The sequence below is a fragment of the Arthrobacter paludis genome, from assembly GCF_056782315.1.
The window spans coordinates 1-92,949 of record NZ_JBXAEW010000017.1; the positions used below are offsets into that span (position 1 = coordinate 1).

At 72.0% G+C, this 92,949-nt stretch carries 83 protein-coding genes and 1 riboswitch; of the genes, 47 read left to right on the forward strand and 36 right to left on the reverse strand.

Annotated features, from left to right (window positions below):
• Both AC1Q5D_RS14095 and AC1Q5D_RS14100 read right to left on the reverse strand, forming a co-directional pair.
• The coding region (locus AC1Q5D_RS14095; protein WP_481739094.1) for a transposase family protein at window positions 1-584 on the reverse strand (584 nt) is incomplete at its 3' end.
• A 129-nt stretch (window positions 585-713) separates the two neighbouring features.
• Window positions 714-2,930: a hypothetical protein gene (locus AC1Q5D_RS14100; protein ID WP_481739095.1), complete on the reverse strand. Its 2,217-nt coding sequence runs from the start codon at window positions 2,928-2,930 to the stop codon at window positions 714-716.
• A gap of 193 nt (window positions 2,931-3,123) precedes the next feature.
• Between AC1Q5D_RS14100 and AC1Q5D_RS14105 the strand changes: the two genes are divergently transcribed.
• Window positions 3,124-4,923, forward strand: a complete 1,800-nt coding sequence (locus tag AC1Q5D_RS14105) for a calcineurin-like phosphoesterase C-terminal domain-containing protein (RefSeq protein ID WP_481739096.1) — start codon at window positions 3,124-3,126, stop codon at window positions 4,921-4,923.
• A 102-nt stretch (window positions 4,924-5,025) separates the two neighbouring features.
• Here AC1Q5D_RS14105 and AC1Q5D_RS14110 read toward each other — a convergent pair whose 3' ends face one another.
• Genes AC1Q5D_RS14110 through AC1Q5D_RS14120 form a run of 3 tightly spaced genes read right to left on the reverse strand, consistent with a single transcriptional unit; the run spans window position 5,026 to window position 9,974 of the window.
• Window positions 5,026-5,400, reverse strand: a complete 375-nt coding sequence (locus AC1Q5D_RS14110; protein WP_481739097.1) for a universal stress protein — start codon at window positions 5,398-5,400, stop codon at window positions 5,026-5,028.
• Between the two features lie 26 nt (window positions 5,401-5,426).
• Window positions 5,427-7,631, reverse strand: coding sequence for a tripartite tricarboxylate transporter permease (locus AC1Q5D_RS14115; protein WP_481739098.1), 2,205 nt, complete (start codon window positions 7,629-7,631; stop codon window positions 5,427-5,429).
• A gap of 9 nt (window positions 7,632-7,640) precedes the next feature.
• Entirely contained in the window at window positions 7,641-9,974 is a 2,334-nt protein-coding gene (locus AC1Q5D_RS14120; protein ID WP_481739099.1) for a PrpF domain-containing protein, read from the reverse strand.
• A gap of 272 nt (window positions 9,975-10,246) precedes the next feature.
• Between AC1Q5D_RS14120 and AC1Q5D_RS14125 the strand changes: the two genes are divergently transcribed.
• Window positions 10,247-11,170 (forward strand): LysR family transcriptional regulator, encoded by a 924-nt coding sequence (locus AC1Q5D_RS14125; protein WP_481739100.1) that lies wholly within the window; start codon window positions 10,247-10,249, stop codon window positions 11,168-11,170.
• A gap of 80 nt (window positions 11,171-11,250) precedes the next feature.
• On the opposite strand, the gene AC1Q5D_RS14130 is transcribed toward AC1Q5D_RS14125, so the two are convergent.
• The 3 genes from AC1Q5D_RS14130 to AC1Q5D_RS14140 form a co-directional block, all read right to left on the reverse strand.
• On the reverse strand, window positions 11,251-11,556 hold the full coding sequence (locus AC1Q5D_RS14130) for a monooxygenase (RefSeq protein ID WP_481739101.1): 306 nt from the start codon (window positions 11,554-11,556) through the stop codon (window positions 11,251-11,253).
• A gap of 24 nt (window positions 11,557-11,580) precedes the next feature.
• Window positions 11,581-11,877: an antibiotic biosynthesis monooxygenase family protein gene (locus tag AC1Q5D_RS14135; protein ID WP_481739102.1), complete on the reverse strand. Its 297-nt coding sequence runs from the start codon at window positions 11,875-11,877 to the stop codon at window positions 11,581-11,583.
• Between the two features lie 94 nt (window positions 11,878-11,971).
• A complete protein-coding gene (locus AC1Q5D_RS14140; RefSeq protein WP_481739103.1) occupies window positions 11,972-12,925 on the reverse strand; it encodes an acyl-CoA thioesterase in 954 nt (317 codons plus the stop codon).
• A 168-nt stretch (window positions 12,926-13,093) separates the two neighbouring features.
• On the opposite strand from AC1Q5D_RS14140, the gene AC1Q5D_RS14145 reads away from it, so the two are divergent.
• Window positions 13,094-14,443 (forward strand): purine-cytosine permease family protein, encoded by a 1,350-nt coding sequence (locus AC1Q5D_RS14145; protein WP_481739104.1) that lies wholly within the window; start codon window positions 13,094-13,096, stop codon window positions 14,441-14,443.
• On the opposite strand, the gene AC1Q5D_RS14150 is transcribed toward AC1Q5D_RS14145, so the two are convergent.
• Window positions 14,428-14,817 (reverse strand): DUF5956 family protein, encoded by a 390-nt coding sequence (locus tag AC1Q5D_RS14150; RefSeq protein WP_481739105.1) that lies wholly within the window; start codon window positions 14,815-14,817, stop codon window positions 14,428-14,430. The two genes, AC1Q5D_RS14145 and AC1Q5D_RS14150, sit on opposite strands and share 16 nt — an antisense overlap.
• A 194-nt stretch (window positions 14,818-15,011) precedes the next feature.
• On the opposite strand from AC1Q5D_RS14150, the gene AC1Q5D_RS14155 reads away from it, so the two are divergent.
• The 7 genes from AC1Q5D_RS14155 (at window position 15,012) to AC1Q5D_RS14185 (ending at window position 24,388) form a co-directional block, all read left to right on the forward strand.
• Complete coding sequence (locus AC1Q5D_RS14155; protein ID WP_481739106.1) at window positions 15,012-16,829, forward strand: glycerol-3-phosphate dehydrogenase/oxidase; 1,818 nt, start codon at window positions 15,012-15,014, stop codon at window positions 16,827-16,829.
• Between the two features lie 118 nt (window positions 16,830-16,947).
• On the forward strand, window positions 16,948-17,682 hold the full coding sequence (locus tag AC1Q5D_RS14160; RefSeq protein WP_481739107.1) for an MIP/aquaporin family protein: 735 nt from the start codon (window positions 16,948-16,950) through the stop codon (window positions 17,680-17,682).
• Window positions 17,683-17,747: 65 nt separating this feature from the next.
• Window positions 17,748-19,265, forward strand: coding sequence for a glycerol kinase GlpK (gene glpK / locus AC1Q5D_RS14165; RefSeq protein WP_481739108.1), 1,518 nt, complete (start codon window positions 17,748-17,750; stop codon window positions 19,263-19,265).
• A gap of 51 nt (window positions 19,266-19,316) precedes the next feature.
• Entirely contained in the window at window positions 19,317-20,537 is a 1,221-nt protein-coding gene (fdhA, locus tag AC1Q5D_RS14170; RefSeq protein ID WP_481739109.1) for a formaldehyde dehydrogenase, glutathione-independent, read from the forward strand.
• A gap of 99 nt (window positions 20,538-20,636) precedes the next feature.
• A complete protein-coding gene (locus tag AC1Q5D_RS14175) occupies window positions 20,637-22,376 on the forward strand; it encodes a thiamine pyrophosphate-binding protein (RefSeq protein ID WP_481739110.1) in 1,740 nt (579 codons plus the stop codon).
• A gap of 23 nt (window positions 22,377-22,399) precedes the next feature.
• Complete coding sequence (locus AC1Q5D_RS14180) at window positions 22,400-22,960, forward strand: N-acetyltransferase family protein (RefSeq protein ID WP_481739111.1); 561 nt, start codon at window positions 22,400-22,402, stop codon at window positions 22,958-22,960.
• Window positions 22,961-23,149: 189 nt separating this feature from the next.
• Complete coding sequence (locus tag AC1Q5D_RS14185) at window positions 23,150-24,388, forward strand: acyl-CoA dehydrogenase family protein (RefSeq protein ID WP_481739112.1); 1,239 nt, start codon at window positions 23,150-23,152, stop codon at window positions 24,386-24,388.
• Window positions 24,389-24,517: 129 nt separating this feature from the next.
• Here the strand turns inward: AC1Q5D_RS14185 and AC1Q5D_RS14190 are convergent, their stop codons facing one another.
• Window positions 24,518-25,210, reverse strand: coding sequence for a DUF4352 domain-containing protein (locus tag AC1Q5D_RS14190; protein ID WP_481739113.1), 693 nt, complete (start codon window positions 25,208-25,210; stop codon window positions 24,518-24,520).
• Between the two features lie 577 nt (window positions 25,211-25,787).
• Here AC1Q5D_RS14190 and AC1Q5D_RS14195 point away from each other — a divergent pair.
• The 5 genes from AC1Q5D_RS14195 to AC1Q5D_RS14215 all read left to right on the forward strand — a co-directional run bounded on the left by AC1Q5D_RS14195 (window position 25,788) and on the right by AC1Q5D_RS14215 (window position 32,073).
• Entirely contained in the window at window positions 25,788-26,495 is a 708-nt protein-coding gene (locus AC1Q5D_RS14195) for a FadR/GntR family transcriptional regulator (RefSeq protein WP_481739114.1), read from the forward strand.
• Window positions 26,492-27,502: an asparaginase gene (locus AC1Q5D_RS14200; protein ID WP_481739115.1), complete on the forward strand. Its 1,011-nt coding sequence runs from the start codon at window positions 26,492-26,494 to the stop codon at window positions 27,500-27,502. The genes AC1Q5D_RS14195 and AC1Q5D_RS14200 overlap by 4 nt, the downstream gene beginning before the upstream one ends.
• A 355-nt stretch (window positions 27,503-27,857) precedes the next feature.
• Entirely contained in the window at window positions 27,858-28,952 is a 1,095-nt protein-coding gene (locus tag AC1Q5D_RS14205) for a hypothetical protein (protein WP_481739116.1), read from the forward strand.
• 129 nt (window positions 28,953-29,081) lie between these two features.
• The gene (locus AC1Q5D_RS14210) at window positions 29,082-30,251 is read left to right on the forward strand and encodes a hypothetical protein (RefSeq protein ID WP_481739117.1); all 1,170 of its coding nucleotides are present in this window, start codon (window positions 29,082-29,084) and stop codon (window positions 30,249-30,251) included.
• Window positions 30,252-30,360: 109 nt separating this feature from the next.
• Window positions 30,361-32,073, forward strand: a complete 1,713-nt coding sequence (locus tag AC1Q5D_RS14215; protein WP_481739118.1) for an FAD-dependent oxidoreductase — start codon at window positions 30,361-30,363, stop codon at window positions 32,071-32,073.
• Between the two features lie 69 nt (window positions 32,074-32,142).
• Here the strand turns inward: AC1Q5D_RS14215 and AC1Q5D_RS14220 are convergent, their stop codons facing one another.
• Complete coding sequence (locus AC1Q5D_RS14220) at window positions 32,143-33,435, reverse strand: ArgE/DapE family deacylase (protein WP_481739119.1); 1,293 nt, start codon at window positions 33,433-33,435, stop codon at window positions 32,143-32,145.
• A 103-nt stretch (window positions 33,436-33,538) separates the two neighbouring features.
• Between AC1Q5D_RS14220 and AC1Q5D_RS14225 the strand changes: the two genes are divergently transcribed.
• Window positions 33,539-34,507, forward strand: a complete 969-nt coding sequence (locus AC1Q5D_RS14225; RefSeq protein ID WP_481739120.1) for a hypothetical protein — start codon at window positions 33,539-33,541, stop codon at window positions 34,505-34,507.
• A gap of 2 nt (window positions 34,508-34,509) precedes the next feature.
• Here AC1Q5D_RS14225 and AC1Q5D_RS14230 read toward each other — a convergent pair whose 3' ends face one another.
• The 3 genes from AC1Q5D_RS14230 to AC1Q5D_RS14240 form a co-directional block, all read right to left on the reverse strand.
• Entirely contained in the window at window positions 34,510-34,692 is a 183-nt protein-coding gene (locus AC1Q5D_RS14230; protein WP_481739121.1) for a tautomerase family protein, read from the reverse strand.
• 73 nt (window positions 34,693-34,765) lie between these two features.
• The gene (locus tag AC1Q5D_RS14235) at window positions 34,766-35,092 is read right to left on the reverse strand and encodes a branched-chain amino acid transporter permease (protein ID WP_481739122.1); all 327 of its coding nucleotides are present in this window, start codon (window positions 35,090-35,092) and stop codon (window positions 34,766-34,768) included.
• A complete protein-coding gene (locus AC1Q5D_RS14240; RefSeq protein WP_481739123.1) occupies window positions 35,085-35,834 on the reverse strand; it encodes an AzlC family ABC transporter permease in 750 nt (249 codons plus the stop codon). The genes AC1Q5D_RS14235 and AC1Q5D_RS14240 overlap by 8 nt, the downstream gene beginning before the upstream one ends.
• 63 nt (window positions 35,835-35,897) lie before the next feature.
• Between AC1Q5D_RS14240 and AC1Q5D_RS14245 the strand changes: the two genes are divergently transcribed.
• Window positions 35,898-36,332, forward strand: coding sequence for an Lrp/AsnC family transcriptional regulator (locus AC1Q5D_RS14245; protein ID WP_481739124.1), 435 nt, complete (start codon window positions 35,898-35,900; stop codon window positions 36,330-36,332).
• Between the two features lie 79 nt (window positions 36,333-36,411).
• On the opposite strand, the gene AC1Q5D_RS14250 is transcribed toward AC1Q5D_RS14245, so the two are convergent.
• From AC1Q5D_RS14250 to AC1Q5D_RS14265, 4 genes are all read right to left on the reverse strand, one after another.
• Window positions 36,412-37,740, reverse strand: coding sequence for a YjiH family protein (locus AC1Q5D_RS14250; protein ID WP_481739125.1), 1,329 nt, complete (start codon window positions 37,738-37,740; stop codon window positions 36,412-36,414).
• 255 nt (window positions 37,741-37,995) lie between these two features.
• On the reverse strand, window positions 37,996-39,546 hold the full coding sequence (locus tag AC1Q5D_RS14255) for a tripartite tricarboxylate transporter permease (RefSeq protein WP_481739126.1): 1,551 nt from the start codon (window positions 39,544-39,546) through the stop codon (window positions 37,996-37,998).
• A 1-nt stretch (window position 39,547) separates the two neighbouring features.
• On the reverse strand, window positions 39,548-40,225 hold the full coding sequence (locus AC1Q5D_RS14260; protein WP_481739127.1) for a tripartite tricarboxylate transporter TctB family protein: 678 nt from the start codon (window positions 40,223-40,225) through the stop codon (window positions 39,548-39,550).
• Complete coding sequence (locus AC1Q5D_RS14265) at window positions 40,222-41,205, reverse strand: Bug family tripartite tricarboxylate transporter substrate binding protein (RefSeq protein ID WP_481739128.1); 984 nt, start codon at window positions 41,203-41,205, stop codon at window positions 40,222-40,224. Before AC1Q5D_RS14265 ends, AC1Q5D_RS14260 begins: the two co-directional genes overlap by 4 nt.
• 151 nt (window positions 41,206-41,356) lie before the next feature.
• Here AC1Q5D_RS14265 and AC1Q5D_RS14270 point away from each other — a divergent pair, with 151 nt between their 5' ends.
• From AC1Q5D_RS14270 to AC1Q5D_RS14290, 5 genes are all read left to right on the forward strand, one after another.
• The gene (locus AC1Q5D_RS14270) at window positions 41,357-42,988 is read left to right on the forward strand and encodes a sensor histidine kinase (protein ID WP_481739129.1); all 1,632 of its coding nucleotides are present in this window, start codon (window positions 41,357-41,359) and stop codon (window positions 42,986-42,988) included.
• Complete coding sequence (locus tag AC1Q5D_RS14275) at window positions 42,985-43,695, forward strand: response regulator (protein ID WP_481739130.1); 711 nt, start codon at window positions 42,985-42,987, stop codon at window positions 43,693-43,695. Before AC1Q5D_RS14270 ends, AC1Q5D_RS14275 begins: the two co-directional genes overlap by 4 nt.
• Before the next feature lie 239 nt (window positions 43,696-43,934).
• On the forward strand, window positions 43,935-45,428 hold the full coding sequence (tcuA, locus tag AC1Q5D_RS14280; protein ID WP_481739131.1) for an FAD-dependent tricarballylate dehydrogenase TcuA: 1,494 nt from the start codon (window positions 43,935-43,937) through the stop codon (window positions 45,426-45,428).
• A 65-nt stretch (window positions 45,429-45,493) separates the two neighbouring features.
• Entirely contained in the window at window positions 45,494-46,144 is a 651-nt protein-coding gene (locus AC1Q5D_RS14285; protein WP_481739132.1) for a GntR family transcriptional regulator, read from the forward strand.
• Window positions 46,145-46,303: 159 nt separating this feature from the next.
• Complete coding sequence (locus AC1Q5D_RS14290) at window positions 46,304-46,540, forward strand: hypothetical protein (RefSeq protein ID WP_481739133.1); 237 nt, start codon at window positions 46,304-46,306, stop codon at window positions 46,538-46,540.
• 39 nt (window positions 46,541-46,579) lie between these two features.
• Here AC1Q5D_RS14290 and AC1Q5D_RS14295 read toward each other — a convergent pair whose 3' ends face one another.
• The gene (locus AC1Q5D_RS14295; protein WP_481739134.1) at window positions 46,580-47,020 is read right to left on the reverse strand and encodes a MarR family winged helix-turn-helix transcriptional regulator; all 441 of its coding nucleotides are present in this window, start codon (window positions 47,018-47,020) and stop codon (window positions 46,580-46,582) included.
• 273 nt (window positions 47,021-47,293) lie between these two features.
• Between AC1Q5D_RS14295 and AC1Q5D_RS14300 the strand changes: the two genes are divergently transcribed.
• Window positions 47,294-47,689 carry a hypothetical protein gene (locus tag AC1Q5D_RS14300; RefSeq protein WP_481739135.1) on the forward strand — a complete coding sequence of 132 codons (396 nt, stop codon included), beginning with the start codon at window positions 47,294-47,296 and terminating at the stop codon, window positions 47,687-47,689.
• A 26-nt stretch (window positions 47,690-47,715) separates the two neighbouring features.
• On the opposite strand, the gene AC1Q5D_RS14305 is transcribed toward AC1Q5D_RS14300, so the two are convergent.
• From AC1Q5D_RS14305 to AC1Q5D_RS14335, 7 genes are all read right to left on the reverse strand, one after another.
• Window positions 47,716-48,957, reverse strand: coding sequence for an acyl-CoA dehydrogenase family protein (locus AC1Q5D_RS14305; RefSeq protein WP_481739136.1), 1,242 nt, complete (start codon window positions 48,955-48,957; stop codon window positions 47,716-47,718).
• 39 nt (window positions 48,958-48,996) lie between these two features.
• Window positions 48,997-50,430 (reverse strand): LLM class flavin-dependent oxidoreductase, encoded by a 1,434-nt coding sequence (locus tag AC1Q5D_RS14310; protein ID WP_481739137.1) that lies wholly within the window; start codon window positions 50,428-50,430, stop codon window positions 48,997-48,999.
• On the reverse strand, window positions 50,430-51,554 hold the full coding sequence (locus tag AC1Q5D_RS14315; protein WP_481739138.1) for an ABC transporter permease: 1,125 nt from the start codon (window positions 51,552-51,554) through the stop codon (window positions 50,430-50,432). The genes AC1Q5D_RS14310 and AC1Q5D_RS14315 overlap by 1 nt, the downstream gene beginning before the upstream one ends.
• Window positions 51,551-52,552 carry an ABC transporter permease gene (locus AC1Q5D_RS14320; protein ID WP_481739139.1) on the reverse strand — a complete coding sequence of 334 codons (1,002 nt, stop codon included), beginning with the start codon at window positions 52,550-52,552 and terminating at the stop codon, window positions 51,551-51,553. The genes AC1Q5D_RS14315 and AC1Q5D_RS14320 overlap by 4 nt, the downstream gene beginning before the upstream one ends.
• Window positions 52,549-54,066, reverse strand: a complete 1,518-nt coding sequence (locus tag AC1Q5D_RS14325) for a sugar ABC transporter ATP-binding protein (protein ID WP_481739140.1) — start codon at window positions 54,064-54,066, stop codon at window positions 52,549-52,551. The genes AC1Q5D_RS14320 and AC1Q5D_RS14325 overlap by 4 nt, the downstream gene beginning before the upstream one ends.
• Window positions 54,056-55,120, reverse strand: coding sequence for a substrate-binding domain-containing protein (locus AC1Q5D_RS14330; protein WP_481739141.1), 1,065 nt, complete (start codon window positions 55,118-55,120; stop codon window positions 54,056-54,058). The genes AC1Q5D_RS14325 and AC1Q5D_RS14330 overlap by 11 nt, the downstream gene beginning before the upstream one ends.
• 77 nt (window positions 55,121-55,197) lie before the next feature.
• Window positions 55,198-55,287: riboswitch (SAM riboswitch) on the reverse strand.
• Window positions 55,288-55,473: 186 nt separating this feature from the next.
• Window positions 55,474-56,238, reverse strand: coding sequence for a FadR/GntR family transcriptional regulator (locus tag AC1Q5D_RS14335; RefSeq protein ID WP_481739142.1), 765 nt, complete (start codon window positions 56,236-56,238; stop codon window positions 55,474-55,476).
• 180 nt (window positions 56,239-56,418) lie between these two features.
• Between AC1Q5D_RS14335 and eat the strand changes: the two genes are divergently transcribed.
• From eat to AC1Q5D_RS14370, 7 genes are all read left to right on the forward strand, one after another.
• Window positions 56,419-57,849: an ethanolamine permease gene (gene eat / locus AC1Q5D_RS14340; protein WP_481739143.1), complete on the forward strand. Its 1,431-nt coding sequence runs from the start codon at window positions 56,419-56,421 to the stop codon at window positions 57,847-57,849.
• The gene (locus AC1Q5D_RS14345) at window positions 57,846-59,258 is read left to right on the forward strand and encodes a glutamine synthetase family protein (protein ID WP_481739144.1); all 1,413 of its coding nucleotides are present in this window, start codon (window positions 57,846-57,848) and stop codon (window positions 59,256-59,258) included. The genes eat and AC1Q5D_RS14345 overlap by 4 nt, the downstream gene beginning before the upstream one ends.
• Window positions 59,258-59,995 (forward strand): gamma-glutamyl-gamma-aminobutyrate hydrolase family protein, encoded by a 738-nt coding sequence (locus AC1Q5D_RS14350; RefSeq protein WP_481739145.1) that lies wholly within the window; start codon window positions 59,258-59,260, stop codon window positions 59,993-59,995. Before AC1Q5D_RS14345 ends, AC1Q5D_RS14350 begins: the two co-directional genes overlap by 1 nt.
• Window positions 59,992-61,371 (forward strand): aldehyde dehydrogenase family protein, encoded by a 1,380-nt coding sequence (locus AC1Q5D_RS14355; protein ID WP_481739146.1) that lies wholly within the window; start codon window positions 59,992-59,994, stop codon window positions 61,369-61,371. Before AC1Q5D_RS14350 ends, AC1Q5D_RS14355 begins: the two co-directional genes overlap by 4 nt.
• A 47-nt stretch (window positions 61,372-61,418) precedes the next feature.
• Window positions 61,419-62,225, forward strand: a complete 807-nt coding sequence (locus AC1Q5D_RS14360) for a 3-oxoacyl-ACP reductase (RefSeq protein WP_481739147.1) — start codon at window positions 61,419-61,421, stop codon at window positions 62,223-62,225.
• A 117-nt stretch (window positions 62,226-62,342) separates the two neighbouring features.
• Window positions 62,343-62,864 carry a hypothetical protein gene (locus AC1Q5D_RS14365; protein ID WP_481739148.1) on the forward strand — a complete coding sequence of 174 codons (522 nt, stop codon included), beginning with the start codon at window positions 62,343-62,345 and terminating at the stop codon, window positions 62,862-62,864.
• Between the two features lie 468 nt (window positions 62,865-63,332).
• Window positions 63,333-64,736 carry an MBL fold metallo-hydrolase gene (locus AC1Q5D_RS14370; protein ID WP_481739149.1) on the forward strand — a complete coding sequence of 468 codons (1,404 nt, stop codon included), beginning with the start codon at window positions 63,333-63,335 and terminating at the stop codon, window positions 64,734-64,736.
• A 136-nt stretch (window positions 64,737-64,872) separates the two neighbouring features.
• On the opposite strand, the gene AC1Q5D_RS14375 is transcribed toward AC1Q5D_RS14370, so the two are convergent.
• Complete coding sequence (locus AC1Q5D_RS14375; RefSeq protein WP_481739150.1) at window positions 64,873-65,130, reverse strand: metal-sensitive transcriptional regulator; 258 nt, start codon at window positions 65,128-65,130, stop codon at window positions 64,873-64,875.
• Between the two features lie 71 nt (window positions 65,131-65,201).
• Between AC1Q5D_RS14375 and AC1Q5D_RS14380 the strand changes: the two genes are divergently transcribed.
• The 8 genes from AC1Q5D_RS14380 to AC1Q5D_RS14415 all read left to right on the forward strand — a co-directional run bounded on the left by AC1Q5D_RS14380 (window position 65,202) and on the right by AC1Q5D_RS14415 (window position 71,968).
• Window positions 65,202-65,840: a rhodanese-like domain-containing protein gene (locus AC1Q5D_RS14380; protein ID WP_481739151.1), complete on the forward strand. Its 639-nt coding sequence runs from the start codon at window positions 65,202-65,204 to the stop codon at window positions 65,838-65,840.
• 99 nt (window positions 65,841-65,939) lie between these two features.
• A complete protein-coding gene (locus AC1Q5D_RS14385) occupies window positions 65,940-66,236 on the forward strand; it encodes a rhodanese-like domain-containing protein (RefSeq protein ID WP_481739152.1) in 297 nt (98 codons plus the stop codon).
• 36 nt (window positions 66,237-66,272) lie between these two features.
• Window positions 66,273-67,163, forward strand: a complete 891-nt coding sequence (locus tag AC1Q5D_RS14390) for a sulfite exporter TauE/SafE family protein (protein WP_481739153.1) — start codon at window positions 66,273-66,275, stop codon at window positions 67,161-67,163.
• A 30-nt stretch (window positions 67,164-67,193) separates the two neighbouring features.
• Window positions 67,194-67,340 (forward strand): hypothetical protein, encoded by a 147-nt coding sequence (locus AC1Q5D_RS14395; protein WP_481739154.1) that lies wholly within the window; start codon window positions 67,194-67,196, stop codon window positions 67,338-67,340.
• A 51-nt stretch (window positions 67,341-67,391) separates the two neighbouring features.
• On the forward strand, window positions 67,392-68,660 hold the full coding sequence (locus tag AC1Q5D_RS14400; RefSeq protein WP_481739155.1) for an MFS transporter: 1,269 nt from the start codon (window positions 67,392-67,394) through the stop codon (window positions 68,658-68,660).
• Window positions 68,661-68,754: 94 nt separating this feature from the next.
• Window positions 68,755-70,110: an MBL fold metallo-hydrolase gene (locus tag AC1Q5D_RS14405; RefSeq protein WP_481739156.1), complete on the forward strand. Its 1,356-nt coding sequence runs from the start codon at window positions 68,755-68,757 to the stop codon at window positions 70,108-70,110.
• A gap of 29 nt (window positions 70,111-70,139) precedes the next feature.
• Window positions 70,140-70,559: a DUF302 domain-containing protein gene (locus tag AC1Q5D_RS14410; protein WP_481739157.1), complete on the forward strand. Its 420-nt coding sequence runs from the start codon at window positions 70,140-70,142 to the stop codon at window positions 70,557-70,559.
• A 224-nt stretch (window positions 70,560-70,783) separates the two neighbouring features.
• Entirely contained in the window at window positions 70,784-71,968 is a 1,185-nt protein-coding gene (locus tag AC1Q5D_RS14415) for an MFS transporter (RefSeq protein WP_481739158.1), read from the forward strand.
• A gap of 168 nt (window positions 71,969-72,136) precedes the next feature.
• Here the strand turns inward: AC1Q5D_RS14415 and lhgO are convergent, their stop codons facing one another.
• Window positions 72,137-73,345: an L-2-hydroxyglutarate oxidase gene (gene lhgO, locus AC1Q5D_RS14420; RefSeq protein ID WP_481739159.1), complete on the reverse strand. Its 1,209-nt coding sequence runs from the start codon at window positions 73,343-73,345 to the stop codon at window positions 72,137-72,139.
• 349 nt (window positions 73,346-73,694) lie between these two features.
• On the opposite strand from lhgO, the gene AC1Q5D_RS14425 reads away from it, so the two are divergent.
• Together AC1Q5D_RS14425 and AC1Q5D_RS14430 are read left to right on the forward strand one after the other, a co-directional pair.
• Entirely contained in the window at window positions 73,695-75,587 is a 1,893-nt protein-coding gene (locus AC1Q5D_RS14425; RefSeq protein WP_481739160.1) for an FAD-binding monooxygenase, read from the forward strand.
• Between the two features lie 144 nt (window positions 75,588-75,731).
• On the forward strand, window positions 75,732-77,036 hold the full coding sequence (locus AC1Q5D_RS14430) for a cation:proton antiporter (protein WP_481739161.1): 1,305 nt from the start codon (window positions 75,732-75,734) through the stop codon (window positions 77,034-77,036).
• Between the two features lie 154 nt (window positions 77,037-77,190).
• On the opposite strand, the gene AC1Q5D_RS14435 is transcribed toward AC1Q5D_RS14430, so the two are convergent.
• The 6 genes from AC1Q5D_RS14435 to AC1Q5D_RS14460 form a co-directional block, all read right to left on the reverse strand.
• Window positions 77,191-78,234 carry an NAD(P)-dependent alcohol dehydrogenase gene (locus AC1Q5D_RS14435; protein WP_481739162.1) on the reverse strand — a complete coding sequence of 348 codons (1,044 nt, stop codon included), beginning with the start codon at window positions 78,232-78,234 and terminating at the stop codon, window positions 77,191-77,193.
• Between the two features lie 172 nt (window positions 78,235-78,406).
• Complete coding sequence (locus AC1Q5D_RS14440) at window positions 78,407-78,919, reverse strand: DUF3800 domain-containing protein (protein WP_481739163.1); 513 nt, start codon at window positions 78,917-78,919, stop codon at window positions 78,407-78,409.
• A gap of 69 nt (window positions 78,920-78,988) precedes the next feature.
• The gene (locus tag AC1Q5D_RS14445; RefSeq protein WP_481739164.1) at window positions 78,989-79,315 is read right to left on the reverse strand and encodes a hypothetical protein; all 327 of its coding nucleotides are present in this window, start codon (window positions 79,313-79,315) and stop codon (window positions 78,989-78,991) included.
• Window positions 79,316-79,571: 256 nt separating this feature from the next.
• Window positions 79,572-79,910, reverse strand: coding sequence for a GNAT family N-acetyltransferase (locus AC1Q5D_RS14450; RefSeq protein WP_481739165.1), 339 nt, complete (start codon window positions 79,908-79,910; stop codon window positions 79,572-79,574).
• A gap of 18 nt (window positions 79,911-79,928) precedes the next feature.
• On the reverse strand, window positions 79,929-80,942 hold the full coding sequence (locus AC1Q5D_RS14455) for a pirin family protein (protein ID WP_481739166.1): 1,014 nt from the start codon (window positions 80,940-80,942) through the stop codon (window positions 79,929-79,931).
• Window positions 80,939-81,433 carry a carboxymuconolactone decarboxylase family protein gene (locus AC1Q5D_RS14460; protein WP_481739167.1) on the reverse strand — a complete coding sequence of 165 codons (495 nt, stop codon included), beginning with the start codon at window positions 81,431-81,433 and terminating at the stop codon, window positions 80,939-80,941. Before AC1Q5D_RS14460 ends, AC1Q5D_RS14455 begins: the two co-directional genes overlap by 4 nt.
• 438 nt (window positions 81,434-81,871) lie before the next feature.
• Here AC1Q5D_RS14460 and AC1Q5D_RS14465 point away from each other — a divergent pair, with 438 nt between their 5' ends.
• A complete protein-coding gene (locus AC1Q5D_RS14465; RefSeq protein ID WP_481739168.1) occupies window positions 81,872-83,254 on the forward strand; it encodes an FAD-binding oxidoreductase in 1,383 nt (460 codons plus the stop codon).
• Window positions 83,255-83,397: 143 nt separating this feature from the next.
• A complete protein-coding gene (locus AC1Q5D_RS14470) occupies window positions 83,398-84,711 on the forward strand; it encodes an MFS transporter (protein WP_481739169.1) in 1,314 nt (437 codons plus the stop codon).
• Window positions 84,712-84,774: 63 nt separating this feature from the next.
• Here AC1Q5D_RS14470 and AC1Q5D_RS14475 read toward each other — a convergent pair whose 3' ends face one another.
• Entirely contained in the window at window positions 84,775-85,965 is a 1,191-nt protein-coding gene (locus AC1Q5D_RS14475; protein WP_481739170.1) for a GH25 family lysozyme, read from the reverse strand.
• A gap of 351 nt (window positions 85,966-86,316) precedes the next feature.
• Between AC1Q5D_RS14475 and AC1Q5D_RS14480 the strand changes: the two genes are divergently transcribed.
• Both AC1Q5D_RS14480 and AC1Q5D_RS14485 read left to right on the forward strand, forming a co-directional pair.
• Complete coding sequence (locus AC1Q5D_RS14480; RefSeq protein WP_481739171.1) at window positions 86,317-87,123, forward strand: cyclase family protein; 807 nt, start codon at window positions 86,317-86,319, stop codon at window positions 87,121-87,123.
• A gap of 26 nt (window positions 87,124-87,149) precedes the next feature.
• Entirely contained in the window at window positions 87,150-88,862 is a 1,713-nt protein-coding gene (locus AC1Q5D_RS14485) for a thiamine pyrophosphate-binding protein (protein ID WP_481739175.1), read from the forward strand.
• Between the two features lie 98 nt (window positions 88,863-88,960).
• On the opposite strand, the gene AC1Q5D_RS14490 is transcribed toward AC1Q5D_RS14485, so the two are convergent.
• Window positions 88,961-89,767 carry an SDR family oxidoreductase gene (locus AC1Q5D_RS14490; protein WP_481739172.1) on the reverse strand — a complete coding sequence of 269 codons (807 nt, stop codon included), beginning with the start codon at window positions 89,765-89,767 and terminating at the stop codon, window positions 88,961-88,963.
• Between the two features lie 157 nt (window positions 89,768-89,924).
• On the opposite strand from AC1Q5D_RS14490, the gene AC1Q5D_RS14495 reads away from it, so the two are divergent.
• The 3 genes from AC1Q5D_RS14495 to AC1Q5D_RS14505 all read left to right on the forward strand — a co-directional run.
• Window positions 89,925-91,304 (forward strand): aldehyde dehydrogenase family protein, encoded by a 1,380-nt coding sequence (locus tag AC1Q5D_RS14495; protein WP_481739173.1) that lies wholly within the window; start codon window positions 89,925-89,927, stop codon window positions 91,302-91,304.
• 24 nt (window positions 91,305-91,328) lie between these two features.
• On the forward strand, window positions 91,329-92,270 hold the full coding sequence (locus AC1Q5D_RS14500) for an MBL fold metallo-hydrolase (protein ID WP_481739174.1): 942 nt from the start codon (window positions 91,329-91,331) through the stop codon (window positions 92,268-92,270).
• 95 nt (window positions 92,271-92,365) lie between these two features.
• Window positions 92,366-92,949, forward strand: a 584-nt coding sequence (locus AC1Q5D_RS14505) for a transposase family protein (RefSeq protein ID WP_481739094.1), incomplete at its 3' end; no start/stop codon positions are given.

Here is a 92,949-nt window from a genome sequence, read left to right on the forward strand (position 1 = left end):
CCGCTGCGGATGAGGTGGTGGTCCCGTTCGAGCATCGCCTGGGTGGCCTCGCGTTCCCCGAGCTTGGGGTTGGCCAATCCCCAGATCACCGGCATCCCGTCGGGGGTGCTGATCAGGTAGAGGCGCAGTCCCCAGAAGAACCGGGAGTGCGAGGCGCAGTACCCGTAGCCTGCGTGCCCGGCCAGGTCGGAGCGTTTGACCGTCTCGCGGGAGGCCGCGCAGGGGACGGGGGTGGAATCAAGCAGGCGCAGGACCTCGTGCCAGGACTCGGTGTCGCGGGCCAGCGCGGTGATTGCCGCCGAAATGAGCGGTCCGGCGGCGCGGATGCGTTTGTTGTAGCCAGACTGGCCCGGGATGCCGGGGAACATGCCCCGCAGGTGGGTGTGCGCGTAGCGGACCCACCGCGTCTCGGAGGAAGAGCCGTGCAGTAGGTGCTGGGCCACGGCCAGGCACAGCAGCTCCGCCTCGGCCAGGACCGGCTTGCGGCCTGGCCGCGTGGAGGGTGAATGACCCAGTCCGGGCAGGACGCTATCGGTGAGGAAGACGTAGAGTGAGGTCAGGAGGGTGTTTAGTTTTGGGTTCACATACGAGGCTTAACACCCTCCGCTAACGATTAACAGGCCCCGGCGGAAACCGCCGGGGCCTGTCTTCATCCCAAGAGTGATTGGGAATTACTCATCTAGGCGACGAATTTGCGACAAACGGCCCGACGTTTAGGGCCGCCCAGACGCTCTAGCGAGAAATTGGTAGAGCTCAGTGTCTTCGCGCAAGAGGAAGGTCAGCACATCGATCATTTTCTTTTGCCACTCATCGCTTTGATACATGTCATAGCTGAGCTGAAACCGGGCGTGACAATCCTGATGGAGGACTGCCAGTCCATTCTGAACACGAATTAACCCGGTCCGCTGTAGGGCAGAAGCCAGCGCCTCGTTCACCGGGCTCCGACCAACGATGTGCTTCAAGAACTTATCCGCATTAAGGCTCAACGAATGCGTGCCTTTGCCACGAAAGCTCGAAAATATGCGACGAAGCGCCAAGATTCCTTCATAGGACCGCCGCACGGAGAGTTCCCGAAGTGTCTCGATGCTGATCTTGAATGGAAGCAGCCGCGCGTCCTCATTCGCATAGACAAGGCTGACCCGCGACTTCTCTGGAATGACTTTTACTTTAAAGTCACCGACTAGTTGCATTTTATCGGTGGCGATCACTGCAGCCCAGCTGTCTGTGTCAGTATCACTCTCCAAACCCCCCACGAAAATCAGTTCGTCTAGTTGAATCGATTCAATTTCGGATGCCGTCATCGTGACCCGCGGCCCAACGGCAACACTCCCGCTGGCCGATTGGATGGATATGGCGTTGTCGGTCGCAACCGTTAGGTCTGAAAACTTCGCTGGCAGCGCCAAAACACCAGATTTGTCAAGAATTCGAAACTGCAGTCTGTCAGGTTCTCCGTCGCCTGGTGCGCGCACCAGATCAAGAACGGGTTGGCCCTCACCAATATCAAAGTAGTAGGCATGAACTTCACCGGGCCGGGAGGCGCTGGTTATCCATGATGCCAGCAGATCACCAACTGGGTCTTCGGTCTGGATTTCAGCAATTTCAGATTCCGAAATTTCGCTCGAAGACAATGCGAACGAGTGCGAAAACCGCGCGTAGAACGGTCCAAGTGGCAACAGTCCCTGGTGCTCGCGAGTACTCCGACTAGCAATTGCTAGGTACGTGGAGGAAGAATCCATTAGGGCTCTCAGGTAATCCGAGAATATGACATTCCTAGGCCGCAGATCATCTCGCCCATCCAAGAATGGGTGATCGGCCACGAATATCTCAAGCTTTTCCTCGTATTCGCCCCGCAACTCGTCCGGTAGCGACGCTGGCATCTGGACGGCGACCTTGTACCCCAAGGCATCGAGCACCCTCTGCACCTGCTCTTCAGGGGTGTACAGCGTCCTCAGGATGTGAGCAGGCAATTTTCCACCGAGAGACTGCCCGAGACTGTCCTGCACTTTTTTCGACTCGCGATCTGCGAGGTTCTCGACGATGCCGATAAGTAGTGCACTGCGCCCCTTGGCGCTCGTCAGCTTGTCCGCGCCCTCTGTGGTGCCTAGGGAATAATTCGGGCGCTCAAGGGAGGGAGCGAGAGCAGAAACAACCGGTGGGTACCCCAGGAAATCCGACACCAGATCCCACTGTTCCGTCTGGATTTGCTGGACGTCGCCCGTGATTAGTCCTCCGAGCTTGAAGAGGTAGTTGGACCACCAAGCACGAGCAGGCCGGCGAAAAGCCTTGTGTGAGGTGGCGCTCCCTTCGTCTAAACGCAGCTCAATGAGCTCCAATGTGGCTTCGAGCGACAAGGCATCTAGATCGACCACAGGCGCCGTCATCTCAGCCGCGTGGCAGTACTCTCGAAACAATTCAATCGTTTGCGGACGGCCCAAAACGATAATCTGATGGGCCGGCGTGCTGAATTGCTTGGCGGTAGCAATTAAGGAATCCAGAAATGCGAAGTACGCCCTTTCACCGCTCCGAAGCGGTGCCTCGTCCAACGAATCGACCACAAGTGCCACACGTCCGTCATCCCAACGTTGGAGAAAGTCTCCAAAAGATTTGAATCTGAGGGTCTTTGTGAGCGCTCCGAGGTGCGTATCCGTTCCAACTGTGATCCGCGCCAGGTCCAAGCGGGGACTCATGAGTCGATTTGCGATGGACTTGCTCGTCAGTGACTTTCCCATGGCCGCCGCTGCAGAAACCAAGAGAAACGGACTAGCCGGCAGATCTTCGAATCCGGAAACTGAGGGCTCCACATATGATTTTGGAGGTTCAACCTTTATTTCCAGAGCGATTTGCGGCACCTGCTCTTCGAATTCAAAAGGTTCCGTATCGAAGGTGTTCTCGAGAAACTCATAAAGCCCGAGCGAGCGCGCTTCTTTCATTATCCCCCCGTTTAGTTCTTGTTCGACAACCATAGTGTCGTGTAACACACCTGTCAGTAGAGAGTCGAAATCCTGTCACCGTCGCGTATCGTCCGGTCACCGTTGCCGTAGGAAACAGTTAATGCGGCCCCGGAACGGTGGTGACGGCCGGCTTCCGCAGCCGGCCGTCACCCACTCGACCGGAAGGTACATCGTGTCACCGATCAACCGCCCGACCACCCGCTTCGCGGCCGGGGCGCTCGCCCTCGCCGCCACCGGTGCGCTGCTGGCTCCCGCCGCGACGGCCGCCCCCATCGGCACCCCGACCGGGGCCGACTGGCCCGAGGCCGCCTATCGCGGCGCCGTCGACGTCGTGAACGGCGCCGACGAGAACCAGGACGTCCTGGACGGCACCGTCTTCGACGACAAGAACCAGAACTCGAAGCAGGACGCCAACGAGCCCGGCATCGCCGGCGTCACGGTGTCCAACGGCCGCGACGTCGTCACGAGCGATGACCAGGGCCGCTACGAGCTGCCGGCCTACGAGAACATGACGGTGTTCGTCACCCAGCCGCGCGGCTACCAGGTGCCGGTCGACGAGGACAACGTCGCCCAGTTCTCCTACACCCACCTGCCGGAGGGCTCCCCCGAGCTGCGCTACGGCGGCATCGCCCCCACGGGTGCCCTGCCGGACGCCGTGAACTTCCCGCTCGCCCAGAGCAAGCTCACCCAGTCCCCGGAGCAGTCCTGCCTCATCGGCGGCGACATCCAGACCTACACCGAGCAGCAGGTCGAGTACGCCAAGAAGGGCGCCTTCGCCGACCTCGCCGAGCGCGACGACTACATGGGCTGCGGCGCCCTCTTCATCGGCGACGTCGTCGGCGACCGCCCGGACCTCTACACGCACACGCGCGACCTGGCCGGCATGCTCAACGGCCCGGCCCGCTTCCTGCCCGGCAACCACGACCTGGACTTCGACGCCCCGGACAGCGAGCACGCGTTCGACTCCTACCGCGCGCAGTTCGGCGCCGAGTACTACTCGTACGACTCCGGCAAGGCCCACGTCGTCGCCCTGAGCACCGTCGAGTACCCGCTCGAGGGCAGCGGCAGCTACAACGGCGCCCTCGACGAGCGCCAGCTCGAGTGGCTGCGCAACGACATCGCCCAGGTCCCCGAGGACAAGCTGATCGTCCTCGCCGGCCACGTCCCGCTGCTGGACTTCGCCGACCAGGGCAGCGCCAAGCACCAGATCGACCAGGTCAAGGAGATCTACGAGATCATCGGCGACCGCGAGGCCATCGCCCTCGGCGGCCACACCCACAGCCTCGAGAACCTGCGCGAGGGCGACTCCATGGAGGGCTGGAAGGAGGTCATGGGCGTGGACGAGCTGCCGTTCACGCACATCACCGCCGGCGCGATCTCCGGCGACTGGTACTCCGGCCGCCTGAACGAGGACGGCCTGCCGACCGCGATCCAGCGCGACGGCGCCCGCCCGGGCGTGCTGACCCTCGACATCAAGAACACCGAGGTCACCGAGCGCTTCACCGTCCGCGGCCAGGACGCGGACCACCAGATGGCCCTGGGCCTGAACACCCCGGCCTACCGCGACTGGTACGGGGAGAACGTCGACAACAAGGGCGACGCCCCCGAGTTCGAGAACCCGCTGGCCGTCGCCCAGGCCGACCTGGCCGGCACGTGGCTGACCACCAACTTCTGGATGGGCTCCACCGGCTCCGAGGTCGAGGTCGCCATCGACGGCGGCGCCGCCGTCGAGGCCGAGCGCACCCAGCAGATGGAGGGCGAGGCCCCGCGGATCGGCGCCGAGTGGTCCGACCCCGTCGCCGTCCAGGAGCAGCTGGTCCACGGCGGCAGCCTGGCCGACCGCTCCATGCACCTGTGGCGCCTGCAGCTGCCGGAGAACCTCTCCGTCGGCACGCACACCGCCGAGGTCACGGCGACCGACGTCCACGGCCGCGAGTTCACGAAGACCATCGAGTTCGAGGTCACCGAGTAGGCGACACCCTCGTCTGGACATCACGGCGGCGGGGCCGGCTCACTGCGAGCCGGCCCCGCCGTCGTCGTTCCCCCCGCCGGGCCCGGGGACAATGCCGGCGCGCTACGTGGCCTTGACCGCGAGGACGGGGCAGTCCGCCTCGATGAGGATCCGCTGCGCCCGGCTGCCGAGGATCAGTTTCCCGACCCGGGACCGGCGCCGGAGCCCCAGCACGATGAGCGTCGCGTCCAGCTCCTGCTGGGTCTGCAGGACCAGGTCCGACGGGTCGTGGACCGTCTCTGACGCGGGGAGGACGCGGACGCTGCGTCCGGAGGAGCGGAACCCGTCCAGGTCCACTCCCTTCAGGCCGCCGCCGTCGCGCTGGCCACCCATGTCGACGATCACGAGCTCGTCGTCGAGCCGGCAGGACTCGATGAACGCGCGGTCGACGGCGGCGCGCCCCTCCGCGGTGTCGGTGTAGCAGGCCAGGACGGCCATGGTGGGCTCCTTGGAGTCGAGGTCGGTCAGGACACGAGGCGGCCGAGCCAGCCGGCGGGCAGGTCGATCGGCAGCAGGGACGGCAGCACCAGCAGCACAGCGTAGAGGACCGCGGTGTAGATGACCGCCGTGCGGGTGCGGGCCCGGGCGACGACCAGCAGGAACGCCGGGACGAAGACCATCACGGCTGCCAGATACCCGACCGTCGCGGTGAGGACCAGGAAGCCGGCCATCCACGCGAACGTCTTGAACGCGAACCCGGTCCCGGCGGGTGCGGGGACGGAGACCGGCGCCGGCTCGTCCTCGACGGCCGCGGCCTCGGCCGGCGCTGCCACGGCGACGGAGCCGGGCGCGACGGCCTCGCGGGCCGGGCCGCCGGCCTCGGCGCCGTGGGCCGGCGTGCCCGCCGCGCCCGCCGGGGCGGCGGGGGCGGATGCCGCCGCGAACCCCGCGCCCGGGAGGACGGCATCGGCGGACCGTCCGGGCACAGCGGGCGCCCCGCCGTCGTGGGCTCCCGGGGCCGCGGAACGGAGGCGGCGCACGCGCAGCTCCTGCGCCAGCAGCGCCGCGGACATCGCCAGTCCGATCCACCCGATGAGCTGCGGGACCAGGCGGGCCTCCGGCGAGAAGGACGCCGACAGCAGCAGCGAGAAACCGAAGACGGCGACGGCCACGGCCGCGGCGCCCAGGGACCAGCGCGTGTTCGTCAGCGGCGCCTCGGCGTCCGTCTCCTCAAGGCGGGGGTCGTCGTCGCGGTCGAGGCGGCGACGGGCGCGGAACCACTTGAAGACGTTCCACAGGATCGGCAGGACCAGGACCGCGATGAACACGAGGGTGCCGGGCCGGAGCATCCATTCGAAGCCGGTGTAGAGGCTGTCGGTGAGGAAGTAGTAGCGCTCGAGCGGGATCGCCAGGACGAAGCCGATCAGGAACGGCGCCCGCGGGAAGCCGGTGGACTTCAGGACCCAGCCGGCGACGCCGAGCAGGAGCATGATCCACAGGTCACCGAGCTGGCCGCCCTCCTGAAAGGAGCCGAGCAGCATGATGGCGACCAGGCCGGCGGCCAGGACTGCGAACGGGACCTTGGTCAGCGACGCCAGCGGACGCACGCTCAGGAAGCAGAACAGGGCGCCCAGGACCGAGGCGATCGCGAAGGACCAGACGATCAGGTACATCAGGTCCAGGTGGTCGGTGATGATGGTCGGGCCGGGCTGGATGCCGTACGTGAGCAGCATGCCGAGCAGCATCGCGGAGGGGACACCGCCGGGGATGCCGAACAGCAGGGTCGGGATCAGGTCGCCGGACTCGACGGAGTTGTTGGCGCTCTCCGGGCCGACGATGCCGCGCGGGTCGCCCTTGCCGAACTTGCGCTTGTCCTTCGCCGTGGCGACGGCCTGGCCGTAGGCCAGCCAGGTGCCGGCGGTGGCGCCGACGCCGGGCAGGACACCGGCCCAGATGCCGATCAGCGAGCCGCGGATGACCTGGTTCCAGTGGCGGAGCCACTCGAGGATGCCCGAGCCCCAGCCGCCGGTGACCTCGATGGGCGCGTCTTCGCCGCGGCGCTGGCTGGCGCGGGAGGCGATCTCGGCCAGGCCGAAGATGCCCAGCGCGACGGCGACGAGGGACAGCCCGTCCGCGAGGAACAGGTTGCCGAACGTGAACCGCTCCTCGGCGGTGGTGGGCGAGGTGCCGACCATGCCCAGCAGCAGGCCCAGCAGGCCGGCGACGAGGCCCTTGACGACGTTGCCCCGGGACAGCACGGCGGCCAGTGCCACGCCGAGGACCGTGAGCATGAACAGCTCGGGGCTGGCGAAGGACAGCACGAGCGGCCGGGCCAGCGGGATCGCCAGGGTGAGGCCGATGGCGCCGATCACGCCGCCGGCCATCGAGGAGAGGAACGCCAGGCTGAGCGCGCGCTTGGCCTGGCCCTTCCGCGCCATCGAGTAGCCGTCGAGCATGGTGACCGACGCGGACGCGGATCCGGGGGCGCCGAGTAGGACGGCGGAGACGGTGTCGGAGGTGTGGACGACGGCGAGGGCGCCGATGAGCAGGGCCAGCGCGGGGGCGGGCTCCATGCCGAACGTCACGGGCAGGAGGATGGCGACGGCTCCGGTGCCGCCGAGCCCCGGGATGAGGCCCATGACCAGTCCCGCGACGACTCCGAGGAGGAGCATGAGCAGCAGCGACGGGTCTGCCAGGGAGGCCAATGCGGCCATGGCTGATTCGAGCATGGTGGGTCCTTAGTCGACGGTGATGCCGTAGGTCTCGTGCAGCAGGCGCTGGACGTACTGCTTGGTGGATTCGGTGACGGTGTAGGCGGTGGCGACCCGGTCGCCGAGCGAGGCGTCGGCCGCGATCGGGTAGCCGCCGAGGACCTCCTTCGCCCGCTCGTTGAAGTCCCGGTCCGCGGACATGCGGTGGGCGGACTCGCGCAAGAGGGCCACCGCCTTCTCCGGGGTGTCGTGTGGGACCCACAGGCCCTTCTGGTACGTGTAGGTCAGACCGAGCAAGGTCTTGTACGCCTCGAGCTTCTCGCCCGAGGGGGCCTGGCCGTGGATGCTCTCGTACGCCTCGACGACGGTCGGCACGTCCGGGAAGTTCGGGTCGCGGACCACCTTCCCGGCGGAGTCGAGTTGCCCGAAGGACATGAGCACGGTGGCCTTGCCCTCCTTCGCGATGCCCTCGACGGCCGAGCCGTAGGAGCTCGTCGTGCTGTAGTCGAGGTCGACCTCGCCGCGCTGCAGGGCCAGGTTGACCGGGCCGCGTCCCTCGAAGCCGAACGTGGCGGAGACGTCGGCGCCAAGCAAGTCGAACGCGACGAGCGTGGTCAGGTCGAGACCGGTGGCGCTGATGCCTCCGAAGACCAGCGGCTTCTCCCGGTCCACGAGGTCCTTCAGCCCCTTGACCCCTGCGGCGGCCCGCCCGTAGATGACGCCGCCCGTCCCGTTGACGAGGATCGGGGTGAGCCTGTCGAACGAGTACTTGACCGCCGAACGGCCCAAGACCCACGGGACGACGGTGCTGGCCGTGCTGACCAGGATCTCGGTGCCGTTGTCGCGGGCCGAGGTCGCGAAGCGGTTGGAACCGCTGATGCCCTCGCCGCCGGACTCGTTGACCGGTGCGAACCCGGGCTCGCCGGGGATGAAGTGGGTCATCTCGGAGCCGATGAAGCGGGCCCACGTGTCGGTGCCACCGCCCTCGGCCAGCGGGATGACGACCTTGAGCGTCTCCCCGGCGTAGTCGCCGTCCTCGGTCGTGGCCGGAGGGTTGAGCAGCCGGCCGCCGAAGACGGTGGTGCCGAGCCCCAGCGCAGCGAAGAGCCCGACGGCGGTGAGCACCGTGCGCCGGGAGTGCTGCGGCGGATCGGCGCGCTCCATGAGTTCCTCCAGTGGCGAGGGCCGGCCCGGGGCGTGGTGCGGTTCCTGCTTCACGGTGTACTCCTTCGGTCGCAGGGTGTCGACCGTCTGGTGGGTGGCGGGTGGGGGAAGGGGAAGGTGGGCGCGGGCGAGGATGCGCGCGGTGCGGACGGATCCGACGACGTCGGCGCCGTCGATCATGCGCCGCCAGGTGGAGATGACGCCCGCGGGTGTCCGAAGCAGCAGGTCCTCGCCCGCCGCGCGGCCCAGCGCCCGTGCGACGACCGTCCCGGGCGTGGCCGCCGCGATCGTGAGGCCGACGCTGCCGGTGATGGCCAGGGCCGGGTGCGGGTTGCCCATGGAGAGCATGAGGACCTCGAGGTCCGCCCCCTCCCCCATGCTTCCGGCCGGACGCTCCGGCCCGACGACCGCGAGCTTTGGGACCGCGCGTGCGGCCGCCTCAGGCGAGGCGGCCATGCCCATCGCGACGGCGCCGGCACGCCGGACTGCGTCGAGTCGGTCGAGTTCCGGCAGGACCTGGAGCCGCCAGTCCTCGTAGGGCACCCCGGCGAGGCCGGCCGTCTCCGGGGAGACGATCACCAGCGGCGCGCCGGCGTCGAGCAGCGTGGCCTCGACGGCCCCGTGGGGCGTGTGCAGCGTGTCGGCGGGGCGGCCCGTCGGCAGCAGGGACCCGGTCGTGCGGCCCGCCGGGTCGACGAACCCGAGGCCGACGGCGGTTCCGGGGAAGGCAACGCCCGGGATCGTGGTGTCGAGTCGCGGGTCCCACCGGCCCCCGGGCGTGGACACCCGTTCGAGGATGGTCTGGCCGGTGTTCGTGTTGCGGCACCGGACCACGGTCTCGCCCGTCTGGGGCTCGACCCAGCCGCGCTCGAGGGCGAAGGGCGCGACGACGGCGGAGCAGTTGCCGCAGTTGCTGCCCCAGTCGACCTTGCCCTCGTCGATGCCGACCTGGGCGAACGTGTAGTCCACGTCGACGCCGGGCTCGGCGGACCGCGACAGGATCACGGCCTTGCTGGTGGTCGACGTCGCGCCGCCCACGCCGTCGAGCTGCCGGGGGTCCGGGCTGCCGTAGAGCCGCAGCAGGGCTTCATCGAGGCTGTAGCCGTCGATCTCGAGGTCCTCCCGTTCGAAGACCCAGCATTTGCTGGTGCCGCCGCGCATCCAGAGCGCGGGAACAGCCAGGGGGGTGGTGTTCATGTGCCGTCCAAGGGTAGTGCTCCTGGGCCGGGGATGTGACCTCCGGCACCTTCTCTTACGTCGATGGTGGAGCACTCGTGCTTGAATTACTATTTATGGAAAGTTGAGAACCCTGTAGCTTTGCTTCAATCATTGATGCGGAGCCGCTGCTACGCCTTGAACGACCGACGATGCGCGAACACCCTCCGTCACGTCGTCGCGCCGGAGGGCGGCCTATTCAGTGGAATCCGCGTATGCTTCACCGGGATGTAGAACTGCTACAAGGAGGCGCGGTGCTTGACGTCAAGAGACTTCAGGTTCTCCTGAAGGTGGTGGAAACGGGGTCGGTCAGCGCGGCCGCCGACGAGCTCTTCTATACGCCCTCGGCCGTCTCGCAGGCCCTGCGCAAGCTGGAAGAGGAGGTCGGCCAGCCGCTCCTTCGCCGTCACCCCCGGGGCATGGTGCCGACAGACGCCGGGCACGTCCTGGCAGGGCACGCCCGGACCATCCTGCGGCAGATGGATGCGGCCTCCGCGGACCTCGCCAACCTGGCCGGCGTCAACGGAGGCAGCGTCGCGGTCGGCACGTTCCCCACACTCGGCGGCTCGTTCCTGCCCTTGGTCATCAGCAGCTTCCGCCGCGACTACCCCGCGGTCAAGCTCGACGTGCGCAGCCACCGGCTTGACCGGCTCCTGGACCTACTCGGCCGCGGCGACGTGGGGCTGTGCCTGCTGTGGGAGTACGAGTGGCATCCGCTCGACGACCGGCAGTTCGACCTGACGCCCGTCTTCGACGAGCCGACGGTGCTGGTGGTTGGGGCGGGACACCCGCTGGCCGGGGAAGCGCAGGTCGCCATGGAGGACTTGCGTCACGAGCAGTGGATCGTCCGGGCCAACGAGCATCCGGTCGCGGAGGTCCTCGAGCGCTCCTGCAACGCCGCGGGCTACTCGCCACGGATCTCGTTCCAGGCCAACGACTACCAGGAGGCCCAGGCCATGGTCAGCGTCGGGCTGGGCATCGCACTCGCGCCTCTTTCCGCCGTCGTCAACCACCACCCCGGCGTGAAGATCCTGCCCCTGGGCGACGGCGCCCCGTCGCGCCGCGTGGTCCTCGGCCAACGCCACGACCGCGTGCGGGCGCCCGCGGAGGTCGCGTTCCAGTCCCTGCTTCTGCGGGTGGCCGAGGACTGGCGCCGCGACCTGGACAACGCCCGGTAGGCGCACCCGACCGGCCACGGCATGACGGCGGCGGGGCCGGTCGGGTGCGAGCCGGCCCCGCCACCGTCGTCTTCCCGCCCCTAGGCGAGCGTCGCGCGGTTGATCGCGGACAGCGCCTCGTTGACCTCGAAGACCTTGGCGTTCACGTCGGTGACGCCGAAGCCGCGCAGGCGATCGGTGTGCATGCGCAGGTAGTTCTCCGCGTCCGCGCGGGTCTCGAACAGGTAGATCCCGCCGGCCTCGCCCGCGTCGGCGTTCTCGGTCCAGACCTTCCAGAGGAAGCCGGGTTCGTCGTTGATGCTGTGCGCCAGATCGGTGAAGGCCTCCGTCATCGCCTGGCCGAACGGGCCGGGCAGCGGGAAGTCCACCTGCAGCAGATGGGGCATGGCTGTTCCTCCTCGGGGTGGCCGTCAGCCGGCCAGGTCGACGACTTCGAACTCCAGCAGCTCGTTGCCGCTGGCCACCGGCTTCTGCCCGCCGGCGTGGGCCGCGGGCGCCCGGTTGTCGCGCCAGTTCTCGTAGTCCTCGCGGCTGGCCCACTGCGTGTAGACGAAGTAGCGGTCCTCGCCGGCGACCGGGCGCAGCAGCTGGAAGCCCTCGAAGCCCGGGGCGGAGTCGACCGCGTGCTTGCGGGCGGCGAAACGCGCCTCGAGCTCGGTCCCGGAGCCCTCGGGGACGTTGAGCGCGTTGATGACGACGATGGACACGGTGCCACTCCTTCCGGGCCCGGGCCGTCCGGGCCGCCACCCCCACGGTACCGCCGCCGGGAGCGCCGTCCCGCCGCGGCGGCCCGGCCCGGGATCAGTAGACGCGCTCGGACTCGAACCCCAGCGGCTCCAGCTCCGCCCGCCGCCGCACCAGGTCGACGGCGTGGGCATCCAGCCGCCGGTCCTCGTCGGAGCGCAGCACCAGCTGCGGGACGGCGGCCGCGGACCCCTCGGGCGTGCGCGTGACGAAGACGGTCATGCAGTGCGTGGTCTCCCGCCACTCGCCGCCGCGCGGGTCGCGGGCCCGCACGTGCACGGCGATGTGCATGCTGTGCGGGCCGGTGTGGATCATCCGGGCGGTCAGCTCCACGAGGTCCCCGATGTGGATCGGGTTCACGAAGTGGATGCCCCCGGAGTAGACGGCGACGGCGTCGGCCCCGCACCAGCCCATCGCGCACGCGCGGGCGACCTCGTCGATCCAGCGCATCACGATCCCGCCGTGCGCGTTGCCGCCCCAGTTCACGTCGCCCGGCGCGGCCAGGAAGCGGAACCGCTCCGACGGCGTCGTCCCGGCGTCCGTGTAGGCCTGAGCACGCATGGCGTCCCGGATCTCGCGTCGGGCCTCGACCCGCCCCTCGATCCCGCGGGCCAGGCGGGCCGCGGCGTCGTCCGACGGCGACCACCGGGGCACGGGCCGCGGCCGCCCGTCCTCCCCCACCGCGACGAAGACCAGGATGCAGTCCATGGCGGGCCGGAACTCCCGCGAGCGCACGTCCGCGCAGTCCACGGTCACCACCACCTGCATGCTGGAGCGCCCCGTGTGGGCGACGCGGGCGACGACCTCGATCAGGTCGCCGTTGCGGATGGGCCGCGTGAAGTGCACGTTCCCCACGTACGCGGTGACGCAGTAGCCGCCGCTGAAGCCGACGGCGCACGCGTACCCGGCCTTGTCGATCCACTCGAGCACGCGCCCGGCCTGGACCGTGTCGCCGTCGGCGGAGACGTCCGTGGGCGAGGCCAGGAACCGGAGGGTGATCGAGTCGTCCATGGCGCCATGCTAGCGGCGCCCCACCCGCCGGCGGCGCCTTTGGAGAATCCCCAAGAGAGGACGCGCAAGGTTCTCATCGGGGACAGCGACAGTGGCGCGGGTCACAACAGAAGGTGGAGTCCACCGGTTCCCGATCGGCCCACCCGATCCGTTCGCAAGGAGTCCACCATGCACCCCACCGCACCACCGGCCGCCGCACCCACGATGGGCCGCGCCTCCCTGTCGATGGCCTGGTACGGCCTGGTCAGCGCCATGTTCTTCGTTTACATCGGCGCCTCGCTGGCACTGGCCTACGGCACGCTCGACACGCTGGCAGGCCTGGTCCTGACCATCGCGGCGTACGGCGCCATCAACCGCGTCCTGTCCCGCCACGCGATGCGGAACGGCCTGACGGTCGCCCTGTTCTCCCGCCAGCTGCTGGGCCGGCACGGGGCCGTCCTGGCCACACTGGTCTTCGCCGCCACGGCCATCTACTACGCCGTCTTCGAGGGCAGCATCCTCGCGTACGCGCTCCAGGCCCAATTCGGTGGCCCGGCCGCCCTCTGGTACGCCGCCGTCGTCGCCTACACCGTCCCGCTCGTGGCCGGCGGCATCGACAAGCGGCTCGACAAGGTCAATGGCTGGCTCCTGCCGCTGTACTGGGGCGGGCTCCTCGCCGCCGTCGTCTGGGCGCGCGTGGCCCACGGCCCCGCGGACGGCTGGCTGTCCCACTCGGTGCCCGCGCTGGGCCTTGCGTCCGGTGGCCCCGGCTGGCTGGCCACGTTCGCCGCGTTCATGGGCGTGTGGATCCTGATGATGTACACGATGGACTTCGCCGCGCTCGGCCGGCCCGGGGACGCCGCCTTCCACGGGCGATACACCTTCGGCTGGGTGTTCTATGCGCTGGCGTTTGGGGCCAACGCCCTGGTCGGCATCTACCTCACGTTCGCGATCCCGGGCCTGGAGGCGACGGAGACGGGAGTCGCCGGCGGGCTCGTCGACCTCATGGGCCCGCTCGGGCTGCTCGTCGTGTTCGTCTCCCAGACCCGCATCAACACCGCCAACTACGCGCTCGGGATCTCCAACCTCGGCGAGTTCGGCGAACGCGCGCTCGGCGTCCGCGCCCCGCGCTGGGTCTGGACTGCGGCCTGCGCCGTCGTCATCTACCTGCTCATGCTGCTGCCGGTCGTCCAGTACCTCCTGGTCGCCCTCGCCTGGCAGGGCGCGCTGGTGACCGGCTGGGTGGCCATCGCGCTCGTGCAGGTCGCCCGCGAGCGGCGCGGCCACGCCATCCCGGTCCCGGCGGATACCCCCGACTCCGGGTTCCCGGCAGTGAACGCCGCCGGCGTGGCCGCGTGGCTCGCCTCGGCCGCGTTCGGCATCGCCCTGGTCCAATCCGGGACGGGGTGGGGCGCGACGGTCGGGAGCATCGGCACGCCGCTGGTCGCCGCGGCCGCGTACGCCGTGCTCGCCCCGCGGTTCGGCCCCGCCCCGCGCCCGGCCCGGACGCCCACCGCGACCGGTCAGCTGTTGGAATAGAACACCCCCAACGCCTCGCGCAGCCCGTGCCGCGCCGACACCGGGTCCTCGCCGGCGGCCCGCACGGGCTCCGCGTCGGCGAGCGCCTCCCAGAACCCCTCCGTCGGCATGCAGGCCGGCGGGACGATGAACCAGTGGTGCGCCAGCGGGTCCGGCGGCCCGGTCATGTCCGCGGCGTCGAGGTAGTCCTCGATCGAGGCCTCGTCGCCGGAGGCCGACTCCGCCCGCTCCCGCTCCAGCCGGTAGAGCGCGTTCGGCACCCCAAGCTCGAGGATGCACGCGACCGCCAGGAACCCCCACCCGTTCTCGGTGACCTCGACGGCCCCGGGCGGCGGGGCGGTCACGGGAACCGAGTCCCAGTCGACGGCGGCCATGGACCCTCCTTCGCTCTTCGCTGCGGCGCGCGCACTCGCGCACAGACTAGCGCCGGATACTCCGCGGGGGTAGGGGGCCACGGAGACGGCGGCGGCGATCGTGCCGTTTCCGGCGGCCCCTACTCCAAACCCTTGATTATCCGCCGCTGACGTGTGACGTTACCCACTGACAGCTTCACGGCGGAAGGACAACGATGTCCGAACATACTTCCCGCCTCACGGCGGAGTCCCGAACGCGCGCCCTGGACGCGCTGCGGACCACGTCCCCGGAGGAGCCGCTCGACGTGCTCGTCGTCGGCGGCGGCGTCACGGGCGCGGGCACGGCCCTCGACGCGGTCACGCGCGGCCTGGCCACGGGAGTGGTCGAGGCCCAGGACTGGGCCTCCGGGACGTCCAGCCGGTCCAGCAAGCTGGTGCACGGCGGCCTGCGCTACCTGCAGATGCTCGACTTCCACCTGGTCCACGAGGCCCTCACCGAGCGGGACCAGCTGATCAACCGGCTGGCGCCCCACCTGGTCCGGCCCGTCTCCTTCCTCTACCCGCTGGAGCACCGCGTCTGGGAACGGGCCTACGTGGGCGCCGGCGTCGCGCTCTACGACACGCTGGCCACGATCGCCCCGGGCAAGCGGGCGCTGCCCCTCCACCGCCACCTCACCCGCGGCGGGATGGAACGGCTCTTCCCCGACCTGCGGCACGACGCCGCCGTCGGCGCCATCCGCTACTGGGACGCCTCGGTGGACGACGCCCGCCTGGTCTCCACCCTCATCCGGACCGCGGCGTCGCACGGCGCCCACGCGGCCAGCCGCACGCAGGTCGTCGACCTGACCAAGGACGCGTCGGGCCGCATCGACGGCGCGCTCCTGCGCGACCTCGAAACCGGCGACCGCTTCCGCGTGCACGCGCGGCACACCATCAACGCCACCGGGGTCTGGACCGAGGAGACGGAGGCGTTGGCCGGGGAGACCGGCGGCCTGCGCGTCCTGGCCTCCAAGGGCATCCACATCGTGGTGCCCCGGGAGCGCATCCGCGGCGAGGCGGGCCTGATCCTGCAGACGGAGAAGAGCGTGCTCTTCGTGATCCCGTGGTCCCGCTACTGGGTCATCGGCACCACGGACACGCCGTGGAGGCAGGAACTCCAGCACCCGGTCGCGACGGCCGCGGACATCGACTACGTCCTGGACCACGCCAACGCCGTCCTGGCCCGGCCGTTGACGCGGGAGGACATCATCGGCACCTGGGCCGGCCTGCGCCCGCTCCTGCAACCCGGCACGAAGGAGGGCACCAGCTCCGCGAAGGTCTCCCGCGAGCACACCACCGCCTCCCCCACGCCCGGGCTGACCGTGATCGCCGGCGGCAAGCTCACCACCTACCGGGTCATGGCCGAAGACGCGGTGGACTTCGCGCTCGGCGACCGGGCCCGGGACAACCCGTCCGTGACGCGGAACGTGCCGCTGGTCGGGGCGGTCAACCTGGACGTGCAGCGCAACTGGAGCCGCAAGTACGCCCGGGAGCACGGCTGGTCCCCCGCCATGGTCGACCACCTGCTGCACCGCTACGGCTCGCTCATCACCGACATCGTCCGCCTGTGCCGGGACGACCCGTCGCTGGCCCGCCCGCTCGAGCACGCCCCCGCCTACCTCCGGGCCGAGATCCACTACGCCGCCAGCCACGAGGGGGCGCTGCACCTCGAGGACGTCATGCTGCACCGCACCCGCCTGAACTACGAGGTGGGCGACCGCGGGCTCGCCGCCCTGGAGGAGATCTGCGGCATCGTCGCCCCGCTGCTCGGCTGGGACGAGCGGACCCGCGCGGCGGAGCTGGCCTCCTACCGGGACCGCGCCGCCGCGGAGGCCGCGGCGGAGCAGGAGGCCGACGACGCCGCCGCCGAGGCGGCCCGCCTGCGCGTCCAGGACGTCTCGCCCATGGTGCCGCTCGACGGCGGGACCGACGGCGGGCTGAAGCCCGGGTCGCCCGAGGAGTCGCCGGGGGCCTCTGGCCCGGTCGGGACGTAAGCCGCAAGGAACGGCGCGCCCCCGCCGCCAACCGGGGCAATCCAGGAACACCGGGCTGTCCGTCCCGGCTCGGCCGGCCGGACACCAGGCAAGCCACCGCACCAGGGGAAGGGGAAACATGGAAGTCACGCTCTGGCAGGTCTTCGTCTCGGAGGTGATCGGGACCGGGTTCCTGATCCTCCTGGGCGCCGGCGTCGTCGCCAACGTCGTCCTGCCGAAAAACAAGGGATTCGACAGCGGCTGGATCGTCATCTCGTTCGGCTGGGGCCTCGCGGTCTTCGCCGGCGTGTTCGCCGGGTTCAAGTCCGGCGCGCACATCAACCCGGCGGTCACCGTCGGCATCCTCGCCAACGGCCAGGAGAACTTCGCCCCGGGCGTCCCGGTCAGCCTGGCCAGCACGCTCGTGTACTTCTCCGGCGAGATGGTCGGCGCCATCATCGGCGCGGCCCTGGCCTACCTGGCCTACAAGAGGCACTTCGACCAGGAGGCCGACCCGGCGCTGAAGCTCGCGGTCTTCTCCACCGGGCCGGCCGTCCGCTCGTACGGCTGGAACCTGGTCACGGAGGTCATCGGCACGTTCGTGCTCGTGTTCATCATCCTCCAGTTCGCCAACACCCCCCACCAGCTCGGACCCCTCGCCGTCGCCCTGCTCGTCGTCAGCATCGGCCTGAGCCTCGGCGGACCCACGGGCTACGCGATCAACCCCGCCCGCGACCTGGGGCCGCGCATCGTCCACGCCCTGCTCCCGATCAAGGGCAAGGGAGCGAGCGACTGGAGCTACGCCTGGGTCCCCGTCGTCGGGCCCCTGATCGGGGGCGCGCTCGGCGGCCTGGCCGCCGGGGCCCTCGTCTGACGGCCCGCGCGCCAGCCACCCCCGACGCCCCTCCCGGACCCGCACAGCAGCAACAAGGAGCAGCCATGAGCACCAAGTACGTCCTCGCCATCGACCAGGGGACCACCAGCTCGCGCGCCATCGTCTTCACGCACGAGGGCACCATCCACTCGGTCGGCCAACTCGAGCACGACCAGATCTTCCCGCGCCCCGGATGGGTCGAGCACAACCCGGAGCAGATCTGGAGCAACGTCCGCGAGGCGGTGGGCAACGCGCTCACCCGCGGAAACATCTCCCACATGGACCTCGCCGCGGTCGGCATCACGAATCAGCGCGAAACCACGGTCGTGTGGGACAAGACCACGGGCAAGCCCGTCTACAACGCCATCGTCTGGCAGGACACGCGCACCCAGAAGATCGTCGAGGAGCTCGCCGGCGACGAGGGCCCCGAAAAGTACAAGTCGCGCGTGGGACTGCCGCTGGCCACCTACTTCTCCGGCCCCAAGGTGAAGTGGATCCTGGACAACGTGGAGGGCGCCCGCGAGGCGGCCGACCGGGGCGACCTGCTCTTCGGCAACACGGACACCTGGGTGCTGTGGAACATGACGGGCGGGGTCGACGGCGGCGTCCACGTCACCGACGTCACGAACGCCTCCCGCACCATGCTCATGGACCTCGACACCCTCACCTGGAACGAGGACATCGCGGCCGACATGGGCATCCCGGTGTCGATGCTGCCGCAGATCCGCTCCTCGTCCGAGGTCTACGGCCACGGCCGGAAGCGCGGCATGGTGCCGGACGTGCCCATCGCCGGGATCCTGGGCGACCAGCAGGCGGCGACGTTCGGCCAGGCCTGCTTCGAGAAGGGCCGGGCCAAGAACACGTACGGCACGGGCAACTTCATGCTGCTGAACACGGGCACCGAGCCCGTCCACAGCAAGAACGGCCTGCTGACCACCGTCTGCTACAAGATCGGCGACGCGAAGCAGGTCTACGCCCTCGAGGGCTCCATCGCCGTGACCGGGTCGCTCGTGCAGTGGCTGCGCGACAACCTGGGCCTCTTCGAGGAGGCCAAGGACATCGAGTACTTCGCCCACAAGGTCGAGGACAACGGGGGCGCGTACTTCGTTCCCGCGTTCTCCGGGCTCTTCGCCCCGTACTGGCGCGCCGACGCGCGCGGCGCCCTCGTCGGGCTGACCCGGTACGTCAACAAGAACCACATCGCCCGGGCCGTCCTGGAGTCCACCGCCTACCAGACCCGCGAGGTGATGGACGCGATGAACGCGGACTCCGGCGTCGACCTGACCGAGCTGCGCGTCGACGGCGGCATGGTCGCCAACGAGCTGCTCATGCAGTTCCAGGCCGACATCCTGAACGTCGACGTCGTCCGGCCCGAGGTCGCGGAGACCACGGCCCTCGGCGCCGCCTACGCGGCGGGCATCGCCGTCGGCTTCTGGAACGGCGAACAGGACGTGGTGGCGAACTGGCGCGAAGGCAAGCGCTGGAGCCCCTCCATGGACGCGGACGAGCGCGAGCGCCTCTACCGCCTCTGGAAGAAGGCCGTCACCAAGACCCTCGACTGGGTCGACGAAGACGTCCGCTGACGCGGACAGGCACCACCCGCACCACACAACCCACGAAAGGAACCATCCGCCATGTCAGGAAACAAGGCCGTCGCGTACAAGGGACCCGGCAAGGTCGAGGTCATCGACATCGACTACCCGACCTTCGAGCTCAAGGACGGGCCCGGGGTGCATCCCGACAACGTGGGCCGGAAGGTCCCCCACGGCGTCATCCTCAAGACCGTCACCACCAACATCTGCGGCTCAGACCAGCACATGGTCCGCGGCCGCACCACCGCGCCCACCGACCTCGTGCTCGGGCACGAGATCACGGGCGAGGTCGTCGAGGTGGGCTCCGACGTCGAGTTCATCAAGGTCGGCGACATCTGCTCGGTCCCGTTCAACATCTCCTGCGGCCGGTGCCGCAACTGCAAGGAGCGCAAGACCGGCATCTGCCTCAACGTGAACCCGGACCGCCCGGGCAGCGCCTACGGCTACGTCGACATGGGCGGCTGGGTCGGAGGCCAGGCCGAGTACGTGCTGGTCCCCTACGCGGACTGGAACCTGCTCAAGTTCCCGGACCGGGACCAGGCCCTGGAGAAGATCATGGACCTGACCATGCTCTCCGACATCCTCCCCACCGGGTTCCACGGCGCGTACACGGCCGGCGTCGGGGTCGGCTCCACCGTCTACGTTGCCGGCGCCGGCCCCGTCGGCCTGGCCGCGGCCGCCAGCGCACAGCTGCTCGGCGCCGCCGTCGTCATCGTCGGCGACATGAACGACGAGCGGCTCGCCCAGGCGCGCTCCTTCGGGTGCGAGACGGTCAACGTCGGCGAGGGGGACCCCAAGGACCAGATCGAGCAGATCCTCGGCGTGCCGGAGGTCGACTGCGGCGTCGACGCCGTGGGCTTCGAGGCGCGCGGGCACGGCGGGGGCAAGGAGGCGACGGAGGCCCCGGCCACGGTCCTCAACTCGCTGATGACCATCACGGCGGCCGGCGGCGCCCTGGGCATCCCGGGCCTCTACGTCACGGGGGACCCGGGCGCCGTGAACGAGGAGGCCAAGCACGGCAGCCTGTCCATCTCGCTCGGCACCGGCTGGGCGAAGTCCCTGTCCTTCACCACCGGCCAGTGCCCGGTGATGAAGTACAACCGGCAGCTGATGATGGCGATCCTCCACGACCGGATCCAGATCGCGAAGGCCGTGAACGCGAAGGCCATCGGGCTCGAGGACGCCCCGCGCGGCTACGCCGAGTTCGACGCCGGCGCGGCCACGAAGTATGTCCTGAACCCGAACGGGTACGTGCGGAACTAGGTCCGCCCGCGGGCACCTCGCCCGTGTCCGACACGCCGACGGCGGGGCCGGCCCCCTTCAGGGCCGGTCCCGCCGTCGCGAACGGCCTAGGCTCGGGCCATGACCACCACCGTCTCCGCGGCCATCGCCGGGGTCGTCGCCGATCACGCGACCGACGTCTTCGCCCTCATGGGCAACGGCAACGCCCACTTCCTCGACGCCCTCGCCCGCGACGGCCGGGTCCGCGTGACCGGGCTGCGGCACGAGCAGGCGACCGTCGCCTCCGCCGACGCGTACCACCGGGTCGCCCGGCGCCTCGCCGTCGCGACGGCCACGTACGGGCCGGGCTTCACGAACGCCATCACGCCGCTGGCCGAGGCCGCGTGCTCGCGCACGCCGCTGCTGTTCGTCGTCGGGGACGCGCCCACGACCGGTCCGCGGCGGTGGGACGTGGACCAGCGGGCCCTGGCGGAGGCTGTCGGGGCGCGCTTCGTCCCGGTCGGTGCCGCGAACCCGCGGGAGACGACGCGCATGGCGATCGGAATCGCGGAGGCCGACCGCCGGCCGGTTGTGCTCTCCCTCCCGTACGACCTCGCCGCGGCCCCGGCGGGCGACGAGCCGGACACCGCGACCGGCGACACCGGGTCCGGCGGCACGCTCTCCCCCGACGGCGGCGTCCAGGACTTCGCGTTCCTCGACGGCGCGCGCCCCGGTCGGGGCCACCCGATGGAGGAGCCCTTCGACCCGGTTCCGCCCGGCGAACAGGTCGACGCGGCGGCCCGGCTGCTGGCCGGGGCCCGCCGGCCCCTGGTGCTCGCGGGGCGCGGGGCACGCAACGCGGCGTCCGCTCTCGGCCGCCTCGCGGACCGCCTCGGCGCCCTGACCGCCAGCACCGCCCCGGCCCGCGGCACGTTCGCCGGCCGCGGGTGGGACCTGGGGGTCTGCGGCGGGTTCGCCTCCGGGCCCTCCTCCGCGCTGATCCGGCAGGCCGACGTCGTCCTGGTGGTCGGCGCGTCCCTGAACCAGTTCACGACCGCGTTCGGGGACCAGTTCGGCCCGGACGCCGCGCTCATCCAGGTCGATCTGGCCGAGGAGCCGACCGGCCCCGACGTCGCGCGGTTCGTCCGCGGCGACGCCGCCGCCGTCGTCCCCGCGCTGCTCGAAGCGCTGGGCGGGCACGCTCCCCCGGCCGAACGCTGGGAGGGGGCCGCGGACCACGCGCGCGGCTCGCGCCTGAACTTCGCGCGCGAGACCGGCACCGGCCAGGCCGCGGACGGGCGGCTGGACCCGCGCACCGCCATGGACCGGCTCAACGCGCTCCTGCCCGCCGACCGGCAGGTGGTCTCCGACGGCGGGCACTTCATCGGCTGGTCCAGCTACCACCTCGACCTTCCCGCGCCGGACTCCCTGACTCTCGTCGGCACGCAGTACCAGGCGATCGGGCTGGGCCTGCCCTCGGCGCCCGGGGCCGCGCTGGCGCGGCCGACGGCGACGACCGTCGTCGTCACGGGCGACGGCGGCGGCCTCATGGGCCTGCCGGACCTGGACTCGCTGGTGCGCGCGGCCCGCAGCGCCGTCGTCCTCGTGTTCAACGACGCCTGCTACGGGGCCGAGATCCACCAGTACGGGTCGCAGGGGCTGGACGAGACGATCATGGAGATCGAGGAGGCGGACTTCGCGGCGCTGGGCCGGGGCGTCGGCGCACAGGGAGTCGTGGCCCGGACCATGGACGACCTCGGCGCGGTGGCGGACTGGGTGGCGGCCGGTGCGCGCGGCACGCTCGTCGTGGACCTGCGGATCAGCCGCGGCGTCGTCGCCCCGTACATCGTGGAGATCATCGAGAAGACGCTGAAGAAGTAGGGTCCCGCTGGTACGTTCGCGGCGTGGAAGCATCCGGCGTCGTCGTCCGACCGCCCGCCGTCCGCGAGGCACGGGCCCTGGCGGAGGTGCAGGTCGCCGCCTGGCGCGCCGCCTACCGCGGGGCCATGCCCGACGGGTTCCTCGACGCCCTGGACGTCCGGCGGATCGCCGAGGTGTGGCGGCAGCGGATCGCCAAGCCCGTGGCCGGGTCCGCCCGCCTGCTGGCGGAGGACGGCGGGGACGTCCTGGGCTTCGCGTTCCTCGGTCCGCCCCTGGAGGCCGCGCCCCCCGGGACGGGGCAGCTGTACGCCCTCTACGTCCGACCCGACCGGTGGGCCCGGGGCATCGGCTCCGCGCTGTTCGCCGCCGCGGAGGGCGAGCTCACCGGCCTCGGCTACACGCGGGCCCTCCTGTGGGTGGAGGAGCACAACGACCGGGCCATCCGGTTCTACACGGACCGGGGATGGTTGTTCGACGGCGGCACCCGGGTGGAGACCGGATTCGGCCCTCCCGTCGCGATCCGGCGCCACAGCCGCACGCTCCCGGGCCCCGCGGCCGGCGAGCCTGACGTCCGGCCCCGATGACGCCCCGCAACGCCGGGTGACGGAGTGTTGCGGGGACGGCCGGCCCCGGCGGGCGCCGCCGTCGGCCTCCCCCGTCGCAATCCGTCACGGCACGACGCCCGCGGACACCGTTGCCGCCCCCGGCCCGCCCCGTTCCTACGCTCGGATCCCACCGGCACCCCGCCGGCGACCCGAGCGCAAGGAGACACCATGACCGTCAACCTCGCCGAGGCCCTCAACGCCTCCCCCTGGGCCAACCGCCCGGCCCCCGCCACGCCGGACGAGTGGGTGCGCCGCGCCCACGACGTCGCGGCGGTCCTCGCCGTCGACGCCCTCTCGCGCGACCGGGCCGGCCGCGACCCGCACGCCGAGGTCCAACTGCTCAAGGACTCGAGGCTGACCGTGCTGCTCGGCCCGGCCGCGCACGGGGGCGGCGGGCAGGACTGGACGACGGCGCTGCGCGTGGTGCGGGCGGTCTCCGCGGGCGACGCGTCGATCGGGCAGCTGCTCGGCTACCACCTGCTCTGGGCGTGGGCGGCGCGGCTGGTCGGGACGGAGGCGCAGATCGAGGCGGTCGAGCGGCTGTACACGGAGCAGAACCTGTTCTTCGGCGGGGCGGTGAACCCGCGGGACTCGGACCTGTCCATCGAGGACCTCGGGGACACGCTGGTCTTCTCGGGGCGGAAGACGTTCAGCACGGGCGCGCGGGTGTCCGACCTGCTGGTGCTCGAGGGGACCCTGCCGGACGGGCGGCACGTGTTCGCGATCGTGCCCACGGACCAGGAGGGCATCGCGTTCGCCGGGGACTGGGACCACCTCGGCCAGCGGCTCTCGGCGTCCGGCGGCGTGGAGATCGCCGGCGTCGAGGTGGACTGGGCGTCCGCGGCCGGCTTCGTGGACAAGGAGTTCCGGCCGCTGGTCTACAACACGCTGAACGTGCCGCTGGTGCAGCAGATCTTCACGGCGATCTACCTTGGGATCGGCGAGGGCGCGCTTGCGGCGGCCCGCGGCTACACGCTGGCCCGCACCCGCCCGTGGCCGTACACGTCCGACCCGAAGTCCTCCGCCGGCGAGGACCCCTACATCCTGGCGACGTATGGGGAGCTGCGCTCCCGGCTCTGGGGCGCGACGGCGCTGGCCGAGGCCGTGGACGCCGAGCTCGCCGCCGTGCTGCACGCCCCGCGCGGGGAGCTGACGAAGCAGGCCCGCGGCCGGATCGCGGTGCGGGTGGCCGCGTCGAAGCAGCTGGCCTCCGAGATCGCCCTGGAGATCGGGAACCGGGTCTTCGAAGTCACCGGGGCCCGGGCGACGGCGAACTCCGTGGGCCTCGACCTGCACTGGCGCAACATCCGCACGCACTCGCTGCACGACCCCATCGCGCACAAGCGGCGCGAGGTCGGCGAGTACGAGCTGCTGGGCCGCCTGCCCGAGCCGACCTGGTACACCTAAGCCGGCGGGGAGAATTTCGGAGCGTAGTTGCCGCTCAGCCGGCAAAAGGAGCGAACTTGTCGTTATGGGGCGCCCAGAACGACAAGTTCGCTCCAAGATTTTTCCGCTCCGGCGCGGCCGGGCGTGCGGCTACTTGGTTGCCCAGAGGGCCGCGGCGTCGTCGAAGGAGATCGTCTCCGAGACGCGCACCGTCGCGTCCGTGACGGCGGCGGCCGGCACGTCGAAGCAGACCTGGTACGACGCGGTGTCGCCGGGACCAAGGGCGGGCAGGTCGATGCCGTCCCGCTCGAGCAGGGCCATGCAGCTGGTCTCGTCGTAGATGCGGGCGTCGGAGCCGACGAGCTCCGACATCAGCCCCATCCACGCGTCCGCCTCGCCGGGACCGTTGTGGGTCACGGTCAGGTCGGCCACCACGTAGCGGCCCTTCGGCGCCTCGTTCAGGGGATTCGCGGCGGCGACGTCGTCCGTTGCGTCGAGGTCGACGGCGTCGACCGTGACCGTGAAGTCGCCGATGTCCGCGCTGTCGCCCAGGTCGAGGACCAGTGCGTCGTCCTGGACCGCCTCGATGACGTCGGCCGGCGCGTCGACCCCGTCCACCATCGCCCGTAACGCACCATCGACGGCCATGGCCGTCGCCACGGTGACGATCGCCGCCACGACCAGCGCCACGGCCGACAGGATGATCGAGGTGATCGCCGTGCCCGTGCCGGAGCCCGCCTTGGACGCCTGGGCCAGCGACACGATGCCGAGGACCAAGGCAACGAGGGCCACGAGCGCAGCCAACAGGTTCACGACCGGAATCCACGCCAGCAGGACACCCACGCCAGCAAGGATGACTGCGGCCGTGCCAAGTCCCTTGCCGGGCACGGGGCCCGGGGGCGGGACGTGTGGAGTGGACGCATGAACGGACGGGTGCTGGATAGACATGGTTCCCCCTGGAAGCGGCGCCCGCCAGAGCGCCCGTGCGAGCGGCGTCGCGGCCCCCGCGCGTAGGCGTCCCGGCGACCGAGACCGATTAAATCGATCTACTGGATAGCCTAGTACCAGCCTTCCGCTGATCCGGTCTGACCCGAGGCCGGGGATCACGCCGTGGCCGGCCGCTGTTCCGGCCCGACCCGGGACAGATCGTTCCCCGGTCATGCCGAGCAGCCCGGATGGTTCTTAGTTCGTGCCCCGCAGCCCGGATCGTTCTTAGCACACTCCGTCATCGACGAATCGATCTAAGAAATTTCCGGGAATGGGGGCTATTGCGGGCTTTAGCTAAGAACGGTTCGGCGATGCGGGCTGTAACTAACAACGGTTCGGCGATGCGGGCTGTAGCTACCAACGATCCGGCGCGTTGGGCGTCAACTGGATCGGCCCTTGACGAAGTCCTGTGATCGCTGCCAGAGTCTTCCCCGTGAACCTGTCCGACAGCCCTACAGGTGGACTGCGGCCGATCGAGCGCAGCAGCGCCGCCGAGGCCGTGTTCCGTTCCCTGCGCCAAGCCATCGAGCACGGCACGCTGCCGGTCGGCGGCAAGCTCGACGCGGAGTCCCGCCTAGCAGCGCAGTACGGCGTGAGCCGCTCCGTCGTGCGCGAGGCCCTCCGCTCCTGCGCGGCCCTCGGGTTGACCCGCACCGACACCGGCCGCGGCACGTTCGTCGTCGCCGACCACCCGCGCCGCGACCTCGTCCTCGGCTCCTACTCCGCGAGCGACCTCGTCGAGGCCCGCCCCCACGTCGAGGTCCCCGCCGCCGAGCTCGCCGCGGGACGCCGCAGCGAGGCCGACCTCGAGCGGCTGCGTGCCCTCGTGGAGAACATGGAGGCGGAGGACGACGGCGCCGCCTGGGCCGACCTCGACACCGCATTCCACGCCGCCGTCGCAGCCGCCAGCGGCAACGCCGTGTTCGGCAAGATCGTCGCGGACCTCCGCGGCGCCCTCGCCCAGCAGTCCGCGACGCTGAACCTCGTCGCCGGCCGCCGGGAGGACTCCGACGCCGAGCACCGCGCCATCCTCGACGCCATCGAGCGCCGGGACGCTCCCGCCGCCGGCCGCGCCATGGCCGAGCACCTCGGCGCCGTCGGAGCCGCCGTCGTCACGATCACGAAGGAGCGCACCCGATGACCACCCACTGCGGCCACGACGCCGCGTTTCCCGCCCCGCCGGCCCACGCGCCCGTCGCCATGCAGACGCGCGGGGACCTGGTGGAGAGCATCCACTACGGCTCCGCCGTCGTCCTCTCCCCCGCCGGCGAGGTCCTCTTCTCCGTCGGCGACCCCGACGCCCTGATCTACCCGCGCTCCGCGCTGAAACCGCTCTTCGCCGCGGGCATGGTCGACGCCGGCCTCGGGCTCACGACCGAGCAGCTGGCGCTGGCCGCCGCGAGCCACTCCGGCTCCGAGCGGCACCGCCGCATCGCCCACACCACCCTCGCCGCGGCCGGGCTGGACGAGGACGCCCTCGCCAATACGACGGACCTGCCCTACGGGGCCGCCGAGCGGGCCGCTTGGCTGGCCGACGGCGGCGCCCCCACGCGGCTCGCCCAGAACTGCTCCGGCAAGCACGCCGCGCTGGTGGCCCTCTGCGTGGACCGCGGCTGGCCCGTCGCGGGCTACCTCGAGCCCGGCCACCCGGTCGAGGCGCTGCTCGCCGACTCCGTCCACGGACTCACCGGCTCCGGGCCGGGCCCGGTGAGCACAGACGGCTGCGGCACGCCCGTGCACGCGATGCCGCTGACCGGACTCGCCCGCGCCTACTCGGCGCTCGCCACCGCCGCGTCGGGCACGGGAGCCCACGCCGTCGCGGAGGCCATGCGCGCCCACCCGGAGCTCGTCGCCGGCGAGGGCCGCGACGTCACCGCGCTGATGCGCGCCGTGCCCGGCGCCATCGCGAAGGACGGCTTCGAGGCCATCCAGGCCGCCGCGCTACCCGACGGCACCGCCGTCGCGGTCAAGGTGTCCGACGGCGGCGACCGCGCGCGCCTGCCCGTCGCGGCCGCCGCACTGCTCCGCGCGGCAGACGCCGCGCCGGGGTCCCTCGACGCGGCGACCGCCGAGGCGCTGGACGCCTTCACCCGCGTGCCCGTCCTCGGCGGCGGACGCCGCGTCGGCTGGCTGACCGGCCTGCCCTAGCCCCCGCCTTGATCGGCGAGCGCGACGTCCCGGCCGCCGCCTGTGCGGAGGTCGCGGACGGCGCGCTGGCGGAGCAGTTCGTCGTCGACCCGGTCCAGGCGCGTTCGTGCATCTGTCCGGGGAGCTCAAGCGCGTGGCCCTGAAGCTGTCCCAGATCTGCAACGACCTGCGCCTGCTCTCCTCCGGGCCCTATACCGGCTGGCGAAGCGCGGGGGCGTGACCCGCCCATCCTTCCGGATGGCGGCGCCCGCGGCAGTTATCCACAGGTCCGGTACGCCGGCCCGCGGATCTGGCTACGCTTCCGGGACGACCGGGTCCGCCCACCGGGACGGGCCGCCGAGGAAAGGCGCGTTGGATGTCCCCGCAGTCCCGCAAGCGCAAGAAGCCCGTCCGCCGGCCCGCCGCGTCGCCTCCCCGGTCCCGCGGCTTGTCCCGGATCAAGAAGCTGGCGCCCGAATACCTCATGTGGTCGGAACAGCGCGGCTGGAGGCGCGAATTCGCCGCTGAGGATTGGGACCTGCTGGTGGCATTTGCCGAGCACTACACCGGACACGCCTCGCTGCCCGCGCCGGACGCCTTCGACGCCGAGGTGGTCGACCGCATCCTCCAGCGGCTGGAACCCGACAACGCGGAATGGCTATCGGCCGTCCTCTCCGATTACCTGATGTTCTTGAGGGGGACGGGACGGTGGACCCGAGACCGGGACGCCTACTTCGAACTCTGTCTGGTGGTCGAGCCGGCGGATGAACCGGACGACGACGAGTGGGAAGACGACGAGCCGTACCTTCCGCCTGAGGAAGCCTGGCTGGCCTGGCTCTCCACACCGCTCGTCCATTGCTCGATCGCGCTGTTGACGTGGCTCGGAGACGGCTGTGAAGTCACCGCTTCCGGACACTTGCTGCCGCGAGACGCGGAGACAACGGCGTTCCTCCTCGAGCGGGCCCGCAGCCAGTTCACCGGAGTCGACACCGAACCGAACAGGGCTTGGCTGGCCCACCTCTGGAGCGGGTTCCTCGCAACGGGAATGGTGCAGGTGCAAGGCACCTGGGCAGTACCTTCCAGCCGCGCAGTGGACCTCTTGGGGCACAACGCCGAACGAGCCGAGGTGGCGGCGAATCAGCTGGCCGAGGGTTTCTTGCTGGCGATCCTGGGCCCCGCACTTGAAGATCCGTCGAGCGGGAACAAGCGTCTCGGTGTCCTGTGCCTTCTCCTGGCGGCCTCTGGCGAGTACCCGGCGGCTCCCCTGCTGGATGACGACAGCTCCTCCGACTCCGAGCACCACCTTCCCTCCGCTCCACTGCCTTCAGTCCGGAGATTGCTGATGGAGATAGAGGATGCGGGGCTTCTCCGCCTCGACGGGCTTTTGGCCCTTCCGCCCATGGCCGCGGCCGTCGTCGGGCGAACCGCAGCCAACGTCTTCATGGGACGGGCAGCCACGGTGCCCGGATGATGCCGCCGTTGTTGTCCGCTTTCGCGGGAAAGCGGACAACAACCGCGAAGGCTGGGTGCGGCGCACCGCTGCGGGCCGCTACGCTTCCGCGTGAACGGCCGGCCGGCCGAACCCGAAGGAAGGCCCCGAATGTCCCCGCAGTCCCGCAAGCGCAAGAAGAGTCCCCACCGGCACCTCCAAGCGGTACCCTCGGCGCGCCCCACCGGGGTCGCCCGCCTCGAGCTTCTGGCCCCCGCCTACGTGGAGTGGGCCGTCGCTCAAGGCGCGCCGGCCGAGGAGCCGGCGGTCGAGTGGAACGCTCTGGTCCAGTTCGCCGGGGACTACGCCACGTTCAATCCGTTCGGGTCGCCCGACGCTTTCGACGCCGGACCCGTCGCGGAGATGCTCGCCGAGGCGCCGGATTCCTTGGCTCGACTCATGGCCGAAATCCTGGACAAGTACCTGCACTTCATGGACGAGACCGGCCGGTGGACCCTCAGCGATGACGAGTACGAGGACCTCCATTCCGTGGTGGGAGCCGGCAGCGCTCCGCAGCTGAACGCGCCGGAACTCTCCGCCGACGAGGCGTGGGAGGCATGGACGGCGACGCCGCTGGTCCAGCGCTCCCGCCGGCTGCTGGAATGGCTTGGAGCGGGCCGGGATGTCACTCCGGCCGGAGCGCTGCGGCTCGCTGACGTCGAAGAAGCGGCGAAGGCCGTGGACGTGCGCGTGCGGGGCGTACGCCACGCCAAGCGGCCCGACATCGAGACGATCGTCGACGCCATGGATGCGCCTGTCGATACCGAGCCCGTGCCCGTCGGGGCCATGCGGGACGTTCCCCGGCTGTCTGCCCTGTGGTCCGCACTCGCGGACGCGGGACTCACCCACATCGGCGCGACGCGCGCCTGGCCGACGGGGCGCGCCGAGGCCCTGCTCGGCGACGATCCAGGTCCCGCGGCCGACGCCGCCGGAACGCTGGCCGGCGCCCTGCTCTGGGCGACCGCGGCAGGCCCAGAAGACGACCCGTTGGAAGGGCGGGGAGCCGCGGCCGCGGCGGCGGTCCTGCTCATGGCCAGCACGGACGAGCCGCCGGCCGTTTCGATCCTCGGCTCCGCGGCCCCACCCGATTTCGTCGACCGCGCGGATTTGGCGACTGTCACCGCGTGGCAGGAGGCCCGGGCCCGGCTCGTCGATGTCATCGATGCGGGGCTCCTCGGCGTCCACGATGACGATCTCGTCGTGCCGGAGGTCGCCGTGCCGGTAGTTGCCTCCGTTCTCGACGCCCTCTTCCGGGCCGGAGAGGAGGAACTGGCGGAGTAGGCCCGCCCTCCCCGCAAGCATGGCCCCTGCCGTCGCCCCGGGGATACCCTCGCGGCATGGACGCCGCCGTCGGGCACGCCCCGCGCCCGACCCCAGGAGGGGAGCAACCATGTCGCACACCATGACCTCGCTGTGGCTGGACCGGCCGGAGGCCGGGCCGCTCGACGCGTTCGAGCCGGACGCGTACTACGACGCCGTCGTCGTCGGCGCCGGCCTCACCGGGCTGTCGACGGCGGTGCTGCTCGCGCGGGCCGGCCTGCACGTGGCCGTGCTCGAGGCGCGGCACGTCGGGGCGGTGACCACGGGCAACACGACCGCCAAGCTCAGCCTGCTCCAGCACACCGTGCTCTCCGGCATCAGCCGCCACTTCTCCGAGAAGACCGTGCGCGCGTACGTGGACGGCAACCGGGAGGGGCAGGCGTGGCTGCTGCGCTACCTCGAGGAGCACGGCGTCCCGTTCCAGCGCCGCGACGCCTACACGTACTCCACCACCGAGGAGGGCCGGCGCTCCCTGGAGAAGGAGCTGAAGGCGTCGCTGGGGGCGGGCCTCGACGTGCAGCTGCTCGACGAGGCCGGGCTGCCCTACGAGACCACGGGCGCCCTCCTGCTGCGCGACCAGGCCCAGTTCGACCCGCTCGACGTCCTCACCGCCCTGACCGAGGACCTGCGCTCGCGCGGCGGGCGCGTCGTCGAGGGCGCCCGGGTGCTGCAGGTGAAGACCGGGACCCCGGTGGACGTGCGCACCGCGAACGGCTCGGTGAAGGCCGGGCAGGTGGTCCTCGCGTCGGGGACGCCGATCCTGGACCGCGGCCTCTACTTCGCGAAGCTGGAGCCGAACCGGTCCTACGCGCTGGCCTTCGCGGTGCCCGTCCCCGCCGGGCTGCCCCAGGGCATGTACCTCTCGGTGGACCAGCCGAGCCGCTCGCTGCGGACGGTCCCGCGCGGGGACGAGGAACTGCTGCTCGTCGGCGGCAACGGCCACGTCGTGGGGCGGCAGGAGTCCGCCGCGCGCCTCGTCGCGGACCTCGAGGAGTGGACCGGGCAGCACTTCCCCGGCGCCCGCCGCACCCACGCCTGGTCGGCCCAGGACTACCGCTCGGCCAACAGGGTCCCGTTCGTGGGCGCGCTACCCCGGGGCGGGGGCCAGATCCACGTCGCCACCGGCTACAACAAGTGGGGCATGACGAACGCCGTCGCCGCCGCGCTGTCCCTGTCGGCGGAGATCCTCGGCGGAAACGTCGAGTGGGCGCAAACCCTCCACCACCGCATCACCTCGCCCGCGGACGTGGCCGAGGGGGTGCGGATCAACGCCGGCGTGGCCGGGCACCTCGCCGCCGACTGGGTCCGCAAGGGCCTCGGCGTCGGCTCGCACCAGCACAACGGCCACGGGTCCGCGTCCGGCGATGGACCGGCCCCCGAAGGCTCCACTGCGCCCGCGCCGACCACGGACGGCGCCGCGCCCGCCGAGGCGCCGGACGCGTCCGCACCCGTCGCCGCGCCCGGCGTCTCCACACCGATCGCGGCCCCGGACGGGAGCGTCGGCGGGACCTCCGGCGAGACGGCAGCGCCGGCCGCCGCGGACGGCGAGCCCGCCGAGGGCCAGGGCCTGATCAAGCCCGGCGGCCTCCACCCGGTCGCGGTCTCTCGGGCCGACGGCCGGCTCTGCGCGGTCTCGGCCGTCTGCACCCACCTGGGCGGGATCCTGTCCTGGAACGACGCCGAACGGTCCTGGGACTGCCCGCTGCACGGTTCGCGGTTCAGCGCCACCGGGGAGCGGCTGGAGGGGCCCGCGGTCCACGACCTCAAGCGGATGGACTACTAGGGAACCGCGCGCCGGGACGGCCCCGCCGTCGGCCGCCGCCTCCCGCTATCCGTCGGCCGCCGCCTCCCGCTATCCGTCGGCCGGCCGCACCCCGCACCACTCGGCCGTGAACAACGCGATCGACTTCGTGATCCGGCGGACCGACTCGAGGTCGACGCGCTCGTCGTACCCGTGGATGGCCTCGGTGACCGGCCCGTAGACGAGCGCCGGCGTGTCCGCGTAGAGGACGAACACCCGCCCGTCGAGGTAGCCCGGCGTCGTGAAGGAGCGCAGCCCGGCCCCGAAGACCTCCCGGTGCGCCGCGGCGAGCACGGCCTCGGCGTCGCTGCCCTCCTCCAGGACGTACCCCTCGGAGAAGAACCCGGTGCGCTGCGCCGTCGCCCGGATCGGGTGGCCCTGCGCGTCCGTGGTCGCGCCCGCCAGGCACTCCCGCACCTCCGCCCAGACGGACTCGGCGGACACGCCCGGGTAGAGGGCCAGCCGGAGGTCGACGTCGCACCAGGCCGGGACGCTCGAGGGCCAGTCGCCGCCGCGGATCTGCCCCATGTTCAGGTTGATCGGGTGGTCCAGGTCCTCGAAGTACCGGTGCCGGTGCTTCTCGGAGTTCCACCGCTCCTCGAGGCCGCGGAGCCGCCCGACCACGTGGTGGGCGGCGTCGATCGCGTTGAACCCGGCGGCCATCTCCCGCGGGTGTGACGGCCGCCCCTCCACGCGCAGCCGGAACCAGAGCACCCCGACGTTGGCGCGGACCAGCATGTCCTCCTCGGGCTCGGGGATGACGACGGCGTCGGCCCGGTAGCCGCGCAGGTGCGCCGAAAGCGACCCGTTCCCGGTGCACTCCTCCTCGACGACGGACTGCAGGTGGATCCGCCCGGCGGGCTCGAGGCCTGCGGCGCGGATGGCGTCGAAGGCGAACAGGTTGGCGGCCAGGCCCGCCTTCATGTCGCCGCTGTCCCGCCCGTACAGCCAGCCGTCGCGCACGGCCGCGTCCCACGGGGAGCGGCTCCAGTGCTCCTCCGGCCCCTCCGGGACGACGTCGATGTGTCCGTTGAGGATCAGCGAGCGCCCGGCCGCCCCGGGCGGGTCCCACGTGCCGACGACGTTCTCCATCCCGTCGTAGGGGACGACGACGGCGCCCGCGCCGGGGTGGGCGGCCAGCTGCTCCGGGTCCATCGCCCACCGGTCGATGTCGAGCCCGCGCTCGGCGAACGCCTGGGCCATCAGCTCCTGCGCCCCGGCCTCCCGGGTGCGCAGGGACGGGTGGCGGACCAGCTCCCGGGTGAACTCGACCTGGGCGTCGAAGGCGTGGTCGACGGCGGCGGCGATGCGGGCGCGGGCTGCGGGATCTGGCGCTGTGGTCACCCTCGGCAGTCAACTACGCCCCCGGCGCACGGACAAGGCGCGCGCGCCCGATGGTCACCTTCCCGCAGTCTGGCCGTCACCCCAGGCCGCTAGGTTGGCGTCCATGACGGACACGCGCACCCTGAAGGTCCACGTCGAGCTCGAGGTGGAGGTCCACGACGAATCGGCCCTGGCGGCCCACGCCACGCAGGCCACGGGAGAGGCGTTCATCGAGGACTCCTCCGGGCTGCTGGACGCCCGCGAACGCATCGGCAACGGCCCCGAGGGCGCGCTGCAGATGGCCGTCGAGCCGGACGCGCTGGTCGCGGCCGTGCCGGGGGTCGAGGCGCTCGGCGCCCTGTGGTGGGTCGAGGACGGCGAGTTCGCCGGACCCGGCCTCGACGCGGACGACGACGGCGACCTGGACGAGTACGAGCTCGACTCCGGGGACGAGGCCGCGGTGGTGCGCGAGATCCTGGCCTCCGCCGACCGGATCCCCGGGCTGCCGCTGGACCGGCTCGGCTACCTCGAGCGGGAGGCCGACTCGGGCGTCCGCGAGCGCTCCCGGCAGGAGGCCTCGGCCATCGCCGGCGCCGTGCAGTGGGCGTACGAGACGGTCGTGGACGACCTGTTCGACGACGCGTACCTGCTCCGCGAGGACCCCGACGCCGTCGCCTTCACCACGCGCATCAGCGAACTGCCCGCCCGGCACCGCACCGAGTACGACCCGTTCTTCGCGCAGCGCTTCCTGGCCATCACCCTGGACCTCGGCACGGCGATGGCCACCTCCTTCCGCTCCCCCACGTGCGTGGCGCAGGAGCTGGCCCTGCGGCTGGTCCTGGACGAGGTCGAGGTCCTCGCCGGCGCGTTCCCGGCCCTGGGCATCCCGACGGACTGGCGCCGCTGGGCGGACGAGTTCCTGTACGAGGACCTCGACCACGAGTTCCTCTTCGGCGAGGGCGACGCGGACGGCGACGGCGAGCCTGCGCGGCTGGACTTCACCGTCATGGACGTCGACGACTGGTTCGTTCCGTTCGCGGGCCACACCGTGAACCCCTACGCCGCCGGGGAGCGCAGCGCGGTCGACGCGTAGGACTACTCCGACTTCAGCCGGTCCCCCACCAGCCACAGCTCCGGCGGGACCTCCACGACCTGGACGCGCACCGTCTCCAGCGGCGCGTCCAGGGCACGGGCCGCCGCGGCGGCGATCTCCTTCGCGGCGGCGCCGAGCGTCTCCCGGTCACGCCCCTGGACGACCTTGACTTCGATGATGGGCATGGCGGGCCTTTCGCGTCGGTGGTGGCTGCGGTCCCATCATGCCGCGTGGGCTGCGGCGACGAGGGCCCGGTCCTCAGAACAGGTTGACCAGCCCCACGTACACGACGGTCCCGGCGCCGACGCTCAGCAGGGTCCGCCGCCCGAAGAGCAGGTGCGTCGCCACGGTGACCCCGACGGCGGCGAGGGCGAAGCCGACCGCCGGCGGGTCGGCGGCGATGGTCCCGCGCAGCGTCGAGGCCGCCAGGATGGCGAGCAGGCCCGCCGGCATCCACAGGGCCAGCGACGCGACGAGCCGGGAGTCGCGCAACGGGCCGAGCACCGCGAACGGCACGGCGCGCAGCGCCAGGGTGATCGCGAAGACGGTGGCCAGCACCGCCGCGATGTAGCCGGAATCAGGCACCGGCGCGCTCCTTCCGGCGGAGGGACAGGACGTGCCGGGCCAGCAGGAGCGCGGCGAAGAGCAGCAGGGCGGCAAACAGCTCCTGCCCCGGCGCTGCCACCAGCGCGACGGCGAAGGACCCGGCCGCGAGCAGCAGGGACGGGACCTGCCGCCGGGACCGGACCGCGTCCAGGGTCAGCGTCACGAACAGCGCGCACAGGGCGAACTCCAGCCCCTCGATCGGCGCGGGCAGCAGGCCCCCGACCAGCACCCCCACGAGCCCGCCGCCGACCCAGTACGACTGGAAGGCCGCCTGCATCGCGACCAGCCGCGTCGCGCTCCACCTTCCGGGCGAGGCGGCGGTGACGGCGTACGCCTCGTCGACCAGGGCGTACACCGAGTAGGCGCGGGCGAAGGGGTTCCGCACCACGTGCAGCGGGAACGTGAACGCGTAGAACACGTGCCGGAAGTTCACCAGCAGGGTGGTCAGCGCGACGGCGGCCAGCGGGGCGGCCGCGGCGATCATGCCGACGAGCAGCAGTTCGAGGGACCCGGCGAACGCGGCGGTGGACAGGGCGGGCGCCACCCACCAGGGCAGGCCCGACTGCACGACCAGCAGCCCGAAGGCGACGCCGATGGGGAACATGCCGAGCCCGGCCGCGAACGAGGCGCGGATGCCGCGCGCCACCTCGCCGCGGCGCGCCGCGGCGGGCCGGTCCGGCGGGAGGCTGGGGTCGAGACGGTCACGGGACCATTGTGGCAAGTTTCGCCCGCAGCTTGGTTGCCACTGTTGCCCCACTGGGCTATTCGCGTGCAACATATCCGCATGGACCGACTCGATCGCGCAATCCTCGCTGTGCTAGCGGAGGACGGGCGCATCTCCAACGTCGACCTCGCCCAGCGCGTGGGCCTCACGCCCGGCCCCTGCCTGCGCCGGGTCCAGCGCCTCGAGGCCTCGGGTGCAATCCGCGGCTACCGCGCGGAGCTCGACCCGGCCGCCGTGGGCCGCGCGTTCGAGGTGTTCGTCGACGTCGAGCTCGCCTCGTTCGACCAGGACACGGTCTACGGCTTCGAGCGGACCCTCGGGGCGTGCGACGAGGTCGTCGAGATGCACCGGCTGTTCGGCTCCCCCGACTACTTCCTGCGGATCACCGTCGCCGACCTGCCCGCCTACGAGGCGTTCCTGACGGACCGCGTGATGACGATCCCCGGCATCCAGAAGGTCGCCTCCCGGTTCACCATGAAGACGATCAAGCGCTGACGCGCGGTCCCGGACCAGGGGCCCCGCCGTCGTCCTCCGACAAGGGGACGACGGCGGCGCCCGCCGCGCACGGAACCGGCTACAACAGCAGGCGCACGATCGGGGTGGCGATGAGGATCGTCAGCGCGACGCGCTCGAACCAGATCACGACCAGCTGCCCGAGCGGAACCGGGATGTCGGTGGCCAGGATGCAGGGCACCAGCGCGGAGAAGAAGATGATCGCGGAGACGCACACGATCGCGATGACCATGCGCAGTTCGAGCGACTCGTGGCCGGCCAGCAGCGTGGCGGGCAGGAACATCTCGGCGATTCCGGTGGCCGAGGCCTTGCCGGCGAGCAGCGGGTCGGGCAGGCCGACGACCCACGCGAACGGGGCGAACAGGTAGCCCATCCAGTCGAAGATCGGCGTGTAGCGGGCCAAGACCAGGCCGATCAGGCCGACGGACAGGATCGAGGGCAGGATCGCCATGGCCATCTTCAGCCCGTCGAGGAAGTTGTCGCGGACGTTCCGGCCCAGCGACGGGGCCGTGTGCAGCGCGGTGCGCGCCTCGTCCCAGGCCAGCCGGAAGCGGTTGCCGGTGGCCTTCTCCTCGGGCTGGTGCGCGACGCCGGCGAACGGGGCGTCCGGGATGCGGCTCAGCGGCGGGATGCGCACCGTGATCGCGGTGACGGCGAACGTGACGACGAGCGCGATCGTGAAGTAGAGGCCCCAGTGCTCCATGATCCCGAGCGTCTTGGCGACGATGACCATGAAGCTGGCGGAGACGGTCGAGAAGCCGGTGGCGATGATCGCGGCCTCGCGGCCGGTGTACCGGCCCTCGCGATAGACGCGGTTGGTGATCAGCAGCGCCAGGGAGTAGCTGCCGACGAAGGAGGCGACGGCGTCGATGGCCGACCGTCCCGGGGTGCGCCAGAGCGGGCGCATGATCGGCTGGAAGAACACGCCGACGAACTCCATCAACCCGTAGCCGACGAGCATGGCCAGGAAGATCGCGCCGATGGGGACGATCAGGCCGACGGGCACGACGAGCGCGTTGAACAGGAACGGGCCCATCTGCTCGTCCATGAGCCAGGCGGGGCCCCACTGCGCGACCATGGCGACGCCGACGACGAGGCCGAGGATGTTCAGCAGCGCGAAGGCCGTGCGCAGCTTCGATGTGCGCCAGGCGCCCGTGACGAACGGGTACACGGTGCCGGCGAGGATGACGGCCAGGGCGTAGTAGGGGGTGAAGTCGGCCGCGTTCTTGCGCAGCCAAGACACGATGTGGTCCAGGGGGATGGTGCGCGTGCCGACGATGGTGATGGGCACGAAGAACATGAAGATGCCGATGGCGCTGTACAGGGCGAAGCGGACCAGGTCGGCCGGGCGCGTCCGGGGCTGGACGGCCGAGGTGGGGGTGGGTGTCATAGCTGCATCCGATGTCGAATCCGGGGGTCCGGGGCCGGCGGCCTCCGGGACGTGATGGGGGTCACCGCGTCGTCCCTCCATGAAACCCGGCCGCGGTGCCGAGCGCGATGGGGGTTCGGTCGGATCCGTCCGGGATGCCAGACGCGGCGCGGCGCGCCGGTTCTGCGCCCCCGGGACCGGCCCGGCACGGCGCGGGACCCGCCGGCCACCGGGAGCTCCGGGGCAGGCGGGCCTCTTCGCCCGGGCCGGGGCGGCCTAGACGAGCGCGTCCTCCCGGCGGTCGGCGTCGTCCGCGGGCTTTGCGGTCGGCTGCCGGCGGTGGCGCAGGTGCTGCAGGGCGCTGACCACCAGGGCGATCGCCAGGATGCCGTAGAGGGCCACCGTGAGTGGACTGGAGACCAGCACGGAGACGTCGCCCTCCGCGACCGTCAGGGCCCGGCGCAGCTCGGTCTCGGCCAGCGGGCCCAGGACGACGGCGATGAGCACCGGGGCCACGGGGAACTTGTAACGGCGCATCAGGAAACCGACGAGCCCGATGGCCAGCAGGACCCACAAGTCCAGCGTGGCGGAGCTGATCGCGTAGACGCCCAGCACGGCCAGCACGGTGATGCCCGCGTAGAGGTAGTGGCGCGGGATCAGCAGGAGCTTGGCCCAGAGGACCGCGAACTGCATGTTGAGGACCACCAGCACAACGAGTCCGATGAACAGCGAGGCCAGCAGCGTCCAGACCAGCTCGCCGCTGCGCTCGAACAGCAGCGGGCCGGGCTGCATGCCGTACTGCTGGAACGCGGCCAGCATGATGGCGGCGGTCGCCGACGTCGGGAGCCCCAGCGCCAGCAGCGCGCCCATCGCGGTACCCGCGGTGGCGTTGCCGGCGGCCTCCGGGGCGGCGACGCCCTTGATGGAGCCGGTGGTGCCGAAGTCCCGGTCGCCGCGGCGGCGGGCCAGGCGCTTCTCGGTGCCGTAGGCCAGGAAGGTGGGGACCTCGGAGCCACCCGCGGGGATGACGCCGAAGGGGACACCGAACGCGGTGCCGCGCAGCCAGGCCGGAAGAGCGCGGCGGAAGTCGGCCCGGTCCAGGCGCGGGCGGCCCTTCGGTTCGATCCGTGCGGATCCCGGGTCCCGGTGGATCCGCCCGGCGACGTGCAGGACCTCGCCGAGGGCCAGCAGGCCCACGGTGATGACGACGATCGAGATGCCGTCGAACAGCTGCGGCAGGCCCAGCGTGTAGCGGACGGTCCCGGAGGGGCCGTCGACGCCGACCATGGCCAGCACCAGGCCCAGGCCCAGCGCGGCCAGGCCCTTGACGACCGACTCCGACACCACGGAGGAGATGGCCAGGAAGGCGAAGACGGCGAGCGCGAAGTACTCCGCCGGACCGAACGCCGTCGCCATCTTCACGAGCAGCGGGGCGAAGAAGACCACGAGCGTCGTTGCGATCAGGCCGCCGGTGAAGGCGCCGACGGCGGCGGTCGCCAGCGCCTTGGCGGCGCGCCCGTCCCGGGCCATCCGGTGCCCCTCGAACGTCGAGGCGATGGCCGAGGAGTTGCCGGGCGTGTTGAGCAGGATCCCGGAGGTGGAGTCCCCGAAGAGCCCGCCGAAGTAGACGCCGGCGAACATGATGAAGGCGGCGGTCGGGTCGAGCGTGAACGTGATGGGTAGCAGCAGGGCGACGGCCATGGCCGAGCCGAGGCCCGGCAGCACGCCCACGGCCGTGCCGAGCAGGGCGCCGAGCAGCACCCACACCAGGTTCATGGGGGTCAGCGCTCCCGCGAACCCCTCCATGAGCAGGGTCAGCTGTTCCATGTCAGAGCAGTCCTTCCAGGAAGCCCGAGGGCAGGTCCAGGCCCAGGCCGGCGTTGAACGCGAGCTGGATGACGGAGGAGAAGATCAGGGCGACGCCGACGTCGAACAGGGCGCGGCGGCTCCCCAGGGCGCGGCAGACGACCCAGAACAGCCCTGCCGCGGACAGCACCCACCCCACCACCGGCAGGACGAGGATGAAACCGGCGATCCCGGCGACGGTCACCCCCACGGTCTTCCAGTCCGTATAGGTTTTGCGGCCGGCCGGCAGCGTTGCGCCGGGGGTCCGGCCGCTGATGCGGCGGCGGCCCCGCTCCGAGGCGCCGGCGAGGTCGCCGAGCATGTCGGAGGAAACGTCGGCGTCGAGCGCCTCGTCGGTCGGGTCCGGCAGCCGGGGCTGGCGCAGGACCTGGATGATGTGCACGACCGCGACCCCGTAGAGGAGGACGCAGACCAGGGCCGGGAAGAACTGCGGGCCGGGCACGCTGTCGCCGCGGACCTCCATGGTCGCCGTCTGCTGGGTGAGGAACCCGGCGAGCGCCAGGATCAGGACGGGGACCACGAGTTCGCTGCGGCCGGCCCAGAAGCCGGCACGGCGGCGTGCCGGCTCGCCGGCGGGCGGGGTGGCGACGGGCGCGGGGGCTGGCGCCGTGCGCTCGGCGGTGGGGGCTTGCGGGTTCATAGTCCGAGTCCTTCCACGATCTCGCGGGTGCGCTTGACCTCGCCGTCGAGGAAGGCGTCAAGCTCCTCCCCCACCATGTAGCTGTCGGTCCAGCTGTTGCGTTCGAGTGCGTCCTGCCAGTGCTCCGTCTGGCGGTACTCGGTGACGATGTCGACGAACTCCTGGCGCTGCTCGTCGGTGATGCCCGGGGCGGCCGCGACGCCGCGCCAGTTCGCCATGACCGCGTCCACGCCCTGCTCCTTGAACGTGGGGACGTCGACGCCGGGCAGGCGCTCCTCGGAGGAGACGGCCAGGGCGCGGAGGGTGCCGGCCTCGATCTGGTCGGCCACTTCGTTGTAGCCGGACATCCCGCCGGTTGTCGTCCCGGAGAGCATCGAGGTCAGCGCCTCGCCACCGCCGGAGTAGGCGATGTAGTTGGCCTGCTTCGGGTCGATGCCGACCTTCTGGGCAACGAGCCCGGTGAGCAGGTGGTCGATCGAACCCAGCGAGCCGCCGGCGATCGACGTGCCGCCCGGGTCCTTCTTCCACGCCGCGATGAACTGGTCGAGCGTCTTGTGGGGCGAGTCCGCGGGCACCACGAGGGCCGCGAAGTCGTCGGCCATGCGGGCGATCGGCTCGACGTCGTCCAGGGTGGTCTCCGAGTCGGCCAGCTCGACCGCGCCGACCATGACGCCGCCGGTGACCATCAGCATGTCGTCGCGACCGCGCATCTGGGCGAACTGGCCGAGGCCGATCGTGCCGCCGGCGCCGGGGACGTTGACGACCTGGACGTTGTTGGAGATGCCGCCGGACTTGATGGCCTGCTGGGATTCGCGGGCGAAGCCGTCCCAGCCTCCGCCGGGCGACGCCGGGGCCATCAGGACCAGCTTGGAGCGGGCTGTGGCCTCGCCGCCGTCGGCCGCCGCGTTGACGAGGGCCAGCCCGGCGACAGCGGCCACGGCGACCCCGAACAGGGTCTTCCTGACTGTGCTCTTGCTCATGGTTTCCGTAACCTTTGGTTGGTGGTCCACCCCGCTTTCGGGAGTGGGCTGCGACACCAAGGTGGCAGACCTGTGACCCGCCGCACAGCGAATTCCCGCTTATGGTCATAAGTGCCGGTAGAGAAAATAAAGTCAACGCCCAGGAGCCCCCATGCCACGTCCGCGGTCGCAGCGCGGCTTCCGCATCCCCCTGCTGACGCTGCAGGTCGCGATCGTGCTCCTCGTCGTCGCGTCCGTGGCCGCGGTGGTGCTCCGGTTCGAGGACCAGCGGACCCGCGACCTGGCGTTCGAGCGGACGGAGACGGTGGCGCTCGAGATCGCGAGCCAGCGCGAGGTCGTCACCTGGATCAACTCGCCCCGGGGTCCGGAGCACATCGCGCCCATCGCGCGGCTGGCCGAGCGGGCGGCGGGCGTGGACTTCGTCGTCGTCGCGGATCTGGACGGCATCCGCGTCGCCCACCCGGAGCCGGAGCGGGTCGGCCAACCGGTGTCCTCGGACCACGGGCCGGTGCGCAGCGGGGAGTCCTTCCAGGGGGTCGAGGACGGGCCGCTGGGCGTGACCCTGCGCAGCAAGGAGCCCGTCTGGGACGACGGCGAGGTGGTCGGCACGGTCTCCGTGGGCATCCGCCAGAGCCGGGTCCGCGGCGAACTGCTGGAGGTCGTGCTCGGGTTCGCGCCCTGGATCCTGGCCGCTACGGCGCTGGGCACCATCGCCGCGGCCCTCGCCTCCCGCCACGTGCGCAAGCGGATCTACGGGGTCGAGCCCGAGTCGATGGCCGGGCTGCTCCAGTCGCGCGACGCGCTGTTGCACAGCGTGCGCGACGGCGTCGTCGCGGTGGACGACGGCGGCGCCGTCACGCTACTGAACGACGAGGCGCGGCGCCTGCTCGGGATCGAGGGGCCGGCGGAGGGACGCCCCGCGCGGGAGGTCCTGGAGGACGACGTCGCCGCCCTCCTGTTCAGCGACGCCGCGGAGGCTGACGAGGCGCAGTTCGTGCTGGCGGGCGAGCGGATCCTGCTGGCCCGCCGGCAGACGGCGACGACCGACGGCCACGAGGTGGGGCGGACGCTCACCCTGCAGGACCGCACCGAGCTGGAGGCCACCGTCCGCGAGCTCGAGGGCCAGCGGGGGCTGGCCGAGGCCCTGCGCTCCCAGACCCACGAGTTCTCCAACCGGCTCCACGTCATCGCGGGGCTGCTCTCCCTCGGCGAGTCCGACGAGGCCGCGCAGTTCGTCCGGCAGATCTCCGGGAGCGTCGGCGGGATCCGCCGGGCCGACCTGGGCGACCCGTCGCTGTCGGCGCTGGTCGGCGCGAAGGCCGCCGTCGCCCGGGAGGCCGGCGTCGACCTCTCGCTCGCCGCGGACTGCGCCGTCGCCCCCGACTGGAAGGCCGACGAGGACGCCCTGACCGTGGTGGGCAACCTGCTCACCAACGCCATCGAGGCGGCCGGCGACGGCGGGAAGGTGCTCCTGCTCGTGCGCGCGGACGGCTCCGGGCTGGACGTCGCCGTCGACGACTCCGGGCCCGGCGTCGATCCGGAGACGGCCCAGGCCCTGTTCCGGTGGGGCGTCAGCTCCAAGCACCCCGCCCGGGCAGGTTCCGGCGCCGAGGGTGGGCGCGGCGTCGGGCTCGCCCTGGTGGAACGGATCGTCCGCCGGCGGGGCGGACGCGTCGGCGTCGGCCGCTCCGAGTGGGGCGGCGCCCGGTTCCGGGCCGCGTGGCCGGGCGGGCCGGAGGGGAGCGGCACCGCGCCCGACGCCGGACGCGAGGTGGCGGCGTGATCAGAACGCTCATCGTGGACGACGACTTCGCCGTCGCCCGCATGCACCGGCGGTTCGTGGAGGCCCTGGACGGGTTCGAGGTCGTCGGCGTGCTGGAGCGCGGGGCTCCGGTGGCGGACTTCGTGGACCAGAACCCGGTGGACCTCGTGCTGCTCGATGTCCACCTGCCCGACCGCAGCGGGGTCGAGGCCCTGGCGGACCTGCGGGCCCGGGGCTCCGGCGTCGCCGTCATCATGGTGACGGCCGCCAACGAGCGCGCCACCGTCCGCAGGGCCGTCGGCCACGGAGTGGACGGGTACCTGGTCAAGCCGTTCACCCGGGAGGACTTCGATGCGCGGCTCAGGGAGTTCGCCGTCCTCCACACCGAGGCGGCAGACGACGCCGACCCGTCCGGGCAGGAGCTGGACCAGGCCGCGATCGACCGGCTCGTGGGCGGGGCGGCCGGGGCCCGCTCGGCGGCCGCTCCCCTGCCGCGGCTGCCGAAGGGTTTCTCCGAGCCGACCCTGGACATGGTGGCGGCAGCGCTCCGCCGCTCCGACGAGGCCGCCGGGCTCTCGGCCCGCGACGTGGCGGAGGCCTGCGGCATCTCCCGCGTCAGCGCACGCCGGTACCTGGGCTTCCTGGCCGAGCACGGACGCGCGGAACTCCGGCCCCGCTACGGGTCGGCCGGGCGGCCCGAGCACCGCTTCGTCTGGGTCGGTCCGTAACCCCACGGCTCCGGCCCCTCCCCGCGCCTTGGCCGCTCCGCATGAGGCGACGGGCAGTGCAGGGGGTTGCGGCTTCATGCGCTGCCCGCGCGCTCCTGCAGCCCCCCGTCCAAACCCCTGGAGGCCGCCCGCGTCCTCCAGTTCCGGCAAACGGCACTGGACACTTCTGTCCACGTTTGTATACAGTCGTACGCAGAAGCACGGCGAAGCGGTTCGTGCCCCGGCGAAAGGCAACCACCATGACCACCACCCCGGACACCAACACCCCGGCGCGGGCCGCGGACGTCATCGTCGTCGGCGGCGGCAACGCGGCGTTCACCGCGGCACACGCCGCCGCGGTGCGCGGCCGGAAGGTCCTCCTGCTCGAGAAGGCACCGCGCGAGGAGTTCGGCGGCAACAGCTACTACACGGCCGGCGCGACCCGCATCGCCCACGGCGGCCTGGCGGACCTGCAGGACTTCATCGAGCCCGACGAGCGCCACGCGGTCTCCGAGGTCCCGCCGTACTCGCCAGAGGACTACGCCGCCGACCTGGAGAAGGTCACTGAAGGCCGGAACGACAAGGAGCTCACGGACGTCCTCGTCCATGAGGCGGCCCCGGGCCTGCGTTGGCTGCACTCCCTGGGCCTGAAGTACCGGCTGATGTACGAGCGCCAGGCGTACGAGACACCTGAGGGCGGCTACCTCTTTTGGGGCGGCCTGCATGTCGGGAACGTCGGCGGCGGCGAGGGCCTCATGCGCGACCACGTGGCCGTCGCCGAGAAGCTCGGCACCGAGGTCCGCTACGGGCAGGACGTGTGCGGACTCCTCGTCGAGGACGGCGCCGTCCGCGGGGTGAAGGTCCGGCAGGCCGACGGCGGCGTCCAGGAGCTGCGGGCCGAGTCCGTGGTCCTCGGTGCCGGCGGCTTCGAGTCCAACCCGGAGTGGCGCTGCGAGCACCTCGGCAAGGGCTGGGAGAACGCGAAGATCCGCGGCACCGCCTGGAACCAGGGCGATATGATCTCCGCGGCCCTGGAGATCGGGGCCGTCAAGGGCGGCGACTGGTCCACCTGCCACTCGGTGCAGTGGGACGCCTTCACTCCGAACAACGAGTCCAACCGCGAGCTGACGAACCGGCTCACCCGCCAGAGCTACCCGCTGGGCATCATCGTCAACAACCGGGGCGAGCGCTTCCTGGACGAGGGCGAGGACTTCCGCAACCTCACCTACGCCAAGTTCGGCCGGTTCATCCTTGAGCAGCCCGACTCCATCGCGTACCAGGTCTTCGACGCCACGCTGCGCCCGATGCTGCGCACGGAGGAGTACGACATGCCGGGCGTCTCCATCGAGACGGCCAACACGATCGAGGAGCTCGCCGAAAAGATCGGCGTGAGCCCGGAGCGCCTGGCCAAGACCGTCAACGACTACAACACCTCGATCGATGCCAGCGTGCCGTTCGACCCGAACGTCAAGGACGGCCGCCGCGCCGACACGACCCCGGTCAAGAGCAACTGGGCCAACCCGCTGACCACCGGCCCCTACTACGCCTACGGCGTCACCTGCGGCATCACGTTCACCTTCGGCGGCCTGAAGTCCGACACCCACGGCCGCGTCCTCGACGGTTCCGGCGAGCACATCGAGGGCCTCTATGTCTGCGGCGAGATGCTCGGCGGGCTGTTCTCGGCCAACTACCCGGGCGGTTCCGGCCTGGCCGCCGGCGTCGTCTTCGGCCGCCGCGCCGGTACGCTGGCCTAGTCCCCCAGCCGGTGCCCGCGGTACGCCGCGGGAACCGGGCCACCCACGGAACGGAAGGCGGCACAGTGGCAGCGAAGGTCGATGCGACGGCGATCCACGCCGAGCTCAAGGCCGAGATCCTGCGCGGCGACCATGCGCCCGGCACCCCGTTCCGCGAGGTCGGCCTGGCCGACCGGTTCGGCGTCTCCCGCACGCCCGTGCGGGAGGCGCTCGGCCGCCTGCAGCACGAGGGGCTGCTCGAGCGCGGCGCCCGCGGGCTGCAGGTCCGCGCCGTGGACCCCGAGCAGCTGATGCAGGTGTACGACCTGCGGATCCTGCTCGAGGGCCAGGCCGCGGCCGAGGCCGCACATGCGCGCACCGAGATGGACCTGGTCCGCCTCGAGGGCCTCTTGGCCCGCGACCGCTCGCTCGAGGACCCGGACAACACCACCCGGCTGGACACCAACGTGGAGTTCCACGACGCCCTGTGGACCGCGGCGCACAACCCGGTCCTGAAGGACCTGCTGGACCGGCTGGCCACGCACCAGATCCACGCCCCCACCTCGACGCTGACGCTCGGCGGCCGGTGGGAGGAGTCCCTCGACGAGCATGCCCGGATCGTGGAGACGCTCCGCGACCGGGACGCGGACGGCGCGCGCGAGGTCATGCGCACCCACATGACCACGGCCCGCGCCCTGCGCCTGAGCATGTTCGGGCACGCCGCAACGCGTCCCTAACAGTGGCGCGCCGGGCCCTCCAGGCGGGCCGGCCCCAACGTGCGCTCCCTCTTCCGCCGTCGCCCACCACCGATTACTTGGTGCACCAACTAATTGCGTAGGCTGGTCCCGCGGGGGCCGTTCGGAGCCACCCGGCACGATCCTCCCGACAGGAGCGCCATGAGCGACAAGCCCCTGCCCATCGTCCAGGACACGACCGGGCTCACGCGCGGATACCGCTTCCGCTGGCGCCTGCAGTACCTCGGGTTCACGATCTTCGGCCCGGCCGACCAGCTGCCGCACCTGAGCCCCAAGGAGCGGCTCAAGCGGCAGCGCGCGGTCCGGGTCCTGCGGGCCCACCAGGCGGCCGGGACGGAGGCGCCGCGCGAGGTCGTCGACGCGTCGCGGGAGCTTTAGGGCCGTTCAGGACAGGGGCGGGACGACCGCCGGGCCCGCCTAGTCGAGGGGCAGCGCGGCGTCGATGAGCTTGCTCATGCTCCGGTGCAGCGCCACGAGCTCGTCGCGCTCCATCCCGAGCTTCTCCATCATCGCCGCCGGGATCTTTTCGGCCTCCGCGCGCAGCGCCGCACCCTCGGGCGTGAGCACAATGGACAGGGAACGCTCGTCACCCGGGTCGCGGCGGCGCTCGATGTAGCCGATGGCCTCGAGCCGCTTGGCCAGCGGCGAGACGGTCCCCGCGTCGAGGTGCAGCAGCCCGGCCAGCTCCTTGAGGGACAGCGGCGCGCGCTCCCACAGGGCCAGCATGACCAGGTACTGCGGGTGCGTGAGCCGCAGCGGCTCGAGCACGGGCTTGTAGGCGGCGATCACGGCGCGCGACGCCAGCGAGAGGGCGAAGCAGACCTGGCTCTCCAGCGCGAGCGGATCCTGCACCTTCATGTCGTCCGCCTTCCCTTCGACGCGGCGTTCCCCTCCCCTCCATCGTAGGGCCCGCGCGCGCAGGCCCTGCGCGGACCGCGCCTCCGGGTGGGGCCGGGATGACGACGACGGCGGCGGCCGATCCGCCTCCGTCTCAGCAGCCCTTGGAGTTAGCGTCGGGCGGGTCTAGCGTGTGAGCTCCAACGGCATGAGCAAACAACAGCACATGCAGACGGAGAACGGCGGGGGGCGTTCGTCCGCGGCTGCAGCCAACGACGAATCGAGGAACGGAACATGCTCGACCTTCACGGGGCTGCCACACGCCCCCGGGCCGTCGAGGTCCCCGTCGCAAGCCGGATCGTCGGCGCGGCCGGGGAGATCTTCCTGGCGGTCGGGGTCATGCTGCTGCTCTACGTGGGGTGGGAGCTGTGGGGCCTGACGGTCCAGGCCGAGAAGCACCCCGAGGAGGTCCAGCAGAAGCTGCTCGACGGGTTCCACGAGCCCGCCGCCCCGAGCCAGCCGCCCGGCGAGGAGCTCGCCGGGGACGACGAGCCCGACGACGCGCTCCTGGACAACCCCGCGACGGACCCGGATCCCCTCGACGGCAATGCCGCCCCGGCGTCCGCGGACCTGTTCCGCGTCGCGAACGCGACCCGGGAAGCGGGCGTGTCCACGCTCACATTCGACTGAGCGCCCCACCGCACCGCCGCCGTGGCTCAGGTGTAGAGCGACAGCGGCTGCAGTTCCCCGCGCAGGTAGTGCGCGCCGACCTCGATCTTCTTGTAGTCCACCGGATCGTGCAGCGAATGGGTGCGCACGTTGCGCCAGAAGAGGTCCAGCCCCACGTCGTTCTTCGTCGAGCTCGAACCGGTGACCTCGTAGATGCGGTGCGCCACCTCGAGGGCCACCTCCGTCGCGACCACCTTGAGCTCCGCGATGGCGACGGCGGCGTCGCCGCGCTGTCCGGCCGTCAGCCCGCCCGATCGCGCCACCTCCGCGTCGAAGCGCCGGTTGAGCTTCTCCGCCAGCGCGGCGACGGCGGCGGTCCGGGCCTTGAGCTCGCCGACGGTCCGCTGGAAGACCGGGTCCTGCGCGTAGGTTTCCGCCTGGGACAGGAACCACGAGTTCCTCCGGCCCAGGAGGATCTCGCGGCCCCGTGCGAGCGCCCCCTCGGCCACGCCGAGGTAGAAGTTGCCGAACGCGAGTTGGATGCCCGGGGTCACCAGCGTGGCGATCGGCTCCTCCGTGACCTCGCCCAGGACGTCGGCGGCGTCGACGCGGACGTTGTCGTACCGCACGGACCCGGAGGCCGAGAGCCGCTGGCCCAAGTGGTCCCAGTCGCCCTGGAGCTCGACGCCGTCGCGGGTGCGGTCCAGGACGAACGCGAGCGTCGCCCCGTGCCGCGGCCCGCCCTGCACCTCCGCGTTGACGACGATGACGTCGCCCACGGAGGACCCCGTGGAGAAGCGCTTGAGCCCGGAGAGCCGGAACCCGTCGCCCTCGGGCACCAGGGCCAGGGACGGGTCCACGGGGTTGACGGAGTCGGCCCACAGCCACCCGCCCGCCACGCTGCGCCGCCACCATCCGGCCTGCTCCGCGGGCGCACCGTAGAACGCGATGCAGGACTGGTTGATGTAGTGGTAGGCCAGCAGCTGGGCGATCGAGCCGTCCGTCGTGGCGAGGATCCGCACGGTTTGGAAGGCTGATTCCCAGTGGCCCCCGCCGCCCCCAAACTCGGCGGGGACCAGCAGGTCCAGCAGCCCGGAGGACCGCAGCAGGGCCACTTCGGCGAAGGGGTCCGCGTTGGCGCGGTCCCGTTCCAGGGCGTCGTGTCCCAGTTCCTGGGCCACGGAGCGCGCGACGGCGCCCCAGGCCTCGAGTTCGGCCGCGTCGGCCTGGCCGGACCAGGGGGTCCGGGCCGGGGCGGTGTCGGAGGGCAAGGTGGTCGTCTCGGTCATCGGGGTCCTTTCGGGGTGGAGAGTGGGCCGGTATCGGCGTCAGCGCGCGCCGAGGACCGCGTCCGGGGTGCCGCTGGCCGCCGCGTCGGCGGCGGAGGGCAGGCCGGCGTAGGCGCCGCGGTAGGCCGCGGCCGGGTGGTCGACGGCGACGCGCGGATGGCCCTCGCGGGACAGGTACTCGCGCAGCGTGGAGCCGGCGTAGTCCTCCCAGACGCGGCCGCGCTTGCGCAGTTCGGGGACGACGAGCTCGGTGAACTGCTCGAAGGAGCCGGGGGTGATGGCGTAGGCGAGGTTGATGCCGTCCAGCCCGGATTCGTCGACCCAGCGCTCCACCTCGTCGGCCACCGTCTCCGGAGAACCGACGAACACGGGGCCGATGCCGCCGATGCCCAGGTAGTCGGCGATGGCGCCCGGGGTCCAGGACCGGCCCGGGTCCGCGGTCGTGAAGATGGACAGGGCGGAGCGGGCCGCGTTGGTGTCGATGTACCGCAGCTCCTCGTCGGGCGCGTAGCGGGAGAGGTCGAGCCCGGACCACCCGCCGTAGAAGGTCAGCGCCCCCTCCCGCGAGGAGTAGGACAGGTACTCGCGGTGCAGCCGCTCCGCGGCCGCGTCGGAGTCGGCGACCACGGTGGTGACGAGCGCGTACGTCTTGGCAGCGTGCCGGGGACGCCCCGCGGCTTCGAGCTCGTCCCGGATGGCGTCGGTCTGCCGGCGGGTGACGGCGGTGTTGATCGAGTTGAGGAAGATCCCCTCGGCGTGGCGGGCCCCGAACCGGCGCCCGCGGGGCGAGGCCCCGGCTTGGAAGATCGCCGGGGTGCGCTGCGGGGACGGCTCGGACAGGTGGATCCCGGGCACGTCGAAGTGCCTGCCCCGGTGGTTGATGGGGTGGACCTTCGCGGGGTCCGTGTAGACGCCGCGCTCGCGGTCGAGGACGACGGCGTCGTCCTCCCACGAACCCTCCCAGAGCTTGTAGACGACGTCCATGAACTCGTCGGCGACGTCGTAGCGCTCGTCGTGGTCCAGCTGACGCGACAGCCCGAGGTTCCGGGCGGCCGATTCGAGGTAGCTGGTCACGACGTTCCAGCCCACGCGGCCGTCCGTGAGGTGGTCCAGCGTGGAGAACTTGCGGGCCAGCGCGTACGGCTGCTCGTAGGTCAGTGCGCTGGTCACGGCGAATCCGAGCCGCCGCGTGGCCGCCGCCATGGCGGAGACCTGCATGAACGGGTCGTTCAGCGGCACCTGGTCGGCGTCCAGCAGGGCCGGGGCCGAGGAGTTGCGGTACACGTCGTAGACGCCCAGGACGTCGGCCAGGAACAGGGCGTCGAACGTGCCCGCCTCCAGCGTCCGGGCCAGCCCGGTCCAGTACTCGAGCGTGTTGTAGGTGTGGGCCCGGTTCTCGGGGTGCCGCCAGAGGCCGGGGCTCTGGTGGGTCGGGGTGGTCATGTCGAAGGCGTTGAGTCCGATCCGGGACATCAGCGGCCCCCTTCCGTGGTCTGGGCGGCCCCGTATGGCGGCCGCCGGAGGAGTGCCTGGAGTGGGCCGGGCCGCCCGGTCCCCCGGGCGAGGGCGACCCCCAGGACGAGGATCGCGAGCAGGACGAGGCCCCGGCCGAGGCCCTGCCAGAAGAAGGACAGCCCCACGAGGTTCATCCCGTTGCTCAGCAGCGCGAAGACGAGCACCCCGATGAGCGTCCCGGGAACGGTCGCGCGCCCGCATCGGCTGAGCGTGGCGCCGATGAACACCGCACCGATCGCGTCCATGAGATACGCCTGTCCGCTGCCGGGCACGAAGCTGTTCGTGCGGGAGGCGAGGACGACGCCCGCGAACGCGGCGACGAGCGCGCAGAGGACGTACGCGGACGTGCCGAGCCTGCGGACCCGCAGCCCGACGATGGCGGCCGCCGTCGGCTGCTCGCCGGCGATGGTCACGGCCCTCCCCCACCGGGTCGCCCCGAGCAGCAGGCCGGTGCCCAGCGCGACGAGGGCCAGGATCACGATCGTCCCGTCGATGGTTCCGAGGAACCAGCCGCGGCCCAGCACCGCGAACTCCCCGGGCACGCGGCCCCCGGAGAGGTAGACCGGGGCGCCCCCGCCGGTGAGGAGCTGCTGGACGCTGGTGCCCACGAACCACACGCTGAGTGTCGCGAGGAACGGGGGGATGCGCAGGCCGTAGACGAGCGCCGCGTTCACGGCGCCGACGACGAGACCGAACACCAGGCCGGCCGCGATGGCGACCCACGCGCGGTACCCGTCGTGGATGAGGGTCGCGGCGGCGAGCGCGGCCAGGTCCAGCGCGACGCCGATCGACAGGTCGATGCCCCCGGCGCGCACCGCGATCGTCAGCCCGGTCGCGACGAGCCCCAGCAGGGACAGCTGGGCCAACACGCCCAGCAGGTTCCCGGGCGTCAGGAAGGCCGGCGAGAGCGTGCCGAACACCATGAGGATCGCGGCCAGCGCGACGGGGGCGACCAGGCGGGGAGCCAGTCCGGCGAGGCTGCGGGCGGCCCCCGTCGGCCGCGCGGCTGGACCGCCCGCGCGCTCGGGAGCCGGGGAGCCGTTCCCCGCGGCCGGGACGGTTCGTTCCTGGGTGAGGCTCATCGGGCGCTCCTTCCGCGCAGGGCGACGACGGCGAGGACCAGGAGGATCAGCGTGCCCTTGGCGGCGCCCGTCCACTGGCTGGAGACCCCGAGCAGCGTCAGGCCGTTGGTCAGTCCGGCCACGAAGACCGCGGCCACGAGGGTGCCGGGCACGTTGACCACGAGCCGGCGGGAGAAGACCGCGGACATGTACGCGACGAGGATGATGTCCAGCAGCACTTGGGCCCCGATGCCCGGCACGGCGGCCGAGAGGCGCGACGCGAGCAGGATGCCCGCGGTCCCGCCGAGCAGCGAGCTGAGGACGTAGCTGGCGAACCGGTACCGGTTCGGGTTCAGCCCCGCCACGGTGGCCGCGGTGGGGTTGCTTCCGACGGCGTAGCAGTTGATGCCGTAGGCCGTGCGTCCGAACGCCCACCAGGCGGCCGCGCCGATGAACGCCATCGCCACGGCGGCGGCGGGGACTCCCGCGACGCTGCCGTCGCGCAGCCAGCGGAACAGGCCGCCCTCGAGGGCCGTCTTGACGTTGCCGCTGACGACGAGCTCGAGCGAGGAGGCGATGCCCATGGTGGCCAGCGTGGCCAGGAGCGGCCGCAGCCCCAGGACCACCGCGGCGCCGTTGGCGACGCCGATGGCCGCGGCCGTCCCCAGGGCGGCCAGGACGGCGGTGCCGGCTGGGGCCCCGGCCGTCGCGGCGACGGCGGCGACCGTGCCGGCGAGTCCGGCGACCGCACCGATGGACAGGTCGATCCCGCCCGTGAGGACGTCGTCGCCCCCCGTCGCGATCACGACGGCGAGGCCGATGCCGGCGACCGCGAACACGGTGGCCTGGGTCAGGACGGCCCCGACGTTTCCCGGGGTGGCGAAGTGGGGGGACGCGAGGGCGAACGCGGCCAGGACGAGAACGACGACGGCGTACCCGGCCCAGGCGAGCAGGCCGCGGCCGGCCGCGGTCCGCGGGGAGGTGGCCCCGGGCGCGGGGATGGCGGTGGTGGCGCTCATGCGGGCTCCTTGGTGGTCTCGGCGCCGGAGGCGAGGGCGAGGATGCGGTCCGTGGTGGCGCCCGGCCCGGAGATCTCGGCGACGACGGATCCCCGGTGGAGGACCAGGATCCGGTCGGCGAGGCCCACGAGTTCCTCCAGGTCGACGGTCACCACCAGGACGGCGGCGCCGCCGTCGACCAGTTCGCCGAGGTGGGAGTAGATCTGGGCCCGGCTTCCGACGTCGACGCCGGAGGTCGGTTGGTCCAGGACGAAGACGGACGCGCCGGTGGCGAGCCACCGCCCCAGGACCACCTTTTGCTGGTTGCCTCCGGAGAGGCGGCCGGCGACGGCGGCGCCGTCCGCCGGGCGGACGTCGAGCCGCTTGACGAGACCAGCCGCCAGCGCCCGTTCCTTGGCCTGGGCGAGGAACCCGCCGGCGCGGCTGATGCTGCGCAGGCTCGCCGCGGTGAGGTTCTCTGCCACGGTGTGGCGGGTGAGCAGCCCGTCGCGGCGCCGGTCCGCGGGGACGTAGGCCCCGCCCGCGGCGACGAAGTCGGCGCCGTCCCGGATGGAGCGGCCGTGGACGGCCACCCGTCCGGCGCGGCGGACCGCGCCGGTCACGGCGTCGGCCACCGAGTCGACGCCGGAGCCCACCAGGCCGGTGACGGCGACGATCTCGCCGGGGCGGACCCGCAGGTCGAGCCCGTCCAGGGCCCCGGGAACCCGCAGGCCCTCCGTCTCCAACGCGGTGGCATCCGACCTCGGCGCGCGAGGCTGGCGCGCGTGGTCGAACTCGGTGACGGCACGGCCGACCATGAGCGCGACGACATCGTCGAGGGTGCCCTCGGCTCCGAGCCGGACGTCCCCTGCGTTGCGGCCGTTGCGCAGCACGCTGATCCGGTCGGTGATCTCCCGCAGCTCTTGGAGGTAGTGGGAGACGTAGACGATCCCCACCCCGGTGGCGCGAAGCCTCCGGAGGGTCCCGAAGAGCTGGTCGACCTCGCCGGCGGCGAGCGGGGCGGTCGGCTCGTCGAGGATCAGCACGCTCGGCTCGGCGAGCACTGCTCGGGTGATCTGGACCAGTTGCTGCTGGGCGACGGTGAGCTCGTCCACGAGCAGTCCGGCGTCCACGCGCTGGCCCGTGCACCGTTCGATGTCGGCGGCGGCCCGGCGCTCGAGCCCGCGGCGGTCCAGCCAGGCGGTGCCGGGCAGGTGGCCGAGGTAGAGCTGCTCGGCCACGGTGAGCCGCCCGGCCAGGTGCCGGTCCTGGTGGATGACCCGGATCCCGAGCGCCTCGGCGTCGGCGGGGCGGGCGATCCGGGCGGGGGCGCCGTCGACCTCGATGCCGCCGCCGTCGGCGGCGTACAGGCCGGTGAGGACCTTGATCAGGGTCGACTTGCCGGCCCCGTTCTCCCCGACCAGGCCCAGGATCTCCCCGCGGCGCAGGGTGAGGTCGACGCCGTCGAGGACGCGGGCGGGGCCGAAGGACTTGCCGATGCCGCGCAGGGCGAGCAGCGCGGGCTCAGATGCCAAGGTCACTGCGCACCTGCCCGACGTTGTCCTTGTCCACGAACACGGGCTCGAGGTAGCTCGTGGTCGGGACCTCGTCCTGCCGCCCGCCCAGGTACAGGGCGACGTTGTTCGCGGAGGTGGCGGCCATCTCGCGGGTCTGCTGGGCGACGGTGAACTCGAAGGAGCTCTCCGGGTCGGCGATCAGGTCCAGGGCGCCGGGCTCGGCGTCCACGCCGTAGAGGCCGATGTCGTCGCGGCCGGCCGCGTCGACGGCCTGCGCGGCGCCGATCAGGGGCATGTCCCAGCAGCTCCAGATGGCATCCACCTTGCCGTCGGGCAGGCGGCGCAGCTGGTCCTGGATCTGGCGCTTGGCGTCCTCGATGGTGCCCTCGTACTTGTCCTGCAGCTCGGGCTCGATGATCTCGATCTGCGGGTAGTCCTCAAGCACGAGCTTGAGGCTGTCGTACCGGATCCGGCACGGCGTGACGCCGGGGAAGCCGTTGAAGGCCAGGATCCGGCCCTCGCCGCCGATGTCCTCGGCCAGCGTCCGGGCCAGGGTGGTCCCGATGTTCCAGTTGTCGCTCGTGACGTTGTTGACGCTGTGCTTGGACTGGAAGTCGACCGTGAACAGGGGGATGTCCGCGTCCTCGACCTTCTTCAGCGCCGGCGTCAGTGTCTGCGCGTCGCCGAGGATGACGATGATCGCGTCGGGGCGCTGGGCGACGAGGTTCTCGACGTCCGTCACGTGCTTGCCGTCCTGGGCCTCGGCCTGGGTGGCGATGACGGTGCCACCCAGCTCCTCGATGCGCGCCTGGAGCTCCTCGTACACGACCCGGCTGAAGTCGTGGACGATGTCCTTCGCCGCGATGCCGACGGTCTTTCCCTCGAGGGAGGGCACGGAGGCGGCGGCTTGCGTGGCCTCGGCCGCCGCGCTGGGCGTTGCCCCGGCAGCGGGGGCGGCGCCGGCCGGAGCCGCGGGCTCCTTGAGGGAGCATCCGGTCAGGGCCGCGGATCCGGCCAGGGCGAGCGCGAGCAGTGTGGCGCCCGGACGGCGGCGGGTTGCGGTGGTGGTCATGGTGGGCGTCCTCCGGGTTGGTGCTGGGGAGCCGCGCACACTCCGGCGGCGCCAGGCGGCGTGCCGGTTCGCGTGGAACTCCATCGGTTCTGGCGGTAGCACTCGCCCCTGCGGGGGCCTTGCTGCGGCGTCGACGAGCCAGATCTCTCGGCCGCTCTGGATGGTGTGCCCCGATTCAACCAACGACGACGGTGCGCGTGGCACCCGCCCGTCACATGACCGCCACATGACGCCGTAGGGCGACGCAACGCGTCACGCGGCGCCATCTCCGGGCGACGGGACGGGGCAGGGCGCGTCACTCCGCGTCATGTGACGCGTCCGCACGACCTTTGTTGCGGGTCTGTTGCGCGCGCTCAGTCCCGGGTCGTGGTGTTCGGCGTCCGCTCGTCCTCCAGGAACCCGCGCAACAGGGCCGCCGTGCCCTCGAGGTGCTCGGCCATGCGGGCGCGCGCCGCCTCCGCGTCGCCGGCGAGGATCGCCGCGACGATCGCCGCGTGTTGCTCGTGCGAGTGGGCGATGTTGGGGTCGAGGACCGGGATCCTGTCGAGCAGGTCGCTGGTGGCGGACCGCGCCTCCGCGACCGCCTGCGCCAACATGGGCGAGCCCGAGAGCTCGGCGATGGCCACGTGGAGCCTGGCGTCCAGCGGCCGGTAGTGCGTGGGGTCCGCCCCGCCCACGGCGTCGAGCGCGGCGACCAGACCGGTGCGCTGCTCGGCGGAGAGCCGCGCCATCGCGGCGTGCGCCGCCGCCGCCGGTTCGACCACGGCCCGGAAGACGAGGACGTCCTCGACGCGGGCCGCGTCCTGGCTGCGCAGCGACCGGCCGGGCCCAGGGGCCCGGTCGGAGACCACGGCGCCGCCATACCGGCCCCGCTGGATCGTGATGTACCCGGCGCGCTGCAGTTCTGCGAGCGCCTCCCGGAGGGTGGCCCGGGAGACCCCCAGCTCCTCGGAGAGGTCCCGCTCGGCCGGCAGCCGCGTCCCGGGGGCGAAGACGCCCAGGCGCATCCCGCGCAGCAGCTGCTCGACCGTCTCCTCGAAGACGTTGCCGCGGCGCACCTGGCCGAGGACGCGGAACGCGGCGGCCGCGGGGCTGTCGGCGGACGGTGTCTCGGACATGGTGCAAGCATCGCACAGGCGGCAACGGCACCCCCAATGGTGTGGAAACAAACTTTTAATGGGTCTGCTCCGGCTCAAGCATTGACACCCACTGGTGGCGTGACTCACAGTGGTCAGCAGTCAAAGGACTAATAACAGTCCATTGATCTTCCAACTTCCTCCGCTGGCAGTGAGGCTTCCATGGCACGGACATCCCACATCGATTACGCAAGCGTCGACCACGACTACCTCAAGCACCGCCAGCTCAAACGCGGCGCCGCGGGCTGGGTCCTTCTGGCCGGGCTGGGGGTCGCCTACGTCGTCTCCGGCGACTTCTCCGGCTGGAACCTCGGCCTCGGCGTGGGCGGATGGGGCGGCCTGCTCATCGCGTTCGTGCTCATGGGGATCATGTACACCTGCATGGTCTTCGGGCTGGCCGAGATGTCCTCCACGCTCCCGACCGCCGGCGCCGGCTACGGCTTCGCGCGCCGGGCCCTCGGCCCCCTCGGCGGCTTCGCCACGGGCATGGCCGTGCTCATCGAGTACGCCGTCGCCCCCGCCGCCATCGCCACCTTCATCGGCGGCTACATCGAGGCGCTGGGGCTGTTCGGCATGACCAACTCCTGGCCCGTGTACCTCGTGGCGTACGTCGTCTTCATCGGCCTGCACATCTGGGGCGTCGGCGAGGCCCTGAAGGTCATGTTCGGCATCACCGCCATCGCCGTCGTCGCGCTCGTCATCACCGCCGTCGGGCTGGCGCCGCACTTCGAGGCGGCCAACCTCTTCGACATCGTCCCCGACGGCTCGGCCGGCTCCAGCGCGTTCCTGCCCTTCGGCTTCTCCGGCGTCCTGGCCTCGTTGGTGTTCGGCATCTGGTTCTTCCTGGCCATCGAGGGCGTCCCGCTGGCGGCGGAGGAGTCCGCCGACCCCCGCAGGGACATGCCGCGCGGCATCATCGGCGCCATGATGATCCTGATCGTCTCCGGGGCCGCGATGCTGGTCCTGGTCCCGGGCACCGCCGGGGCCGCCGCCATGGCCGGCTCCGACTCGCCGCTGCCGGAGGCGCTGCGGGCGGTCAGCAACCCCGTCCTGGCCGACATCGTCAACTACGCCGGGCTCGCCGGGCTCGTCGCCAGCTTCTTCTCCATCATCTACGCGTACTCGCGCCAGCTCTTCGCCCTGTCCCGCGCCGGCTACCTGCCGCGGTTCCTCTCGGTCACCACCGGCCGGCACACCCCGTGGGTGGCCCTGGTCGTGCCCGGCACGGTGGGGTTCATCCTCGCCGCCGCCACCGGCAACGGCGGTCTCCTGATCAACATCGCCGTCTTCGGCGCCACCCTCTCCTACGTGCTGCTGAACCTCAGCCACATCATGCTCCGCGTCCGCGAGCCGCACCTCGAGCGCGGCTACCGCACCCCGGGCGGCACCGCGACCACCGGTGTGGCGCTGGCCCTGGCCGTCGTGGCCCTCGTGGCGACCTTCGTCGTGGACGTCCTGGCGGCGACCATCACCGCCGCCGTCTTCGCCGCCGCCCTCGCCTACTTCTGGTTCTACAGCCGGCACCGCCTGGTCGCCAACGCCCCCGAGGAGGAGTTCGCGCTCCTCGCCGAAACGGAGAAGACCCTCAAATGACCGCACCGCTGATGACCGACACGACACCGAGGACCACGATGAACCACCCCCGCAACGACAAACTGCTCACCCGAGACCAGCTCTGCGACGGCATCCGGGCCGGCGAGATCGACAGCGTGATCCTGGCCTTCACCGACATGCAGGGCCGCCTGCAGGGCAAGATCGTCCACGGCGGCTTCTTCCTCGACTCCGTCCTGGACCACGGCGCCGAGGCGTGCAACTACCTCCTCGCGGTGGACACCGACATGAACACGGTGGACGGGTACGCGGTCTCGAGCTGGGACACCGGCTACGGGGACATGGTCTTCGACCTGGACCTCGACACCGTCCGCCGGGTGCCCTACCTGGACAAGACGGTCATGATCCAGTCGGACCTCTCCTACACCTCGGGCGAACCGGTGGCCGTCTCCCCGCGCGGCATCCTCCAGGCCCAGCGGGCCCGCGCCGGCGGGCTCGGGTTCCAGGCCCTCGCCGGCACCGAGCTCGAGTTCATGCTCTACAACACGAGCTACGAGGACGCCCAGAACGGCTCGTACGCCAACCTGGTCCCGGCGAACCTGCACAACGTCGACTACTCGATCCTGGGCTCGATGCGCGTCGAGCCGCTGTTGCGGGACGTCCGCAACGCCATGTTCGAGGCCGGGATGGTGGTGGAGTCGGCCAAGGGCGAATGCAACTTCGGCCAGCACGAGATCGCCTTCCGCTACGACGACGTCGTCACGACCGCCGACAACCACTCGTTCTACAAGCTGTCCGCGAAGCAGATGGCGGCCCAGCGCGGGCAGTCCGTCACGTTCATGGCCAAGCCGAACCCCCGCGAGGGCTCGTCGTGCCACATCCACATGTCCCTGCGGGGGCTGGACGGTGGGCTCGCGTTCTGGGACGCGGAGCGCCAGACGCGCAGCGCGACGTACGACCACTTCATCGCCGGCGTGCTCGCCACGATGCGCGAGTTCACGCTCCTCTACGCCCCGAACGTCAACTCCTACAAGCGGTTCGCGAAGGGTTCCTTCGCGCCCACGGCAGTCGCCTGGGGGATCGACAACCGCTCCTGCTCGGTACGCCTCGTCGGTTCCGGCGCCGCCGCCCGGCTGGAGAACCGGCTCCCGGGTGCGGACGCGAACCCGTACCTGGCCCTGGCGGCGATGCTGGCGGGCGGCCTGTACGGCGTCGAGAACGAGCTCGCGCTCCCGGACCGCGTCGACGGCAACGCCTACGAGTCGACGGCCGAGCACGTGCCCCGCACGCTGGCCGAGGCCCGGGAGCTGTTTGCCGCCTCGACGGTGGCCAAGCAGGTCTTCGGAGAGCAGGTGGTGCAGCACTACACGCACGCGGCGGACGTCGAGCTCGAGCAGTTCAACGCTGCGGTCACGGACTGGGAAGTCCGCCGCGGATTCGAGCGCCACTGATGGCGGCCGCCACCGCGCGCCGGCCGCGCATCGGACTCACCACCTACTGGCAGACCGCATCGTGGGGCGTGTGGAACAACACCGCCGCGATCGTCCCCGGGAACTACGTCACCGCCGTCGTCCGGGCCGGGGGCACGCCCCTGCTCCTGCCGCCCGTGGGCACCGACCCCTCGGTCCTCGACGCGCTCGACGGGCTCATCGTCGTCGGCGGCGTCGACGTGGACCCGGCGAACTACGGCGCCCCCGCCCACCCGACGACGCTGTCCCAGCCCGACCGCGACGACCACGACCTGGCCCTGACCCGGGCGGCGCTGGAGGCGGGCCTGCCGCTCTTCGCCATCTGCCGCGGCGCCCAGATCCTCAACGTGGCGCTCGGCGGGAACCTGCACCAGCACGTCCCGGACCTGCCCGCCGGGTCGAACTACCAGCCGGCGCCCGGCGTGTTCGGCAGCGTCGACTTCACCACGGCCCCGGGCTCGCTCGCGGAGGGCATCCTCGGGCCCGCCGCGTCCGCCCCGTGCTACCACCACCAGTCCATCGACCGCCTGGCCGACGGCCTGCGCGCCACGGCGTGGGCGGCCGACGGGACCATCGAGGCCGTCGAGGCCCCGGCCCGCCCCGGCTGGGCCCTCGGGGTCCAGTTCCACCCCGAGGAGAACCCGGGCGACGCCCGCCTCTTCGAGGCCTTCGTCGAGGCCGCGACCATCCACAGCAACCGCGAGGTGAGCCACGCATGAGCACCCACACCGTCCTGAACCCCGCGACCGGACTCCCCCTCCGGGACGTCCCGCTCACGACGCTCGAGGAGACCGACCGCGCCATCGGCGCCGCGGCCGCCGCGTTCGAGTCGTGGCGCGCCGTCGCCCCCGCGGACCGCGCGCGGCTCCTGCGGCGGTTCGCCGCCGCCGTCGACGCCGACATCGAGCACCTGGCCCGGCTCGAGGTCGCCAACGCCGGCCACACCATCGGCAACGCCCGCTGGGAGGCCGGCAACGCCCGGGACGTCATCGAGTACTACTCCGCGGCGCCGGAGCGCCACCTCGGGCAGCAGATCCCGGTGGCCGGGGGCGTCGACGTGACGTTCCACGAACCCCTGGGGGTCGTGGGCGTGATCGTGCCGTGGAACTTTCCGATGCCGATCGCGGCCTGGGGGTTCGCCCCGGCGCTGGCCGCGGGGAACACCGTCGTCGTGAAGCCCGCGGAGCTCACGCCGCTGACGGCGCTGCGCCTGGGGGAGCTGGCCCGCGAGGCCGGACTCCCCGAGGGCGTCTTGACCATCCTGCCGGGCAAGGGCTCGGTGGTCGGCGAGCGCTTCGTGACCCACCCGGCCGTGCGGAAGGTCGTCTTCACCGGCTCCACGGCCGTGGGCAAGCGGATCATGGCCGGCTGCTCCGAGCAGGTCAAGCGGGTGACCCTGGAGCTGGGCGGCAAGAGCGCGAACATCGTCTTCGCCGACGCCGACCTGGAGCAGGCCGCGGCGAGCGCGCCCGGGGGCGTGTTCGACAACGCCGGCCAGGACTGCTGCGCGCGCTCCCGGATCCTCGTGCAGGCCAGCGCGTACGAGCGCTTCCTGTCCCTGCTCGAGCCGGCCGTCTCCGGGTTCCGGGTCGGCGACCCCGCCGACCCCGCCTCCCAGATGGGTCCGCTGATCTCCGCCGCCCACCGGGACAAGGTCGCGTCCTACGTGTACGACGGCGGGGCCCGCCTGGGCGCCGACGTCGCCTTCCAGGGCACCGCCCCCGACGACGGCGGCTTCTGGTTCCCGCCGACCGTGCTCACCCCCCGGGACCCGGCCGCCCCCGCGCTGCGCGAGGAGATCTTCGGCCCGGTCGTCGCCGTCGTCCCGTTCGAGGACGAGGCGGACGCCCTGCGCATCGCCAACGACTCCGAGTACGGGCTCTCCGGCTCCATCTGGACCCGCGACGTCGGCCGGGCGCTGCGCGTCTCCCGGGGGCTCGAGGCCGGGAACCTGTCCGTGAACTCCCACTCCTCGGTCCGGTACTCGACGCCGTTCGGCGGCTTCAAGCAGTCCGGGCTGGGCCGGGAGCTCGGGCCCGACGCCCTGGCCGCGTTCAGCGAGACCAAGAACGTCTTCATCTCCACCACCGACTGACGCGGCGCCCCGCCGTCGTCCCCCAGCAACAGCAGAAGGAGCACACCATGACCAACGACCCCACCGCCCCGTACAACGGGCTCGTCACCAACCGCCTCGCGGGGCGCAGCGCCGTGATCACCGGAGGCGCCTCCGGCATCGGCTTCGCGACCGCGCAGCGCCTGGCCCACGAGGGCGCGGACGTCGTCATCGCGGACATCTGCGACGACGTCCGCGGCAAGGAGGCCGCCGACGCGGTCGGCGGGATGTTCGTGCGCACGGACGTCACCGTGGAGGACGACGTCAAGGAGCTCTTCCGGGCCACCCACGAGGCCCACGGCAGCGTCGACATCGCCTTCAACAACGCCGGCATCTCCCCTGCCGACGACGCCTCCATCCTCGAGACCGGGATCGAGGCCTGGCGCAAGGTGCAGGAGGTCAACCTGACCAGCGTCTACTACTGCTGCAAGCACGTGATCCCGTACATGCAGGCCCAGGGCCGGGGCTCGATCATCAACACGGCGTCGTTCGTGGCCGTCATGGGCGCCGCGACGTCCCAGATCTCCTACTCGGCCTCCAAGGGCGGCGTCCTGTCCATGAGCCGCGAGCTCGGGGTCGAGTTCGCCCGGCAGGGCATCCGGGTCAATGCGCTGTGTCCCGGCCCCGTGAACACGCCGCTGCTCAAGGAGCTGTTCGCCAAGGACCCGGAGAAGGCCGCGCGCCGCCTGGTGCACGTGCCGCTGGGCCGCTTCGCCGAGCCGGAGGAGCTCGCCGCGGCGGTCGCGTTCCTGGCCTCCGACGACTCGTCGTTCATCACGGCCAGCCAGTTCCTGGTCGACGGCGGGATCGCCGGCGCGTACGTGACGCCCCTGTAGGGGCTGCCCCAGGGTCCGGGCCGCTGGCGGTCCGGGCCCTGGCGCGTTTCCCAAACTGTCGGTGTCCCCTCGTAGCGTCGGAGTCGCTGGCCCGTTCGGGCCGGCACCAACGCAATCATGAGGGGGAACGGCGGCGCGGTCGAGGAGGGCGCCAACGCGTCGTCGTCCGCGTCCGAAGCGGCGGCCGTCTCGTCTCGGGAGGCGGCCCTGGCAGCGGAGGCCTCAGCGTCGGCCGCCGAGGTGTCGCGGGCCGCGGCGGAGCGCAAGCAACGCGTCGAGAACGCTCAGCCGGTCTCCGCACGGGACCTCGCCCTGCTGGTGAAGGACCCGGACGCGCACGCGGACGAGACGCTCGTGGTCTACGGGGAGATCACCCAGTTCGATTCGGCCACCGGCCAGTGCAACTTCCGGGCCAACGTGGCGCACCAGAACATGGCGGACACGTGGGACTACGAGCACAACTCGATCTTCACGGCCGGGGACGGGGACGCCGATTGCCCGGTCCTCGACGACTTCATCACCGACGACGAGGTCGAGGTCACGGTGACCGTCGTCGGCTCGTACAGCTACGACACGCAGATCGGCGGGAACACGACGGTTCCGGCGTTCGAGGTGGAGAAGATCCGGCTGCTTGGCTGAGCGGGACCGGGGGTGTCCCGCCCGAAGCCGACGATGGCGCCAGACTGAAGGGCAAGAGCGGCTTCCTGCCGGCCCTGGTGAGAGCGATGGTTGAGGGGAGCCGTTCGCCTGCCAAAAACGCGGGTGAACCACCTTCCTAACGGCCCCGGTTCAGGCGTCGCCCCACTTCCTCGGCTACCGCCGTGCCCACAGGTGCAACGACGGCCCTGGGGCACGTTGCCCATCACCTGCTCGACGTGGTTGCCGCACCCGGTCCACGTCGCCTTGCCACATCTGTCGCAGGTTGCGATCCGGCACATCAGAACCTCCTTGTTGGTTGGACCGCCGTGCGGTCGGCGCGCGCAGTCGCTACGCCCACCGGGGCCCACGGCACTTGCGTCATACCCCCATGGGTATTATCCTCGATAGTACGCGGTATACCCCTAGGGGTAATAATCGACGGGAAAGCGCCAACATCAGGAGGAACACATGCTGCTCGAGCGCATCTACGACGAGGACCTCGCCCAGGCGAGCTACTTCATCGGCTGCCAGCGGAAGGGCGAGGCCGTGGTGGTCGATGCCCGGCGCGACACCGCGCCCTACCTCGCACTGGCCGAGGCCAACGGCATGAGGATCGTGGCCGTGACGGAGACGCACATCCACGCGGACTACCTGTCCGGGACCCGGGAGTTGGCTGCCGCCACCGGCGCCGGGATCCACGTCTCGGGCGAGGGCGGAGACGACTGGCAGTACGGCTTCGAGGGACGGCGGCTGCGCGACGGGGACGAGATCTCGATTGGCAACATCACCATCCGGGCCGTTCACACCCCCGGCCACACGCCGGAGCACCTGTCCTTCCTGGTGACCGACGGCGCCTTCGCCGACGAGCCGGGCTACCTGCTCTCCGGCGACTTCGTCTTCGCCGGCGACCTGGGGCGGCCAGACCTGCTGGACGAGGCCGCTGGCGGGACCGACACCCGCTTCGAGGGCGCCAAGCAGCTGTTCGCCAGCCTGCGGGACCGGTTCCTCTCCCTGCCGGACCACGTGCAGGTGTACCCGGGGCACGGTTCCGGCAGCGCCTGCGGCAAGGCGCTGGGCGCCATCCCCTCCACCACGGTGGGATACGAGCGGCTCCACGCGTGGTGGGCCCCCTACCTCGCGGCCAACGACGAGCAGGGCTTCATCAGGGAGCTGCTGGACGGCCAGCCGGACGCGCACGCCTACTTCGGGCGCATGAAGCGCCAGAACCGGCTCGGCCCCGAGGTGGTCGGCGAACGCGCACCGCTCCGGGAGCTTTCCGCCATCGACGTCGCCCGGGACCTTGAGCGGGACGCGGCGACGTTCGTCGACACCCGCCCGAACAACGAGGTCCACGGCGGCACCGTCGCGGGATCCGTCAACATCCCCGCCGGGAGCAAATTCGCCAGCTTCGGCGCCTGGGCCATCGACCCCGAGAGCGACCACCGCCCCCTGGTCCTGCTCGCCCGCGACCAGGAACAGGCGCAGGAGATGTGGGACCACCTGGTCCGCGTCGGCATCGACAAGGTCACCGGCTACGTCACCGGGCTCGAGGGCCTGCCACTGCAGACCCCGCGCCTGGTCCAGCCCGAGGAACTCGAGGGATTCGACGCCGCCCTGGTGCTGGACGTGCGCAACAAGACCGAGCACTCCGAGGGACACATCCCCGGATCCGGCCAGCTCAGCGCCGGCCGCGTGCTGTGGCACCAGGACCAGCTGCCCGCCGGCGGGACCATCGTGACCTACTGCCAAAGCGGCGTGCGCAACTCGGTCGCCGCCAGCGCGCTGCGCCGCGCAGGCCACGACGTCGTCGAACTGGACGGCAGCTACGCCGCCTGGTCCGACTGGAAGGCCTCGCAGCCGGCCGACGCATAACCCCCTCCGCGCCGGCCACGGCGGGCAGGCCGCAAGGCAAGGGGCGCCCCGCTCGAAGCGGGGCGCCCGGCCCCGGACACGCAGGAGGGCGCCCCGCACGATGCGGGGCGCCCTCCTGCGTGCCGCCAGTCCCGGATTAGGCCAGCGAGAGGAAGAGCTTCTCCAGGTCCTTCTTGTCCATGGAGTTGTCCTCGCTGGCCAGGCACTGCTCCAGGCCGGTGGCGATGATCGCGAAGCCCGCCCTGTCCAGGGCCTTCGAGACGGCGGAGAGCTGGGTGACGACGTCCTTGCAGTCGCGGCCCTCCTCCAGCATGCGGACGACGGCGGCCAGCTGGCCCTGGGCCCGCTTGAGCCGGTTGACGACGGGCTTGAGTTCTGTGGTGTCCAGCTGCATCGGTGCCTCCCTGTGGTCCTGAGTTGATCCAATTCTATACCCCCTAGGGTGTATTGCATACCCATGGGGGTATGTGGCAGACTTCTGGGGACACATTCTCTCGACAGGAAGAGGCCCCCTTGTCCTCCGCAACCCCCACCGTGACCGACCTCGACGCCCAGACCCTGCGCGAGTGGATCACCCGCCACGAGGACCTGATCGTCATCGACGTCCGTTCCGCCGCAGAGTTCGAGACCATGCACATCCGCGGCTCCTACAACGTGCCGCTGCCCCTGCTCTCCGAGCACACCGACGAGCTCGCCGAGCGCCTCGGCAGCCGCGTGGTCCTGGTCTGCCAGTCCGGCGTCCGCGCCGAGCAGGCCCGCACCCGCCTCGACGGGGCCGGCATCGGCACGGCACTGGTCCTCGCGGGCGGCGTCCCCGGGTTCGCCGCAGCCGGGGGCGACGTGGTCCGCGGCGCCCAGCGCTGGGACCTCGAACGCCAGGTGCGCATGGTCGCGGGGTCCCTCGTGGTCGCCGGTCTGGTCGCCGGCAAGCTCGTTTCCCCGAAGCTGCGCGTCCTCGCGGGGGCGATCGGCACCGGCCTGACCTTCTCCGCCGCCACCAACACCTGCGCCATGGGCCAGGCCCTGGCCAAGATGCCGTGGAACAAGACCGCCTCCGAACCGACGGTCCGCACCGCCATCGGCCAGCTGCCGCACCGGAAGTAGACCACCCGCCGGACGTCCCCCGGGACGGCCTCCGGACCGGGCCAATAGACCGGGGCCGCGCGGCCCCCCATCCACCAGCAACGACAAAGGAAGAAACCCATGAGCGAAATCGACATCCGTGAAACCGACGCGCGGCGCAGCGCCGAGCAGCTCCTTGACGTCCGCGAGGACTTCGAGGTTGCCGAGGGCACGATCCCCGGAGCCCTGCACATCCCCATGGGCGAGCTCAACGAACGCCTGGGCGAGATCGACGCCACCCGCCCGGTGATCGTCGTCTGCCGCAGCGGCAACCGCAGCGCCCGCGTCGCCGACGCCCTGAACGCCGCGGGGTACCGGGCGGACACCATGGCCGGCGGCATGAGCGCCTGGCAGCGCGCCGGCCTGCCCACCGCCTAGGACCGGCCCCGCCGGCAAAGACACAGGAACCCACACATGACCCTCACCCTTGCCCTGACGCTGCTGCTCGCCGTCCTCATCGGCGTTTCCCTCGGCCTGCTCGGCGGAGGCGGGTCCATCCTCACCGTCCCGATCCTCACCTACGTGGCCGGCCTGTCGCCCAAGGAGGCCATCGCCGCCTCGCTCTTCGTCGTGGGCGCGACCTCCGCGGTCAGCGCCGTCGACCACGCCCGGAAGAAACGCGTGAAGTGGCGCACCGGCCTGGTCTTCGGCGTGGCCGGCATGGCCGGGGCCTTCGGCGGCGGACTGCTCGGCGGACACATCCCCGGCACCGTCCTGATGCTCGCCTTCGCCCTCATGATGGTCGCCACCTCCATCGCCATGATCCGCGGCCGCAAGACCCCCACGCAAAAGGCCCGCGACGGCGAACTGCCCGTCCTGAAGGTGGTCCTCGAGGGACTCGTCGTCGGCCTGGTCACGGGTCTCGTCGGAGCCGGCGGGGGCTTCCTCGTCGTGCCCGCCCTCGCACTGCTCGGCGGCCTGTCCATGCCGGTCGCGGTCGGCACCTCGCTCGTGGTGATCGCCCTGAAGTCCTTCGCCGGACTCGGCGGCTACCTCACCACCGTCACCCTCGACTGGGCCCTCGTCGGCGCGGTCACCGTCGCGGCGATCCTCGGCTCCTTCATCGGTGCCCGCCTCGCCGGGCGCATCCCCGAAACCGCCCTGCGCAAGGGATTCGGGGTCTTCGTCCTCGCCATGGGCGTCTTCGTCCTGATGCAGGAACTCCCCTCCCCCGCCAACCTGGTCGTCGGCATCGCCGCCGCCGCCCTCGCGGCCGCCGCCGCGCTCTGCCGGTTCGCCGTTCCCGGCTGCCCCCTGCGCAAGGCACTGGCCTCCCCCGCGCCGGCACCGGGCGACAACCACTAACCCGCCGGCATCACCTCCATCCCGACACCGATGGCCCTCCGCGACGGCATCCAAGTCTTCAGCCAGCCCGGCGCGCTGCCCGCCGCCGGCCTCCAGCAGGTCATCACCGCCGCCAGGGCCCTGGACATGGACGACGTCCGGGCCACACTCGACCAGCAGCGGAGCCCACCGGCCTAGGCACCCGCCCCCGCCCGCTGATCCGTGCCGACCGCCGCCAGGAGCCCCCGCATGAACAACTCCGCCACGGGACACCCGCCCGCCTTGGGACTACGCGCCAACGCCGCGCAGTTCGCCCTGCTCGTGGCCGTGAACGCCCTCGTCGGCGCGATGGTGGGCCAGCAGCAGACCGTGCTGCCCCTGCTGGCCCAACAGGACTTCGGGCTTACCGGGTACACGTTCCTGTTCACCTACGTGGCCGCATTCGGCCTCGCCAAGGCCGCGGCCAACTACGCTGCCGGGGTGCTCTCGGACCGGCACGGGCGCCGACCGGTCCTGCTGGCGGGCTGGGTCCTCGCCCTGCCCGTGCCCCCGATGCTCATCTGGGCCCCCGACTGGGGCTGGATCGTGGCCGCCAACGTCCTGCTGGGCCTGCACCAGGGCCTGGCCTGGTCCACGACCGTCGTGATGAAGATCGACCTCGTCGGACCGTCCCGGCGCGGCCTGGCCATGGGACTGAACGAGGCCGCGGGCTACGGCGCCGTCGCCGCCACCTCGCTCCTGGCCGGCCACCTCGCCGCAACACACGGGCTGCGCCCCGCACCGTTCCTGGTCGGCCTGTTCTACGCCGTCCTCGGCCTCGCCCTCTCCGCCGCCCTGGTCCGCGAAACCAGGGACCACGCCCGCCTCGAGGCGGCCTCCCCGGCAGGAGGAACCGACCACCCCGACGCCGGGCTCGGCACCCGGGACATCGTCGCCCGCACCAGCCTGCGGGACTCTGCCCTGTCCTCCGCGAGCCTGGCCGGGCTGGTGAACAACCTCAACTTCGGACTCGCCTGGGGCGTCTTTCCCCTCCTCTTCGCGGCCTCGGGCCTTCCCGTGGGGCAGACCGCCCTGCTCTTCGCCCTCTACCCCGCGGTGTGGGGAGCCGGGCAGTTGGCCACCGGAGCCCTGTCGGACCGCATCGGCCGCAAACCGCCGATCACCGCCGGGATGGCGCTCCAGGCGGCCGCCCTGGGCCTCATCGCCCTCGGCGACGGATTCGGCCACTGGGCTTGGGGGACCGTTCTGCTCGGCGCAGGCACCGCACTGGTCTACCCGACACTGCTCGCCGTCATCGGCGATACCGCCCACCCGGCCTGGCGCGGGCGGGCCGTTGGCATCTACCGCGTGTGGCGGGACCTGGGGTACGTGGCCGGCGCCGTCCTCGGCGGTGCCGCAGCGGACCTCCTCGGCCTCAACGCCGCCGTCTGGGTGGCCGCCGCTCTCAGCGCCGGCACCGCCGCGGTGGTCGCCGTCAGGCTGCACGAGACACTGCCAGGCCGCACCGCGCACGCCTAGCCATACCCCGGCGGGTGTCTACGGATGCCCTTCCCGGTGCCGACGCACCGGGGGTACCGTGGCCGCAGCCCCAGTTCCGGAAGGAGTGCTCGCCATGGAAGTCACCACGATCGAGACCGCGCCGCTGGGCGACCGCAGCTACCTGGTCCACGACGGCCACCACGCGCTGGTGGTCGATCCGCAGCGCGACACCGACCGCGTCGAGAAGGCCATCGCCGACGCCGGCGTCACGATCACCCACGTCGCCGAGACCCACATCCACAACGACTACCTCAGCGGAGGACTGCACCTGGCCCGGACGCACGGTGCCGCCTACCTCGTCAACGCCGCGGACGAGGTCGACTTCGAGCGCACCCCCATTCGCGACGGGGACACCGTCCGCGTCGGACGCCTCGAGGTCAGGGCCGTCGCCACCCCCGGGCACACCCACCACCACCTCTCCTACATCGTCACCGACGGCGCCCAACAGGCCGTCTTCTCCGGAGGAAGCCTGCTCTATGGATCCGTCGGCCGCACCGACCTCGTCGACGATTCCGACACCGTCGGGCTCACCCACGACCAGTACGCCTCCGCCCACCGCCTGGCCCGGGAGGCCCGCGAGACCGCGGACCTCTACCCGACCCATGGTTTCGGCTCGTTCTGCTCCTCGGGTCCCTCCACCCACACCGACCACTCCACCCTGGGCGAGCAGAAGCGCACCAACCACGCGCTCACCGACGACGACGAGGAACACTTCGTCCAGGAACTGATCAACAACCTCACCGCCTACCCCTCCTACTACGCCCACATGGGTGCAGCCAACCGGAGCGGCCCCGGCCCCGCCCAACTCGACGTCCCCAGGCCCCTCGACGCCGACGAGCTCCAGCGCCGCCTCGCCGCGGGCGAATGGGTGGTGGACCTGCGCCACCGCGTGGCCTTCGCCCGAAACCACCTCAGCGGCAGCCTCGGCTTCGAATACGGGGACGGAAAGAACTTCACCACCTACCTCGGCTGGCTCATGCCCCGGGGCCGGCCCCTGACCCTGGTCGGGGAGCGCGCCGAGATCCGACAGGCCATCCGCGACCTCTCCCGCATCGGCGTCGACAACCCCAACGCCGCGATCGGCGACGGCCCCGAAACGCTCGCTCCCGGAGCCCCGACCTCGTCCTACCCCAGCGTGGACTGGGACCAGGTCCGGGAACGCCCCGCCACGGAGCCCGTCCTCGACGTGCGGCGGACCGACGAACACCACGCCTCCCACCTCCGCGGCGCAACGAACATCCCACTGCACGAACTCCCGGACCGGCTCGACGAGGCCCCCGCGGGCCGGCTCTGGGTCCACTGCGGGTCCGGCTACCGCGCCGCCGTCGCCTGCAGCCTCCTACAGCGCGCCGGCCGCGACGTCGTGCACATCAACGCCGCCTACGCCGACGCCGAAGCAGCCGGATTACCCCTCACCGGAGAAAATTGACCCGCGACCGCCAACGCCAAAGGAGCCCCATGCCTTACACCCACAGCACGACCACTCCCCTCCCCTGGGCCGATGCCGTCGAGCGCACCCGCAGCGCCCTCGCCGACCAGGGATTCGGCGTCCTCACCGAGATCGACGTCAGAGCCACCTTCGCCAAGAAGCTCGGACAGGACGCTGGCGATGCCATCGGCGACTACATCATCCTCGGCGCCTGCAACCCGCAACTCGCCCAACGCGGCCTCGGCGCGGAACCCGAACTCGGGGCGCTCCTACCGTGCAACGTCGTCGTCCGCCGCGCCCCCGGCGCCAACGAAACGACCGTGGAAACCATCGACCCCCAGACCATGGTCCAGCTCAGCGGCACCGACGCCGTCCGCGAAGTCGCCCACGACGCCGACGCACGACTCCGAGCGGCCCTGGACGTCATCGGCACTCGACGCCCCGAATGACGGATTGAGCGCGTCCACCCCGAATCCGACGGCATCGGCAGGTCGTTGGCCTTCCTGCTGTGCCCCGGCCGAAGCTCCGGCACCTGGGGCGGATCCCGTGGTGGGACACCCCCGTCGCGTGTCATAGGGTGCTCTCTAGACCCCATCCGCCCCCCAAGGAGCCCGCCACGCCACGCCTGCCAGCCCCGCGCACCGCCCTGCCGTGGGTGCTTGCCGGGATCGTCATGGTGGCGCTGAGCCTGCGGGCCCCGATCATCGCCCCGACCGCGGTCATCGGAGAGATCCAGGCCGGCACCGGACTGAACGCGATCGGCGCGGGCCTGCTCACCGGCCTGCCGGTCCTCCTTTTCGCGGTCGCGACCCCGCTGGCCACCCGCACCATCCGCCGCTACGGGGCCGAGGCGACCGTCGTCCTGTGCCTGGCCGGGGTCCTGGCGGGCACGGTCATCCGGTCGGCCGGTCCCGCGTCGGTCGTCATGGCGGGGACCGTCCTCATCGGCACGGCCATGACGCTGGGCAACATCGCGGTCCCGGTGATCATCCGCCGCGACGTCCCGTGGAACCGGGTCGCCGCCGCCACCGGCGCGTACTCGGCGACGATGAACATCGGCTCCATGGCCACGCTGCTCGGCACCGCGCCGCTCGCGGCCGCCGTCGGCTGGCGGTGGGCGATCGCCGCGTGGGGCGCGGTGACCGCCGTCGGGCTGGGCTACTGGCTCCTGCGGATGCGCCGCCGCGCGGCCGCGCCCGCCGCCGCCCCGCGTCCTAGGAGTACGACGGCGGCGCGCCCCTCCCCCGACGGCCCGGGTGCCGCGGCCGCCACGGAGCACGCCTCCGCGCGGTCCGCGCGCAACCGCCGGATCACCGCGCTGCTGGTCCTGACGTTCTGCGGGCAGTCCGCCGCCTACTACGCCACGACGGCGTGGCTGCCGCTGATGCTCAACGAGACCCGCGGCCTGTCCCTGGCCGCCTCCGGCGCGGCCGCGTCGCTGTTCCAGGTCGCCGCGATCGTCGGCGCCTTCGGCGTCCCGCTCCTCGCGGCTCGCACCCGGGCGTGGACACCGATGGCGGCCGTCGCCGTCTGCTGGATCGCCCTGCCGATCGGGCTGCTGGCGGCCCCCGAGGCCTACGTGCTCTGGTCCATCGTCGGCGGCGTCGCGCAGGGCGGCGGGTTCACGGCGATCTTCTCGATCATCCCGCGGATCTCCGGGAGCGATGCCGAGGCCGCCTCGGCCTCCGCGCGCATCCAGGGTGGCGGGTACCTGGCCGCGACGGCGGCCCCACCCCTGGCCGGCTGGCTGAACACGCTCACGGGCGGGTGGTCCGCCCCGCTGGCCCTGGTCCTCACGGCGACCCTGGCGTTCACGGTCGGCGGCCTGCTCGCGGCGCGGCTCGCGGAGCGTCGGTAGACGGCCACCGGGACGGCTGGGACACATGCCGCCGCGCAGTCCCGGTGCCGCGCGGCGTGTCTCCCGGGACACGCCGTGGAGTGAGCCGCGCGCAACGGCGGATGTGTCCCAGGCGTCCCCACCACCGGCGCGGGGCCGGGGCCTACCACCGGTGCGGGGCCGGGGCCCTCAGTCCCAGCGGGCCGTCGGGTCGAACAGCCGCTCGCGCAGGACGTATTCGGCGATCGCCAGCGCGGATGTCGCCGCGGGCGAGGGCGCGTTCTGCAGCACCACGACGCCGTGGACCTGGCTGATCCGGAAGTCGTCGAGCAGGGTCCCGTCGCGGTCCCAGGCCTGGGCGCGCACGCCGGCCGGGGCCTTGGCGGCCAGGTCGGACGGGCGCAGCTCGGGGATGAACCGGCGGGCGTCCCGGAAGTACAGGGGCTTGGCCAGGGACGCGGCGACCTCGCGGGCCCCCATCCGCCAGTGCTTCCGGGCCAAGGCCGGGGCTCCGGGCCAGGTCAGGGACCCGAGCGTGTCCCGCAGCGACACGTCCCGCCACCGGTAGCCCTCCCGGGCCAGGGCGGGCACGGCGTTGGGGCCGACGTGCACGTCGTCGTACACCCCGCGCGTGAAGTGCACGCCGAGGAACGGGAAGCGCGGGTCCGGCACCGGGTAGACCAGCCCGCGGACCAGGGACCGGCGCTCGGGAGCCAGCGTCCAGTACTCGCCCCGGAAGGGCAGGATGCGCGGTCCCTGCGTCGCCCCGGCCATCCGCCCCACGAGGTCGGACTGCAGCCCGGCGCACACCACGAGCCGGTCGAACGCGTGTCGCCCCGCCGTCGTCGTCACCACCACCCGACCGGGCCCGCCCGCGATCCCGGTGACCTCGTGGCCGAGCAGGACGCGGCCGCCGGCCGCGCGCACGTCGGCGGCCATCGCCTCGGTGATCGCGGAGTAGTCGACGACGGCGGTGCGCGGGGAATGCACGGCCGCGACGCCGGCGACGTGCGGCTCGATCTCCCGCAGCTCCGCGGGCCCGATGCGCCGAAGGCCGGGGACCCCGTTGGCGCGGGCCCGGCGTTCGATGTCGTCCAGCCGCGGGACCTCGCCGCCGTCGAGGGCCACCACGAGCTTGCCCAGTTCCCGGTAGGGCAGGCGCTTCTCCTCGCAGTATTCGCGCGTCATCGCCCGGCCCCGCGCGCACAGGCGGGCCTTGAGCGAGCCGGGCCGGTAGTAGAGGCCCGCGTGGACGACGCCGGAGTTGCGTCCGGTCTGGTGCGCCGCGAGGCGCGGCCCCTTCTCCAGGACCGTGACCTCCGCGCCGGCCAGCGCCAGCGCGCGGGCGATCGCCACGCCCACGATCCCGCCGCCGACCACTCCGATCCGCTCGCCCATCGCCGCTCCTTCGTCCCGGGGGTTTCCCCCACCCTAAGACGCGACCGCCATCCCCGCCGGGGACGCCTGGGACACATGCCGCGGTGCCGCCCCAGTGCCGTGCGGCGTGTCGACCGGGACACGCCGCGGAGTGGGCGGCCCACGGCGTCGCATGTGTCCCCGGCGTCCCCCGCCGCCGTCCGGGCCGGCCCCCGCGGGCGCATTGCGGAAAGCGAATCCCCCGCTTGTTAGCTGCGTCATGCTTGCCGTACAGTTTTCATCACAGCCCATAATTCGATAATCGAACGACAAGTTCTATTATCGAACAGCCAGTGCCGGTGCAGACGGCACCTCGAAGTAAGGAAAGCCCGTGCAGTTTCACCATCACGGCTACGTGTCCGGCGATCCCCGCATCCAGCCCGCCGCCGGCGTCGGCCTGGACCGCCCCGAGGAGCTCCCCGACGAGGTCGACGTCCTGATCGTCGGATCCGGCCCGGCCGGCATGCTGGCGGCTGCCCAGCTGGCCCAGTTCCCGAACGTCACCACCCGCATCATCGAGCGCCGCCCCGGCCGCCTCGAGATCGGCCAGGCGGACGGCATCCAGGCCCGCAGCGTAGAGACGTTCCAGGCGTTCGGCTTCGCCGAGGAGATCACCGCGGAGGCGTACCGGATCACGGAGATGGCGTTCTGGAAGCCGGACCCGCGGAACCCGAAGAACATCATCCGCACCGCGCGCGCCGACGACGACCCGCACGGCATCAGCGAGTTCCCGCACCTGATCGTGAACCAGGCCCGCGTGCTGGACTTCTTCGCCCGCGCCGCCGCCCAGTCCCCCACCCGCCTCACCCCGGACTACGGCTGGGAGTTCCTCGGCCTGGACGTCGCCGCCGAGGGCGAGTACCCGGTCACGGTGCAGCTCAAGCGCAGCGCCGGCGAGGACGAGGGCACCGAGCGCACCGTGCGCGCCAAGTACGTCATCGGCTGCGACGGCGCCCGCAGTAAGGTCCGCGCCGCCATCGGCTGCCACCTGCGCGGCGACGCCGCCAACCACGCCTGGGGCGTCATGGACGTCATCGCCAAGACCGACTTCCCGGACATCCGCCTCAAGTGCGCCATCCAGTCCCACGACGGCGGCTCGATCCTGCACATCCCGCGCGAGGGCGGCCACCTGTTCCGCATGTACGTCGACCTCGGCGTCGTGCCGGAGAACGACAACGGCGCCATCCGCAAGACCAGCATCGAGACGATCATCAAGAAGGCCAACGAGATCGTCCACCCCTACACCGTCGAGGTGAAGGACGTGGCCTGGTCCAGCGTCTACGAGGTCGGCCACCGCCTGACGGACCGCTTCGACGACGTCCTGCCGGAGCAGCGCGGCAACCGCACCCCGCGCGTGTTCATCACCGGCGACGCCTGCCACACGCACTCCGCGAAGGCCGGCCAGGGCATGAACGTCTCCATGCAGGACGGCTTCAACATCGCCTGGAAGCTGGGCCACGTGCTCGAGGGCCGCAGCCCGGAGTCCCTGCTGGACACCTACTCGGCGGAGCGCCAGGTCGTCGCGAAGAACCTCATCGACTTCGACAAGGAATGGTCGACGATGATGGCCAAGAAGCCGGAGGAGTTCTCCAGCCCCTCCGAGCTCGAGGACTTCTACGTCCGCACCGCCGAGTTCCCGGCCGGCTTCATGACGGAGTACACGCCGTCGCTGATCACGGCCGAGACCAAGCACCAAGAGCTGGCCACCGGCTTCCCGATGGGCAAGCGCTTCAAGTCCTCGGTCGTGCGCCGCGTCTCCGACACGAACCCGCTGCACCTCGGCCACCAGCACAAGGCCGACGGCCGCTGGCGCATCTACGTCTTCGCCGACCCGGCGAAGGCCGGCGCCGAGTCGCCGACCACCGAGCTGGCCGAGTGGCTGAGAAACTCGCCGGAGTCCCCGCTCGCCGCGACCCCGGCCGGCGGCGACGATGACGCGTGGTTCGACGTCAAGGTCGTCTACCAGCAGGACCACACCGACGTCGACATCAACGCGGTCCCGGACGTGTTCAAGCCCGAGGTCGGCCCGTTCCGGCTGACCGACCTGAACAAGGTCTACGGCGTGGACCCGGAGGACAACATCTGGGAGGCCCGCGGGCTGAGCCGCGACGGGGTCGTCGTCGTCGTCCGCCCGGACCAGTACGTGGCCAACATCCTGCCGCTGTCCGCCAAGGACGAGCTGGCCGCGTTCTTCGCGCCGCTCGTGCCGGCGCGCCAGGCGTAGCCGCAGGAACCCGGGAGGGGGGGTGGGCGCGGGGCTTCGGCCCCGGCCCACCCCCTTGCCGTTCGGCCGGCGAGAGGCCCGCTCCCTCTTCCAGCCCCGCGGCCGCCGGTCTAGGCTCGGCGGCGAGGAACCGGAGGAACGCGAATGTTCGAACCGCCGAGCGTCACGTACGCGGCCGCCGGGGCGGCGGTCTTCGCGGCCGCGATCCTCCCGCGGCTCCTGCGCCGCGCACCCGTCTCGATGCCGATGGTCTTTCTGGCGGCCGGCGCGCTCGCCTTCGGCCTGCTCGACCGGCTGCCCGATCCCGACCCGATCCGGCACGGCGCCTTCGCCACACACCTTGCCGAGGTGTGCGTGATCGTCTCGCTCATGGGCGCGGGCCTGTCCCTCGACCGGCCCTTCGGCCGGCGCCGGTGGGCCACGACTTGGCGGATGCTCGGCGTGGCCATGCCCTTGTGCATCCTCGGGCTGACCCTGCTGGGGCTGTGGCTGCTGGGGCTGGGCCTCGCCGCGGCCCTACTCGTCGCCGCCGCCCTGGCGCCCACGGATCCCGTGCTCGCCTCCGAAGTGCGGGTGGGCGAACCCGCGGACGAGGAGAAGGACGCGGACCGGGAGGACGAGCTGCGGTTCGGGCTCACCTCCGAGGCCGGCCTGAACGACGGGCTCGCGTTCCCGTTCGTCTACCTCGCGATCGCCCTGAGCGTCGTGGGCACCGCCCCGGAGGCCTGGTTCCCGGAGTGGATCGCCGTCGATGTCCTGTGGCGGCTCGCCGCCGGCCTGCTCGTGGGGTTCGGCACGGGCCGGCTCATGGCCACGGTGTTCTTCTCCCCGCGGCTCAAGAACGCCCGGCTCGCCGAGCACTCGCAGGGCTTCGTGGCCCTGGCGGCCACCTTCCTGGCCTACGGCTTCGCCGAGATGATCGAGGGCTACGGGTTCATCGCGGTCTTCGTCTGCGCCGTCACCATCCGTGCGGCCGAGCACACGCACGGCTACCACCGGATCCTGCACAGCTACGTGGAGCAGCTCGAGCGCCTCTTGACCGTGGTGATCCTGGTGCTGCTGGGAGGGGCCGTAGCGCGGGGGCTGCTGCATGGAGTCGGTTGGCCGGAGTTCCTGGCGGCGTTGGTCTTCCTGCTGGTGCTGCGCCCCGCCTCCGGGTGGGTGGCCCTCGCCCGGGGGAAGACCGGGCCGCGGGAGCGGTTCGCCCTCGCCTTCTTCGGCGTCCGGGGCATCGGCTCCCTGTACTACCTCGCCTACGCGCTCGGCGAGGGCGGCTTCGCCGGGGAGGCCGAAGGGCTCTGGGCCTTCGTCGGACTGGTCGTCTCCCTGTCGGTCGTGCTGCACGGCGTGACCGCGGCCCCGGCGATGACCCGGCTCGACCGGGCCCGCCGGCGCGAGGCCCGACGGAAATTCGGGGACGAGGGGCAGGCGCCCCGGACCGCGGTCTGAGGGGCAGTGGCGCGGCGCCCTCGCGTTCTCGTCCCGGCACGCAGGACCCGCGGGGTTCGTGGCTGCCCCCGTCCCGGGCACGCCTGACGGCCGTCCCCGCTGGCAGCGTGCCACGGAGCCGGCCGACGGGCGCTGGCCCGCCGGCGCCCGTCGGCTACGCCAGCGTCGCCGCGTCGATCACGAACCGGTAGCGCACGTCGGAGGCGAGCACCCGCTCGTAGGCCTCGTTGATGCGGTCCGCCGCGATGAGCTCGGTCTCCGGGACGATCCCGTGCTCGGCGCAGAAGTCCAGCATCTCCTGGGTCTCGGCGATGCCCCCGATCATGGAGCCCGCGTACGAGCGCCGCCCGCCGATGAGGGAGAAGACGTTCAGGCTCAGCGGGTCCGCCGGCGCCCCGACGTTCACGAGCGTCCCGTCGACGGCGAGCAGGCCCAGGTAGGCGTCGACGTCGATCTTCGCGCTGACCGTGTTGACGATGAGGTCGAACCGGCCGGCGAGGTCCGTGAACGTCTCGGGGTCGCTGGTGGCGCGGAAGTCGTCGGCGCCCAGGCGCAGCCCGTCCTCCTGCTTCTTCAGGGTCTGGGACAGGACGGTCACCTCGGCACCGAGGGCGTGGGCGATCTTCACGGCCAGGTGGCCGAGCCCGCCCATCCCGACGATCGCGACCTTCTTCCCGGGGCCGGCCTTCCAGCGGCGCAGCGGGGAGTAGGTGGTGATGCCGGCGCACAGCAGCGGGGCGACGGCGGCGTAGTCGAGGGACTCCGGCACGCGCAGGACGAAGTCCGCGTCCACGACGACGTGCGTGGAGTAGCCGCCCTGGGTGACCGTGCCGTCGCGGTCGGTGCCGCCGTAGGTGGGCACGGAGCCCTGGGAACAGTACTGCTCGTCGCCGTTGCGGCAGTTCGTGCACTGCCCGCAGGAGTTCACCATGCAGCCGACCCCGACGCGGTCCCCCAGGCGGTGCCGGGTCACGTCCGCCCCGACCTCGGCGACGGTCCCGACGATCTCGTGGCCGGGGACCAGCGGGTAGGACTGCGGGCCCCAGTCGCCGTTGACGGTGTGGATGTCGGAGTGGCAGATGCCGGAGTAGGCGATGTCGATGAGCACGTCGTTCGGGCCGACGTCGCGGCGGGCGACGGTCGTCGGCTCCAGCGGCGCGTTCTCGGCGGGTGCGGCATAGGCGTTGACAGTCAGCAAGGGGTCTCCTGAAGCTGGGGGTGGATCGACTCGCCTAGTCCATCACGCCCTCCGCCCCGATCGGGAGTCCCCCCAGAGGGGAGCCCCGGCGGGCACTCCGATGGGCCGAGAAAAGCGACGCATGCTTGCTCATTCAGCCCTTGGAGCCAGACCAACGGGTGGGGCGCCCGTGTCAGCCGCTACTGGCAGCGCGTTCCGCGGCCGCCTTAATACGTCGGAGGACTTGAGGATCAACAGATCCTCCGAGTGTTTGCCCCTGCGGCACCGGATGGACAACCCGCTCTGCATGAAAGATTTCGGAGTGGTGAAGGTCCGCCACGCTGCGGTTCCAGAGGTGAAGCTTGGATTCGTGCGTAAAGGCACCGCGTACTGACTTCAGTTTGCCCCTATCGGCCACCCAGCTGTAGGACGAGTCCAGTATCAGCTGGTAATCGATCGCCCTTGTGAGGCATGCCGCGATCCAATCGGCGAACTGGATATTGGCGCTCAACTGGCTATCCACATGCATTGGCGGTTCAATAATGCGGCGCATCTCGGGATGTTCAGCGGCACGACCGAGAATGTGCCCGTACATGACCGGGAGTCGCGCAGCACGGGTTTTCTCATTGATCTGATCAATCATGACCATGACGTAGGCATCGCGAGATTCAGCATGGCGCGCAATCCTGTTCAAAGTCTCTTGCATCGCCGCGGTCTCGCGTTTGGCCGGATCGAGACTTGTTTGCTTCGGGGTCCCCAGTTGCTTCTCGTCCGCCTAGTAGAACAGGTGGCCCCCAAAGCTGCGAACAGTCCGCACCAAAGCGTCGAACACCCGCAATTGCTGAGGAAATCGCGCCGGTGTGTCCGGGCGGAAAATGTCTGCGCCTTTGCGCTCCCACCGGCCTGCGTGCTCCGCCTGCGCAATCTCTGTACGGAACAAGCTCGCCTTTTCGGCATGAAAGCTCGCGCCGAAGCGTCGAGCGGTGTCGGCTGGGACGATGAACCCGGCATACCCAAATGCAGGGCTCGTATTGAACCGAGGGTGGTCACGTCCAACGAAAGCACCGGTTTCGCCGATCTCATCGATGTACGCCAAGAGCATGGGGCCGATTATTCCCCACAACGCAGAAACCCACGCCGTGGCGTGGGTTTCTCGAATTGGTGCTCGGGGAACTATTTCATCCCTAGCTACCGTGATTAATGGTAGACACGGAGGCCCCTAACTGCAACTACCACAGACACGTTCACGAACCGCTACCGACTCGCCACGTACAAGCTTGCCGTCCCCATCCTGAACCACTCAGTCTGGTTCTGCACCCGAGAAGTCTCCCCGAAAAGTGCTTCCGCGCGACCACGGCTCATCCTGCCCGGACCGCCTCGAGGTGCTCCGGCCGCACGGCCACCGTGTTCTCCGCGTACTCGTCGTGCTTGCCGAGCCAGGACTTGATGTAGGGGCAGACCGGGACGATCTTCCGCCCCTCCGCGATGGTCCCGTCGAGGGCCGCGCGGGCCAGCTTCGACCCGAGCCCCTGGCCGCCGTACGCGTCGTCGACGACCGTGTGGTGGAAGATCCGCTGCGGCACGCCGCCGGCGTCGTAGTCGACCCAGTGGGCCTTGCCGATGACGGCGTCGCCGTCGAGCAGCTCGAAGCGGCGGCGGTCGGGGTTGTTCTGGATCGTGATGTCGTGGGGTTCCATGGTCTCCTCCTCGGTCGGTCAGCCGCGCGGGCGCAACTGGGCGTTGGGCAGCACGGGCGCGGGCAGCGGGGCAGGCTCCCCCGGCGGGTAGGGGCCGAACCGCTCGGGTGCCCCCTGCGCGGCGCCACCGTCGTCCCCCGCGCCGCCCGCGCCGGGCTCCGCCCCGATCTCCGCCTGCCACGCGGCGCGGTAGGCGACCACCTCGTCGTGCGTGCGCCCGACGAAGTTCCACCACATGACGATCTGCTCCCCCAGCGGCTCGCCGCCGAGGAGCAGCAGGCGCACCGGCCCCTCGCCGGCCTCGAGCACGAGCGAGCGCTGCCCCGGCGGCAGGAACGCGAGGTGGTCCACCGGCACGGCGGCCCCGTTCAGCTCGACGGCGCCGGTGTCCACCAGCACCCCGTACTCGAACGCGGGATCGGCCTCGAGCTCGAGCCGCGCCCCGGGCCGCAGCAGCACCTCGGCCCCCAGCAGCGGCGGGGTCCGCGTGTCCACGGGTGACGCGGCCCCGGCCAGGGACCCGATGAAGACGCGCAGCTCGGCGCCGTCCCGCAGCACGGGCTCGGGGACGTGGTGCTCGAACGTCGGGGCCATGTGCCGGGTCGCGTCCGGCAGCGCGTACCAGAGCTGGACGCCGTGCAGCACCTTCGTGTCCGGGGTGGAGAACTCCTGGTGCGAGATGCCGCGCCCGGCGATCATCAGGTTCAGCTCGCCCGGCCGCACGTCGGCGCGGAACCCGGCCGAGTCCAGGTGGGAGACGCCGCCGGTGAACAGCCAGCTCACGGTGGCGAGCCCGGTGTGCGGGTGGCGGGGCACGCGCATCCCGCCGGACTCGGCGATCCGGTCGGGCCCGTAGTGGTCGGCGAAGCACCACGCGCCGATGAGGCTGCGCTGCTTCTGCGGCAGCGTGCGGCGCACGGTCATGGCGCGGGGGCCGCCGAGCGGCACGTCGCGCGGCGGGAGGACGACGGCGGCGGGCGCCTCGCTCTCGCGGCATAGCAGCGCCTCCGGGTGCGCTTCCAGGTTGGTCATGCGCTGGCCTCCTCGCGGGCGGGGGCCGCCGCGGGCTTGCGGGGGCGGACGGCGTGGCGGGACAGGATGGAGATCCGGTTGAACGTGTTGATCGTGACGGCCACCCACTGCAGGGCGGAGAACTGCTCGTCCGTGAGGTGGCGGCGGACCGCGACGATCTCCTCGGCCCGCTCCGGGCCGTGCGGCAGGTCCGTGGTGGCCTCCGCGATCGCGAGGGCGGCGCGCTCGGTGTCGTCGAAGACCGGGGCCTCGCGCCAGACGGGCAGCAGGGCGAGCTGCTGCTCCGGGACGCCGGCGTCGCGGGCGTAGCGCGTGTGCAGGTACAGGCAGTAGGCGCACTGGTTCAGCTGGGAGACGCGCAGGTTGACCAGCTCGACGGTGGCGCGCGGGATGCCGGCCTCCTCGGCCGCCGTGGCGACCTTCAGCCCCAGGCCGTTGAGCGCCCGCCAGCTCGCGGGGTCGGACTTGTCGAGGTAGAAGCGGTCGGACATCGGACTCCTTGGGACGAAGCCGCGCTGGGCCACGCGGGTGCGCGGACTGCCAGCACACATCGGCGGGTGGCGGTGGTCAAGGGCCGGAGGCGAACGCGCGGCCCACCAACGGTCCTTTATATGCAAACGCATACAGTAGCAACCTGCTCCCGTGGCCCCGCCTCCGCCAGTCCGCGTGCCGCACGTCACCTGCGGACCCGTGTTGAAGCGACCCGCCCGGTGCCAAACGACCCGTCCCGGCCGACATACCCCGCTCGGTGCGAAACGCCCCGATATGCCGGGTGTTCTCGTCCACGGCGGGGCGTCTCGTGCGCGGCGGGGCGCCTCGTCCGCAGGCACCCGCCGGGCGTCCGCTTTTGACCCCCGTCACACCGAACGGTTGGATGGACCCAGCACCCCCGAACCCGGCAGCGCCGCCGAAAGGACCAGCGAGGACCCATGACCATCGCGCAGAGCACCACCGTCGTCGAGGCCCTCGAGGCGGCCCTGCCCGGCGTGGTCGACACCGACCCCGCCGCCCTCGCCGCGTACACCGCCGACCGCTCCGGCCACCGCTCGGCCGGCGCGCCCTTGGCCGCCATCCGCGCACGCAGCATCGAGGACGTGCAGGCCGCCTGCCGGATCGCCTCCGAGTACCGCACGCCCCTCGTCACCCGCGGGGCGGGCACCGGCCTCGCCGGCGGGGCGATCGCGGGGCCGGGCGAGATCGTCCTCTCCCTCATGGACATGGACGCGATCCTGGAGGTCTCGGCCGAGAACCGCCTCGCCGTCGTCCAGCCCGGCATCCTCAACGGCGACCTCAACCGGGAACTGGCCGCGCACGGGCTGTGGTGGGCGCCGGACCCGGCGAGCAAGGACATCTCCACGGTGGGCGGGAACATCGCGATGAACGCCGGCGGGCTGCTGTGCGCGAAGTACGGGGTGACCCGGGAAGCGGTGCTCGCGCTGAAGGTGGTGCTGGCGGACGGGACGCTGCTGTCGGTCGGGCACCGCACGGTCAAGGGCGTCACCGGGTACGACGTCTGCGCACTGATGATCGGCTCCGAGGGCACGCTCGGCATCGTGGTCGAGGCGACGCTGAAGCTCACCCCGCTCCCCCAGGGGTCGACGGCGACGGTGGGCGCGTACTTCGACGGGACGACGGCGGCGGCCACGGCCGCGTCGGAGGTCACGGCGCGGGGGCACGTCCCGGCGCTGATGGAGCTGATGGACGGGCACACAATCCACGCCGTCGAGCGGTACGCGGCCGAACCCGTGTTCGGCGGGGCCGGCGCGTTCCTGCTGGTGCAGTGCGACGGGCCGGGCGCGGCGGAGGACGCGGCGCTCATCGCCGGGCTCGCCCGGGAGGCCGGGGGCCGGGTCGAGGTCACCACCGACCCGGCGGCCTCGGCGCGGCTGGTCGGCCTGCGCCGCAACGCGTTCCCCGCGCTGGAGGCCCTGGGGACGATGCTGGTCGAGGACATGGCCGTGCCGCGGGACCGGATGGCGGAGGCGTACGAGGCGATCCGCCGGATCGAGCAGAAGTACGGGATCACGATCCCGACCAGCTGCCACGCCGGCGACGGGAACCTGCACCCGCTCTTCGTCTACGACGGCGACGAGGTCCCGGACGCGATCTGGGAGGCCGCCGGCGAGATGTTCCAGGCCGCGCTGGACCTGGGCGGGACCCTGACCGGCGAGCACGGGATCGGGCTGCTCAAGAGGCGCTGGCTCAAGGACGAGCTCGGCGAGGACCAGTACGCTCTGCAGCGGCGGATCAAGCAGCTGTTCGACCCGCTCGGGATCCTCAACCCGGGGAAGGTCTTCACGCCGGAGGGGTGACGGACTGGCGGTCCGGGCGCACCATGGGGGTGTGGCACGCATCGCATCCCATTCAATGGGAGCGCGGGCGACGCGGGCCGCGGCGGCAACCTAGGCTCGTCGGGCTTGTGCCCGGCATCACGCCCCCAGAGAGACAGGTCTCCATGAACACCTCCCACCGGTCCTCCCCCACCGGCGAACCATCGCTCATCCTGCGCTCCCGCGGCTGGGTGGCGCCGCTGTGCTGGATCGCGGTGCTGCTCGACGGGTTCGACGCCGTCGTCCTCGGCGCCGTCCTGCCCTCGATGCTCCAGGACGGTCGGCTGGACATGAGCACCGCCGAGGGCACCGTCGTCGCCACCGCCGGGCTGGTCGGCATGATGATCGGCGCCCTGGCCATGGGCTACCTGACGGACCGGCTCGGCCGGCGGAAGATGCTGATCGGCGCCGTCGTCCTGTTCTCCCTGCTGACGTTCGCGGCGGCGTTCTCCCCGAACGTGCTGGTGTTCGGCATCCTGCGCTTCCTGGCCGGGCTGGGCCTGGGCGGGTGCCTGCCGACGGCCATCGCCATGGTCACCGAGTTCGCCCCGTTCAACCGGCGCTCCAACGCGACGACGATCGTGATGACGGGCTACCACGTCGGGGCTGTGCTCACGGCCGGGCTCGCCATCGTCGTCGTGACGAACCTCGGTTGGGAGCAAATGTTCGTGCTCGGCTCGCTGCCGGCGCTCGTGCTGGTCCCGCTGATGCTGAGGTACCTCCCCGAGTCCCCGTCCTACTTGGCGTCCAAGGGCCGCCTCGACGAGGCCCACGCCGTGGCGGAGCACTACGGCGTCGGGCTCGGCCACCGCCTCCCCGCCGACGGGTCGCAGGAGAAGGCCGGCGCCGCGCTGCTGCTCTCCGCCGGCTGGCGCCGCAACTCCATGGCGATCTGGGTCGCCTCCTTCATGGGCCTGCTGCTGGTCTACGGCCTGAACACCTGGCTGCCTGAGATCATGCGCGCCGCCGACTACGACCTCGGCAACGCGCTGGGCTTCCTGCTCATCCTCAACGTCGGCGCCATCGTGGGCCTGTTCGTCGCGGGCCGGGTCGCCGACCGGGTCACGCCGCGCGTGGCCGGCATCGCCTGGTTCCTGGGGTCGGCCCTGCTGCTGGCCGCACTGGCCATCAAGCTGCCGCTGCTGGGAATCTACGCCATGGTCTTCCTGACCGGGTGCTTCGTGTTCTCGTCCCAGGTGCTCGTCTATGCGTTCACGGCGGCGAACCACCCGCCGCACGTGCGCGCGACGGCGCTGGGCATGTCCGCCGGCGTCGGCCGTCTCGGGGCGATCTCCGGCCCGGTCGTCGGCGGCACGCTGCTGGCCACCGGGCTGGCCTACCCGTGGGGGTTCTTCGCGTTCGCGGCCGTCGGCGCGCTGGGCGGACTGGCCCTCACCGGATCCTCGACCCGGCACGAGCTGCGCGAGGGCGCGCACTAGCCACCAGCGCCGCGCGAGGGCGGGTCTGCCGACCGGCGGGCCCGCCCTTGCGCTCGTGCGGGCCTATCCCCAGGGGTACTTCGCGAACGAGCGCAGCCCGCTCCAGGACCCGCGGAACACGTTGCCGTCCACGGGATCGGACGGGTGCACGTAGCCGGTGTTCGGGGAGTACTGCCACACCCGGTACTGCTGCCAGCCGCCGGGCAGGTCCCCGGGCGAGCTCGAGTAGGAGCTCGGGTACCGGGCCACGTGGAGCGGCCAGTTCACGAACCGGGAGGAGCGGCGCAGGCAGGTGTCCCACCAGGAGCGGGCCGTGTAGATCATCGGCAGCCGTCCGGTCATGCGCTTGACCTGGACGCCGAAGGAGTAGATCCAGTCGGAGAGCTGCACGGGCGTCATGCCCCAGCACGCGCTGCCCTTGCCCCGCGGGTACGTGGAGGCGCTGTAGGGGTTCCACTCGATGTCCAGCAGCGGCGGCAGGGTCCTCCCGTCGGCGGACCAGCCGCCGCCGTTGTTGACGAACTGCCGCGCCTGGTACGAGGGGTTCGACGACGGCGGCATCGCGAAGTGGTACGCGCCGCGGAACATACCCACGTTGTAGGAACCGTTGTACTGCTGGCCGAAGTACGGGTTCCTGTACAGGGAGTTCGGCCACGACTGGGTCGCCTTCACGTAGGCGAAGCGGGCCCCCTTGTACCAGGCGTAGTCCCAGTTCACGGTGCCCTGGTGGCTCGCCACGTCCACGCCCGCGATGCCCGGCGGCTTCCAGTGCGTGAAGTTCGATTCGTGCATCAGCATCGGCGCCGTCGGGTCCTGCTGCTCGGGCTCGGGCGCCGGGGCGGGCCACGCGCCGGCCTCGCCCGAGCGGGCCAGCCCCTCGAGCTCCTCGAGCGTGGGGACCTGGGCACTGCCGGTCTCGGCGATCCGCCGCTCGCCCTGCGCCAGCTGGGCGGGCAGGGCCTCCATGCCGAGCGCGTCGAGCGCCTCCTCGGCGAGCGCGGAGCGCTGGGAGGCGGGGACGGCGCCGTCGGCCAGCGCCTCCCGGATGTCGGCGGCGGCGTCGGCCGCGCGCCCGCGTTCCTCGGCCCGGGCGACGGGCTCGGGCGTGGCCGCGGACGACGGCGGCGCCCCGTCGGAGGGCGCCGGGCTCGCCGTGGCGGCGCCGGCGGACGGCGCGAACGCGGCGCCGGCCGCGAGCGCGACGGACAGGGACAACGCGGTGGCACGGGTGGGGGTTCGCCGGGGAAGGCGCATCTTCGATCCTCGGGTCGGTGTGAGTGGACGGTTCCCCAAGTGGTTGTTCCCCCACGGGCACGATACAAGGAGCCCGCGGCCGGGGCGGGGAGCGCGCGCCGGGCGGGGCGGACCCGACCGGCGGGTGCGGCGGACCCGACCGTCGGGTGCGGCGGACCCGACCGGCGGGTGCGGCGGACCCGACCGTCGGGCCACCACCAGGGCGCCGACGGCCCCTCCGGCGCAACATCGGGACATCGCGCTTCACACCCGGGCCCGCGCGGCGCCGCAGGTGCTAACGTCCCCTTATCGACAATTTGTGATCGTCGTCACCGAAGCGTCAGCCTTGTTTCCCTAGGAGCAGGAAAGCCCATGGACCAGCCCACTCCCCTACCCGCGGCCACGGCCCTCGGCGGGCTCGCGGCGGCACTCGCCGCCGGCACCACCCGCGTCGTCGACCTCACGGCCCCGCTCTCCGCGGAGACGCCGACCCTCGAGCTGCCCGCGCCGTTCGCGAACCTCGACGACTTCGCGCTCGAGGAGGTCTCGGCATACAACGAGCCCGGCCCGTTCTGGAAGCACCACAACATCCGCACGGGCGAGCACATCGGCACCCACCTCGACGCCCCCGTGCACTGGGCCACCGGCCGGGACGGGCTGGACGTCTCCCAGATCGACCCGGCCCGCCTCGTGGGCCCGGCCGTGGTCCTGGACTTCGCCGCCGAGGCCGCCGCGGACCCCGACTTCCTCGTCGACGTGCCCCACCTGCTCGAGTGGCAGGAGCAGCACGGGGCCTTCCAGCCCGGCGAGTGGCTGCTGTTCCGCACCGGCTGGGACCAGTACGACGGCGACCGCCGCGCGTTCCTGAACACCGACGCGACCGGCTCGCACACCCCCGGCTTCACGGCCGAGTGCGCCCGCTGGCTCGCCGAGGAGACCCCCATCTCCGGCGTCGGGGTCGAGACCGTGGGCATCGACGCGGGCCGCGGCGCCGAGCTGGACCCGCCGTTCCCCATGCACCACCACCTGCTCGGGCGGGACAAGTACGGCATCACGTCGCTGAAGAACCTCGCGGGGCTGCCGACGCGCGGCGCCGTCGTCGTGGTCGCGCCGCTGCCGATCGTCGGCGGGACCGGCGCCCCGGCCCGCGTCCTGGCGCTCGTGGAGGACCAGGCGTGAGCGGCGCGGCGACCGGGTCGCGGGAGATGACGACGGCGGCGCCCGCGCCGGGGACCCCCGCGCCGGCGGCCGGCGCCCCGGAGGCCCGGACGGTCGCGGAGCTCGTCGCGCAGACGCTGGCCCGGCTCGGGGCGCGGCGCTGCTTCGGCGTCGTCGGCTCCGGCAACTTCGACGTGACCAACGCGCTCGCGGCGCACGGGGTCGAGTACACGGCCACCCGGCACGAGGGCGGCGCCGCGACGATGGCGGACGCCTACGCCCGGATGACCGGCACCCCGGCCCTGCTCTCCGTCCACCAGGGCTGCGGCCTGACCAACGCCACCACGGGCATCGGCGAGGCCGCGAAGGCGCGCACGCCGCTCATCGTGCTCGCGGCCGAGACGGCGCCGGAGTCCGTGCACTCGAACTTCGCGATGGACCAGGACGCCCTGGCCCGCTCGGTCGGCGCGGTGCCGGAGCGCGTGCACTCCGCGGCGACCGCCGTCGCGGACACGGTGCGCGCGTACCGGCGCGCCCTCAACGACCGGCGCACCGTGGTGCTGAACCTGCCGCTGAACGTGCAGTCGCAGCCGGCCCCGGCCGCGCAGCCCGTCCCGGCCGTTCCCCCGGTCCTGCCGCTGCGCCCCGCGGCCGCCGCCGTCGCGCGCTTCGCGGACCTGATCGAGGCCGCGGAGCGTCCGGTCTTCGTCGCCGGGCGCGGCGCGCGCGGCGCCCGGGAGGAGCTCCTGGCCCTGGCGCGGCAGGCGGGCGCGCTCGTGGCGACGTCGGCCGTCGCCAAGGGCCTGTTCAACGGCGAGGAGTTCGACCTGGGCATCAGCGGCGGCTTCTCCTCGCCGCTGGCCGCGGAGCTGATCTCCGGGGCGGACCTGGTCGTCGGCTTCGGGTGCGCCCTGAACATGTGGACCATGCGGCACGGCAAGCTCATCGGCGCGGGGACCCGCGTCGTGCAGGTCGACCTCGACGACGCCGCCCTGGGCGCGCACCGCCCGGTCGACCTCGGCGTCCAGGGCGACTCCGCCGCCACGGCCGCGGACGCCCTGGCGGAGCTCGCCGCCCGCGGCGCGGCCCCGCGCACCGGCTACCGCACGCCGGGGAACGCGGCCCTGATCGCGGCCGGCGCGCGCTGGCGCGACGTCCCGCACGAGGACCAGGGCGGGAACGGCCGGATCGACCCGCGCACGCTGACCGCCCTGCTGGACGACATCCTCCCGGCCGAGCGCATCGTCAGCGTCGACTCGGGCAACTTCATGGGCTACCCGTCCCAGTACCTGTCCGTGCCGGACGAGCACGGCTTCTGCTTCACGCAGTCGTTCCAGTCCATCGGGCTCGGCCTGCCCACCGCCATCGGCGCCGCGCTGGCCCGGCCGGACCGGCTCCCGGTGCTCGGCACGGGCGACGGCGGGTTCCACATGGCCATCGCGGAGCTGGACACCGCGGTCCGGCTCGGCCTGCCGCTGGTGTGCATCGTCTACAACGACGCCGCCTACGGGGCCGAGGTCCACCACTTCGGCCCCGGCAACCCGGACGTCGACCTGTCCACCGTGACGTTCCCGGACACGGACTTCGCGGCGCTGGGCCGCGGATTCGGGGCCGACGGCGTCACGGTCCGCGAGCCGGCCGACCTGGACCGGGTGGCCGAGTGGCTGGCCGCCGGGCCCTCCCGGCCGCTCGTGATCGACGCGAAGGTCGCCAACGGCGGCCCGTCCTGGTGGCTCGAGGAGGCGTTCAAGGGGCACTAGCTCCACAGGCCGGTGGCCCGCACCCGGGGAGGAGTGCGGGCCACCGGTGCGTCGGGGCGACGGCGCGGCGCGGCACATGCCGCGGCCCCCGGCGGGGGCTACGCGCGGGCGGACAGCGCGGAGCTCGTGCGGTGGGCGATCAGCCCGCCGTCGACGCGGACGTCGGTGCCGTTGACCCAGGCGGCCTCCGGGGAGAGGAGGAACGCCACGACCCGGGCGATGTCGTCTGGCTCGCCGAACCGGCCCAGCAGGGCGGCGGCGCCCTCGACCTTGTCCCGGCCGTGGTCCGTCTTGAAGTCCTCGAGGATCGGGGTCTGGACGGGGCCGGGGCTGACGGAATTCACGCGGATCCGCCGCGGCAGCAGCTCGGCGGCCAGGGCCTCGGTCAGCACGCGCACGCACTGCTTGGAGAACAGGTAGGACTCCCCCGTCACCTCGGCGTTGCCCTCGAGCCCGGCGAGGGCGGCCTCGGTGTCCTCGGCGAGCGCGAAGCGCGCGCACGCCTCCGCGTGGTTCCGCCAGTCGAAGGCGACCGAGGAGGCGAGGTTGACGACGGCGGCGCCCTCGCCCAGCGACGGGGCCAGGGCGCGGGTCAGCTCCCGGACGCCGAAGACGTTCACGCCCAGCACGGTCCGCCACGGCGCGGTGCCCGGCACACCGGCGATGTTGGCGAGGCCGGCCAGCGGGGAGCCGTCCGCGTCCGCCGCCACGGCGGCCGCGGCGTCGCGGGCGCCGGCCGGGGTGGAGAGGTCGGCGCGGACGAACCGGCCGTCGAAGTCCTGCGGGTCGGCGCGGTCGATGCCGATGATCCGGGCCCCCGTTCCGGCCAGCAGGCGCGCCGTGGCGGCGCCGATGCCGGAGGAGACGCCGGTGATGGCGAGGGTGGGTGTCTGGGTGGTGCTCATGCTGCTCCTCGGGGGCGGGGTCGGGGCCTGCGCCCATCCTGCTCCCCCCGGCGTGGCCTCCGCCGCCGGGCTTCCATTGGCCGGAAAGAAGGTGGGGCCGGTCTAGGCAACGCGAGGATGCTGGGAGGCGAAGCCCCACGGAAGGACCGCGCACACCATGTCGCAGACCGCGTACGAGATCCACGACCCCGCCACGCTCGAGGTGGTCGGCCAGGCGCCCGCGCACACCGAGGACGACGTGCGGCAGGCCGTCGCCGCCGCCGAGGCCGCGGCCCCGGCCTGGGCCGGCGACCGCGAGGCCCGGCGCGCCACCCTGCGCCGCATCGCCGCGGCCGTCCGCGACGAGGAGGACCGGCTGGGCCGGATCCTGTCGCTGGAGCAGGGCAAGGTCCTCGCGGAGGCGATCGGCGAGTTCCGCGTCGCGGCCGGGCTGTTCGACTACTACGCGGACCTGGACTGGGACGAGGTCGAGGCGCTGCCCCCGCGCGCGGACCGCACGCTCGAAGTGCACTACCGGCCCGTCGGGCTCGTCGGCACCATCACCCCCTGGAACTTCCCGGTGTCGCTGCTGTGCGTCAAGCTCGCCCCGGCGCTCGTGTCCGGCTGCACGGTCATCGCCAAGCCGTCCGCGACGACGCCGCTGTCCACGATCGCGCTCGTCGAGCTGGCCAACCGCTTCCTCCCCGCGGGCGTGCTGCAGGTGCGCACGAGCCCCCGCCGGACCGTGAACGTCGCGCTCGCCACGCTGCCCGGGGTCCGGAAGATCTCCTTCACCGGCTCCACCGAGGTCGGCACCTCGGTCGCCGCGCAGGCCGCCGCGACGGTGAAGCGCGTGACCCTGGAGCTGGGCGGCAACGACCCCGCCGTCGTCCTCGACGACGCCGACGCGGAGACGACGGCGCGCGGGATCGTCGCCAGTGCCTTCCGCAACGCCGGCCAGGTGTGCATGGCCGTCAAGCGGGTCTACGTGCCGCGCGCCCGCGCCGCCGAACTCACCGACGCGATCGCGGCGGCGGCCTCCGCCCACGTGCTCGGCCACGGGGTCGCCGACGGGACGACGATGGGCCCGATGCACAACGAGTCTCAGCTCTCGACGGTGCGCTCGCTGGTCGACGAGGCGGTGTCCGGCGGCGCCCGCATCGCCTCCGGCGGGGGCCGCGGCTGCGACCTGCCCGGCTACTTCCTGGCGCCCACCGTCGTCGCCGACGCCGCCCCCGGCATGGGCCTGGTCGACGACGAGCAGTTCGGCAACGCCCTTCCCGTCGTCGCGTATGACGACCTGGACGCGACGATCGCCCACGTGAACTCCGGCGAGTTCGGCCTGGGCGCGTCCGTGTGGTCCCCCGACGCGCAGCGCGCCCACGCCGTCGCCTCCCGCCTCGAGGCGGGGACGGTCTGGATCAACCAGCACACGGTCGTGGAGCCGGACGCGCCGTTCGGCGGATGGAAGTCCTCCGGCGTCGGCCGCGAGCGCGGCCGCTGGGGCCTCGACGAGTACCTCGAGACCCGGACCCTGAACATGCGCCCGCACGCCTAGCCCGACCCGAGAACCAAGGACACCATGAGCACGAGCACGGAACTCATCACCCTCGGCACGGCCGCGGGCCCGGCCATCCGCGGCCCGGAAAACGGGATCGCCAGCGCCGTCGTCGTCGGCGGCCGCTTCTACATGGTCGACTTCGGCCTGGGCTGCGTGCGCGCCGCCCACGAGGCCGGGCTGCGCGGCCGCGATTTCCGCGCCGGCTTCATCACCCACCTGCATTCGGACCACGTGGCCGAGCTGCCCGCGTTCCTGATGTTCAACTGGGGCGCGCCCGTGGACGGCTTCACGGAGCCGGTGGACCTGCTGGGGCCCGGCCGGGACCCGCTGCACGCCCGCGGAGCCGACCTCGCCGGCACGCGCGACCTGCTGCGCCACACGCTGGCCGCGTTCTCCTACGACTTCGACATCCGCGTCACGGACGAGGCCCGCCCCGAGATGGGCGGGCTGGTGCGCGCCACGGAGATCGACGCCCCGGACCACGGCTCCCCGGCCGCGGCCGAGCCGTTCGCCGTCTTCGAGGACGAGCGCGTCCGGGTCACGGCCGTGCTGGTGGACCACCCGCCGGTCCGCCCGGCGCTGGCGTTCCGGTTCGACACCGAGGACGGCTCCGTGACGTTCTCCGGGGACACCGCCGAGTGCGACGCCCTGGCCCGTCTTGCCGAGGGCACCGACGTCCTGGTGCACGAGGCCGTGAACCTCGAGTTCTTCGCCGCCCGCGGCTTCGACCCGGTCTTCCTGAACCACCAGGCCGAGTCCCACACCACGCCCGAGGGCGCGGGCCGCATCGCCGAGCGCGCCGGCGCGCGGCACCTGGTCCTCTCGCACCTGGCCGGCGTCGCCCCGGCCGCGGAGTGGCGCTCCCGCGCTGCCTCCACCTTCTCCGGGAACCTGAGCGTGGCCGCCAGCGGGCACCGCTACGCCGTCGCCGGCGCCCCCGCGGCGAGGTCCCTCGCCGTCTAGATGAGTAATTCCCAATCACTCTTGGGATGAAGACAGGCCCCGGCGGTTTCCGCCGGGGCCTGTTAATCGTTAGCGGAGGGTGTTAAGCCTCGTATGTGAACCCAAAACTAAACACCCTCCTGACCTCACTCTACGTCTTCCTCACCGATAGCGTCCTGCCCGGACTGGGTCATTCACCCTCCACGCGGCCAGGCCGCAAGCCGGTCCTGGCCGAGGCGGAGCTGCTGTGCCTGGCCGTGGCCCAGCACCTACTGCACGGCTCTTCCTCCGAGACGCGGTGGGTCCGCTACGCGCACACCCACCTGCGGGGCATGTTCCCCGGCATCCCGGGCCAGTCTGGCTACAACAAACGCATCCGCGCCGCCGGACCGCTCATTTCGGCGGCAATCACCGCGCTGGCCCGCGACACCGAGTCCTGGCACGAGGTCCTGCGCCTGCTTGATTCCACCCCCGTCCCCTGCGCGGCCTCCCGCGAGACGGTCAAACGCTCCGACCTGGCCGGGCACGCAGGCTACGGGTACTGCGCCTCGCACTCCCGGTTCTTCTGGGGACTGCGCCTCTACCTGATCAGCACCCCCGACGGGATGCCGGTGATCTGGGGATTGGCCAACCCCAAGCTCGGGGAACGCGAGGCCACCCAGGCGATGCTCGAACGGGACCACCACCTCATCCGCAGCGG

What these genes read in the sequence shown, in the direction of transcription:
- AC1Q5D_RS14100 (WP_481739095.1), bottom strand. Translation starts at nt 2,930, where the DNA reads ATGAAAGAAGCGCGCTCGCTCGGGCTTTATGAGTTTCTCGAGAACACC.
- AC1Q5D_RS14110 (WP_481739097.1), bottom strand. Translation starts at nt 5,400, where the DNA reads ATGGCCGTCCTGGCCTGCTACACCGACACCGCGGAGGGGCGCGCCGCC.
- AC1Q5D_RS14115 (WP_481739098.1), bottom strand. Translation starts at nt 7,631, where the DNA reads ATGCTCGAATCAGCCATGGCCGCATTGGCCTCCCTGGCAGACCCGTCG.
- AC1Q5D_RS14120 (WP_481739099.1), bottom strand. Translation starts at nt 9,974, where the DNA reads ATGAACACCACCCCCCTGGCTGTTCCCGCGCTCTGGATGCGCGGCGGC.
- AC1Q5D_RS14130 (WP_481739101.1), bottom strand. Translation starts at nt 11,556, where the DNA reads ATGCCCCATCTGCTGCAGGTGGACTTCCCGCTGCCCGGCCCGTTCGGC.
- AC1Q5D_RS14140 (WP_481739103.1), bottom strand. Translation starts at nt 12,925, where the DNA reads ATGGACGACTCGATCACCCTCCGGTTCCTGGCCTCGCCCACGGACGTC.
- AC1Q5D_RS14145 (WP_481739104.1), top strand. Translation starts at nt 13,094, where the DNA reads ATGCACCCCACCGCACCACCGGCCGCCGCACCCACGATGGGCCGCGCC.
- AC1Q5D_RS14150 (WP_481739105.1), bottom strand. Translation starts at nt 14,817, where the DNA reads ATGGCCGCCGTCGACTGGGACTCGGTTCCCGTGACCGCCCCGCCGCCC.
- AC1Q5D_RS14155 (WP_481739106.1), top strand. Translation starts at nt 15,012, where the DNA reads ATGTCCGAACATACTTCCCGCCTCACGGCGGAGTCCCGAACGCGCGCC.
- AC1Q5D_RS14160 (WP_481739107.1), top strand. Translation starts at nt 16,948, where the DNA reads ATGGAAGTCACGCTCTGGCAGGTCTTCGTCTCGGAGGTGATCGGGACC.
- glpK (WP_481739108.1), top strand. Translation starts at nt 17,748, where the DNA reads ATGAGCACCAAGTACGTCCTCGCCATCGACCAGGGGACCACCAGCTCG.
- fdhA (WP_481739109.1), top strand. Translation starts at nt 19,317, where the DNA reads ATGTCAGGAAACAAGGCCGTCGCGTACAAGGGACCCGGCAAGGTCGAG.
- AC1Q5D_RS14175 (WP_481739110.1), top strand. Translation starts at nt 20,637, where the DNA reads ATGACCACCACCGTCTCCGCGGCCATCGCCGGGGTCGTCGCCGATCAC.
- AC1Q5D_RS14185 (WP_481739112.1), top strand. Translation starts at nt 23,150, where the DNA reads ATGACCGTCAACCTCGCCGAGGCCCTCAACGCCTCCCCCTGGGCCAAC.
- AC1Q5D_RS14200 (WP_481739115.1), top strand. Translation starts at nt 26,492, where the DNA reads ATGACCACCCACTGCGGCCACGACGCCGCGTTTCCCGCCCCGCCGGCC.
- AC1Q5D_RS14205 (WP_481739116.1), top strand. Translation starts at nt 27,858, where the DNA reads ATGTCCCCGCAGTCCCGCAAGCGCAAGAAGCCCGTCCGCCGGCCCGCC.
- AC1Q5D_RS14210 (WP_481739117.1), top strand. Translation starts at nt 29,082, where the DNA reads ATGTCCCCGCAGTCCCGCAAGCGCAAGAAGAGTCCCCACCGGCACCTC.
- AC1Q5D_RS14215 (WP_481739118.1), top strand. Translation starts at nt 30,361, where the DNA reads ATGTCGCACACCATGACCTCGCTGTGGCTGGACCGGCCGGAGGCCGGG.
- AC1Q5D_RS14225 (WP_481739120.1), top strand. Translation starts at nt 33,539, where the DNA reads ATGACGGACACGCGCACCCTGAAGGTCCACGTCGAGCTCGAGGTGGAG.
- AC1Q5D_RS14230 (WP_481739121.1), bottom strand. Translation starts at nt 34,692, where the DNA reads ATGCCCATCATCGAAGTCAAGGTCGTCCAGGGGCGTGACCGGGAGACG.
- AC1Q5D_RS14245 (WP_481739124.1), top strand. Translation starts at nt 35,898, where the DNA reads ATGGACCGACTCGATCGCGCAATCCTCGCTGTGCTAGCGGAGGACGGG.
- AC1Q5D_RS14250 (WP_481739125.1), bottom strand. Translation starts at nt 37,740, where the DNA reads ATGACACCCACCCCCACCTCGGCCGTCCAGCCCCGGACGCGCCCGGCC.
- AC1Q5D_RS14255 (WP_481739126.1), bottom strand. Translation starts at nt 39,546, where the DNA reads ATGGAACAGCTGACCCTGCTCATGGAGGGGTTCGCGGGAGCGCTGACC.
- AC1Q5D_RS14260 (WP_481739127.1), bottom strand. Translation starts at nt 40,225, where the DNA reads ATGAACCCGCAAGCCCCCACCGCCGAGCGCACGGCGCCAGCCCCCGCG.
- AC1Q5D_RS14265 (WP_481739128.1), bottom strand. Translation starts at nt 41,205, where the DNA reads ATGAGCAAGAGCACAGTCAGGAAGACCCTGTTCGGGGTCGCCGTGGCC.
- AC1Q5D_RS14270 (WP_481739129.1), top strand. Translation starts at nt 41,357, where the DNA reads ATGCCACGTCCGCGGTCGCAGCGCGGCTTCCGCATCCCCCTGCTGACG.
- tcuA (WP_481739131.1), top strand. Translation starts at nt 43,935, where the DNA reads ATGACCACCACCCCGGACACCAACACCCCGGCGCGGGCCGCGGACGTC.
- AC1Q5D_RS14290 (WP_481739133.1), top strand. Translation starts at nt 46,304, where the DNA reads ATGAGCGACAAGCCCCTGCCCATCGTCCAGGACACGACCGGGCTCACG.
- AC1Q5D_RS14295 (WP_481739134.1), bottom strand. Translation starts at nt 47,020, where the DNA reads ATGAAGGTGCAGGATCCGCTCGCGCTGGAGAGCCAGGTCTGCTTCGCC.
- AC1Q5D_RS14300 (WP_481739135.1), top strand. Translation starts at nt 47,294, where the DNA reads ATGCTCGACCTTCACGGGGCTGCCACACGCCCCCGGGCCGTCGAGGTC.
- AC1Q5D_RS14305 (WP_481739136.1), bottom strand. Translation starts at nt 48,957, where the DNA reads ATGACCGAGACGACCACCTTGCCCTCCGACACCGCCCCGGCCCGGACC.
- AC1Q5D_RS14310 (WP_481739137.1), bottom strand. Translation starts at nt 50,430, where the DNA reads ATGTCCCGGATCGGACTCAACGCCTTCGACATGACCACCCCGACCCAC.
- AC1Q5D_RS14315 (WP_481739138.1), bottom strand. Translation starts at nt 51,554, where the DNA reads ATGAGCCTCACCCAGGAACGAACCGTCCCGGCCGCGGGGAACGGCTCC.
- AC1Q5D_RS14320 (WP_481739139.1), bottom strand. Translation starts at nt 52,552, where the DNA reads ATGAGCGCCACCACCGCCATCCCCGCGCCCGGGGCCACCTCCCCGCGG.
- AC1Q5D_RS14330 (WP_481739141.1), bottom strand. Translation starts at nt 55,120, where the DNA reads ATGACCACCACCGCAACCCGCCGCCGTCCGGGCGCCACACTGCTCGCG.
- AC1Q5D_RS14335 (WP_481739142.1), bottom strand. Translation starts at nt 56,238, where the DNA reads ATGTCCGAGACACCGTCCGCCGACAGCCCCGCGGCCGCCGCGTTCCGC.
- eat (WP_481739143.1), top strand. Translation starts at nt 56,419, where the DNA reads ATGGCACGGACATCCCACATCGATTACGCAAGCGTCGACCACGACTAC.
- AC1Q5D_RS14345 (WP_481739144.1), top strand. Translation starts at nt 57,846, where the DNA reads ATGACCGCACCGCTGATGACCGACACGACACCGAGGACCACGATGAAC.
- AC1Q5D_RS14350 (WP_481739145.1), top strand. Translation starts at nt 59,258, where the DNA reads ATGGCGGCCGCCACCGCGCGCCGGCCGCGCATCGGACTCACCACCTAC.
- AC1Q5D_RS14355 (WP_481739146.1), top strand. Translation starts at nt 59,992, where the DNA reads ATGAGCACCCACACCGTCCTGAACCCCGCGACCGGACTCCCCCTCCGG.
- AC1Q5D_RS14360 (WP_481739147.1), top strand. Translation starts at nt 61,419, where the DNA reads ATGACCAACGACCCCACCGCCCCGTACAACGGGCTCGTCACCAACCGC.
- AC1Q5D_RS14365 (WP_481739148.1), top strand. Translation starts at nt 62,343, where the DNA reads ATGAGGGGGAACGGCGGCGCGGTCGAGGAGGGCGCCAACGCGTCGTCG.
- AC1Q5D_RS14370 (WP_481739149.1), top strand. Translation starts at nt 63,333, where the DNA reads ATGCTGCTCGAGCGCATCTACGACGAGGACCTCGCCCAGGCGAGCTAC.
- AC1Q5D_RS14375 (WP_481739150.1), bottom strand. Translation starts at nt 65,130, where the DNA reads ATGCAGCTGGACACCACAGAACTCAAGCCCGTCGTCAACCGGCTCAAG.
- AC1Q5D_RS14380 (WP_481739151.1), top strand. Translation starts at nt 65,202, where the DNA reads ATGTGGCAGACTTCTGGGGACACATTCTCTCGACAGGAAGAGGCCCCC.
- AC1Q5D_RS14385 (WP_481739152.1), top strand. Translation starts at nt 65,940, where the DNA reads ATGAGCGAAATCGACATCCGTGAAACCGACGCGCGGCGCAGCGCCGAG.
- AC1Q5D_RS14390 (WP_481739153.1), top strand. Translation starts at nt 66,273, where the DNA reads ATGACCCTCACCCTTGCCCTGACGCTGCTGCTCGCCGTCCTCATCGGC.
- AC1Q5D_RS14395 (WP_481739154.1), top strand. Translation starts at nt 67,194, where the DNA reads ATGGCCCTCCGCGACGGCATCCAAGTCTTCAGCCAGCCCGGCGCGCTG.
- AC1Q5D_RS14400 (WP_481739155.1), top strand. Translation starts at nt 67,392, where the DNA reads ATGAACAACTCCGCCACGGGACACCCGCCCGCCTTGGGACTACGCGCC.
- AC1Q5D_RS14405 (WP_481739156.1), top strand. Translation starts at nt 68,755, where the DNA reads ATGGAAGTCACCACGATCGAGACCGCGCCGCTGGGCGACCGCAGCTAC.
- AC1Q5D_RS14410 (WP_481739157.1), top strand. Translation starts at nt 70,140, where the DNA reads ATGCCTTACACCCACAGCACGACCACTCCCCTCCCCTGGGCCGATGCC.
- AC1Q5D_RS14415 (WP_481739158.1), top strand. Translation starts at nt 70,784, where the DNA reads ATGGTGGCGCTGAGCCTGCGGGCCCCGATCATCGCCCCGACCGCGGTC.
- lhgO (WP_481739159.1), bottom strand. Translation starts at nt 73,345, where the DNA reads ATGGGCGAGCGGATCGGAGTGGTCGGCGGCGGGATCGTGGGCGTGGCG.
- AC1Q5D_RS14430 (WP_481739161.1), top strand. Translation starts at nt 75,732, where the DNA reads ATGTTCGAACCGCCGAGCGTCACGTACGCGGCCGCCGGGGCGGCGGTC.
- AC1Q5D_RS14440 (WP_481739163.1), bottom strand. Translation starts at nt 78,919, where the DNA reads ATGCAAGAGACTTTGAACAGGATTGCGCGCCATGCTGAATCTCGCGAT.
- AC1Q5D_RS14445 (WP_481739164.1), bottom strand. Translation starts at nt 79,315, where the DNA reads ATGCTCTTGGCGTACATCGATGAGATCGGCGAAACCGGTGCTTTCGTT.
- AC1Q5D_RS14450 (WP_481739165.1), bottom strand. Translation starts at nt 79,910, where the DNA reads ATGGAACCCCACGACATCACGATCCAGAACAACCCCGACCGCCGCCGC.
- AC1Q5D_RS14455 (WP_481739166.1), bottom strand. Translation starts at nt 80,942, where the DNA reads ATGACCAACCTGGAAGCGCACCCGGAGGCGCTGCTATGCCGCGAGAGC.
- AC1Q5D_RS14460 (WP_481739167.1), bottom strand. Translation starts at nt 81,433, where the DNA reads ATGTCCGACCGCTTCTACCTCGACAAGTCCGACCCCGCGAGCTGGCGG.
- AC1Q5D_RS14465 (WP_481739168.1), top strand. Translation starts at nt 81,872, where the DNA reads ATGACCATCGCGCAGAGCACCACCGTCGTCGAGGCCCTCGAGGCGGCC.
- AC1Q5D_RS14470 (WP_481739169.1), top strand. Translation starts at nt 83,398, where the DNA reads ATGAACACCTCCCACCGGTCCTCCCCCACCGGCGAACCATCGCTCATC.
- AC1Q5D_RS14475 (WP_481739170.1), bottom strand. Translation starts at nt 85,965, where the DNA reads ATGCGCCTTCCCCGGCGAACCCCCACCCGTGCCACCGCGTTGTCCCTG.
- AC1Q5D_RS14480 (WP_481739171.1), top strand. Translation starts at nt 86,317, where the DNA reads ATGGACCAGCCCACTCCCCTACCCGCGGCCACGGCCCTCGGCGGGCTC.
- AC1Q5D_RS14485 (WP_481739175.1), top strand. Translation starts at nt 87,150, where the DNA reads ATGACGACGGCGGCGCCCGCGCCGGGGACCCCCGCGCCGGCGGCCGGC.
- AC1Q5D_RS14490 (WP_481739172.1), bottom strand. Translation starts at nt 89,767, where the DNA reads ATGAGCACCACCCAGACACCCACCCTCGCCATCACCGGCGTCTCCTCC.
- AC1Q5D_RS14495 (WP_481739173.1), top strand. Translation starts at nt 89,925, where the DNA reads ATGTCGCAGACCGCGTACGAGATCCACGACCCCGCCACGCTCGAGGTG.
- AC1Q5D_RS14500 (WP_481739174.1), top strand. Translation starts at nt 91,329, where the DNA reads ATGAGCACGAGCACGGAACTCATCACCCTCGGCACGGCCGCGGGCCCG.